General features: G+C 57.2%; 103 protein-coding genes, 2 tRNA genes and 1 riboswitch (1 of these 106 only partly in view). Of the genes, 52 read left to right on the top strand and 53 right to left on the bottom strand.

Going from position 1 to position 110,336, the window contains the following annotated elements:
* Positions 1 to 294: 294 nt before the first annotated feature.
* From BFP70_RS08585 to BFP70_RS08570, 4 genes are all read left to right on the top strand, one after another.
* Positions 295 to 663: a hypothetical protein gene (locus BFP70_RS08585; protein ID WP_066010920.1), complete on the top strand. Its 369-nt coding sequence runs from the start codon at positions 295 to 297 to the stop codon at positions 661 to 663.
* A gap of 40 nt (positions 664 to 703) precedes the next feature.
* A complete protein-coding gene (locus BFP70_RS08580) occupies positions 704 to 1,249 on the top strand; it encodes a hypothetical protein (protein ID WP_141693134.1) in 546 nt (181 codons plus the stop codon).
* A 247-nt stretch (positions 1,250 to 1,496) separates the two neighbouring features.
* The gene (locus tag BFP70_RS08575; RefSeq protein WP_066010918.1) at positions 1,497 to 1,811 is read left to right on the top strand and encodes a hypothetical protein; all 315 of its coding nucleotides are present in this window, start codon (positions 1,497 to 1,499) and stop codon (positions 1,809 to 1,811) included.
* A 20-nt stretch (positions 1,812 to 1,831) separates the two neighbouring features.
* Entirely contained in the window at positions 1,832 to 2,329 is a 498-nt protein-coding gene (locus BFP70_RS08570) for a hypothetical protein (protein ID WP_141693133.1), read from the top strand.
* A 125-nt stretch (positions 2,330 to 2,454) separates the two neighbouring features.
* On the opposite strand, the gene BFP70_RS08565 is transcribed toward BFP70_RS08570, so the two are convergent.
* Positions 2,455 to 2,529: transfer RNA gene (locus BFP70_RS08565), tRNA-Asn, on the bottom strand.
* A gap of 372 nt (positions 2,530 to 2,901) precedes the next feature.
* Here BFP70_RS08565 and BFP70_RS08560 point away from each other — a divergent pair.
* The 11 genes from BFP70_RS08560 (at position 2,902) to BFP70_RS08515 (ending at position 13,306) form a co-directional block, all read left to right on the top strand.
* Complete coding sequence (locus tag BFP70_RS08560) at positions 2,902 to 3,201, top strand: virulence factor (RefSeq protein WP_066010916.1); 300 nt, start codon at positions 2,902 to 2,904, stop codon at positions 3,199 to 3,201.
* Between the two features lie 27 nt (positions 3,202 to 3,228).
* Positions 3,229 to 4,137, top strand: a complete 909-nt coding sequence (locus tag BFP70_RS08555; protein WP_066010915.1) for a 5,10-methylenetetrahydrofolate reductase — start codon at positions 3,229 to 3,231, stop codon at positions 4,135 to 4,137.
* A complete protein-coding gene (locus BFP70_RS08550) occupies positions 4,118 to 5,098 on the top strand; it encodes a methyltetrahydrofolate cobalamin methyltransferase (RefSeq protein WP_066010914.1) in 981 nt (326 codons plus the stop codon). The genes BFP70_RS08555 and BFP70_RS08550 overlap by 20 nt, the downstream gene beginning before the upstream one ends.
* A gap of 759 nt (positions 5,099 to 5,857) precedes the next feature.
* A complete protein-coding gene (locus BFP70_RS08545; RefSeq protein WP_255356643.1) occupies positions 5,858 to 7,336 on the top strand; it encodes a DUF2927 domain-containing protein in 1,479 nt (492 codons plus the stop codon).
* A gap of 31 nt (positions 7,337 to 7,367) precedes the next feature.
* The gene (locus BFP70_RS20995) at positions 7,368 to 7,532 is read left to right on the top strand and encodes a hypothetical protein (protein ID WP_176715522.1); all 165 of its coding nucleotides are present in this window, start codon (positions 7,368 to 7,370) and stop codon (positions 7,530 to 7,532) included.
* A 19-nt stretch (positions 7,533 to 7,551) separates the two neighbouring features.
* The gene (locus tag BFP70_RS08540) at positions 7,552 to 8,733 is read left to right on the top strand and encodes a VWA domain-containing protein (protein ID WP_066010913.1); all 1,182 of its coding nucleotides are present in this window, start codon (positions 7,552 to 7,554) and stop codon (positions 8,731 to 8,733) included.
* Positions 8,730 to 9,113: a hypothetical protein gene (locus BFP70_RS08535; protein WP_176715521.1), complete on the top strand. Its 384-nt coding sequence runs from the start codon at positions 8,730 to 8,732 to the stop codon at positions 9,111 to 9,113. The genes BFP70_RS08540 and BFP70_RS08535 overlap by 4 nt, the downstream gene beginning before the upstream one ends.
* The gene (locus BFP70_RS08530; RefSeq protein ID WP_083217407.1) at positions 9,110 to 9,721 is read left to right on the top strand and encodes a DedA family protein; all 612 of its coding nucleotides are present in this window, start codon (positions 9,110 to 9,112) and stop codon (positions 9,719 to 9,721) included. The genes BFP70_RS08535 and BFP70_RS08530 overlap by 4 nt, the downstream gene beginning before the upstream one ends.
* Before the next feature lie 73 nt (positions 9,722 to 9,794).
* Entirely contained in the window at positions 9,795 to 10,493 is a 699-nt protein-coding gene (locus BFP70_RS08525; RefSeq protein ID WP_066010911.1) for a M48 family metallopeptidase, read from the top strand.
* A gap of 96 nt (positions 10,494 to 10,589) precedes the next feature.
* The gene (locus BFP70_RS08520) at positions 10,590 to 11,918 is read left to right on the top strand and encodes a hypothetical protein (protein WP_255356642.1); all 1,329 of its coding nucleotides are present in this window, start codon (positions 10,590 to 10,592) and stop codon (positions 11,916 to 11,918) included.
* Entirely contained in the window at positions 11,918 to 13,306 is a 1,389-nt protein-coding gene (locus BFP70_RS08515; RefSeq protein WP_066010974.1) for a cytochrome P450, read from the top strand. The genes BFP70_RS08520 and BFP70_RS08515 overlap by 1 nt, the downstream gene beginning before the upstream one ends.
* A gap of 102 nt (positions 13,307 to 13,408) precedes the next feature.
* Here the strand turns inward: BFP70_RS08515 and BFP70_RS08510 are convergent, their stop codons facing one another.
* From BFP70_RS08510 to BFP70_RS08495, 4 genes are all read right to left on the bottom strand, one after another.
* Positions 13,409 to 14,878: a carboxypeptidase M32 gene (locus BFP70_RS08510; protein ID WP_066010910.1), complete on the bottom strand. Its 1,470-nt coding sequence runs from the start codon at positions 14,876 to 14,878 to the stop codon at positions 13,409 to 13,411.
* Position 14,879: 1 nt separating this feature from the next.
* Positions 14,880 to 16,022 carry a heme A synthase gene (ctaA, locus tag BFP70_RS08505; protein WP_066010909.1) on the bottom strand — a complete coding sequence of 381 codons (1,143 nt, stop codon included), beginning with the start codon at positions 16,020 to 16,022 and terminating at the stop codon, positions 14,880 to 14,882.
* A 149-nt stretch (positions 16,023 to 16,171) separates the two neighbouring features.
* Positions 16,172 to 16,417 carry a hypothetical protein gene (locus BFP70_RS08500; RefSeq protein WP_066010908.1) on the bottom strand — a complete coding sequence of 82 codons (246 nt, stop codon included), beginning with the start codon at positions 16,415 to 16,417 and terminating at the stop codon, positions 16,172 to 16,174.
* A 3-nt stretch (positions 16,418 to 16,420) separates the two neighbouring features.
* A complete protein-coding gene (locus tag BFP70_RS08495; RefSeq protein WP_066010907.1) occupies positions 16,421 to 17,173 on the bottom strand; it encodes an RNA methyltransferase in 753 nt (250 codons plus the stop codon).
* A 106-nt stretch (positions 17,174 to 17,279) separates the two neighbouring features.
* Between BFP70_RS08495 and BFP70_RS08490 the strand changes: the two genes are divergently transcribed.
* The 3 genes from BFP70_RS08490 to BFP70_RS08480 all read left to right on the top strand — a co-directional run bounded on the left by BFP70_RS08490 (position 17,280) and on the right by BFP70_RS08480 (position 19,558).
* Positions 17,280 to 17,900, top strand: a complete 621-nt coding sequence (locus tag BFP70_RS08490) for a thiamine phosphate synthase (RefSeq protein ID WP_066010906.1) — start codon at positions 17,280 to 17,282, stop codon at positions 17,898 to 17,900.
* 55 nt (positions 17,901 to 17,955) lie between these two features.
* A complete protein-coding gene (locus BFP70_RS08485) occupies positions 17,956 to 18,615 on the top strand; it encodes a hypothetical protein (protein WP_176715520.1) in 660 nt (219 codons plus the stop codon).
* A 292-nt stretch (positions 18,616 to 18,907) separates the two neighbouring features.
* Positions 18,908 to 19,558, top strand: a complete 651-nt coding sequence (locus BFP70_RS08480) for a hemolysin III family protein (protein WP_066010905.1) — start codon at positions 18,908 to 18,910, stop codon at positions 19,556 to 19,558.
* Here BFP70_RS08480 and tgt read toward each other — a convergent pair.
* The 4 genes from tgt to BFP70_RS08460 form a co-directional block, all read right to left on the bottom strand.
* Positions 19,555 to 20,685: a tRNA guanosine(34) transglycosylase Tgt gene (gene tgt / locus BFP70_RS08475; RefSeq protein ID WP_066010904.1), complete on the bottom strand. Its 1,131-nt coding sequence runs from the start codon at positions 20,683 to 20,685 to the stop codon at positions 19,555 to 19,557. The genes BFP70_RS08480 and tgt overlap by 4 nt on opposite strands.
* A gap of 88 nt (positions 20,686 to 20,773) precedes the next feature.
* The gene (locus tag BFP70_RS08470; protein WP_176715519.1) at positions 20,774 to 21,520 is read right to left on the bottom strand and encodes a YoaK family protein; all 747 of its coding nucleotides are present in this window, start codon (positions 21,518 to 21,520) and stop codon (positions 20,774 to 20,776) included.
* A gap of 209 nt (positions 21,521 to 21,729) precedes the next feature.
* Entirely contained in the window at positions 21,730 to 22,191 is a 462-nt protein-coding gene (locus BFP70_RS08465) for a DNA polymerase III subunit chi (protein WP_066010903.1), read from the bottom strand.
* 4 nt (positions 22,192 to 22,195) lie between these two features.
* Entirely contained in the window at positions 22,196 to 23,656 is a 1,461-nt protein-coding gene (locus BFP70_RS08460; protein WP_066010902.1) for a leucyl aminopeptidase, read from the bottom strand.
* A gap of 122 nt (positions 23,657 to 23,778) precedes the next feature.
* Between BFP70_RS08460 and lptF the strand changes: the two genes are divergently transcribed.
* The 6 genes from lptF (at position 23,779) to rsmA (ending at position 31,590) form a co-directional block, all read left to right on the top strand.
* Positions 23,779 to 24,975, top strand: a complete 1,197-nt coding sequence (lptF, locus tag BFP70_RS08455; RefSeq protein WP_255356641.1) for an LPS export ABC transporter permease LptF — start codon at positions 23,779 to 23,781, stop codon at positions 24,973 to 24,975.
* Entirely contained in the window at positions 24,972 to 26,096 is a 1,125-nt protein-coding gene (gene lptG / locus BFP70_RS08450; RefSeq protein WP_066010901.1) for an LPS export ABC transporter permease LptG, read from the top strand. The genes lptF and lptG overlap by 4 nt, the downstream gene beginning before the upstream one ends.
* Before the next feature lie 3 nt (positions 26,097 to 26,099).
* A complete protein-coding gene (locus BFP70_RS08445) occupies positions 26,100 to 28,313 on the top strand; it encodes an LPS-assembly protein LptD (RefSeq protein WP_066010900.1) in 2,214 nt (737 codons plus the stop codon).
* Positions 28,314 to 28,378: 65 nt separating this feature from the next.
* Positions 28,379 to 29,620: a peptidylprolyl isomerase gene (locus tag BFP70_RS08440; RefSeq protein ID WP_066010969.1), complete on the top strand. Its 1,242-nt coding sequence runs from the start codon at positions 28,379 to 28,381 to the stop codon at positions 29,618 to 29,620.
* A gap of 30 nt (positions 29,621 to 29,650) precedes the next feature.
* Positions 29,651 to 30,643 (top strand): 4-hydroxythreonine-4-phosphate dehydrogenase PdxA, encoded by a 993-nt coding sequence (gene pdxA / locus BFP70_RS08435; RefSeq protein WP_066010899.1) that lies wholly within the window; start codon positions 29,651 to 29,653, stop codon positions 30,641 to 30,643.
* A 98-nt stretch (positions 30,644 to 30,741) separates the two neighbouring features.
* Positions 30,742 to 31,590, top strand: coding sequence for a 16S rRNA (adenine(1518)-N(6)/adenine(1519)-N(6))-dimethyltransferase RsmA (gene rsmA / locus BFP70_RS08430; RefSeq protein ID WP_066010898.1), 849 nt, complete (start codon positions 30,742 to 30,744; stop codon positions 31,588 to 31,590).
* A gap of 186 nt (positions 31,591 to 31,776) precedes the next feature.
* On the opposite strand, the gene BFP70_RS08425 is transcribed toward rsmA, so the two are convergent.
* The 6 genes from BFP70_RS08425 to BFP70_RS08395 form a co-directional block, all read right to left on the bottom strand.
* Positions 31,777 to 32,175 carry a F0F1 ATP synthase subunit epsilon gene (locus BFP70_RS08425; RefSeq protein ID WP_066010897.1) on the bottom strand — a complete coding sequence of 133 codons (399 nt, stop codon included), beginning with the start codon at positions 32,173 to 32,175 and terminating at the stop codon, positions 31,777 to 31,779.
* A 12-nt stretch (positions 32,176 to 32,187) separates the two neighbouring features.
* On the bottom strand, positions 32,188 to 33,606 hold the full coding sequence (atpD, locus tag BFP70_RS08420; RefSeq protein ID WP_066010896.1) for a F0F1 ATP synthase subunit beta: 1,419 nt from the start codon (positions 33,604 to 33,606) through the stop codon (positions 32,188 to 32,190).
* A 21-nt stretch (positions 33,607 to 33,627) separates the two neighbouring features.
* The gene (locus BFP70_RS08415) at positions 33,628 to 34,506 is read right to left on the bottom strand and encodes a F0F1 ATP synthase subunit gamma (protein ID WP_066010895.1); all 879 of its coding nucleotides are present in this window, start codon (positions 34,504 to 34,506) and stop codon (positions 33,628 to 33,630) included.
* 21 nt (positions 34,507 to 34,527) lie between these two features.
* Positions 34,528 to 36,057 carry a F0F1 ATP synthase subunit alpha gene (gene atpA / locus BFP70_RS08410; RefSeq protein WP_066010894.1) on the bottom strand — a complete coding sequence of 510 codons (1,530 nt, stop codon included), beginning with the start codon at positions 36,055 to 36,057 and terminating at the stop codon, positions 34,528 to 34,530.
* The gene (locus BFP70_RS08405; protein ID WP_066010968.1) at positions 36,057 to 36,623 is read right to left on the bottom strand and encodes a F0F1 ATP synthase subunit delta; all 567 of its coding nucleotides are present in this window, start codon (positions 36,621 to 36,623) and stop codon (positions 36,057 to 36,059) included. Before BFP70_RS08405 ends, atpA begins: the two co-directional genes overlap by 1 nt.
* Positions 36,624 to 37,087: 464 nt before the next feature.
* Positions 37,088 to 37,846, bottom strand: coding sequence for a class I SAM-dependent methyltransferase (locus BFP70_RS08395; RefSeq protein ID WP_066010892.1), 759 nt, complete (start codon positions 37,844 to 37,846; stop codon positions 37,088 to 37,090).
* Positions 37,847 to 37,908: 62 nt separating this feature from the next.
* Here BFP70_RS08395 and gloB point away from each other — a divergent pair, with 62 nt between their 5' ends.
* From gloB to BFP70_RS08375, 4 genes are all read left to right on the top strand, one after another.
* Entirely contained in the window at positions 37,909 to 38,679 is a 771-nt protein-coding gene (gene gloB / locus BFP70_RS08390) for a hydroxyacylglutathione hydrolase (RefSeq protein WP_066010891.1), read from the top strand.
* Between the two features lie 107 nt (positions 38,680 to 38,786).
* Complete coding sequence (locus BFP70_RS08385) at positions 38,787 to 39,905, top strand: HPP family protein (RefSeq protein ID WP_066010890.1); 1,119 nt, start codon at positions 38,787 to 38,789, stop codon at positions 39,903 to 39,905.
* 221 nt (positions 39,906 to 40,126) lie between these two features.
* Entirely contained in the window at positions 40,127 to 42,454 is a 2,328-nt protein-coding gene (gene clpA / locus BFP70_RS08380) for an ATP-dependent Clp protease ATP-binding subunit ClpA (protein ID WP_066010889.1), read from the top strand.
* 70 nt (positions 42,455 to 42,524) lie between these two features.
* A complete protein-coding gene (locus tag BFP70_RS08375) occupies positions 42,525 to 43,442 on the top strand; it encodes a M23 family metallopeptidase (protein WP_083217402.1) in 918 nt (305 codons plus the stop codon).
* Here the strand turns inward: BFP70_RS08375 and BFP70_RS08370 are convergent.
* The 3 genes from BFP70_RS08370 to BFP70_RS08360 form a co-directional block, all read right to left on the bottom strand.
* Positions 43,439 to 44,872 carry a peptidoglycan -binding protein gene (locus BFP70_RS08370; RefSeq protein WP_066010888.1) on the bottom strand — a complete coding sequence of 478 codons (1,434 nt, stop codon included), beginning with the start codon at positions 44,870 to 44,872 and terminating at the stop codon, positions 43,439 to 43,441. The two genes, BFP70_RS08375 and BFP70_RS08370, sit on opposite strands and share 4 nt — an antisense overlap.
* A 1-nt stretch (position 44,873) precedes the next feature.
* Positions 44,874 to 46,061 carry a biopolymer transporter ExbB gene (locus BFP70_RS08365; protein WP_066010887.1) on the bottom strand — a complete coding sequence of 396 codons (1,188 nt, stop codon included), beginning with the start codon at positions 46,059 to 46,061 and terminating at the stop codon, positions 44,874 to 44,876.
* 81 nt (positions 46,062 to 46,142) lie between these two features.
* Positions 46,143 to 46,688 (bottom strand): gamma-glutamylcyclotransferase, encoded by a 546-nt coding sequence (locus tag BFP70_RS08360; protein ID WP_066010886.1) that lies wholly within the window; start codon positions 46,686 to 46,688, stop codon positions 46,143 to 46,145.
* Positions 46,689 to 46,736: 48 nt separating this feature from the next.
* Here BFP70_RS08360 and BFP70_RS08355 point away from each other — a divergent pair, with 48 nt between their 5' ends.
* Positions 46,737 to 47,789 (top strand): DUF2125 domain-containing protein, encoded by a 1,053-nt coding sequence (locus tag BFP70_RS08355; protein WP_083217401.1) that lies wholly within the window; start codon positions 46,737 to 46,739, stop codon positions 47,787 to 47,789.
* A gap of 23 nt (positions 47,790 to 47,812) precedes the next feature.
* Here BFP70_RS08355 and BFP70_RS08350 read toward each other — a convergent pair whose 3' ends face one another.
* Genes BFP70_RS08350 through hisC form a run of 3 tightly spaced genes read right to left on the bottom strand, consistent with a single transcriptional unit; the run spans position 47,813 to position 50,432 of the window.
* On the bottom strand, positions 47,813 to 48,412 hold the full coding sequence (locus BFP70_RS08350; protein ID WP_066010884.1) for an extensin family protein: 600 nt from the start codon (positions 48,410 to 48,412) through the stop codon (positions 47,813 to 47,815).
* The gene (locus BFP70_RS08345) at positions 48,409 to 49,335 is read right to left on the bottom strand and encodes a prephenate/arogenate dehydrogenase family protein (protein WP_066010883.1); all 927 of its coding nucleotides are present in this window, start codon (positions 49,333 to 49,335) and stop codon (positions 48,409 to 48,411) included. Before BFP70_RS08345 ends, BFP70_RS08350 begins: the two co-directional genes overlap by 4 nt.
* Positions 49,332 to 50,432, bottom strand: coding sequence for a histidinol-phosphate transaminase (hisC, locus tag BFP70_RS08340; RefSeq protein ID WP_066010882.1), 1,101 nt, complete (start codon positions 50,430 to 50,432; stop codon positions 49,332 to 49,334). The genes BFP70_RS08345 and hisC overlap by 4 nt, the downstream gene beginning before the upstream one ends.
* A gap of 297 nt (positions 50,433 to 50,729) precedes the next feature.
* Between hisC and BFP70_RS08335 the strand changes: the two genes are divergently transcribed.
* Positions 50,730 to 51,161: a hypothetical protein gene (locus tag BFP70_RS08335; protein ID WP_066010881.1), complete on the top strand. Its 432-nt coding sequence runs from the start codon at positions 50,730 to 50,732 to the stop codon at positions 51,159 to 51,161.
* Positions 51,162 to 51,306: 145 nt separating this feature from the next.
* Here BFP70_RS08335 and rpsD read toward each other — a convergent pair whose 3' ends face one another.
* From rpsD to BFP70_RS08320, 3 genes are all read right to left on the bottom strand, one after another.
* Entirely contained in the window at positions 51,307 to 51,927 is a 621-nt protein-coding gene (gene rpsD / locus BFP70_RS08330; RefSeq protein ID WP_066010880.1) for a 30S ribosomal protein S4, read from the bottom strand.
* A gap of 292 nt (positions 51,928 to 52,219) precedes the next feature.
* Positions 52,220 to 53,296, bottom strand: coding sequence for a Hint domain-containing protein (locus BFP70_RS08325; RefSeq protein ID WP_066010879.1), 1,077 nt, complete (start codon positions 53,294 to 53,296; stop codon positions 52,220 to 52,222).
* A gap of 149 nt (positions 53,297 to 53,445) precedes the next feature.
* Positions 53,446 to 54,414 (bottom strand): lipid A-modifier LpxR family protein, encoded by a 969-nt coding sequence (locus tag BFP70_RS08320; protein WP_066010878.1) that lies wholly within the window; start codon positions 54,412 to 54,414, stop codon positions 53,446 to 53,448.
* A 269-nt stretch (positions 54,415 to 54,683) separates the two neighbouring features.
* Between BFP70_RS08320 and BFP70_RS08315 the strand changes: the two genes are divergently transcribed.
* Both BFP70_RS08315 and ilvD read left to right on the top strand, forming a co-directional pair.
* Positions 54,684 to 55,361: a sugar transferase gene (locus tag BFP70_RS08315; RefSeq protein WP_066010877.1), complete on the top strand. Its 678-nt coding sequence runs from the start codon at positions 54,684 to 54,686 to the stop codon at positions 55,359 to 55,361.
* Between the two features lie 262 nt (positions 55,362 to 55,623).
* Positions 55,624 to 57,465 carry a dihydroxy-acid dehydratase gene (gene ilvD / locus BFP70_RS08310; protein ID WP_066010876.1) on the top strand — a complete coding sequence of 614 codons (1,842 nt, stop codon included), beginning with the start codon at positions 55,624 to 55,626 and terminating at the stop codon, positions 57,463 to 57,465.
* A gap of 569 nt (positions 57,466 to 58,034) precedes the next feature.
* On the opposite strand, the gene BFP70_RS08305 is transcribed toward ilvD, so the two are convergent.
* The 9 genes from BFP70_RS08305 to purM form a co-directional block, all read right to left on the bottom strand.
* The gene (locus BFP70_RS08305) at positions 58,035 to 59,180 is read right to left on the bottom strand and encodes an FUSC family protein (protein WP_176715517.1); all 1,146 of its coding nucleotides are present in this window, start codon (positions 59,178 to 59,180) and stop codon (positions 58,035 to 58,037) included.
* Between the two features lie 79 nt (positions 59,181 to 59,259).
* Positions 59,260 to 60,654 carry a uracil-xanthine permease family protein gene (locus BFP70_RS08300; RefSeq protein WP_066010874.1) on the bottom strand — a complete coding sequence of 465 codons (1,395 nt, stop codon included), beginning with the start codon at positions 60,652 to 60,654 and terminating at the stop codon, positions 59,260 to 59,262.
* A 223-nt stretch (positions 60,655 to 60,877) separates the two neighbouring features.
* A complete protein-coding gene (locus BFP70_RS08295; protein WP_066010873.1) occupies positions 60,878 to 61,312 on the bottom strand; it encodes a DUF6691 family protein in 435 nt (144 codons plus the stop codon).
* Positions 61,312 to 61,737: a YeeE/YedE family protein gene (locus BFP70_RS08290; RefSeq protein ID WP_066010872.1), complete on the bottom strand. Its 426-nt coding sequence runs from the start codon at positions 61,735 to 61,737 to the stop codon at positions 61,312 to 61,314. The genes BFP70_RS08295 and BFP70_RS08290 overlap by 1 nt, the downstream gene beginning before the upstream one ends.
* A gap of 156 nt (positions 61,738 to 61,893) precedes the next feature.
* Positions 61,894 to 62,637 (bottom strand): YebC/PmpR family DNA-binding transcriptional regulator, encoded by a 744-nt coding sequence (locus BFP70_RS08285; RefSeq protein ID WP_066010871.1) that lies wholly within the window; start codon positions 62,635 to 62,637, stop codon positions 61,894 to 61,896.
* Between the two features lie 101 nt (positions 62,638 to 62,738).
* Complete coding sequence (locus BFP70_RS08280; protein WP_066010870.1) at positions 62,739 to 64,517, bottom strand: SLC13 family permease; 1,779 nt, start codon at positions 64,515 to 64,517, stop codon at positions 62,739 to 62,741.
* Positions 64,518 to 64,641: 124 nt separating this feature from the next.
* A complete protein-coding gene (locus BFP70_RS08275) occupies positions 64,642 to 65,457 on the bottom strand; it encodes a TIGR00282 family metallophosphoesterase (protein ID WP_066010869.1) in 816 nt (271 codons plus the stop codon).
* Positions 65,458 to 65,600: 143 nt separating this feature from the next.
* Positions 65,601 to 66,188: a phosphoribosylglycinamide formyltransferase gene (gene purN, locus BFP70_RS08270; protein WP_066010868.1), complete on the bottom strand. Its 588-nt coding sequence runs from the start codon at positions 66,186 to 66,188 to the stop codon at positions 65,601 to 65,603.
* Positions 66,185 to 67,231: a phosphoribosylformylglycinamidine cyclo-ligase gene (gene purM, locus BFP70_RS08265; RefSeq protein WP_066010966.1), complete on the bottom strand. Its 1,047-nt coding sequence runs from the start codon at positions 67,229 to 67,231 to the stop codon at positions 66,185 to 66,187. Before purM ends, purN begins: the two co-directional genes overlap by 4 nt.
* A 330-nt stretch (positions 67,232 to 67,561) precedes the next feature.
* Here purM and BFP70_RS08260 point away from each other — a divergent pair.
* From BFP70_RS08260 to BFP70_RS08225, 9 genes are all read left to right on the top strand, one after another.
* Positions 67,562 to 67,635: transfer RNA gene (locus tag BFP70_RS08260), tRNA-Ile, on the top strand.
* Between the two features lie 313 nt (positions 67,636 to 67,948).
* On the top strand, positions 67,949 to 68,113 hold the full coding sequence (locus BFP70_RS20990; RefSeq protein WP_176715516.1) for a hypothetical protein: 165 nt from the start codon (positions 67,949 to 67,951) through the stop codon (positions 68,111 to 68,113).
* A 56-nt stretch (positions 68,114 to 68,169) separates the two neighbouring features.
* Positions 68,170 to 68,265, top strand: a riboswitch (TPP riboswitch).
* A gap of 64 nt (positions 68,266 to 68,329) precedes the next feature.
* Positions 68,330 to 69,133, top strand: coding sequence for a hydroxyethylthiazole kinase (gene thiM, locus BFP70_RS08255; RefSeq protein WP_066010867.1), 804 nt, complete (start codon positions 68,330 to 68,332; stop codon positions 69,131 to 69,133).
* On the top strand, positions 69,130 to 69,735 hold the full coding sequence (thiE, locus tag BFP70_RS08250) for a thiamine phosphate synthase (RefSeq protein WP_066010866.1): 606 nt from the start codon (positions 69,130 to 69,132) through the stop codon (positions 69,733 to 69,735). Before thiM ends, thiE begins: the two co-directional genes overlap by 4 nt.
* Positions 69,732 to 70,532 (top strand): bifunctional hydroxymethylpyrimidine kinase/phosphomethylpyrimidine kinase, encoded by an 801-nt coding sequence (gene thiD, locus BFP70_RS08245; protein ID WP_066010865.1) that lies wholly within the window; start codon positions 69,732 to 69,734, stop codon positions 70,530 to 70,532. The genes thiE and thiD overlap by 4 nt, the downstream gene beginning before the upstream one ends.
* Complete coding sequence (locus BFP70_RS08240) at positions 70,529 to 71,467, top strand: ABC transporter substrate-binding protein (protein ID WP_066010864.1); 939 nt, start codon at positions 70,529 to 70,531, stop codon at positions 71,465 to 71,467. The genes thiD and BFP70_RS08240 overlap by 4 nt, the downstream gene beginning before the upstream one ends.
* Complete coding sequence (locus BFP70_RS08235; protein ID WP_083217400.1) at positions 71,464 to 72,252, top strand: ATP-binding cassette domain-containing protein; 789 nt, start codon at positions 71,464 to 71,466, stop codon at positions 72,250 to 72,252. The genes BFP70_RS08240 and BFP70_RS08235 overlap by 4 nt, the downstream gene beginning before the upstream one ends.
* Positions 72,243 to 72,959, top strand: a complete 717-nt coding sequence (locus BFP70_RS08230; RefSeq protein WP_066010863.1) for an ABC transporter permease — start codon at positions 72,243 to 72,245, stop codon at positions 72,957 to 72,959. Before BFP70_RS08235 ends, BFP70_RS08230 begins: the two co-directional genes overlap by 10 nt.
* Before the next feature lie 204 nt (positions 72,960 to 73,163).
* Positions 73,164 to 74,690, top strand: coding sequence for a DegQ family serine endoprotease (locus BFP70_RS08225; RefSeq protein ID WP_066010862.1), 1,527 nt, complete (start codon positions 73,164 to 73,166; stop codon positions 74,688 to 74,690).
* Between the two features lie 286 nt (positions 74,691 to 74,976).
* Here the strand turns inward: BFP70_RS08225 and BFP70_RS08215 are convergent, their stop codons facing one another.
* On the bottom strand, positions 74,977 to 75,585 hold the full coding sequence (locus BFP70_RS08215; protein ID WP_066010860.1) for a peptidoglycan-binding domain-containing protein: 609 nt from the start codon (positions 75,583 to 75,585) through the stop codon (positions 74,977 to 74,979).
* 213 nt (positions 75,586 to 75,798) lie between these two features.
* On the opposite strand from BFP70_RS08215, the gene BFP70_RS08210 reads away from it, so the two are divergent.
* The gene (locus BFP70_RS08210) at positions 75,799 to 76,122 is read left to right on the top strand and encodes a 2Fe-2S iron-sulfur cluster-binding protein (RefSeq protein WP_066010859.1); all 324 of its coding nucleotides are present in this window, start codon (positions 75,799 to 75,801) and stop codon (positions 76,120 to 76,122) included.
* A gap of 343 nt (positions 76,123 to 76,465) precedes the next feature.
* On the top strand, positions 76,466 to 77,362 hold the full coding sequence (gene purU / locus BFP70_RS08205; protein WP_066010858.1) for a formyltetrahydrofolate deformylase: 897 nt from the start codon (positions 76,466 to 76,468) through the stop codon (positions 77,360 to 77,362).
* Here purU and BFP70_RS08200 read toward each other — a convergent pair whose 3' ends face one another.
* The 5 genes from BFP70_RS08200 to BFP70_RS08180 form a co-directional block, all read right to left on the bottom strand.
* Positions 77,363 to 78,538, bottom strand: coding sequence for an MFS transporter (locus BFP70_RS08200; RefSeq protein ID WP_083217399.1), 1,176 nt, complete (start codon positions 78,536 to 78,538; stop codon positions 77,363 to 77,365).
* 160 nt (positions 78,539 to 78,698) lie between these two features.
* Positions 78,699 to 80,093 carry a dihydrolipoyl dehydrogenase gene (gene lpdA, locus BFP70_RS08195; RefSeq protein ID WP_066010856.1) on the bottom strand — a complete coding sequence of 465 codons (1,395 nt, stop codon included), beginning with the start codon at positions 80,091 to 80,093 and terminating at the stop codon, positions 78,699 to 78,701.
* A gap of 144 nt (positions 80,094 to 80,237) precedes the next feature.
* The gene (locus BFP70_RS08190; protein ID WP_066010855.1) at positions 80,238 to 81,533 is read right to left on the bottom strand and encodes an MFS transporter; all 1,296 of its coding nucleotides are present in this window, start codon (positions 81,531 to 81,533) and stop codon (positions 80,238 to 80,240) included.
* Between the two features lie 72 nt (positions 81,534 to 81,605).
* The gene (queA, locus tag BFP70_RS08185) at positions 81,606 to 82,655 is read right to left on the bottom strand and encodes a tRNA preQ1(34) S-adenosylmethionine ribosyltransferase-isomerase QueA (RefSeq protein ID WP_066010964.1); all 1,050 of its coding nucleotides are present in this window, start codon (positions 82,653 to 82,655) and stop codon (positions 81,606 to 81,608) included.
* A gap of 53 nt (positions 82,656 to 82,708) precedes the next feature.
* Positions 82,709 to 86,119 carry an AsmA-like C-terminal region-containing protein gene (locus BFP70_RS08180; RefSeq protein WP_083217398.1) on the bottom strand — a complete coding sequence of 1,137 codons (3,411 nt, stop codon included), beginning with the start codon at positions 86,117 to 86,119 and terminating at the stop codon, positions 82,709 to 82,711.
* Between the two features lie 135 nt (positions 86,120 to 86,254).
* Between BFP70_RS08180 and BFP70_RS08175 the strand changes: the two genes are divergently transcribed.
* The 3 genes from BFP70_RS08175 (at position 86,255) to BFP70_RS08165 (ending at position 88,875) form a co-directional block, all read left to right on the top strand.
* Complete coding sequence (locus BFP70_RS08175; RefSeq protein WP_066010854.1) at positions 86,255 to 86,731, top strand: peroxiredoxin; 477 nt, start codon at positions 86,255 to 86,257, stop codon at positions 86,729 to 86,731.
* Between the two features lie 319 nt (positions 86,732 to 87,050).
* Entirely contained in the window at positions 87,051 to 88,367 is a 1,317-nt protein-coding gene (locus BFP70_RS08170) for a M23 family metallopeptidase (protein ID WP_066010853.1), read from the top strand.
* Positions 88,357 to 88,875, top strand: coding sequence for a polymer-forming cytoskeletal protein (locus tag BFP70_RS08165; protein ID WP_066010852.1), 519 nt, complete (start codon positions 88,357 to 88,359; stop codon positions 88,873 to 88,875). Before BFP70_RS08170 ends, BFP70_RS08165 begins: the two co-directional genes overlap by 11 nt.
* Positions 88,876 to 89,409: 534 nt before the next feature.
* Here the strand turns inward: BFP70_RS08165 and BFP70_RS08160 are convergent.
* The 5 genes from BFP70_RS08160 to BFP70_RS08135 form a co-directional block, all read right to left on the bottom strand.
* Complete coding sequence (locus tag BFP70_RS08160; RefSeq protein WP_066010851.1) at positions 89,410 to 89,991, bottom strand: adenylate kinase; 582 nt, start codon at positions 89,989 to 89,991, stop codon at positions 89,410 to 89,412.
* A 317-nt stretch (positions 89,992 to 90,308) separates the two neighbouring features.
* A complete protein-coding gene (prfB, locus tag BFP70_RS08155; RefSeq protein WP_066010850.1) occupies positions 90,309 to 91,433 on the bottom strand; it encodes a peptide chain release factor 2 in 1,125 nt (374 codons plus the stop codon).
* Positions 91,434 to 91,532: 99 nt separating this feature from the next.
* On the bottom strand, positions 91,533 to 94,094 hold the full coding sequence (locus BFP70_RS08150) for a penicillin-binding protein 1A (RefSeq protein WP_066010849.1): 2,562 nt from the start codon (positions 94,092 to 94,094) through the stop codon (positions 91,533 to 91,535).
* A 224-nt stretch (positions 94,095 to 94,318) separates the two neighbouring features.
* Positions 94,319 to 95,542: an N-acetylmuramoyl-L-alanine amidase gene (locus BFP70_RS08145; RefSeq protein WP_066010848.1), complete on the bottom strand. Its 1,224-nt coding sequence runs from the start codon at positions 95,540 to 95,542 to the stop codon at positions 94,319 to 94,321.
* A 245-nt stretch (positions 95,543 to 95,787) separates the two neighbouring features.
* Positions 95,788 to 96,930, bottom strand: coding sequence for a pyridoxal phosphate-dependent aminotransferase (locus tag BFP70_RS08135; RefSeq protein ID WP_066010846.1), 1,143 nt, complete (start codon positions 96,928 to 96,930; stop codon positions 95,788 to 95,790).
* Between the two features lie 193 nt (positions 96,931 to 97,123).
* Here BFP70_RS08135 and BFP70_RS08130 point away from each other — a divergent pair, with 193 nt between their 5' ends.
* Positions 97,124 to 97,876, top strand: a complete 753-nt coding sequence (locus BFP70_RS08130) for a DsbA family protein (protein ID WP_066010845.1) — start codon at positions 97,124 to 97,126, stop codon at positions 97,874 to 97,876.
* A gap of 88 nt (positions 97,877 to 97,964) precedes the next feature.
* On the opposite strand, the gene BFP70_RS08125 is transcribed toward BFP70_RS08130, so the two are convergent.
* The 4 genes from BFP70_RS08125 to hemA form a co-directional block, all read right to left on the bottom strand.
* Positions 97,965 to 98,588, bottom strand: coding sequence for a DUF1236 domain-containing protein (locus BFP70_RS08125; protein ID WP_066010844.1), 624 nt, complete (start codon positions 98,586 to 98,588; stop codon positions 97,965 to 97,967).
* A 220-nt stretch (positions 98,589 to 98,808) separates the two neighbouring features.
* Complete coding sequence (ispG, locus tag BFP70_RS08120) at positions 98,809 to 99,939, bottom strand: flavodoxin-dependent (E)-4-hydroxy-3-methylbut-2-enyl-diphosphate synthase (RefSeq protein ID WP_066010843.1); 1,131 nt, start codon at positions 99,937 to 99,939, stop codon at positions 98,809 to 98,811.
* A 111-nt stretch (positions 99,940 to 100,050) separates the two neighbouring features.
* Positions 100,051 to 101,319, bottom strand: a complete 1,269-nt coding sequence (locus BFP70_RS08115) for a helix-turn-helix domain-containing protein (protein ID WP_066010842.1) — start codon at positions 101,317 to 101,319, stop codon at positions 100,051 to 100,053.
* A gap of 110 nt (positions 101,320 to 101,429) precedes the next feature.
* The gene (gene hemA / locus BFP70_RS08110; RefSeq protein ID WP_066010841.1) at positions 101,430 to 102,656 is read right to left on the bottom strand and encodes a 5-aminolevulinate synthase; all 1,227 of its coding nucleotides are present in this window, start codon (positions 102,654 to 102,656) and stop codon (positions 101,430 to 101,432) included.
* Between the two features lie 210 nt (positions 102,657 to 102,866).
* On the opposite strand from hemA, the gene BFP70_RS08105 reads away from it, so the two are divergent.
* Positions 102,867 to 104,243 (top strand): M20/M25/M40 family metallo-hydrolase, encoded by a 1,377-nt coding sequence (locus BFP70_RS08105; protein WP_066010840.1) that lies wholly within the window; start codon positions 102,867 to 102,869, stop codon positions 104,241 to 104,243.
* A gap of 212 nt (positions 104,244 to 104,455) precedes the next feature.
* Here the strand turns inward: BFP70_RS08105 and BFP70_RS08100 are convergent, their stop codons facing one another.
* Entirely contained in the window at positions 104,456 to 104,956 is a 501-nt protein-coding gene (locus tag BFP70_RS08100) for an Lrp/AsnC family transcriptional regulator (RefSeq protein ID WP_066010839.1), read from the bottom strand.
* Between the two features lie 191 nt (positions 104,957 to 105,147).
* On the opposite strand from BFP70_RS08100, the gene trxB reads away from it, so the two are divergent.
* A complete protein-coding gene (gene trxB, locus BFP70_RS08095) occupies positions 105,148 to 106,098 on the top strand; it encodes a thioredoxin-disulfide reductase (RefSeq protein ID WP_066010838.1) in 951 nt (316 codons plus the stop codon).
* 99 nt (positions 106,099 to 106,197) lie between these two features.
* On the opposite strand, the gene BFP70_RS08090 is transcribed toward trxB, so the two are convergent.
* Together BFP70_RS08090 and BFP70_RS08085 are read right to left on the bottom strand one after the other, a co-directional pair.
* The gene (locus tag BFP70_RS08090; RefSeq protein ID WP_066010837.1) at positions 106,198 to 106,425 is read right to left on the bottom strand and encodes a DUF1150 family protein; all 228 of its coding nucleotides are present in this window, start codon (positions 106,423 to 106,425) and stop codon (positions 106,198 to 106,200) included.
* Between the two features lie 53 nt (positions 106,426 to 106,478).
* The gene (locus BFP70_RS08085) at positions 106,479 to 106,892 is read right to left on the bottom strand and encodes an Hsp20 family protein (protein WP_066010836.1); all 414 of its coding nucleotides are present in this window, start codon (positions 106,890 to 106,892) and stop codon (positions 106,479 to 106,481) included.
* Between the two features lie 259 nt (positions 106,893 to 107,151).
* Here BFP70_RS08085 and BFP70_RS08080 point away from each other — a divergent pair, with 259 nt between their 5' ends.
* From BFP70_RS08080 to BFP70_RS08070, 3 genes are all read left to right on the top strand, one after another.
* The gene (locus BFP70_RS08080) at positions 107,152 to 107,370 is read left to right on the top strand and encodes a YdcH family protein (protein WP_066010835.1); all 219 of its coding nucleotides are present in this window, start codon (positions 107,152 to 107,154) and stop codon (positions 107,368 to 107,370) included.
* A gap of 99 nt (positions 107,371 to 107,469) precedes the next feature.
* Positions 107,470 to 107,958 (top strand): 5-(carboxyamino)imidazole ribonucleotide mutase, encoded by a 489-nt coding sequence (gene purE / locus BFP70_RS08075; protein WP_066010834.1) that lies wholly within the window; start codon positions 107,470 to 107,472, stop codon positions 107,956 to 107,958.
* The gene (locus BFP70_RS08070) at positions 107,958 to 109,025 is read left to right on the top strand and encodes a 5-(carboxyamino)imidazole ribonucleotide synthase (protein WP_066010833.1); all 1,068 of its coding nucleotides are present in this window, start codon (positions 107,958 to 107,960) and stop codon (positions 109,023 to 109,025) included. Before purE ends, BFP70_RS08070 begins: the two co-directional genes overlap by 1 nt.
* Positions 109,026 to 109,106: 81 nt before the next feature.
* On the opposite strand, the gene BFP70_RS08065 is transcribed toward BFP70_RS08070, so the two are convergent.
* The gene (locus BFP70_RS08065) at positions 109,107 to 109,880 is read right to left on the bottom strand and encodes a gamma-glutamyl-gamma-aminobutyrate hydrolase family protein (protein ID WP_066010832.1); all 774 of its coding nucleotides are present in this window, start codon (positions 109,878 to 109,880) and stop codon (positions 109,107 to 109,109) included.
* Positions 109,881 to 110,101: 221 nt separating this feature from the next.
* Positions 110,102 to 110,336, bottom strand: partial view of a malate synthase G gene (locus BFP70_RS08060; protein ID WP_066010831.1) — the 3' portion only. The gene runs 1,919 nt beyond the window's last position; only the last 235 of its 2,154 coding nucleotides appear in the window; the start codon falls outside the window, past its right edge; the stop codon is at positions 110,102 to 110,104.

Below are 110,336 nucleotides of genomic sequence, written 5' to 3'. Positions count from 1 at the left end.
GGCTGGGTCGATTGGTTTAATCACCGGCGCTTGCTCGGCCCTATCGGAAACATACCGCCAGCAGAGGCTGAACAGAACTTCTATGCACAGCGCGACGTGCTCGATATGGTCGCGTGAAATGAAGCTATAGGTCTCCGGTAAACCCGCGGCGATTCAGTATCGTTCGGTTCGGTCGAAAGAAATTGACGCCAGCGAAGCCGGAAAGCTGGCCTATCTGTTGCAAATCATCGCGAAGCTTGCGGAAACCGCCGACTTGGAAGCCAAGCTTCTTGAACTTGAAGCGCGGTCGTAATCATGGCGCTTGCCTCACTGAAAACCCGCATTGAACGCCTTGAAGCCAAGCACAAGGTTGGTGCGAAAATTCTTGGCATTTCAATGGATGGAACACCGATGTGGCGCGAAGTTATGCGCGACGGGGTTCTTCACTGTTTGCCGCGTTATGAACATGACGAATGGGCCGAACGTTGCCGAATGCAACAGGCGGACTTGCAGCAAGCCCTTCGCGGATACGCCAAGCTGTTGAATGACGAAGCCCCGCAAGCCGAAGCCCCCGTCATTGTGGGCACCGTAGCCAACAACCCTGCGCCGCTAAAGCCGGGGCGGAAACAACCTAACTTCGTTCACCTTGCCGACGGCACCGAAATCAAAATCAAAAGGAACTGACTAAATGGCCCTTGTTAATACCCCCCACACACAACGAACCATGCAATTCCTTTCAACGGATGCGGGGCGCAAAGCCCTAATGGGCGACTGGACGAAATACGACGCGACACCTGCAACGAAACTTGCGAAAGTGCATCATGCCGTTGCCGACGCCGCGAAACGGGTTCAAAATCTCGCATTTGATAAGACCCGCACCCCGCCGCAACAGCACCAAGCCGGGCGCAAGGTAGCCGAAGCGACCGTTGCCGAAATCAACAAGACCCGCGCCGAACTAAAGGCTTGGGCCGACAACGAAACCGCCGCCGCAATGGCCGCGATTGATGCAGCTTTGTCGCCCGACATTGGCACCGCCACGCAAGTCGTTCGTTCGGAAATCCGCGCGTTTGTCCTGTCGCGGAAGGGCGACGTTGATTTCGTTTCGGAACTACGGTCGCTTGTCGAAACTGATATTCGCTTTGCGACGGCATTGTTCGAAGCCCCCGCCGCGCTTTCTGGCATTTCTCAAGAACGCTTGGGAACGCTTCGCATTCATGCCGCCGCCGCCCATGCCCCCGAAGCGTCGGCGCGTGTCGTTGCCGCGCAATAAATTGCAGGGCTTGACGCCAAGCTTGCAAACGTCGCCGCCGAAATCCCCCGCGCATTCTTCGACCCCGGCGTTGAAAAGGGCATGAACACGCCGGTTGAAATCGACATGCCGCTTTCGACGGGGGAATGACCATGCCCACATTTGCCGAAACCCAATTGAAAGAACTGTCGGCTTGGCTTGCCGCGTCAAGCGCCGACGAAAAGTCACCTATGGGCTATAGATCGTTTACGGCCCCTATGGGCGGCTTGTGGCCTGCGGGCTGGACGATTTGCCGCCCGACCTGTCGTCGGCTGTCGCTGCGGGCTGTCTGCCCTTGTTGGTGGCCCATGATGTGCCCGCAGCGCCGCTTGTGCCACCGCAGGCGCAGGCCAAGCTAGACGAACGGGCCGCGCATATCGTTTGGCTGTCAGGGGCCGCGCTGTCTGACCCGCTGCGGGGCTTTCCGGCCTGTCGGGTGGTTCGGATCGCCCAAGGGCAAACCATGCGCCAAGCGGCTGTTTCTGCGGGCGTTGATCCCGACGCCGACCGCTTGATTGTGGGCATTCCCGCAGCCTGTTTCTAACGATCTTCCGAAGGGCCAATTTGGAAGCTAACTGCCCCGGTTGCTGCGAAGCGCCGGGGTCTTTTTTCGTTGTAAAATTCGAAGCTTCCGTTGACTATCACGCGCAACAAATAGCGATGGAAATTCGAATAGCACTTAAGCCCCTGATTTGGAACGGTCACGTCTATACATTGCATATTCGCCGTCATTGGAACGCATTCTTCGCCTATGCACCTTTCTACGAAATTCTGGCACCACGCATTGATAAAGTGCTTCCGCAGGGCGCGGGCTATCATATCCAAGGGCTTTACGAACTTGTTGACGGTGCGCGGGACTACTTCGACAATTTCGATAACTTCTGGTCTTACTCTTGCAGCCTTTGCGACCAATATTGCGACTTCTATGTGATGGAACGACCGCGTGAAGGGAACACCTTCGCCGAATTTCATAGCACTTACATTAACGACCGAACCGCCGTTCAAGACTTCGCTAAGGCGTCGCGGGGCTATGTCGGGCCGGATGAATGGAAATTGACCTAGCATTCGTTCACGAATGCGTGATCTCTTCCAGCCTGTAGCAGCGCCCAAAGGGCGCTAAAGAACTGTGAGTATGTTGTTAGCAGGTTTTGTGGTTTGCCAATTTTCCCAATGAAATCAAAGGTAATTGGCTCCGGCGGTAGGGATCGAACCTACGACCAATTGATTAACAGTCAACTGCTCTACCGCTGAGCTACGCCGGAACACGAGGCGCTGTATAGACGTGAGATTCTCGGCGCGCAAGTGTTTTCACCACCCTCATGCGGAAAATTATGCCGGGAAAAATCTGCCCATTATTGTCACTGGGAAGACCGTTTCTTGCCCCCTGCCCTTATTGGTCGATCGGGGGGGGATGACACTCGCGCCGAGCTGCGCTGCGTAGGCTTTCGCTGAGCAATCCACACAGCAGAGCGTTCATCTTCTATATGCGAAAGTTTCAACGCAGCGTGGCTAGCCCCGGCCCCGACACGCAGGTATGAACAAGGCAGAGGTCGCTTGGCGACCGAAAACCGTCGCGATCGCTCCTGATATTTGGGTGGCTGTCAGCGATGCTGAACCATCGGAAAGGATTCGATATGGCACAGATCACCATCGTTTACTGGCGCGACATTCCCGCGCAGGTGATTGCAGGCAAAGGTCGGCGCGGGGTCAAAAAGCCCCTGCCCGAACGGTTTGAACAGGCCATTGACCGGGTTGCGATGAAAATCGGCGCCAAAGATGCAGATGCCTATCTGGCCGAATGGCGCAAACAGCCCAGTGGTGAAGTCGAAGGCTCTGACGAAGAGGCAGCCTTGGCCACCGTCGATCGTCTTTTATCCGAATATGACAGCACGCGCCTGAAGGCGCTGATCGACGGTGACGGCCGCGAGGGTTGATCCGTCTTTATCCAAGGAGAAAGACCGATGGCCATCGTGAATTTTCAACCCAGATGCGCAGCGCCCAATGTGTTACACCCTTTTCTTCAGGGCTGCTCCATTGAGGTCATGCCGCGCACCCTTGCGAAAATTGACGATCTTTCCGGTTTGATGCCTGATGGCACGCGGATCTACATTGCCCATATCGACGGCACTGGGATTGACGATATGGTGTCTGCAGCGCGCCGGATCCATCAGGCAGGGTTCACCCCGATGCCGCATATTCCGGCGCGATTGGTGCAAGACCACGCGCAGCTGCGCCAATGGGTACGCCGCTATCAGTCAGAGGCAGGCGTGACACAGGCGCTGCTGCTGGCAGGCGGGATCAAACAGCCCAAAGGCATGTTCGACAACGCAATTCAACTGCTGGACAGTGGCGCGTTTGATGGGTTTGACCGGTTGCATGTCGCAGGCCACCCCGAAGGCAGCCGCGATATTGATCCCGATGGCGGCGACACAGCCGTGATGCAGGCACTGGCGTTCAAACAGGCCTTTGCCGATCGCTCGGATGCAAAGATGGCGCTGGTGACACAGTTTGTCTTCGACGCCGATCCGGTTATCTCCTGGGCGGAAGGTCTTCGAACCAAAGGGATCACGATGCCTATTCACGTTGGGCTTGCAGGGCCGGCAAAACTGCAAGCCTTGATCAAATTCGCCGTGGCCTGTGGCGTCGGCCCGTCGCTATCAGTGTTGCAAAAACGCGCCCGCGATGTGACCAAGCTGCTCAAACCCTTTGAACCAACCGAAATTGCCACGCGCCTGGCCCGATATAAGGCCGCGCATCCCAATAGCCTGATTGAGGCTGCACATTTCTTCCCGCTTGGCGGGATCACGACAAATGCGACATGGATCGCACATCACAGGAAAGACCAGCACTATGACCCGCACCGTCCTTGAGTCCAAATCCAAGACCGTCACCATCGGCTTTGACGAACCCTTCTGCGTGATTGGAGAGCGGATCAACCCGACCGGCCGCAAGAAGCTGGCTGCTGAATTGGAACAGGGTGATTTTTCCACTGTAGAAATGGACGCGTTGGAACAGGTATTGTGCGGTGCAACCGTGCTAGATATCAATTCTGGCGCCGTATTTTCCAACAAAATGGCCGAAGACCCCCGCTATGCGGATAACAACTTTGTTGAGCCACCACTGATGCGCGAACTTTGCGCCCGCGTCCAAGCGATCACGGATGTGCCGCTGTGTATCGACAGCTCGGTGCCCGAGGCGCTGAAAGCGGGCTTGGAAACATGCGAGGGTCGGCCGCTGGTGAACTCTGTCACAGGGGAGGAAGACCGGCTTGAAACAGTTCTACCATTGATCAAAAAATACAATGTGCCAGTGGTCGCCATTTCAAATGATGACACCGGAATTTCTGACGATCCCGAGGTGCGCTTTGCTGTCGCAAAAAAGATTGTCGAGCGTGCAGCTGATTTTGGTATTCCAGCGCATGATATCGTGGTGGACCCGCTGGTTATGCCAATCGGCGCCAAAGCTACGGCAGGCCGCCAGGTCTTTGCGTTGGTGCACAAGCTGCGGACCGAATTGGGCGTGAACACCAGCTGCGGTGCCTCCAATATCTCTTTTGGCCTACCCAATCGTCACGGGATCAACGCGGCATTCTTGCCGATGGCGATCGGTGCGGGCATGACCTCTGCAATTATGAACCCTGTCCGCTCGGTCGAGATGGAGGCCGTGCGCGCCGCGAACCTGTTGATGGATCATGATGAAAACGGAATGCAGTGGATCCGTTTGGCCAAGGTGATTGAGGCAATGAAGGCCGGCGCAACTTTTGCAGAGGCCTCAAAAGCCGCTGCTGCTGCCGGTGCGGGCCGCCGTGGGGGCCGCCGCGGTCGCAGCTGATCCCGCCTATTGATGCTCAAGATAAGACCCGCGTCGCTATGGCGCGGGTTTTTTCATGGCTAAATATCTATATGTGGCCCGAAATATGCGACTTTCACAGCACGTATTAACACTTTGTCAATAATTTGCGGTCAATGTCATGATTGCTGCAAAATTGTCGATGGGGTGGCAGACCCATCGCACCGATTGAACCTGTGTCAATTTTCAGCCCTTGGTGATCCACGAGCGGTGCTTATTGGGCAGCGTTTAACTAAATTCCCCCAAAGCTCCGCAAAAGCTGACCCTTACGTCACCTTGATGGATGCGGATTTTGTTCTGACTGAACGTATAAAGATGTGTGTCGGCGCAAAAGCACCCCTACTGTTCCCCCTATATGACCGCTCTATTCGCCTCCAAGACGAATCATTTCCGCAACAGGCGGCGTATTTTTCGGCATCCAGGGAAAGAACAAGCAAGGAACATCTGTGCCCCGGAAAAATTCACTCCAATAAGTTCCATAAAAATTGTGAAACAATCTGTTTTTAAATTCGCACCATGAGGGCAAGTTTACACAATTTTCAAACCAGTCTGTTTCCAAAAACGTTAACGAATCGGGGTGGGTATGAAACTTCGTTAACCTTTAGACCGAAATATGGCTATATCTTGTTGTTGAAACAGCCCGCGCCACAAATCCACACCAAAGGTAAACGAAAGATTTACTCCAGAAGGCTCACTCAGTAGCCTGTCGTTGGGGTAAAAATTAAGGGGGAACGCACTGCCATGCGTTTTCAATATGTGCCGCTCGCGGCAGGTTTCGCTATGCGCAAACCTGTCCGGGCAATGCGTTCGGCATCGTTCGGACGCAATCGTAAACTAGTGACTGTGTTATCTGTTTTGGCCATCAGCGCGGGGCTAAGTGCCTGCACTGTGAACCCACAAATGGAAGCACCAACGGCACGGGCGTCATCTGCCGCCATCTCTATGCCGCTGAATGATCCTTCAACGGGTCTGTCGCTGCCTGCCTTGCCGCGCGAATCCATCTTGGGCAATAGCCTGATGGCACGCGACTTCATGGAGCTGGGCTTCCAGTTGGAATCGGGGCGCCCTTTGGCGCGTTTCACCCGGTTTGAGGGGCCAATCACCATTTCTCTGGCCGGGCCTGCCCCCGGTCAGGCGGGACAGGACCTATCACAACTGGTCTCTCGGCTGCGTAACGAAGCAGGTATCGCGATTAGCACCGGAACCGGTGCAGGCAACCATATTACCGTAGAGTTCGTGCCGAAGCGTCAGCTGCGCGCTGCTGTGCCAAATGTGGCCTGTTTCGTAGTGCCAAATGTGTCCAGCTTTGCTGAGTATAAGGCCGAACGCCGCTCTGGCCTGACAGACTGGACCCGGGTGACACAGCGCCGCACGGCCGCCGTGTTTGTCCCCGCACAGGCCGCACCGCAAGAAATCCGCGACTGCCTGCATGAAGAAGTTTCGCAGGCGCTGGGACCGCTGAATGACAGCTACCGCCTGCCCGACACGGTGTGGAATGATGACAATTTCAACTCGGTTCTGACGCGCCATGACATGACAATCTTGCGCGCATGGTATGATCCCGCACTGCAGTCAGGTATGAGCCAACCAGAAGTGCTCTCGGCCCTTCCCGGCGTTCTATCGCGCGTCAATCCTGCCGGCGGCTCTGTCACCCGATTGATCGAGGACAAAACGCCCAACAGCTTCACCAATGCTGTGTCGCGCGCCATGAGCGCGGGCTCCACCCGGTCACGCCAATCTGCGGCCCAACAGGCAATTCAGATCGCCGCCGCACAGGGGTGGACTGACAGCCGCGCAGGCTTTGCCAATTTCATCATGGGCCGACTGACGCTGAATAGCGATCCGTCGACTGCGCTGCGCTCCTTCTTAAAGGCTGCGGAATATTACAGCGCGACTCCAGGGGCCTATATGCAAAGCGCCCATGTCGATATGCAGCTTGCAACATTCGCCCTGGCCTCGGGGCGCAGCGACCAGGCCCTGTCCCTGACACAGCGCGCCTTGCGCCCCGCCCTGCGCACCAAAGACGCCGCGTTGATGTCGACCTTATATATGATCCGGGCCGAAGCCTTTGGTCAGCAAGGTAATCAAGGACAGGCAGCACAAGCACGGGTCGACAGCCAGAACTGGGCACGTTATGGATTTGGGTCAGATACCGTGGCCCAATCCCGTGCCGCAGAGGTTGCCGCCCTTGCCCGGGCTGGAAGCCGTCGCTTGAACTAGGTGCGGATCATCGCGCCGAAAAGGAGGCACGATGATCGTCGTCGCTGCACTAATTATAGGTGCCATTATTGGCAACCGCCGCGCCCGTTCGCGCGGCGGTAACACCATGGACAGGGTCCAATTTGCCAGCGTCTATGCCATTTGCTTTGCCTTGGTAGCGCTGTTTGTGACCATTGTCGTCGGACGGTCATTCTAGGTGGCACGGGGGCTACGTAATGTTCTTGCCCTTTTTTGACAGTTTACGCCGCCATCAGGTTCCTGTCTCGTTGCGTGAATATCTGAGCTTCCTGGAGGGTCTTGCCGCGGGGCTATGCACCTATGATGCCGATGGGTTCTATTATTTCGCCCGTGCAGTGATGGTCAAAGATGAACGCCATCTGGATCGCTTTGATCAAGCATTTTCTCATAGTTTCAAGGGCCTTGAAGGCATAACTTCAGACGAAGTCTTAAATGCGATTGATCTTCCTGAAGATTGGCTGACCAAGCTGGCTGAAAAGACCCTCTCTGCCGAAGAGAAAGCCGCCATCGAAGCCGCTGGTGGGTTTGATAAATTGATGGCGACGCTTAAGCAGCGTTTGGCCGATCAAAAGGGCCGTCATCAAGGCGGGTCCAAATGGGTTGGCACGGCGGGCACATCGCCCTTTGGCGCCTATGGCTACAACCCCGAAGGCGTTCGCATTGGCCAGGACAAGTCACGCCACCAGCGTGCAGTCAAAGTCTGGGACAAGCGTGAATTTCGTGATTTTGACGGGGATGTCGAACTGGGAACCCGCAATATCAAAGTGGCACTGAAGCGGCTGCGCCACTGGGCACGGTCGGGCGCGCAAGAGGAGCTGGACCTGCCCGGCACCATCCGCGCCTCGGCCGAGGCCGGTCATATTGACGTAAAAACCCAGCCAGAACGGCACAATGCTGTCAAAGTCGTGTTGTTCTTGGATGTTGGCGGGTCCATGGATGCGCATATCGCGCTTGTGCAAGAGCTGTTCTCGGCCGCCAAAGCCGAATTCAAACATATGGAGCACTGGTATTTCCACAATTGCCTGTATGAGGGGGTGTGGCGTGACAATCATCGGCGCTGGGACCAACAAATACCAACATGGGACCTTTTGCATCGATACGGGTCTGATTATAAATGCATTTTCGTTGGTGACGCATCCATGAGCCCCTATGAGATCAGCCATCGCGGCGGGGCGAATGAACATTGGAATGATGAGGCAGGACATGTCTGGTTGGACCGCGCGGCGCAACAATGGCCCGCGCATGTCTGGTTAAACCCGGTGCCAAAGCCGCAGTGGCGATACACCCAATCCATTGCAATGATAGAAAATATTTTTCCTCAGCGTATGTTTCCGCTGACGTTGGATGGGATCACGCAGGCGATGAAGGTCATGACATGAGACCCTGTTTGCGGCATATCATACGAATTTGGGCACATCATAAAATTCTTAGCATCGTGTTTGTCGTCGCAGTGACGCTTACCGCGACCTATGCCGTTCGCACAATCGATCATGCGCTCTATTGGTCTGACCCAAAGAATGTCGAACGCGCACCAGAGGCCTGGATGACCACCGGATATCTGGCACGCAGCTGGAATGTAGACCGCAACGACGTTGCAAACGTGTTACAGGTTGATCCGCATAAAAAACAACGGATCAAAGACATAGCGCGCAAACGTGACATCCCGGTTGAGGTTTTGCTGAACGAATTGCGCATGGCGCTGCCCAATCTGCCAGACATGTCCAAACACGGCACATCGACAAAGGATCGCAAAGAATGATCGCACAGATCAGCGATCAGGTCTTGGCCTTGCTGCCAATTTACGGGCCGTGGCTGGTGGGGGCGGTCACCTTCCTAAGCTGCTTGGCTATGCCGATGCCTGCATCTTTGGTAATGATCGCAGGTGGGGCCTTTGTGGCATCGGGCGATTTGGCCCTATGGTCCGTGGCCGGATCTGCCGTCATCGGCGCAGTTTTCGGGGATATGAGCGGCTATTTGATCGGTCGTCGGTTCAGCCATTTGTTGCCCGGCCCGGATCATCCGCGTGGCCGTCTGTTGGCGCGCGCAGTCACACGGCTGCAAGCGCGCGGCGCAGCGACCGTCTACCTAAGCCGCTGGTTGTTTTCGCCGCTTGGCCCCTATGTGAATTTTGCCGCTGGGGCGACGCGCTATCATCGCCGGCTTTTTATGCTCTCTGCTGCAGCGGGTGAGATTACCTGGGTGGGCATTTATACCATGATGGGCGTATTCTTTGGCGCTAACCTGTCGGCGGCGGCGGCCTTGGCCAGCGATGTTTTGGGAATGATTGCCGCCGGCACCGTCGCGCTGGCGCTGGGATGGTGGCTGTGGAATGTTGCCAAATCATCCGGAGGGACACCCGAGCAATGACGGCCCTGCCCCAAACCGCTGACATCCGACGCGCACGCACGCAAGTGAAACGCCCAACCATGATCGCATTGCCATGATACGTTTTTTGCCACTATTGCTGATTTTTCTGACCGGTCTGGCCATGTGGATGTTTTCCGCGCGCCAGATGCGGCGCAAGTTGAACGCCGCCTCCTATCTGCTAGACGATCCCCAACTCGCCGCGCATTTCACGCCTTTGGCGCGGGCGTTGGACCTGCCAAAAATCCCCGTGCTGATTTACGATATTGCGCCGATCAACGGTTTGGCCGATGCGGATGGCCGGGTTTTCATTACCCGCGGGTTTCTTGAAAAATACCGTCAAAGCATCGTGACAGGAGATGAAATCGCTTCGGTGGTGGCGCATGAGCTGGGGCATGTTGCGTTGGGCCATTCCAAACGGCGCATGATGGATTTCACCGGGCAAAATATCCTGCGGCTATTGCTGACTACTGTGTTGGGACGGTTTATCCCCTTCATTGGCCCGTGGTTGGCAAATATGGCCACAAGCGCGCTGGCCGCACGGCTTAGTCAACGTGACGAGTTCGAGGCGGATGAATTCGCCTCCGCCTTATTGATCAAAGCAGGCATGGGAACTGAGCCGCAAATCAGCCTGTTTCGTAAACTGGACCAGCTGTCGCAATCTGGCGCAGCCACCAGCCCGCCTGCCTGGCTGATGACGCATCCAAAAACGACCGATCGGATCACCGCGATTGAACGCAACACCCTGAAGTGGCACGCCCCGCGAAACCTATAGCGCCAGCCACCAGATTTTTCGCTGCGCCATCGCGATAGGTCTTTGATCTCCACGCGATGGCCCTAAGATGCACAGGTGCTTTTGGACCGGATAAACGTGACACAGACCAACCGACCCTTTGATCAAGTGCGCAGACGCCGCGTGTTTTATATCCCCGGCTATGATCCAATTCATCCCCGCCGGTATCGCGAATTATATCGCAAAGAAGCCGCGCGCCAGGCGGAGGTTTCCGGATATGAAATTCGCCTATCGCCCAAGACCCCGGGCACGGGCCGCTATGGCTGGCATTTAAGCGCCACCCAAGATGGGATGACAACCGAGACGGATATGGACGTTCTGGTCTGGTCGGATATTGTGCGCGGCTCGATGGGGGCATCGATTGCAGCAACCTATGCGCAATTGGCGCGCACCGCCTGGATTTACCTATCAACAGGCACCTTGCGCAGATTGGCCGGGCTGCGATTGGCCCCGATTGCCGCCGCGCTGTATCCGGTGTTGGTGCTATTGGCGCAGCTGCTGTGTGCGGTGATGGTTGCCGGGGCTACGATATGGATGATGTGGGCGGCGATCAATTATTTTGCCATGCAAGCCCTGACGATGGCAGCTGTTCGCGTGGCGCTGATCACAGCCTCTGCGGTGGCGGGCATCGGGATTGTCTGGGGCGTCTTGCGGTGGTTTCGCAAGATCGACAACCGGATATATGCCTATTATCTGATGCATGATTATGCCTTTACGGCGCGGTGGCGTGGCGCCTATCCTGCGGCATTAGAACAAAGGATGGCGATATTTCGCGGCCAAATCGCGGCCGCTTTGCGTGAAAACTGGGATGAGGTATTGGTTGTCGGTCATAGCTCTGGCGCGCATATCGGCATATCGATCCTTGCGGATGTCATCAAAGCAATGCCCAACCAAGGAGGCGCTGCACCCCCCATCGAGGGGGCCACAGCGCCGGGGACGGCGACGCCGCCCCCAACCCAGCCCCCAGCACTTGCGCTACTGACATTGGGTCATGTGGTTCCGATGCTATCATTTCTGCCCCGCGCACAAAGACTACGGCGCGATTTGCATAACCTGTCGGCCAGTGATGCGCTGACATGGGTTGATGTGACCGCGCAGGGCGATGGCTGCACATTCGCGCTTGTGGATCCTGTGGCTGTGACCGGGGTTGCGCCCAAGGCCCAGAAATGGCCGTTGGTTTTCTCTGCAGCTTTTTCGCAAACCATGTCGCAGGCAGAATGGGCGCAAGCGCGGCGGCGATATTTTTCCCTGCATTTTCAATATTTATGCGCCTTTGCCCGACCGCGTGATTATGATTACTTTCGTATCACTGCTGGCCCGCTGACATTGGCGCAACGCTATCACGATCGCCCATCTTCAAAAAACCGCATCACCCGCGTAGCAAACCGCTTCAGGGATATGGCATGATGCTTCCGCCCAAACCCACACCACGGCCCGACAAAGTTTCACTGTGGCAATATTTCAAATTGTTTCGCAAAGACATCTTGTCAGCGCAGCCGGCACGGCTGTACCGCGCCTGGATGGCCGAGTTCAAAACGCCCTTTTTCCGGTCATATCTGTGCAATGATCCTGAGCTGGTGGATCTGGTGCTGCGCCGCAGGCCCGAGGATTTCCCAAAATCAGAAAGGATCGGCAAAGGGCTGCGGCCTTTGCTGCGCGACTCTGTCTTTTTGACAAATGGTCCGGCATGGGCGCGGCAGCGGCGCATTATTGACCCCGCCTTTGAAGGCGGGCGCTTACGTGACACATTACCCGCCATGTGGGCGGCGGGTGAGGCCTGTGTCACCCGGCTGAAGGCGCAAGCGAAAGACACCGACGCCACTGGTTTGGATATCGAGGCCGAGACTTCACATGCGGCGGCAGATGTGATTTTTCGCACGTTATTTTCAATTCCGATCGAAGATCAGACCGCCTCTGCCGTGTTTCAGGAGTTTCGCGCCCATCAAAAAACCGCACCGGTGGCAAATCTGGCGGCGTTGCTGCCCTGGCCGCGCTGGATGCCCCATCCCCATCGCAAAGAAACACGCAGCACCGCCCGGCGCATCCGCTTGCTGATTGAAACATTGACCCTTGGACGGGCTGAAACCATCGCGCGGGGGACCGCCCCTGATGATCTGGCCACCAAGATCATGACAACACCGGATCCGCTAACCGGGATGTGTTTTGATACAGAGGAAATGGTCGATCAGGTGGCGATCTTCTTTTTGGCCGGGCATGAGACATCGGCTTCGGCATTGGCATGGGCGCTTTATCTGCTGGCCAGCCATCCACATTGGCAAGATGCCGTAGCGGCAGAGGCCGCCACCTTACCAGCACAGGCAGATATGGCTGCTTTGGGTCGGTTGAAGCTTACCCGCGCTGTGTTTCGCGAGGCCATGCGGTTGTACCCCCCAGTGCCAATGATGGTGCGTGAGACAAGCTGTCCTGAGCATTTTCGTGACCGCGATGTGCCGAAAAAGGCACAGATTGTCATCTCGCCCTGGCATTTGCACCGGCATGCGCGTCTGTGGGACAATCCCGATGGGTTTGACCCAGCGCGATGGCAAACGGAAAATGGCAAAGCCTGTCAGCGCAGCGCCTATATACCGTTTTCGGCAGGCACGCGGGTTTGCCCCGGTGCCGGGTTTGCGATGGCAGAAGGTCCCTTGCTATTGGCGATGTTGGTCCGGGCATTTCGCTTTGACCCGGTGGACGGGCGCGCGCCTGTGCCGGTTGCGCATCTGACGGTACGCGGAGAAGACGGGATCTGGCTGCGGGTTGAGCCGCGCGAGGTTCATCCGCGCGGCTCAACCTGAGTACGGAAATTAGGGGCGCTGCCCCTTTTGGGCCTTTGGCCCAATTCACCCCGGGATATTTTGGGCAAGATGAATTGAGCCAAAGTTCGTAAGCACGTCACGCTACAGCTGATAGATAGCGGTGAATTTGTCTTCGAGCTGCGCCAAGAGTGGTGCTTCGTCTGGCGCGCAGCCGCACGCATGCGCAATCGTGTCACGTGGATTGCGCAACGCGCCATGATGTTGCACATGTTCGCGCAGCCAAGCGGTGGCTGGGCTGGCATCGCCGCGCTCCAGATGCGTGTCAATTTGGGGTACGGCATGCCGGAGCTGTTGATTAAGGCAGCCAGCATAGACATTTCCAAGCGCATAGGTCGGAAAATAACCAAACAGTCCGACGGGCCAATGTACGTCTTGTAAAAAACCATTCGAAGGTTTGTCGACCTGCAATCCGAAATCATCGTTGAAACGCGCGTTCCAGGCCTCTTCCAGGTCAGCGACATCAAGACGGCCTGCGATCAGATCACGCTCTAGATCGAAGCGCAGCATGATATGCAGATTATATTGCAGCTCATCGGATTCGGTGCGGATGAACCCTGGCGCGACCCGGTTGACGGTTGCATAAAAATCCTGTGGCTTGGCAATGCCAAAGTCACCGAAACTCTTTTTCATCTGACCAAACAGCCAGGCGGTAAAGGGCGCGGAACGGCCCAATTGATTTTCATAGATCCGGCTTTGCGATTCATGGACGCCCATCGACACGCCTTCGCCCAGCGGCGTGAAATTATAGGCCTGATCGATGCTTTGTTCGTAGCAGGCGTGTCCAACTTCGTGAATCGTTGAGTAGATACAGTTGAACGGGTCGTTTTCGGCCACTCGGGTTGTGATGCGGGCGTCATTGCCGCCGCCCGATGAGAACGGGTGCACAGCCAGATCCAGACGCCCCCGCGTCCAGTCATAGCCGAAGGCTGTGGCACAAAGCCGTGCGATATGCATTTGCTGATCGGCCGGGAAGTTATGGTTCAGCGCTTTGGGCTGCGCTGCAGCGCCACGCACACGGTCCAACAGCGCGGTCAGGCGCGGGCGCATGCGGTCAAATATCTGCGCTATTTCGACCTGCGTTGTGCCCGGTTCGTAATCTTCCAGCAGCGCATCATATGGGTCGCCATCTGACAGGGCCTGTGCCTCTTCTCGTTTAAGGGCAACGACCTGTGACAATGTGGGTAAAAAAGCGCCGGCATCCTCGTCCGCGCGGGCGCGTGCCCAAACCCCCTGTGACAGCGACGTCAGCCGCGCCAATTCTGTTGCCAAACGCGCAGGGATGCGGGTTGTACGGGCATAGCTGCGCGCGGTCAGTTCCAAGATACGCGCCTGTGCCGGGGTTTGCGCCTGTGCCCGGTCCAGCCAATCAGGGAGCCGCGGATCGGTGCGCCGCGCGTGGAGGATGGATTCCAGCGCGGCCATTTCTTCGGCACGGTCGTCAGATGCACCGCGCGGCATAACGGTTTCCTGATCCCAACCGGTGCGCATCGACACGCGCGACAGTGCCTGTGTGTCACGAAGAAACTGCGATAGCTCTTGGAACGCGGTCATATCAGGCCCCTCTGACGGATTGAACGATGGGATAACGGGCGTGGTGGCGGGCACGCAAGATCATCACCCACAACAGCACCGCGCCGAATTGATGGGCCAGCCCCAAATGAACCGGCGCACCATGCAGCAAGGTCACGACGCCCAGCACGACTTGCAACAGCAACATCGCCCCCATCAGCAAGAAGGCCTGACGCGTGTTCGGATGCGCAGAACGGCGCGCCTTGAGCACCGTGACAACCCCAAAGGCGAACAGCAGATACCCGACAATGCGGTGATTGAACTGCACCAAAGCAGCGTTTTCAAAGAAATTCTTCCACAAGGGCACTTCGGAGAACGGATCGGGCGGCAAGATATATCCCCCCATCAGCGGCCAATCGGTATAGCCCCGCCCGGCATCAATGCCTGCGGTTAACGCCCCCAGAAGGATTTGCACGAAGGCCAGATGCAACATCCCTGTGGCCATGCCAAACAGCTTGGGTTCTGCGAGACGCCGTGCCTGAAGCAAAGCCGCCTCACTGCGTGACAGCTGCATCGCATACCATGCGATCAACCCAAGAATAACGAAGGCCAGCCCCAAATGCACCGCCAAGCGGTAAGACGCTACGGCCACCATCTCTCCGGTCAGGCCCGAAGACACCATCCACCAGCCGATCGCGCCTTGCAATCCGCCCAATACCCCAAGGCCCAGAAGGCGCGGCACCCAGCCCGTGGGAAAGCGCCCCGCAATCCAGAACCCAAAGAACCCCAGCGCCCAGACCAGCCCAATAACCCGACCCAGCTGACGATGGCCCCATTCCCACCAGTAAATTCCCTTGAATTCCTGCAAGGTCATATTGGCGTTCAGCAGCTCATATTGTGGGATCTGCTGATAGTTCTGGAATTCTGCCGCCCAATCTTCCGGCGTCATCGGCGGCACAGCGCCCGACAACGGCTTCCATTCGGTGATCGACAATCCGCTATCTGTCAGCCGCGTTGCCCCACCCACGGCGATCATGGTCAAGACCAGCACGAATAGCACCGCAAGCCAGGCCCGAATGCCCCGGCGGGCCCCGCGCGATTTGGCATTGATCATGCCACCTTTTAAGGCCGGGGCGGCTTTGACATCACTGCCGACCTCTTCAAAGATGCTGCGCTTTTGGCTCATATATGCTCTCCTTCGGGCCCGGCACAAATGGGGGCGCCGCACAAACTAGGCGGCACAGCACAGGCGTTCAAGCGGGTTTGCCCCATGATGGGTCCTGCACAGCTGTTTCCGGGGCAATTGGTCGCAGCTGACGCCAATCACCGCCCGGCCTAAAGGACGACTGTGGTAAGAATCAGCAAAATGAATGCGATGGAATAGCCGATGCGGGCGGCGCAGAGCCCCACCCGAAGCGCATAGAAGCCAACAGGCCCCATATTTCGCAAAACACGCGGCAGATCCCCCCGCCGACCTAGGATATAGAACCACGTGTGAATCGCACAATCCACCGCGACGCAAAGGACGAAGGCCGCAAGACACCAGATCGGATCAGGTAATATCGCAGCAACTGTTGCCATCGCTTAACCCTTGCCTCGCAGCAATTGCTTCAAAGCCCCATGCAGGGTTTGCGCCTCTTGTCGGGTCATTTGGAACCGGGTCCACATGTTGCGCAAGTTGCGCTTCATCATTGGCGCCTTTTCGGCCGGATGAAAGAAACCGGCCTGTTCCAGCGCGTCTTCCATGCGGTCGCCCCAGGCTTCAACCTCTTGGCCATTGGCAGGGGTGAACCCATCCAGGCCTGGATTGATGGCCGGCGCGGCATGGGTATGGCGCGAATATTCATAGGCCGTCAGCAAGACCGCCTGACCCAAATTTAATGAGAAAAATTCGGGATTTACCGGTACTGTGATGATGGCGTTCGCGCGCGTGATATCATCATTTTCCAACCCGGTGCGTTCAGGCCCGAACAAAATTCCAACCTTTTGACCTGCGCTGATACGCTGATGCGCCTCGGCCATGGCGGCTTCTGGGGTATAAATCGGCTTGGGCAATTCGCGCCCGCGTGCTGTTGTTGCAAAAACAAAATCGCAATCATGCAGCGCGCCGGGAAGATCCTTGAACACGCCCGCATGATCCAGCACGCGCCCGGCAGCCCCTGCGGCCATTGTCACAGCTTTTGGGTTGGGCCAACCATCGCGCGGATCCACCAAGCGCATCTGGTTCAATGAGAAGTTCAACATCGCCCGCGCCGCCGCGCCGATATTCTCGCCCATCTGTGGGCGGACCAGAACAATAACCGGCTGACTGGGGGGGGTGGTCGGGTGATCTTGCATGAACGGCTCCTCTCGCTCTCCGAATAAGGCGGTGCGCGCCCACTGGCAAGCCGTGCAACGTTGCGCTATGAGGACACAATAGCCGCCAAAGATGCGAGGTTGCGCAATGGACACAGAGGACCGCCCGCAGATTTACCTGCTGACACCCCCCTCTTTCGATACCGAAATTTTCCCAAGCCAATTGGCGCGGGTCCTGGATACGCATGAAATTGCCTGTATCCGCCTTGCGCTGGCAAGCTCTGACGAGGATCTAATCGGGCGGGCCGCTGATGCCTGCCGGGAGGTCGCCCATGCGCGCGATGTCGCCTTGGTCATTGAACGCCATGTGCAGCTAGTGGAACGCCACGGGCTCGATGGTGTGCATCTGACCGATGGGGCGCGCACCGTGCGCCATGCCCGCAAAGAGCTGGGCTCTGATGCGATTGTCGGCGCCCATTGTGGCGTATCGCGCCATAACGGCATGACCGCTGGCGAGGCCGGGGCGGATTACGTTTGTTTTGGCCCGATTGGCGACAGCAATCTGGGCAGTGGCGATAAGATCGAAGACGATCTGTTCCAATGGTGGTCCGAAGTGATCGAAGTGCCGATCGTGGCCGAAGGTGCTTTGACAGAAGCCCTGATCGCGCAATATGCGCCGGTGACCGATTGGTTTGCCATCGGTGAAGAAATCTGGCGCGAAGAGGATCCTTCAGCCGCGCTGGACCGGCTGATCAAGGCAATGGGCTAAGCTAATGGAATCGCCCAATATGCATGCCGAAACCTGGGCAAGCGGTGATGGCCCCATGGGTGATCACGGGGCGATCATGCCATCTGAAATGCGGGTGCCCCGCGCCGATCTGGCTGGGCATCTGCGCAATATCGACGGGGCGCGGGCGGTCATTGCCATTGTGGGCGCCCCCGGTTCTGGCAAGTCACGGCTGGCCAAGGATTTGGCGCGTGATTTGAATGCCGCCACACCTGGCAGTGCCGCAATTTTGCCAATGGACGGGTTTCACCGCGACAATGACTGGTTAGATCAGCACGGTTTACGAAAGGTCAAGGGCGCACCCGAAACCTTTGATATTGCAGGACTATCTGCCTGTCTGGCCGCCGCGCGACTGCCGGGTAAGGACCTGCCTGTGCCGGTGTTCGACCGCGACCGTGATCAGGTTATTGTCCAGGGCGCGATCGTTCCAGCTGCCACCCGTTTTGTGTTGGTCGAAGGGAACTATCTTTTGCTGACCCAACCGGGGTGGCGCGATTTATTCCTGCATTTCGACCTATCGATCCGGCTACATGTGCCAGAACCAGAGCTGCGCGCGCGTTTGAGCCGTCGTTGGACCAAACAATCCCTACCCGCTGCCGAAATCGAACGTCGCGTGGAAACCAATGATCTGCCCAACGGTCGGCTTTTGCGTCAACACGGGCGGCCTGCAGATTTTGTAGTGACAGATTTCCTGTAAGCCGTTGCTTTAGTTGTGCGAATAATAGATCTAATTTTATCTACCACTAAAGTATGAGCCAAAACTGCGGCCATGTTAACGGATCATTTGGCATTCAGGCGCACAATAATGTGGTAATCTGGTCTGATAAAAGGACCAATCCGGGCGCGGCAACGCATCTTTTAGGGCTTAATTGATAATCGGTTCAACCGAGGTTCGGCACAAGGCTATGTCGAACTCCGCGCAAGGTCACATAATTGTCGCGGCACTGGCCCAAGGTGAACGCCTGCCCTTCTAACGAAAGGTGAAGGCAATGACGCAATTTATATTGCAGCATAGCCAGACCGAGCATGTCGCGGATGGCGTTATGCATGTGTTGGGTGTTGCTGCCGCAATCGCGGGTGTTTCAGGTTTGCTTGTTTGGGTCGTTCTGACGGCGCAAAGTGAAAAATTAGGGCCGTTGATCGTGTATGCGATCGGCATATTGGCCACATTCTCGCTGTCAGCGGCCTATAATATGACATTGCATGGCCCCACACGCGCCTTGCTGCGCAAATTCGATCATGCCGCAATTTACCTTATGATTGCAGGAACATACACTCCAATGGCTCTGATCGGCATGGGCGGAACGGCCGGTTGGTGCCTGACAGGCACCGTCTGGGTCGTGGCCCTGACGGGCATCGTTCTAAAGCTAGGCTTTTTTGATCGTGTCGAAAGGATCGGGCTAATCCTATACATGTCGCTGGGCTGGGCAGTGGCCTTGATCACCTGGCCTTTGCTGACCACCTTACCCGGTCCCGCACTGGCCCTGGTGATTGCAGGCGGCATCACCTACACCCTTGGCACGGTATTCCACCTATATGAGCCAGTGCCATTTTCCCGCGCCATTTGGCACGGGCATGTCCTGGCTGCGGCCGCCACCCATTTTGCAGCCGTCATCTTGATCGTGCGTATGGCCGCCTAGAGCGGCTCAATATCACCCTGCGCCCGGGTGGCGTGGAATTCGGCCACAAATGCCGAAAGCTGCCCGGCTGCGATCGCATCGCGCAGCCCCTGCATAAGTTCCTGATAATAATGTAGGTTATGCCATGTCATCAGCATGCCCGAAATCATCTCTTGCGACCGGCACACATGATGCAGATAGGCACGCGAATAGTTTTGGCACGCCGGGCATGTGCAGGCCTCATCCAAGGGCCTGGGATCATTCGCGTGGCGCGCATTCTTGATATTTACCTGCCCGCGCCGCGTCCATGCCTGCCCCGTCCGCCCCGAACGTGAGGGCAGCACGCAATCCATCATATCAATGCCGCGTTCCACCGCACCCACAATATCGTCGGGCTTACCCACACCCATCAGATAGCGTGGTTTATCTGTGGGCAGGAAGTCAGGCGCATATTCTAAAACGCCAAACATTGCCTCTTGCCCCTCGCCCACAGCCAACCCCCCGACCGCGTAACCGTCAAACCCGATATCAACCAAGGCCTTGGCGGATTCTTCACGCAGGTCTTTGGTCACGCCGCCTTGCATGATGCCAAAAAGCGCATGTCCGGGGCGGTCGCCAAATGCATCCCTCGACCGCTGGGCCCATCGCATCGACAGGCGCATAGATTTTGCAACCTCTGCATCCGTCGCCGGCAGCGCAGGGCATTCATCGAAACACATCACAATGTCCGAGCCAAGAAGCGCTTGAATCTCCATTGAACGTTCGGGCGTCAGCACATGTTTGGATCCATCAATATGACTGGAAAAGGTCACGCCCTCTTCTGTCAATTTGCGAAGCCCGGCCAAAGACATCACCTGAAAACCGCCAGAATCGGTCAAAATCGGCTTGGACCAATTCATGAACTTATGCAGCCCGCCAAGATGCGCGATACGCTCAGCGGTGGGCCGCAGCATCAGGTGATAGGTATTGCCCAGCAAAATATCGGCACCGGTCGCGGCAACCGATTCCGGCATCATCGCCTTTACCGTCGCCGCCGTGCCAACCGGCATGAAAGCAGGTGTGCGGATTTCTCCGCGCGGGGTGGAAATCACGCCCGTGCGGGCCCGGCCATCTGTGGCGTTCAGGGTATAGCTGAATTTCTGGGTCATCACGCTCTCCTTCAATCTGCCTCATAGGGCGAAATCAATGTGAAGGAAAGCGTTCACGACCACCGCCCGTCAGGCCCGTTCCCGTTTTTCACGCAGCGGCTGCGGCGCGGGCCTTACGCGGGGCGGTCGCCAGCGCGATCGACATCAAAATGACAGCGGGCAAAATCGCGAAACCCCAGCCAAAGGCCCCGTGCCCCAGACAGCCTAAAACCCCACCAATGATGAAGGCCGACACCAGCTGCATGAATAGAAACAAGCGGCTGTTATCTTGCCCATCTTGGTGATTGGGATGACCCAGGCCATAGGCGGCTCGGCCCAGCTCGATCCCCATATCCGTCAGCAACCCGGTGGCATGGGTGGTGCGGATCCGGGCGCTGGAAATTCGGGTGATCGTCGCATTTTGCAACCCCATTACAAAGGCCAGCAGCGCAAGCCCGGTATATCCTGTCAAGGCGTTTGGCAAAAACTCGGTTGACGCCAACACCGCCAGCAACGCCCCTTGCAAGGCCAGCGGCAGAAAATAGGTCAGCTTGGCATGGCGATCATGTCCCCAGGCGATCATCATAGACGCCAGTGCCGCGCCAGCAACAAACAGCACCAAAATTCCAAAGCTAAGGATCACCAAAGACAAATCTTGCGTTACCAACGATCCTGCCATTTGCGACAGATGTCCGGTCATATGGGAGGCATATTGGCTCATCATTAAAAATGCCCCTGCATTAAGCGACCCTGCAATTGTGGCAAGGATCAACCCAAGCCATCTATCGGCTTCGGGGGCACGGTGGTTGCTGGTAAATAGGCGCATTGCGCGCAGGGCAAAATGACGATGCGGCATTGGGGGAGGCTCCATCTTGGGTTGTAAATTAAACCTGCCCTTGCGCCATAAATTTACAATTCACGACATCGTAGGATTGTCTCAACCCGGCAATTCACTGCCCAAAGCGCAGCCATTGCGTGCGAAAACGCGCCGAATCTATGAGGCTCGTCACAGGCAGAGCGATGCGCCTGATCATAACTGCTGCAACGCGGTGTAAATTTCAGCAGTTAGCTTTCTGATTTTTTCTCCCACCGGCCGCTTTCTTCGGACCAATATTGCGCCTTGGCACCTGCGCCAGTTAGCCCCTTCCATTGCCCGCGCGCATGGGTGACGGCGGCACCATCCATCCCGTCAAACAAGATCCAAACCCGATCATGGTGGTCTAATTCCTCCGGCCGAACATCGGCACCATCCACCGATAAAATGGCCTGTCGCCCACTGGTCGCCCCGGATGTTGTGGTCAGCAAAACAGGTTGCAAAGCGTCATGCGCCCCCCCCGCCAGCCCATGCGGCAAAAACTCGGCTGGCCCACCGGCCCGCCACAGTTGATCATCCATCTGTTCCATCGCAGGCAAAGAGGTGCCGCGCAGTTCCACCTGCCAGCCCTGCTGCACAGCGCGAGTCAGCAAATTCACCACCACATCCACAATCGACGATTGGGTGACATGATAAAACAGCGCGGCACCCATGGGATCAGACCTCAAACCGGTCGCGGATCAACCGATCCAGCGTCACAACGCCCCAGCCCGTCGCCCCTTTGGGCGCAAGTGCCGTTTCAGACCGCTGTGCGACGCCCGCGATATCAATATGGCACCACGGGATTTCAGGTTTGATAAAGCGTTTCAAAAAGGCGGCTGCCGTGATTGCCCCAGCATGACGCCCCCCGCTGTTTTTCACATCGGCTTTGGCGGATTTGATCAGCGCATCATAGGCTGGGTCCAATGGCAGATGCCACGCGCCCTCACCTTCGGCCTTGGCGGCTTTCAAAATATCGCCGACCAAAGCGTCATCATTGGTGAACAGCCCGGCATTCTCATGCCCCAGCGCGACAATCACCGCCCCGGTCAATGTGGCCAAATCAATCACCGCACTGGGTTTGAATGTTTCTTGCGTATACCACAGCACATCCGCCAGCACGAGCCGCCCTTCGGCATCGGTATTGATGATTTCAATCGTGTCACCTTTCATGGATGTCACAATATCGCCCGGACGCTGGGCACGGCCATCTGGCATGTTTTCAACCAGCCCGACCAGGCCCACAACATTTGCGCTTGCTTTACGCAAGGCCAGTGCGCGCATGACGCCGGCCACGACGCCTGCGCCGCCCATATCCATCGTCATATCTTCCATACCGCCCGATGGCTTCAACGAAATCCCGCCGGTATCGAATACGACACCCTTACCCACCAATGCCAGCGGCGGTTCATCCCCACCGCCCATCCATTTCATCACGACCACTTTTGAAGGGCTTTCCGAGCCCTGCCCGACACCCAAAAGTGCGCGCATGCCCAGGGTTTCCAGCTCATCTTCTTCTAAGATATCGACTTCCAGACCCAGCTCTTGCATCGCGGCCAGCCGGGCGGCGAAATCATCTGTGGTTAAGATATTTGCCGGCTCGCCAGTCAGATCACGGGTGAAGAACACACCCTCGGTCAGTGCGGCATAAGGTGCGGCAGCCGCAGCAACCTCCTCTGGCGCGGCAACCATGAAATCCACCGCGCCAAAGGCGGGTTTTTCGGCCGTGTGATAGTCAAAGCGATAGGCGCGCAACGCAAGCCCAAAGGAAATATCGGCAGCCTTGTCGTGGGCATCGGCCAAAACCAACGCGCCTTTGGCGCCCAAACGCTTGGCAATGGCGGCACCGGCCTTACGGGCCTCAATTGCGGTGGCGCGCTTGGGCAGCGCCACAAGTTGCACCAGCTCCGTTTCCAATCCTGCAGGCCAGCTGATCGGCACCATCTCACCCGCGCTCAATGCGGCGAACCCCTCAGAATCCACCGCGCGTTTGATCGCGCCCTTGGTCAGTTTGTTCAGCCTGCGCCCGGTCTCCCCCAAGCCTTTGCTGGGATCAAGGATCAGCGCAATATTACCGCGATGCGAGGCCAAGGCCTCCAGATCCGTGTCACGGAAATGGATTTCGACGGGATGTGGCATAAAAGACCTCCGGTGCTGCATTTTTGCATTAGGTTCACGCGCAACCCTATGTGATTGCGCCTTTGCTGGCGCCAAGCCTAGACGGGCGTGCAGAAAATGGGAAGCAGGCCGCTTACCGACAAATGCAGGACTTTCCCAATCCGCGCCAACAGGCTACAGAGTATAAAACCCCAATGAGAGGGAAAGGTGAGGTCGCGTTGACGCGGTTGGACAGATATCTTTTGTCTCAGTTCATGGCGCTTTTTGGGTTCTTCGCGCTGGTTCTGGTCTCGGTTTACTGGGTAAACCGCGCTGTTCGTTTGTTCGATCGGCTGATTTCCGATGGCCAAACAGCATGGGTCGTGCTGGAATTTACCGCCCTCACGTTGCCTTATGTGATCCGGGTCGTTCTGCCGATCGCCGCATTTGCTGCAACTGTCTATGTGATTAACCGCGCCAGTTCGGAATCAGAAATGGTGGTCATGCAGGCGACCGGTGCTTCGCCATGGCGTTTGGCGCGCCCTGTTCTGGCCTTTGGTGTGATCGTCGCGCTACTGCTTTCTGTCCTCAGCCATATTCTGGTGCCCGTATCACGGGACCGGCTGGAACTGCGTCAGGCGCAGGTGGCGCAGGATGTCTCTGCGAAACTACTGCAACCGGGCAGTTTTCAGCATCCCGCAGACGGCATCACGATCTTCATCCGTGGCCTGTCCGAGCGTGGCGAAATGTCCGACCTTTATCTGTCCGACAGTCGATCACCGGGGCAGCGAACAACATATACCGCGAAAAAGGCAGTGATTTTGCCCTCGGACAGCGGGCCAAAGCTGGTCATGCTGGATGGTATGGCGCAGATATTGACCTATGCAGACAAACGCCTGTCCGTGACACGTTTTGCCGATTTCACCTATGATATGGGTGAAACGGTCAGCCAGGCGGCCGCGCGCAATCGCTCGGTCGATCAAATCACCACGCCTGAACTGCTGGCGATGTCTGACGATGACTTGACCGCCATCGGTATCACGGGGCAGCGCCGGGTGCTGGAGATCGGCTTGCGGATCACGCAGGCGCTTTTGGCGCCGGTGGCCGCGATGATCGGCTTCGCCGCACTGATGATCGGGACATTTTCCCGTTTTGGCATATGGAAACAGATCGTGTTGTCGATCCTGGGCCTGATCCTTGTTCAGGCCCTGTCCACCACCGCAGAAACATATGCCCTTAACCGGCCACAGGATTGGCTGGTAATTTTTGCGCCATTTCTTGCAGGGTTTACCCTATGTGCGGTTGAGCTGCACTTAGCATCCCGCCCCAGATGCGTGCGTCAAAAGGGGGCGACGCCATGACCTTGTCGCTGTATATTGCACGAAAATTTCTGCGGGCCTTCCTATTGGTTCTGCTTGGTTTTTGGGGCATTTTGATCCTGATTGATACAATCGAACAGCTGCGCGGCTTTCCCGAGGGTACGATCAGTTTGCTTCAAGCCGCGGGTCTGGCTGCGCTGAATGTTCCGGCCTCTTTATATGCAATTTTGCCGCTGATTGTCGTATTGGCTTCGGTGGTGTTGTTTTTAGGGCTGTCGCGCAGTTCTGAGTTAGTAGTGATCCGCGCGGCTGGCCGCTCAGCGCTGCGCATGCTGGTGGCCCCGGTTGTTGTCGCGGCCCTTTTGGGGGCCGCTATGGTGGCGATCGGAAACCCGATCATCACCGCGCTGACCAACCGCTATGAACAGTTGAGCGCAACACTTTCGGGCACCGGCCGAGAGACGATTTCGATTGGTCGCGAAGGGGTCTGGATGCGCCAAAGCGCGCAATGGACCGATAGCAGCGGCACGGTTCATCCCGGTCAAGCCGTGATCCATTCCGAACGTGGCAACAGCGATGGGACCGAGCTGTTCGATGTGACCTTCATGATCTTTGACCGCGCCGCCAATCCCGTGCGCCGGATCGAAGCGGATCGCGCCTTATTGACACCGGGCGCGTGGCAAATGTTCAACGCCAAGGACTGGTCGCTTGCCAGCTCTACGAACCCGGAACGTGATTCCAGCCGCACTGTGATGTTGAACCTGCCGTCCAGCCTGACTGCCGACTCCATTCGCGAAAGTTTTGGAAACCCCAATGAGATCGCAATCTGGGATCTGCCGAAATTCATCCGCGGGCTGAAAGATGCCGGATTTTCCACCCGTCGCCACTTGGTCTGGTTCCAGATGGAACTGGCCCTGCCGTTGATCTTTGTGTCGATGGTCCTGCTGACGGCAGGTTTCACCATGCGCCACACCCGTTTTGGCCGCACCGGAATGATGGTATTGCTGGCCCTGGCCTCTGGTTTGGCCGTATTTTTCTTGCGAAATGTGACACAGGTTTTGGGCGATAACGGGCAATTGCCGGTTTCGCTGGCCGCGTGGACGCCCCCTGCCGTGGCGCTTTTACTTGCGCTTGCCTTGCTACTTCACCTTGAGGAAGGCTGAGAGATGATCCGCCGTGCCCGCCCCTTTGGCTTTCTTGCCCGCTCTGCTGCATTGATCGCGGCCCTGTCGGTCGTTGCCCCACAGCAGACGCCCGCACAGACGGCAAAACCACTGAATCAAAGCGCCACATCGAACCGCGCGGCCACATTGCTGGCGGATAGCATCCTCTTGACGGCATCTGATCAGCTGATCGCGCAGGGCTCGGTTGAGATCTATCACAATGGCACACGCGTCACCGCGCAATCCATCATCTATGATGACGCTCAGGATAAGATTACACTGAAGGGTCCGATTGCAATCCGCGAGCCCGGCCAAATTGGCGATGTGCTTCTGGCCGATCAGGCCGAGATGAACCGAGATTTGACGAATGGTATTTTGCTGGGTGCACGCGCCGTAATGGCACGTGAATTGCAACTGTCCGCCGCACGGATCGAACGCCGTGACGGTGGGCGTATCACCGAATTTTCCGGCGTGATTGCTTCTTCTTGCACCATCTGTGCCACCGGCGAGTCTCCACTTTGGGAGATCCGCGCAGGTAAGATCACCCATGATGCACAGGCCCAACAGCTGCTGTTTGAAAATGCCCAGTTCCGCGCACTTGGCGTGCCCCTGCTATGGGCGCCGAAAATGCGCCTGCCTGATCCAACCGTGACCCGGATGAGCGGGCTTCTGGCACCCACTTTGCGGTCAACATCAAACCTTGGCGCCGGAATTAAGCTGCCGTATTTCCTGACACTAGGCCCAAGCGCAGATTTGTTGATTACGCCCTATGTTTCGACTGAACAGACCGGCACGCTGAACCTGCGCTACCGTCGTGCGTTCAACAGTGGAGATCTGGAAATCGCGGGTGCGTTTTCGCGCGACAACATCCGTGAAGGCGATGACCGGGGCTATCTGTTTGCCGATGGCACCTTTGACCTACCACGCGATTTTACTTTGGATTTCGATCTGCGTCTTGTCAGCGATGACGCCTATCTGGACAATTACGGGATCAGTAGTGAAGACCGTCTTTGGTCCGGTGTCACATTGGAACGCGTCAAACCTGATCAGCTTGTTTGGTTACGCGCGGGAAACACCCATTCGCTGCGCGAAGACGAAAGCAACTCAACTCAACCGGCGTTGGCGGCATCAGCGGAATGGGTGCAGGTGTATCGCCCGCAAACCGTGGGTGGGGAGCTGGTGTTGGATTGGGAAAGCTATGCGCTGCGCCGTCCTTCCACCGCGACCACAGATGGCAGCGATGCCGATGACATCCCCGATGGCCGCGATCTGATCAGCGCGGCCATGACGGCCACATGGTCGCGTAATTGGTCCTTGGGCAGCGGCGTTTTGGCCCGCACCACGGGCCAGCTGACAAGCGATATTACAGATGTGTATCAAGACCCGGCCTACCCCGATCAGATCCTGCGTGCACAGCCGCAAATCGCCGCTGAAATCCGTTGGCCTTGGATGAAGACCACGGGTCAGGCCGCGCAGGTGATTGAACCAATCGCCCAGGTCATCTGGTCCCCGAAATATCTGGAACAGGTGCCAGGTGTACGCAGCCAGCTGGTGGAATTTGACGAAGGCAATTTATTCGCCCTGTCGCATTACCCTTCCAGTGACCGTCGCGAACGCGGCCTACGCGCCAATCTGGGCGTCAGCTGGACCCGTCATGATGCAAGTGGATGGTCGCTAGGAACCACGGTGGGCAAGATCATCCGCGAAGATGATCTGAACCTGTTTGAACCCGGCACCGGCTTGGATGGCAAACGCTCGGACTGGTTATGGTCCACCAATCTGCGGCTACAAAACGGATTGACATTGTCGAACCGGACCTTGTTCGATGACGCCTTTTCAATCTCACGCGAGGAGCTGTTTTTGCACCATAGCACCAACCGCTATTCCATGAGCATTGGCTATGTCTGGCTAGACAGCAACGATGCGGAACTGCGCCCCTATGATGCGTCAGAAATTACGTTGGGCGGCAGCTATGATTGGAACAACGGCTGGTCGGGCAGCTTCGGATCACGCTATGATTTCACCGCCGAACGCATGGCCGATGCCGCGATTGGCGTCAGTTATCAGAACGAATGCGTGACGGTGGATGTTTCCCTCTCGCGCAGCTTCACGTCCTCCTCTAGTGTAAGCCCCGACACGGATCTTGGGGTTTCGCTGCAATTGGCAGGCTTTGGGGGATCCAGCGGCAGCGCCGCGCGTAAGGTCTGCACGCAATAAGTGCAGTGACGATAGTAAAACGGACGGGTACGGAAATGGGCAGCACTATGGCGGGCAGCACGACGATGAAATTCGCAAAAGGCATGGTCTGTGCGACAGCCGCGCTTTGGATGGCACTGTCGCCTGCGATGGTCACTGCGCAAAGCTTCGCACCGGTGATCACCGTGAACGGCGGCGGCATCACCGGATGGGAGCTGGAGCAACGCGTCCGTATGATGACTCTATTGGGCCAGCGCGGCGATTTACGCACGCAGGCGGAAAATGATCTGATTGAAGATCGGCTGCGCAGCTTTGCGGCCGCGCGGCTGGGGATCAAGGTCAATGATGCTGCGGTGGATGACGGGATGGCGGAATTCGCCTCGCGCGCCAATCTGACCCGCGAACAGTTCCTGGCTGAACTGTCTAAGGGTGGCGTAGATGCCGGCACATTCCGCGCCTTTGTACGCGCCGGTCTGGAATGGCGCGCCGTTATGCAGCAAAAATTCGGCGGTACCGTTCAAATCTCGGATATTCAGATCAACCGTGCATTACGGCCAGAAGCGCAGCGCAGCGCAGCCGTGCGCGTCCTGATGTCAGAAATCATCATCCCCATGCAGCCGGGCCGCGAAGATCAGGCGATGGCCGCCGCCACCCGCGCCTCCCAAACCAAAGGTGAGGGCGCATTTGGTGCATTGGCCCGTCAGGTGTCGGCCTCGGCATCACGTGATCAAGGGGGACGGTTGGACTGGTTGCCGATTTCGCGCCTGCCCTCCCCGCTGCGCGCACAGGTTCTGGCACTGAAACCCGGTCAGGCCACACAGCCCATTTCATTGCCCAATGCGGTTGCCGTGTTCATGCTGCGCGCACTGGACGAAGGTGCCAAAGGTGCCGAAGGTCCACAGACAATCGACTATGCCCGGCTGATCCTTGGCCCAAGTGGATCGCCGGAAACCGACAGTTTCGCGGCCTCTGCCCGCGCGAATAGCGACAGCTGCGATGACCTGTTCACCGTGGCCAAGGGCCTGCCGGCAGATCGCTTGATCCGCACAACCACGCCGCAGTCGCAGCTTCCCGGTGATATTGCCGTTGCTCTGGCGACACTTGACCCCGACGAAACTGCACAGTTGACGCGCGGGGCGAACCAAGAGCTTGTGATGCTTTGCGCACGCACCCCAGTCGCCCCCCCCGCAACCCAAGGTGACGACGCCCCGACAGAGGACGCCTTGCGAAATGGCGCACAAAACCGTCTGCGTCAGCAGCAACTTGAAGGCCTCTCCCAGGGGTATCTTGACGATCTACGCGCCGAGGCCGTGATCACACGCCGCTGATCGACCGATCTAAAGACCAAGGAATATGACATGGCTGCGCCCTCAGACATTCGCGCCGAACAACCCGTTATCCTTAGCTGCGGTGACCCATCAGGCATCGGCCCTGAAATCGCGGCCAAAGCGTGGGAATATTTAGGGGCGCAACTTCCCTTCGTTTGGATCGGTGATCCATCACACCTCCCGCGTGGTACAAAAATTCGGGAATTGTCCCACCCATCCGAAGCGGCAACCCATGCTGGCGCGGCGCTGCCGGTCTTGGCGCATGAATTTCCCGCCGCGGCCATCCCGGGCGAACCTTCCTTGGACAACGCCAAGGCAGTGATCGATGTTATCGCACGCGCTACAGATTTGGTGATCCGCGGCGACGGTCGCGCATTATGCACCGCACCCATTGCGAAAAAGATCCTCAAAGATGGCGCAGGCTTCACTTTCCCCGGCCATACTGAATATCTCGCGCATCTCGCCGGCGGTCTGGATGTTGTGATGATGCTCGCCTGTGAAGAGCTGCGCGTGGTCCCCGCAACGATCCATATTGCGCTTGCCGATGTGCCTAAAGCTTTCACGGCCGAATGCCTGCGCAAAACGGTGCGCATCACCTATGAAGGGCTCAAGCGCGATTTCGGCCTGGAAAATCCCCGCATTGCCATCGCTGGGCTTAACCCCCATGCTGGCGAAGGTGGCGCGATGGGCACTGAAGAAATCAGCTGGATGACCAATGAAATTGCCAGCCTGCGCGCCGAAGGATATGCGATCACCGGGCCACTGCCCGCCGACACAATGTTTCACAAAGCCGCCCGCGCACGATATGACGCCGCCATCTGCGCTTATCACGATCAGGCGCTTATCCCGATCAAAACTCTCGCCTTCGATGAAGGGGTGAATGTTACGCTCGGCCTACCATTCATCCGAACATCCCCCGATCACGGCACCGCTTTCGACATCGCCGGAAAAGGACAGGCCAGCCCCGCAAGCCTGATCGCTGCATTGAAAATGGCCTCGCATATGGGGGCGAACCGCCGCTGATCTGCGCGGTTTCATCTTGCTAAAAATATCCCACGGGGGTCCGGGGGTGTGAAACCCCCGGCTTTTCATTGCCACCGCACCTACATCAGGAGATGACCATGGCCGCTATCGACGGGCTTCCGCCCCTGCGTGATGTGATCCGCGATCATGACCTGGTCGCCAGAAAACAACTTGGGCAGAACTTTCTGCTCGATCTTAATCTGACAGCAAAGATCGCCCGCGCGGCGGGCAACCTGTCTGAAACAGATGTGTTGGAAATCGGCCCCGGCCCAGGCGGGTTAACCCGTGGACTTTTGGCCGAAGGCGCCCGCAAAGTGCTGGCAATTGAAAAAGATCCCCGCTGCATCCCCGCCTTAGAGGAAATCGCGGCACATTACCCTGACCGCCTGCAAATCATCGAAGGCGACGCATTAGAGGTGGACGTTACCGCCCATCTTACTCCGCCATATCGGATCGCGGCCAACCTGCCCTATAATGTCGGGACAGAGCTTCTGGTGCGCTGGCTGACACCTGCGCAATGGCCGCCGCAATGGTCCACCTTGACATTGATGTTCCAACGCGAAGTTGCAGAACGGATCGTCGCACAACCCGGCGATCGTCATTATGGGCGTCTGGCGATCTTGTCGCAATGGCGTGCAACAACACAAATCGTAATGTCTTTGCCACCAGAGGCATTCTCACCTGCCCCCAAAGTGCATTCTGCCGTTGTGCGACTAACCGCCCTGCCCCAGCCCCGTTTTCCAGCTGACCCCGGCGTCTTGTCACGGGTTGTTGCCGCCGGGTTCAATCAGCGCCGTAAGATGTTACGCGCCTCTCTCAAAGGGGTTGCGCCTGATATTGAAGCCAAGCTCGAAGCCGCAGGTATCCCTCCGACAGAACGGGCCGAACGCGTGAGCATCGAATCCTTTTGCCGATTGGCCCGCATCGTGGCGGGCGACACGCCCTAATCAGCACAGTTGCCATGCCCCAGCTTCGCCCCAGATGCCATTGGTAAAATCAGTCGCCGAAATCGTCCCCCGAAAACGTCTTCAACGGGCAACTATTTCGGGTGTGATCAACTATTTCGGGTATGATACTGATAAAAAAGCCCCGGCCAAATGCCGGGGCTTTTTAAAATGCAGGTAATGTTGGAATTAACCAAACATATGTGACCCAAGCGCTTCCATATCCGCCAAGAACTTGCCGGTGATGTCCGCTGCCGAAGGATGGGCCTCTTCATGCGCACGACGCGCTTCGAGAACCAATTCGGCGTGCATTTCTTGTGTGAATTCCGCGCTGGGAAGCGAACGCTCCGCGAGGATGCTCACACCATCTGTCGAGATCTCGGCGAAACCGCCCGTCACCGCATAGTCCTGATCGAACTCTGAGGTAACAAGGGTCAGCTTTCCGGGACGCAAGGTGGTGATGACGGGCGCATGGCCCGGCATCACAGTCATGTCCCCAGATGCCGCCGGGATGCGAACCTCTAGCGCCTGAACGGACGCAAGCTTCCGCTCGGGTGCTACTAGGTCTACTTGCATCGTATTGGCCATCAGGGTGCCTCCTTACGCCGCAGCGGCGATTTTCTCGGCTTTCGCGATCACTTCGTCAATGCCACCGACCATATAGAAGGCCGATTCTGGCAAGTGATCATACTCACCCGCGACAACAGCTTTGAACGATTTGATCGTGTCTTCCAGCGGAACCTGAACACCGTCAGAGCCGGTAAACACTTTCGCAACGTCGAAAGGCTGCGACAAGAAACGCTGAATCTTACGCGCGCGCTGAACGGTCAGCTTATCTTCTTCCGACAGTTCGTCCATGCCAAGGATGGCGATGATGTCCTGCAGCGACTTATAGCGCTGAAGAATGTTCTGAACTTCGCGGGCGCAGTTATAGTGCTCTTCGCCAACGATGCCCGGATCCAAAATCCGCGAGGACGAATCCAGCGGGTCAACCGCAGGGTAGATGCCCAGTTCGGAGATCGCACGCGACAGAACTGTCGTTGCATCCAAGTGCGCAAATGTGGTTGCCGGTGCAGGGTCGGTAAGGTCATCCGCAGGAACGTAGACGGCCTGGATCGAAGTGATCGAGCCATTTTTCGTCGAGGTGATGCGCTCTTGCATCGCGCCCATGTCGGTTGCCAGCGTCGGCTGATAACCCACAGCGGACGGGATACGGCCCAGAAGTGCGGACACTTCGGAACCTGCCTGCGTAAAGCGGAAGATGTTGTCCACGAAGAACAAAACATCGGTGCCGGACTGATCGCGGAACTGCTCGGCCAAGGTCAGGCCGGTCAATGCCACACGCGCACGTGCTCCGGGTGGTTCGTTCATCTGACCGTAAACCAGTGCCACTTTCGATTCCGACAGGTTGTCGGGAACGATAACGCCGGATTCGATCATTTCGTGATACAGGTCGTTACCTTCACGAGTCCGCTCACCAACACCTGCGAACACAGAGAAACCCGCGTGCACTTTTGCGATGTTGTTGATCAGTTCCATGATGAGAACGGTTTTACCCACGCCCGCACCACCGAACAGACCAATCTTACCACCTTTTGAGTAAGGCGCGAGAAGGTCGATAACCTTGATGCCGGTCACGAGGATCGACGATTCCGTCGACTGTTCGTTGAACGCAGGTGCGTTCTGGTGAATTGCGCGGGATTCTTCCGCCACAACCGGACCTTTTTCGTCAACGGGTTCGCCGATAACGTTCAAGATACGACCCAGTGTCGCGTTGCCCACTGGCACGTTGATCGGCTTGCCCAAATCGGACACAGCCGCGCCACGGACCAGACCTTCGGTCGCGTCCATTGCGATGGTGCGAACAGTGTTCTCACCAAGGTGCTGAGCAACTTCCAAAATCAGCTTATTGCCGTTGTTGCTTGTCTCAAGGGCGTTCAGGATCGCCGGCAGGCCGTCTTCGAACTGAACGTCCACGACAGCGCCGATGACCTGGGTCACTTTGCCATGCATTGCCATTGTTTCTTATCTCCGGTTCCGTCAGAGCGCTTCGGCGCCCGAAATGATTTCCGTAAGCTCGGTAGTGATCGCCGCCTGACGCGTCCGGTTGAACTCGATGGTCAGCTTGTCGATCATCTCGCCAGCGTTGCGCGTTGCGTTGTCCATTGCCGACATCCGGGCACCTTGTTCAGATGCACCATTCTCCAGCAGGGCAGCGAAGATCTGCGTAGCGACACCGCGCGGAAGCAAATCTGCAAGGATCTCTTCTTCGCTTGGGTCATACTCATAAAGAGAGGATACCGATGCATCATCTTCAGGAGCATCAAATTTCGCAGGGATAACCTGAAGTGCGGTTGGCACCTGCGAAATAACGCTTTCGAACTCCGAGTAGAAGATCGTCGCCACGTCGAATTCGTCATTGTCGAAACGCTGCAACAGATCTTTGGCGATCTCTTGTGCGTTGACATAACCAATCCGCTTGACCTCAGACAGGTCAACATGAGCGACAAACAGATCGCCCAATTCACGACGCAGCGCATCACGCCCCTTCTTGCCGACGGTCAGGATTTGCACCTGTTTGCCCTCGGCACGAAGTTTGGCGGCATGCGCCTTTGCCTTCTTTGCGATGTTGACGTTAAAGCCGCCGCATAGGCCGCGCTCTGCCGTCATCACCACCAGAAGGTGACGGTCTTCTTTGCCCGTCCCGGCTAAAAGCCGGGGCGCGCTATCCGAGCCACCTACGGAGGCGGCAAGCGATGTCATCACAGCGTTCATCCGCAGGGCATAGGGCCGCGCGTTTTCCGCTGCTTCCTGGGCACGGCGGAGCTTTGCCGCCGCGACCATTTGCATCGCTTTCGTGATCTTCCGCGTGTTCTTAACACTGGAGATCCGGTTTTTTAGGTCCTTAAGGCTGGGCATGTCCCTGTCCTTTCAGGCCGGTTACGCGAAGGTCTTGGCGAATTCTTCGATAGCCGCCTTGAGTTTATCCGCTGCATCGCCCTTGATTTTTGGGTCATCATTGGTGATCCAGTCAAGAATGTCACGACGCGTGCCGCGCAGATACGCAAGAAGACCAGCTTCCCAACGACCCACTTCTTTGACCGGCACGTTGTCCAGGAAGCCCTGAGTACCTGCAAAGATGACAGCGACGATTTCTGCGTTGGTCAGCGGCGAGTATTGCGGCTGTTTCATCAGCTCGGTCAAACGCGCGCCACGGTTCAGCAGTTTCTGGGTTGCGGCATCAAGATCCGAACCGAACTGAGCAAAGGCCGCCATTTCACGATACTGCGCCAGTTCCAACTTAACAGGACCTGCAACGGTCTTCATCGAATTGGTCTGTGCGGACGAACCAACACGCGATACCGACAAACCGGTGTTCACAGCGGGGCGGATGCCCTGATAGAACAGATCGGTTTCAAGGAAGATCTGACCGTCAGTGATCGAAATCACGTTGGTCGGAATAAACGCCGAAACGTCGCCGCCCTGAGTTTCGATGACCGGAAGCGCGGTCAAGGAGCCATTGCCGAAATCGTCGTTCAGTTTCGACGAACGCTCAAGCAGGCGCGAGTGAAGATAGAAAACGTCGCCTGGGAAAGCTTCACGGCCCGGTGGGCGGCGCAGCAACAGCGACATCTGACGATAGGACACAGCCTGCTTGGTCAAATCATCATAGATGATCAGCGCATGCTTGCCGTTATCGCGGAAATATTCCGCCATCGCGGTCGCCGAATAAGGCGCAAGATACTGCATCGGTGCAGGGTCGGAAGCGGTTGCGGCGATCACGGTGGTGTAAGCCATCGCGCCGGTTTCTTCCAACTTCTTCACCAGCTGCGCCACGGTCGAACGTTTCTGACCGATTGCAACATAGAAGCAGTGCAAAGCGTTTTCTGGGTTCGCGTCGTTATACACCTTCTGGTTCAGAATGGTGTCGAGCGCGATCGCGGTTTTACCTGTCTGACGGTCACCGATGATCAATTCACGCTGGCCACGGCCAACGGGAATCATTGCATCAACCGATTTCAGGCCTGTCGCCATCGGTTCATGAACCGATTTACGCGGGATGATGCCCGGAGCCTTCACGTCGGCGATGCGACGCTCGGTATATTCAATCGGACCTTTCCCGTCGAGCGGGTTGCCCAGACCGTCAACGACGCGACCCAGAAGGCCTTCGCCGGCAGGAACGTCCACGATGGAGTTCGTGCGCTTAACGGTATCGCCTTCTTTGATGTCGCGGTCGGACCCAAAAATAACGATACCGACGTTGTCGACCTCAAGGTTCAGTGCCATTCCGCGGATACCACCGGGGAATTCAACCATTTCGCCAGCCTGGACGTTGTCGAGGCCGTGAACGCGCGCGATACCGTCACCGACGGAAAGCACACGACCAACTTCGGCCACTTGGGCGTCCTGCCCGAAATTCTTGATCTGCTCCTTGAGGATCGCAGAGATCTCAGCTGCCTGGATACCCATTATCCAACCTCTTTCATGGTGTTCGTGAGGGAAGCGAGCTTCGAGCTAACCGACGTATCGATCATGCGCGAACCCAGCTTAACGATCATACCACCGATGAGGCTTTCATCGACGGCAACGTTGAGTTTGACGGTTTTACCCGTCTTCGACTGCAAAGCATCGGCCAAGCGGCCTTTTTGCTCGTCAGTCAATGTTGTGGCGGCGATCACATCTGCAGTGACCTCGCCTTTTTCCAATGCGATTGCATCAGCCAAAGCGGTCAGCAAATGCGGCAATGCAAACAAGCGACGCTTGGTGGCCATAAGGCCCAAACCGCCTGCCATCGACTGGCTCAGACCCATGGCCTGACCAACCGACGCAATACCTGTTGCCTGCTGCGCGCGCGTATATGTGGCATTCGCAATCAGATCACGAAGATCTGCGGAATCTGCCAACGCGGCTTTCAGATTGGATACGTCGCTTTCAAACGCGTCAATCTGACCGGCCTCTTTGGAAAGTTCAAAAATCGCCGTCGCATAGCGACCGGCAATGCCTGCGGAAATCGAAGCTGGTTCGGACACGTCCACCCTTCCGATGCTCTGGCCCCATTCCTGCGTGCTCATCCAGATGGATAAATCACGTCAAGTCAGAGGTCTCCCCTTGAGATGGCGCGTGTCGCACATCTCTATATCGGCTTTGCATGTAACAGAGCCTCCCCCCCCTCGCAACCTTCTTGCGCACTGAGATGTGATATCGCCGCGTTGATTTTGCTGCTTTCGCGTATTGACCCATCAAATCTGTATTTCTCAACGCCAACAGGGGGAAATAAAGGCGCAGCTTGCACGGGTTACACGGCCTAAGACGGTATCATGCGACCAATGGAGGATAAAAACTTCTTTGTGATTCACAAAATTTTAACGATTACCTTACGTCAATCCCGCGTTGATGACGGTATTCAAGGAATCAATGCGCAGGGCTGTGGATTTTATATCCCTGACGCGCGGTTGATCGCGGCAAAATTGCAAAGGTGCTCTGCAAAATCATCTGGGCGCTAAAATGCGTCCGCGATCGGTTTTCCCGCCCCTTCCAGGATCGAAAGCGGCTTGCGCACCGCCGCGCCCAAGCCCGGTTTGCGCGGCTGCGCCACTTGCTTCGACACCTCCAACATCACCACGCCAGCAGCTAACAGACCCGAAACACGTGTGCCCACCCGCTCCCACATCGCGGCAGAGCGCAGCCAAAACTTACGATGTGACGGCGGAATATACAGCGCCGCAGCATGGCGTTCGGGCACAAAGCCTGCCCGGCGCACTGTCTGATCCAACTGCGTCAACGTATAGGGCCTGCCAAAGCCAAAAGGCGTTGTCTCACGCGGGGCCCACAGCCCGGCCCGATTGGGCACGATGAACAGCGCACGCCCCCCTGGCCCCAGCACCCGCCAGCTTTCGGCCAGCATCGCATCCAGATTGTCAGATGTTTCCAACCCATGCATCACCACCAAACGATCCACCCGGCCGGTTTCCAGGGGCCAGCATGTCTCATCACATAATGCCGAAACATTGGGCTCCCCCGCAGGCCAGGGCATCACGCCTTGTTGCGCGGGCATCAGCCCGATAACCCTCCGGGCCGGTTGCAAATACGGCCGTAGCAATGGCACCGCAAAGCCAAACCCGGCAACCGTCATACCGGCCATGCCCGTGCCGCTGGTCGGCCACAGGTCCACAACATGATCACGGATCGCACGCTGCGCCGCGCGCCCAAGCTGGGTGCGGTAATAGAAATTTCGCAAGTCTAGGACATCAAGGTGCATTGCGAACCGGGTCTCCTTGGGCTTAGCCTGCGCTTAACATAGTGAAGGTAACAAGAAACACCATGCCAGTTGAATTGTCGATCATCCCCTGCCTGTCGGATAATTATGCCTATATCTTGCATGACCCCGGCACAGACACGACCTGCGTGGTCGATGTCCCAGACGCCGCCCCAATCATGAGCGCGCTGAATTCCTTGGGTTATAAGCTGAATCATATATTGCTGACACATCACCATGACGATCATATTGCCGGAGTGCAGGCTGTGGCCTCGGCCACGGGCGCAAAGGTGATTGGCGCGGGGGCCGATGCACATCGGCTGCCCTCACTAGATGTGGCAGTGGGTGCGGGTGATACCATAAAGATTGGCACCGAAGAAGTTGAAGTGTTGGAGGTACCCGGCCACACGGTGGGTCATATCGCCTATGTGTTCCCGCAATCATACCTGCTGTTTTCCGGCGATAGCTTGATGAGCTGGGGCTGCGGACGCCTGTTTGAGGGCAGCCCGACACAAATGTTCGGCGCCTTGGAGCGATTGGCGCAGCTGCCTGATGAGATGCTGATCTGCTCGGGGCATGAATATACCGAAGCAAACGGAAAATTCGCATTGCATTTGGAGCCAGACAACCGCGCCTGTCGCATGCGCATGCGCGATACATTGGATCGGCGCGCACAAAAACAGCCCACCGTGCCCTCGACTTTGGCATTGGAAAAGACCACCAACCCGTTCATGCGGTCCCGCGATCCAGGTTTAAAAGCTGCACTGGGGTTGCCAGGTGATGCAGCACCACTGGAGGTCTTTACCGCCGCGCGGGCCGCCAAAGACAATTTTTAATTTCGCGACCTTCGGAGACTCCGCGCCCTATGTCAGCCCTGCCCTCACTGCCCGCATCATTGTCCCGGTTCGCAACCCGGTTCGGGCCACCGATGGGACGGCGACGCATGGTCGACATCCTTCGCGGTGCCCTTGGTGCAGGGCTTGCAGTGTTATTGGTGGCATTGGTCATTCGGCAGCTGCACCAATCTGACGCGGCAGATTTCTATCTGGTGTCCAGTTTTGGCTCTGCGGCGGTGTTGTTGTTTGTTTTGCCCAACTCCCCATTGGCGCAACCGTGGGCGGCTTTCTTTGGGATGTTGATTTCTGCAACCGTGTCCGTGGCAATCTTACGATGGGTGCCACCGCCCTATGCGGATGGGTTGGCCGTGGCTGGCGCGATTGCGGCGATGCAGGCTTGTCGCGCCTTACACCCTCCGGCGGCGGGGATCGCGCTATTGGCGGTAATGGAATTTGAAGCCGGGCGCAGCCTGCCGTTTTCCTTCGCGTTGTTTCCGATTGGTACGGTCACATTACTGTTGATCCTTTGCGCGATGCTGTGGAACCGCGCCTTTGGCATTCATTACCCAATCAAACCGCTAAGCCTGGCGCCGGCCCTGCGCCATCGCACAACGGGTCCTGCCCGAGAGCTGGACGAAAAGGCGCTGCAAAAGATCCTGCTGGACCTGCAACAATCTGCCAACATCTCAACAGCTGATATGGCGCGCGTCATGGCGGCGGCCGAACATCACGCAACCGAAGCCTTGCTGCAAGGCACACTTGTGCAAGATCTGATGACCCGCGCGCCAGTGACGGTCACCCCCGAGGCGCCATTGTCTGAAATCGTACGCAAGATGACGGCGCTGGGGATCAAAAGCCTTCCTGTGGTGGATCCTGCCGGGCGCTTTCTGGGCGTTGTGGATTATGGCCCTGTAATGGCGCGGATGTCGGCCGATCTGGCGGCAATGCGCACCTCGTTTCGTTTGCGCCCTGCCCCACAAGAGGCCGAGGCGCAGGCGTTGATGGCGACAAATGTCGTCACCGTCGACGGACAAATCCCAATCGCGGCCCTGTTGGAACGGTTTTCGCACCATGTGGCCCGTATGGTGCCGGTGAGATCGGGCGACCGACTCGCCGGGGTGATCACCCGAACCGACCTTATCGGACATCTACTGAATCACATCCCCGACCCGGTGGCAGATGCCACGCGTGAAGAAAAAAATAACTCTTCGTCGCTCAGCCGTTGAAAACAGAACATATCGGTCCCATATTGCGTTCCAAGCCACGACGGATCCCAAATTCGTAACCGTCTGTTTACTTTTAAGGCACAGCCTAAATCGTGAACGGTTTTTGTTGCGAAGGGGCTTGAAGCCGAGCGATTTCCACCGAAACTTAAACCTATGAGGCCATGATGGGCTTCGGGCCGGTGATAGTCGGTGCCGTCGTCACACAGGATAAGGAGCACCATATGCCATCGTTCTCGACCACTCTCGAACAAGCGATCCATGGTGCGCTGGCGCTCGCCAATGCACGCCGCCATGAGCTGGCGACTTTGGAACATCTGCTGCTGGCGCTGATCGATGAACCCGACGCGAACCGCGTGATGCGGGCGTGTTCGGTCGATCTGGATGAATTACGTCAGACACTCACTGAATTCATTGATGATGATTTGTCGACCCTGATCACCGAGGTTGAGGGGTCCGAAGCCGTGCCGACCGCGGCCTTTCAACGCGTGATTCAACGCGCTGCGATTCACGTACAATCTTCGGGTCGAACCGAAGTGACCGGCGCAAATGTGCTGGTCGCAATCTTTGCCGAACGCGAATCAAATGCAGCATTTTTCCTGCAAGAGCAGGATATGACTCGCTATGATGCGGTGAATTTCATTGCCCATGGTGTGGCGAAGGACCCGGAATTTGGCGAAGCTCGCCCGATTACGGGTGCCGAAGAACAAGAGCAGCAAAAGGCCGAGACCGGCCCGAACCCTGCTGAAAACAAAGAATCCGCGCTTGCGAAATACTGCGTAGATTTGAATGCAAAATCGCAAAAGGGTGACATTGACCCGTTGATTGGGCGCGAATCCGAAGTTGAACGCTGTATTCAGGTTCTGTGCCGTCGTCGTAAAAACAACCCGTTGTTGGTCGGCGATCCCGGCGTGGGGAAGACAGCGATTGCCGAAGGTCTTGCCCTGAAAATTACCCGTGGTGAAACACCGGACATTCTGTCCAAAACGATCATCTTCTCGCTTGATATGGGCGCGTTGCTGGCAGGTACCCGTTATCGCGGTGATTTTGAAGAGCGTCTGAAGGCCGTTGTTAAAGAGCTGGAAGACCACCCGGATGCAATTTTATTCATTGATGAAATCCACACCGTGATCGGTGCTGGGGCGACATCCGGCGGGGCGATGGATGCGTCGAACCTTTTGAAACCCTCGCTTTCGGGCGGGAAATTGCGTTGCATGGGGTCGACGACCTATAAAGAATTCCGCCAACATTTTGAGAAGGATCGCGCGCTAAGCCGCCGCTTCCAGAAAATTGACGTGAATGAACCGTCAACTGCGGATTCGGTGAAAATCCTGATGGGGCTTAAGCCATATTTTGAAACCCATCATGATATTCGCTACACGAATGACTCCATCAAGACCGCTGTCGAATTGTCCGCACGCTATATTCATGATCGCAAACTGCCTGATAAGGCGATTGACGTGATTGATGAGGCGGGTGCCGCACAGCATCTGATGCCCGATTCTAAGCGTCGCAAGACGATCGGGCCAAAGGATATCGAAAATGTCGTGGCCAAAATCGCCCGCATTCCACCGAAGAACGTGTCTAAAGACGATGCGGAAGTGCTGCGGGATTTGGAAAAGTCGCTTAAGCGGGTGGTCTTTGGTCAAGATAAAGCGATTGAGGTTCTGGCCAGCTCGATCAAGCTGGCGCGGGCCGGTTTGCGCGAACCTGAGAAACCCATTGGCAACTACCTGTTTGCCGGGCCAACTGGCGTAGGCAAAACCGAGGTCGCTAAGCAATTGGCCGATACGCTTGGTGTCGAGCTGATGCGCTTTGACATGTCCGAATACATGGAAAAACATGCGGTGAGCCGTCTGATCGGTGCACCTCCGGGCTATGTCGGGTTTGATCAAGGCGGGCTTTTGACCGACAGTGTGGATCAGCACCCGCATTGTGTCTTGCTTCTTGATGAGATCGAAAAAGCACATCCCGATGTCTTTAACATCCTGCTGCAGGTTATGGATAACGGCAAACTTACGGATCACAACGGGCGTAAAGTTGATTTCCGGAATGTGATATTGATCATGACGTCAAACGCGGGTGCATCGGATATGGCCAAGGCGGCCATCGGCTTCGGACGCGACCGTCGTGAGGGGGAAGACACCGCCGCGATTGAACGCACGTTCACACCAGAGTTCCGCAACCGCTTGGACGCGGTCGTAAGCTTTGCGCCGCTACCACGCGACACAATCTTGCAAGTGGTCGATAAATTCGTGCTGCAACTTGAAGCTCAGCTTATTGATCGCAATGTGCATATCGAACTGACACCAGAAGCCGCCAATTGGTTGGCTGAAAAAGGTTATGATGACAAAATGGGAGCGCGCCCGCTGGGCCGTGTGATCCAAGAGCACATCAAAAAGCCTTTGGCCGAAGAATTGCTGTTCGGAAAGCTGACCAAGGGCGGGATTGCCAAGGTTGCCGTCCACGACGGTGAACTGGTGATCAATGTTGAAGAAATGACGAAACCTCGGATCTCGGGGTCGAAACCGCCGCTGCTGACCGCAGACTAAGGTGCGGGCCTGTGCCATAGTGATATGTTTTTCGGCCCTGCCCTGCGGGGCCGAAAGCATAAGTGCACCCGTGTTTGGTGCTCAGACGGGTTTTGCCTTTCCTGTCGAATGCAAGCTGGGCGAAACCTGTTATATTCAAAACTATGTCGATCATGATCCGAGCCAAAACGCCATTGATTTCACATGTGAAAATCTAACCTATGATGGCCATGACGGAACCGATATTGCCCTTGCCACCCAAGCAAATATGCAAGCGGGCGTGACCATCCACGCCGCGGCCCCCGGAATCGTTCAAGGCCGCCGTGATGGCGAAGCAGATGGTGTTTTCGCCAATGGTGGCGCGGTCACCGGGGTAGAATGTGGAAATGGTGTGGTGATCAACCATCCCGGCGGCTGGCAAACGCAATATTGCCATATGCTACAAGGCAGCGTCGCGGTCACCAGCGGTATGCGTGTCGACACCGGCAGCGTGCTTGGCCAGATCGGTCAATCGGGCAAAGCGGCGTTTCCGCATCTACATTTTGAAATTCGTCATGATGGCACGTCCGTAGACCCGTTCACCGCTGGCCGTGTCAACGACACCTGCGGTAAGATGACCGATCAGACGACGCTGTGGCAAGATGAGCCACCTTATCAGGCGGGCGGCATTCTAAGCGCAGGTTTCAGTGCCGCGGCTCCAGACTACACTGACCTGAAGGCGGGAATATGGCCGGAAAATCCGGATAAAAATGCCCCCGCTCTGATCATTTGGACCTATGGGTTTGGCCTTCGCGACCAAGATCAGATCCAACTGACCGCGACCGGGCCGAATGGGTTTCAGTTTGACCACATCAGCACCGCGACGAAGAATCAGGCCCTATTTTCGCGATATGCCGGAAAGCGTCTGCCGAATGGCGCACCTGCCGGCGCGTATCAGGCGCAGATTACAGTGCGACGCACTGACGAAATCATCGACAGCACTACCGTTAATCTAACGATTGCACCCTAACGCTCAGTCAGTTTCAGCTCAATCCGTCGGTTCTGTGCCCGCGCAGCCTCTGAATTGCCTTCCGCCACCGGGCGAAACTCTGCAAAACCCGTCGCTGCCAGCCGCTCGGGCGCAAAGCCCAAAGCATCAGTCATATAGCGCACAACGGACAGTGCGCGGGCCTGTGACAGCTCCCAGTTATCGCGGAATTGCCCTTGCCCGGACAACGGCACATTATCAGTATGACCATCTACACGGATGATCCAATCCAATTCAGGTGGGATCTGCGCCGCCAACTCTTCCAGCAATTGCGTGACCTGCGCGATCTGTGCCTGACCTGCCGCCGACAGTGTCGCAGAACCGGGCGCAAACAGCACCTCAGATGAAAATACAAACCGGTCGCCTACAACCTTAACACCCTCGCGTCCTTCGAGGATTTGTGACAAACGGCCAAAGAATTCAGAACGATAGCGCGTCAAATCGCGCGCCTCGGCCTCTGCGGCCAAACGCGCTTGCTCTTCCAATGCTGCGCGGCGTTTTTGCTCTGCGGCCAGCTGCGCTAAGGCCTGGTTCAGCTGACTTCCCAAGGCCTCTACTTGCACCTTGGAATCGGTGTCGCGCTGCGCAGAATCGTCCAATAACCCTTGCAGCTGCCCCAATTGCCCACGCAGGCTGGCGATTTGTTGGTTCAACAGCGCCAGCTTGCGGGCCGCGTCCGCGCCTGTCGCTTCTTGCTGCGCCAGTGTCTTCTGCGCAAGCTGCGCCAAGACCTCCTTACGCTCCGCTTCCGTCACACTGCGGGTCAATTCGCCTTGCAAACGATCGCGGGCCGCTTCCGCCGCCGCCAAAAGGGTCAGCGTATCTTCCGCGTCTGCGCGCGCCTGTTCCAAGGCCAGCGTCATCGCCGCCAATTCATCACCCGAGGCCTGAAGCTTTTCACGCAGCGCTTCCATCGTGGCGCGGTCCAGTCGCAGCTGCTCTGCCCGGCTATCCGCATCCGCGCGCGCCGCATCGCGCGACGCCTCCAATGATGCAATGCGCGATTGATCGCGCGACGACGCCGCCAATAGCGCCGCAACCTGCGATTCAAATGCGGTAATTTGCTGTTCGGCCTGCATAAGCTGCGATGTATTCGCGTCTAATTGGGCATTCAACGCAGAGATCATCGCGTTTTGTTCGCTCACCTGACCTTGGGCCACATCCAGCGCACCTTGCAAATCGCTGACTTGAATTTCACTTAGGGACAGCGCATCGGCCAGTCCAGCGACCTGCTGCGCCAGAACAGACAGCTCGGTCTCTTTTGTTGTGATCGTTTCGCGCAAAACAGATTGCACCACCATAAAGATCGTCAAAACGAACATCAGCACCAGCAAAAGCGCCGTCATCGCGTCCACGAAACCCGGCCAAATATTTGCCGAAAAACGGTTGGCGCCACGCCGTTGCAAGCCCATCTTAGGACTCCCGGTTGCGTGACAACAATGCGCGGGTCAGCGCGGCAAAATCATTGCGCAGCTCCGCCATGCTTTCTTGCCGCCCGGCCGAAAGCTCTTCCAACATCCGTGCCATTTGTCCGTCAATCGAACGCATCCGCATACGCATCTCTGCATCGGTCTCTGCGCTTTGATCGGCGTCGTGGCGCGCGGCCAGCCCCTCCAAGGCAGCGATCAGGCGATCTTGCCCATGCGCCATATGTTCCAACGCCTGCGCTTGGGCGGCACGCGCGTCGACCTCATGGCCCAAACGTTCGGCAAGGGATTCCATCACATAAGACATCTGCCCCAACCGCGCGTCGACCTGCGCGCGCGACGCATCCGCGTCCGAAAACATGCGCTGAAGGCCTTCCATCTGTTCCGACATATGATCCAGAATTTCAGCGACGATAGAGCCTTCGCCATTATCCCCATCTATTGCAGCAAAGCTAAGCCGGGTGATCGACGACAGCCATTCTTCCAGCTCTCGGTAGAACCGGTTTTGGCCATGGGTGACAAATAATTCAAGCAACCCAACAACAAGAGAGCCCGCCAACCCCAGCAGAGAGGACGAAAACGCCGTGCCCATACCGCCCAGCTGCGCCTCAAGCCCGGTCATCAACTTATCAAAAACCGCGATACTAGATTCGCCCTCTTGTGGGGCCAATGCGCGGATGGTTTCCACCACCGCCGGAACCGTCGTAGCCAGACCGTAGAACGTTCCCAACAGACCCAGAAAGATCAGTAAACCCGTGACATAGCGGGTGATATCGCGGGCTTCGTCAATCCGGGTGCCCACCGATTCCAAAATAGAGCGCGTGGCCGAAGTGGCGATCTGACCGCGTCCGCGCGCGCCCAATAGCGACGCCAGCGGTGCCAGCATTGATGGCGCGTTGACATTGGGGCGGCCGGGGCGGTCGGCGGCAAAGCTTTCGATCCAGACCACCGCCTTGACCAACTGCACAACCTGCCAAAAGCAGGCCAAAACGCCGGCAACAAAGACGGTTGCAATCACCCCATTCAGCCACGGATTGGCCAAAAAGATCGGGAAAATCCGGGCATATGCGAACCAACCGCCCACGCCCACAAGCCCCAGCACCACAAGCATCATCAGAACTTGTCGCACCGGTTGGGAGAATTGCGGATCCAATCGGATCTTCTGGTCGGACATATGCGGCCCCTGCTCTTTTCGCATGTTTCCAAAACCCTAGCCGGGGTGCAGGCATTCGCCAAGGGCCATTGCGCAGATTGTCTACACGTCTATGTCTTGGCGTAGCACCCGCACCCGCACTGCCAACCAGTCCAGATCGGGATCTGCCACGCCCAGATCAGACAAATGCTGCGCCGTGTTCCACAGGTAATCACAATTGGGGCCAACCTCACCACAGGCTTGCGCAATGATTTTCGCCTGCGTTTCAAGGTCATATTGCACGAATTGCCCGCAATCATGACGAATGACATAGGTCACGGCCTCCACTTTGCGGCCATCGGCAAGCAACAGTGGAATGCGGCGCTCTTCATAGGCATCCGACACCAGCTCACGCGCGCGCAAATAGGCCAGAACCTCTTCCTCCTCTCCGGCAGGCACCGACAGCGCCAGCCCCGAACACACGCTGCCTGGCGCATGGTCCAACGCCAGCACCAATCCGGGCTGCGCGGTGGTTCCGCGATAATGGATTGAGGTCATGCAAAACGACCGTGTCCAACCCTCAGCGCGGGCCAAAATCCGCTCGGCAGGGGTGAAACCCGGCCGCCAGATCAGCGATCCATAGCCAAAGATCCATAACGTTTCGGTCATTTTACTGGTTCTCCCTTTCATCTCGACATAAATGAAAACAAGGCTGCGATGAAGGGGACAGTGGATATGAAAAAGCTGATTGGCTTGGCCGCGGTATTGGCCGCGCTTTACGCCGCCTATTGGGTTGTGGGGTCACGCACCGCGCTGAATGGCGCGCGCGATCTGATCACTATTGCACGCAATGCCGGTTGGGGTGATGCTGAAGATGTCACGCTACGCGGGTTCCCATCCCGGTTTGATCTGACCTTTTCGCAACCGCAATTGGACAGCGCAGATGGGTTTCTAAGCTGGACAACCCCACGCGCGCAGGTCTTCGCGCTGAGCTATCAACCCAACCAAGCGATCATCTTCTTGCCCGATGAACAAGCGCTGCGAATGGGCGACCAAACCTTTACCCTGTCAAGCAAAGACACGCGCGCATCAATCGAAACCGGGTTTTCGACCAGTTTGCCGTTGCAAGAGGCCGTGGCCGTGATCAAATCCCCGGTGCTGACGCCAGAGGGACAACCAAAACAGGCGATCCGTGCCGATCAGCTGCGTTTGGCCGTCGCCGCGCAATCGCCCGATACGGCCCTTTTGTCGGCACAGGCGACGGGCGGCGTTGCCGCAGCCCCCGCGGCGGCCTATCGCATCGGGACAGAGCTGACCGATCTGGTCGCCCCGCAGGCCATGGCACATTATTTGCCAAAAGGTCTGCCACTGACGATAGAGCGGCTGCATCTGGACGCCATTGCCGGGCTGTCAGCCCCGCTGGATAAGGCGGCAACCTTGGTTCCCCCGGTGCTGGACACGTTGCAAGTTCGCGACCTGACCATGTCCTGGGGCGGTAAGGCGTTGTCTGCGGAAGGTGCGATTGCGATTGCGGCTGACGGGCGTCCCTCTGGCACGTTGACCTTACGCTCGGTGGATTGGAAGGCATGGCTGGACCTGTTGGTAGAGGCAGGGCTGCTGCCCCAAAAACAAAAACCGATGATCACCATGTTGGCCGGACAAATGGCGGCGAAAACGCCAGATCAGGCGCTGGAACTGAAAGTCGTATTTAAAGATGGCCAAATGCGTATTGCCGGCCTACCCGTTGGACCGGCTCCGGTGTTACGTTAAGAATTGGCCGTAAGGTTCTAAAATTACCGGCAATACGGCCCGCCGCGATGGCTGGCCGTATCCACATGGAAATGATCCTGATGGAAGCTGTCGGAATTTGGACCCAGCACGGTTCCAAATGTCCCACAGGCCGATTGATGAATACGTGACATGATCTTGCGTTCACGTCGCCAATCGTCTTGCACCGTCAATTTCGATCCATCGCGCAACAAGATCGCAGAAATATCAACGGCATTGCCCTTGCCATGTTCTGACAGTTTCGCGCCAACCTGACGATTACGGCCACGGCAAGCATAGCTTGCAGCGACCTGCAGCGCCTCAATGCCACCGCCCTTGCGCCCCACTGCCGGTTTAATCCCGTTATCAACCCAGGATTTCAACGCCCGCGCTGTGGTGCAATTAACCTGTGCCGGGCTGGTCAGCCGAATACCGGACACCGCACGCACCATCACCGCATTGTCGATACCACAGGCCCCCGGGCCAGCCACATCTGGAATAGGCTCTCCGGCAAGGCCGCGCACGCCGCATAACGACCCGGTCGAGACATAATCCGCCTGCCGCCCGCCACAATTCAGCAGCGTGGTCACCGCAAGCAGCGCGACGCCCAGAACGGCGCGGCTCATACCGAAGTGTCGGGCTTAGCAGCCCGTCCAAAATCTGGCGCATCCGTGTCCTGCCCCGCTTCAATGATCGAGCGACGGATCCCACGCGTGCGGGTAAAATAGCTGTGCAACAGATCGCCATCTTCCATACGAATCGCCCGTTGCAGCATGAACAATTCTTCGGTGAACCGCCCAAGGATATCCAGTGTGGCGTCTTTATTGGTCAAGAACACATCACGCCACATCGTCGGGTCAGAGGCCGCGATCCGGGTAAAGTCCCGAAACCCCGAGGCCGAATATTTAATAATTTCCGAATGGCTGACGCGGCGCATGTGATCGGCCACACCCACCATCGTATAGGCGATCAAATGCGGACAATGCGAGGTCACAGCCAAGACCAGATCATGGTGATGGGCGTCCATCTCATCCAGGTTGGCGCCCATTCCCTCTAAGAAGCCGCGCAAGCGTGCCACGGCCTTTGCATCCGCCCCCTCTTGCGGCGTCAGCAACCACCAGCGGTTCACGAACAGGGTGGCAAAGCCTGAGCGCGGTCCGGATTGCTCCGTCCCGGCAAGGGGGTGGCCGGGCACAAAATGCACGTTGTCAGGCAGATGTGGCTGCACCGCATCAATAACCGCCTGCTTCACCGAGCCAACATCCGTGACTGTCGCATCGGGTGCAAGATGCGGCGCGATCTCTGCAGCAATTGCGCCCATCGCGCCCACCGGAACACATAGAACCACCAGATCGGCGCCCTGCACAGCCTGCGCTGCGGTTTCATGGACCGTATCGACCAGGCCGATATCCAGCGCCGTCTGCCGTGTCTGGGCAGAGCGCGCATGACCAGAAATAGCGCCCGCCAGATCATGCTCGCGCATCGCCCGCGCCATAGATGAGGCAATGAGGCCCAAACCGATCAGCGCAACCTTGTTATACCGGCTCATGCGTTGCCAGCCATGAATTGCACTTTGAACAGGCCGATCAAATGGGCCACCCGGCGGCATGATGGTTCATCCCCCACCGTGATCCGCAGGCAATTGGGCAGGTTATAGCTGGTGACAAGGCGCACGATCACACCTTCAGTTTTCAGATAAGCATCGCAGGCTTCTGCCTCTTGCGGGCTGGTAAAGCGCGCCAGAATGAAATTCGCTGTCGATGTATCCGAGGGCACACCTTTTTCCGCCAAAGCCTCGGCCAGCCAGCCGCGCAGACGCGTATTGTCATTGCGGCAACGGTCAATCCAATCTTGATCGCGCACAGCGGCCTCGGCCGTTTCAAGCTGCGTCGTCGACATATTGAACGGCCCACGAATACGATTGAGCACGTCAATAATGTCTTGCGGGCCATAGCCCCAGCCAACGCGCAATCCGCCCAGCCCATAAATCTTGGAAAAGGTCCGGGTCATAAAGACATTAGGCAAACGTCCAGCCAACTCGGCCCCGCCGTCATAGCCTTCGACATATTCCGCATAGGCAGAATCGATCACCAAGATTGCTTGGGGTGGCAAACCGACGGCCAACCGCTCCAATTCGGCAAGGGGGATCATCGTTCCGGTCGGATTGTTCGGATTGGCGATAAACACCAATTTCGTCTGTTCCGTGCAAGCTGCCAAAATGGCGTCAACATCCGTGGTCCGCTCACGCTCTGGAACAGAGATGGGCGTCCCACCTGCGGCCAGCGTGGACACGCGATACATCAAGAACCCATGTTCGGTGAACACCACCTCATCGCCCTGCCCGACATAGGCCTGGCATAAAAAGTGCAAGATTTCATCCGATCCAACGCCAATAATCGTGCGTGAAACATCCAGCTTATGCACATCCGCAATCGCTTCGCGCAGGGCCAAATGATCTGTGGACGGGTAGCGATGCATTGAATGCGCGCATTTTACAAATGCCTCTTTCGCCTTGTCCGACGGCCCGAAAGGGTTCTCGTTGGAGCTAAGCTTAATGGCATCGCTGCGCCCTGCAACCCGCGACGCACCGCCTTGATAAAGCGCAATATCCATGATGCCCGGCTGCGGACGGATCTGATCGGTCATTGTCTGGTCCCTTGGCTTATCCCGCCTCTTTACCCGTAGCGCGGGACCATTTCCAGAACTCATTAAGCTTATTTGCTCCATATCGCTGAGCGGGCAAAACCAAATTACACATAGCCCTTCTACCCACCGACATTTGGCGACACGCGCCAAGTTACACAGCGCCAAAGCGCATCAATCCCGTTAATCAAAATTAAGTAAAACTTGAACATTTCGACGCGGTCCGGCCTCAGACCCCGCCAGATTCATGCCTCATTTAGATTTGATATTATAACTACGGGCTGAAGTGAGGAAAATTTTATGTATATTGTAAACTTGACGATTGGGACCCACACCCTGCACCACCTACGCGCGGCTCTGTTGATGGGCGGTCTAATGGTAGGCACTATGATCGCGGCACAGCCAGCCGCAGCCGGCGACCCGCTAGAGGCCGCCTTCCGCTCATTGCCAGAAAGTCGCCGCGTCGCTGTGCAAAAAGAATTGCTCTATATGGATTTATTCACCGGTGTATCCAACGGTCGTTGGAGCAGCGGAACAAAACGCGCATTGCTGCGTGGCGTAGAAGAGGTCAAGCTGCGCTCAAACCTGCATATTAAGCCCAAGCTGCGCGGCGATACTGCAATCCGGGATTATTTTGAAAATCTTGAAACCGGCGCCTATCGCGAGGTTTTTCAAAAAGATGATGACGATGTCGGCATAAGCTGGCCGCAATGGTCTTTCCTGACCCGCTAACCCAATCTTTCACCGCGCGCCGTCACCCGGCGCGCGTTTTTATATATGCTGTCGCCCCAACAAGATCATGTCACAGCCACAGCAAAAAAGCCGCCCCAACAGGGCGGCTTTTCGTAAATCTTGCCACGGTCGAAAAACTGTAAGATCAGTTTTTCGCGTAGAATTCGACAACCAGATTCGGTTCCATCTGCACAGCATAAGGAACATCGCCCAATGCCGGGGCGCGAACGAAGGTTACGGTCAGTTTCGAACCGTCAACGTCCAAATAGTCAGGGATGTCGCGCTCAGCCGATTGCTGTGCTTCCATCACCAATGCCAATTGCTTGGACTTCTGGCGCACCTCAACCACATCGCCTTCGCGAACACGGTATGAAGGGATGTTAACGCGCTTGCCATTCACGGTCACATGGCCATGATTGACGAACTGACGCGCTGCAAACACGGTCGGGACCAGTTTCGCACGGTATACAACCGCGTCCAGACGCGATTCCAACAGACCGATCAGGTTTTCACCCGTGTCACCTTTTACACGCTCTGCTTCGGCGTAGATGCGACGGAATTGTTTCTCGGTCAGGTCGCCATAATGGCCTTTAAGCTTCTGCTTGGCACGCAGCTGAAGACCAAAGTCCGACAATTTGCCTTTGCGGCGCTGACCGTGCTGACCTGGGCCATATTCACGACGGTTCACCGGGGATTTTGCGCGTCCCCAGATGTTTTCGCCCATACGGCGGTCAATTTTATACTTGGCAGACGTGCGTTTGGTCACGGCTGTTCTCCTTCTTAACATTGCGAAGGGCGTTGTCCTCCTCCGGTGACGGGCTCTGCCCGCTCCGGCGACAGGTTTCCTCTCACAAGGTCCACCAACACCAATGAAAACCCGGCAGCCTCAGCCACCGGGAACGCCGCGCTTATACACAACCCACAAAAACCTACAAGCCCTTTCATCTTGCCCTTAAATATCCCGGGGTGAATTGGGCCCAAAGGCCCAAGAGGGGCAGCGCCCCTGTCACAGCCTTAAAACCAAAGACACATACGCTGACGTCAAAATACCAATGTGCCTAGGCTGCCAGATCATGGCGCAAAATCGCGGCCTGCGCAGGCGTCAGCGCGCGCCGCGCATAGGGCCCATACGCCCGCAGATCGCCTGCCAGTTCCGGCCGAATATTCAACAACCGCGCGCGGTCATCACGCTCTACGCATTCCAGCGCAGTCGAGGCAGGATGAAAACTTTCGCTCTCAATCCCATTGGCCACCAATACTTGATGGCGCTCTAACATCAGATGCACATAGCTTAGCGATCGCAACCCGCTCACCCGACGCACGGCCGCTTGTCCAACTCGTGCCCTGCATCCAACCAAATCACATGCCCGCACCAAAATTTCGGGCGTATTGAACAGCGCCTGCGCCGCATGCCCTCTGATCAGGACCCGATGCTGCGGAGACACCAGCAAGTCACCATCTGGCTGGCCCTGCGCTAACCAGCCCGCCTCAATCCGCACCGGACGCAACTCAGGCATCGCGAACAAACGTGCTCCGCTGATCCGACGCGATCCAATCCATTGTAGCGGCTGCGCCCCATCATCGCGGGTCGACACCATATCTCCAACGCGCAAATGTTCCACCAAACGTGGCCCTTGTGGGGTTTCAATCCGCGTGCCCGGCGTAAAACAGATCACCCCCGGCGCCGCGCGCCGCGCGCCCTCAGGGCGCAAATCCAATGCGCAATCCACCACCCAATAGTCCCGGCCCGGCTCAGGCATCTTACCGTCAAACATCACCAGCCACGCCTGCGCCTCGGGCATCTCAACAATGGTCACCACATGGGCGGACAGACCATCCGTGATCGTAAAACTTTGATCGGGCAAGATCGTGCCGCTATCGCCTGGATTGAGCTGCGGCGCCACCGCCCGGCCTAGCAAGCGGCCAACCATTCTCGCGGCCCCCGCCCGGCGGGCGCGGTCCTCTTGCGCACCCTCCAGAACCAGAACATCTTGCGGGCCATCAATTCGCAACGCGTCACCATACCAGCGCCACAAAACACCCGGCTCCACATCACAAAGCGGTGCCGCGGCCAGCCCCTCTGTCTCGGTCTGCGCCCATGAAATGACGAAAATACCCTGCGGGCCCGCCTGCATTCCCAGTCCGTCCTGTCTGCTCGCCCCCACCTCTGGGGACCGGCCTTATGGCCTTGTTATGCAGCAAGATTAGCATGGCGATTCGCCACGAGCAAATCCGCAATGCTTTCCCCTTGGGTTTTTTGCGCAATTTCTCGGCCAAATTGGCGTTAGAAAGACAAATCCAGCTGAAGCGCCCCAACCACCTGCCCTTCAGGTTGGCCTTTGTATTCTTCAGACAAATAGCTGGCGCCGTAAAAAATCCGTGCCTCTTCAACTTGTAAGGTCACGCCTGCGCGGGCGCGATAGCGCATGTCTTCATACTGCAGACCATCGGCCGCGGGAAACAGATCGCTGTCGAACACATGGGTCATATCCATCCCTAGTGTAAAGCCAACACCCGATACGGATGCGCCCTCCAATCCCGGATGCAAAAAACCGGTTACATCATCACGCAACCACAGCACATCCTGTGCCATCTGCCCGATTTGCATATCCACACCTGCGCGCAGCACATCCTCCTCTGCGACGCGGGCAGATACAAATGGCTGAAGCACCATGTCCTGCCCCACCGCAATATCGCGGCGCATTTCACCGATCAGCGTCGGAAACAGCTGATTGCCCAGCTGTGTTTGCGCAGCAATCGGTTCGGGCTGATTGAACCAGTCATGGATCCGTTCTTGCACACGCCATGCCGGTGTATCCGGGCCAATAGCGGTCACCCCAGCACCGATTTGGCTGGCAAAGCCCTGCCACTGAAAATGGCTGATCGCCGCAAGATCCACCTTCGACACATAGCGGCGATCATCTGGTGCCGGGTCTTCCAAATTTGACGGCGCGATGATTTCACCGCCAAAACGGTATTCCATCAGACCAAAGGGCTGCTGCGGCAGATCGCCGTCAAAGTCATAGCCATGCAAAACCGACACATGGATTGCCCCTGTGCGCCAGCGATCTTGGCCATCAAATAACACATCATTGGCCACGAACCTGGTCCAGCCCAAATAATGCCGTCCCTGCGGGCTATCCACATCGGCACCGATGGCAGCCCCGCCCATATCCTGTGCCAAACCCACGCCCGGGCATGTCAAAGCGATGACCGCCAGCGTTGAAACCATTTTCTGAATACGATTGCCCATGAAAAGCCTGCCCCTCGTGCTCAATTCAATTTTTTTCACAATTTGCCTCGCGCTACGCTGCGCGACAAGCCAGCAGCGTATTTCCACGCGCCAAACCCCCGTGACGTTCCCCTTCCGCCACAGTGCAACCACCACAAAGGCAACGTAACGTCATCCTAATTAGCCATAGTTTAGCTAAAATTTTCCACATCTCGGACATGATTGCCGCTCAAAAGAGCAAACGTTGTTAACGAGTGCTCAAGGTTTTGGGCAAAGGGGAGGCAGGTCAGATGAACGAACTATCTACGGATGCTGCGCATAGCACGCGCCCGGATCTGACATCTGTCTCCCTTGGGCCACGCTCGATTTATCGGTCTTATGGAAAACGATGGTTGGATCTGGCCTTATTGATCCTGGCCGCGCCCATCGTGATTCCGTTGGTGGGGCTGCTGGCTGTGCTTATCGCGCTTGATGGGTCGTCACCATTTTTTGTTCAGGACCGCATCGGCGAAAAAGGCCACAGGTTCCGCATGTTCAAGCTGCGCACCATGGTGCCTGATGCAGAACAGGCATTGGCCCATGTATTACAAAACGATGCCACGCTGCGACAGGAGTGGAACCGCCATCAAAAGCTCGCACGTGATCCACGGGTTACCTGGATCGGGGCAATTTTGCGCCGTGCGTCGCTGGATGAATTGCCACAGCTGATCAATGTGGCCTTAGGGGATATGTCACTCGTCGGTCCACGCCCCATGTTGGTTGAACAACAGGCACTCTATCCCGGCAAAAGTTATTTTCGTCTGCGCCCGGGCGTAACCGGAAACTGGCAGATTTCAGACCGTCATCAAAGCGCCTTTGCCGATCGTGCGCAGTTTGATGACGTATATTCCCGCACGATCAGCCTCAAGATGGATCTAAAAATCTTGCTGGCGACAGTGGGTGTGGTGATGCGCGCCACCGGACGATAACAGCCCCATCATATATATATGGCCTTGGCAGCTGCCAGCGCGAGGCCCGGCGCCGCCCCAGATGATTTTGGGGCGGCGCATGTCCCGTTATCCCCTCATCGCGCAATTTTGTTTCAACAATTGCCCGGAAAATGCGTATTTTCAGTATGCAAGTGGTCCTCCCCTCTGTTCTTCGGCCAAGGCCTGCGTTAAAGCTGCGCCCCGATCAGGGCATAATGCCCTGTCGTCATGACCCACAGCCATCCGAGAAAAGGGAAAGCCAATGCCCTATTACCGTTCCCGCCGTTCCACACATGGTCGCAACATGGCCGGTGCCCGTGGCCTGTGGCGTGCCACCGGCATGACCGATAGCGACTTCGGCAAGCCGATCATCGCCGTTGTCAACTCTTTCACGCAATTCGTCCCCGGCCACGTCCACCTGAAGGACCTGGGCCAAATGGTCGCGCGTGAGATCGAGAACGCAGGTGGTGTCGCAAAAGAATTCAACACGATTGCGGTCGATGACGGGATCGCAATGGGCCATGACGGGATGCTATATTCGCTGCCCTCACGCGAGATTATTGCAGATAGCGTAGAATATATGGTCAATGCCCATTGCGCCGATGCGATGGTGTGTATTTCCAACTGTGACAAGATCACGCCCGGTATGATGATGGCCGCCATGCGGTTGAACATTCCGGTGATCTTTGTCTCTGGCGGCCCGATGGAGGCCGGCAAAGTCACGATTGACGACCTGGAACGCGCAGTGGATCTGGTGGATGCGATGGTCGTCGCAGCCGATGATAAATATACCGACGAACAGGTTGCGGAATTTGAGGCAAACGCCTGCCCCACCTGCGGCTCATGCTCGGGCATGTTTACCGCGAATTCGATGAACTGCCTTGCCGAAGCGTTGGGGCTGGCGCTACCGGGCAACGGCTCGGTATTGGCAACCCATGCCGACCGCAAAGAGCTGTTCTTGGAGGCGGGTCGCAAAATCGTTGAAATCACCAAGGCGCATTACGAAGACGAAAAGCCGGGCATGTTGCCGCGCGATATCGCCTCGTTCGAGGCGTTTGAAAACGCCATGTCGCTGGATATCGCAATGGGCGGGTCGACCAATACCGTGCTGCACCTTTTGGCGATTGCCCATGAAGGCAAAGTCGACTTCACGATGGATGACATTGATCGTCTGTCGCGCAAAGTGCCGGTGTTCTGCAAAGTGGCCCCGGCCAAACAAGATGTGCATATGGAAGATGTCCACCGCGCAGGCGGAATCATGGGCATCCTGGGCGAAATGAACCGTGCAGGGCTGATCCATAATCAGGTGCCTACCGTGCATTCCACATCCATGGCAGAAGCCTTGGCGAAGTGGGACGTGGTCACGGCCAATGATGACAAGGTGGATGAATTCTACCGCGCGGCCCCCGGTGGCGTCCGCACGACACAGGCTTTCAGCCAGGACCGCCGCTACAAAGAAGTTGACCGCGACCGCCAGAACGGCGTGATCCGATCGGCCGAACATGCGTTCTCGCAAGATGGTGGTCTGGCCGTGCTGTTTGGCAATATCGCGCAAGACGGTTGTATCGTGAAAACGGCAGGCGTGGATGATCACATCTTGAAATTCTCTGGCCCGGCAAGGGTGTTTGAAAGCCAAGATGATTCCGTTTCGGCCATTTTGACCGGTAAGGTCAAAGAGGGCGAAGTCGTTGTAATCCGCTATGAGGGGCCGCGCGGCGGACCGGGTATGCAAGAGATGCTTTACCCGACCTCATATCTGAAATCCAAAGGTCTGGGTGCAAAATGTGCCTTGCTGACCGATGGCCGTTTCTCTGGCGGGACGTCGGGCCTATCTATCGGCCATGTCTCCCCAGAGGCAGAAGAAGGCGGCACAATCGGTCTGGTTGAAAGCGGCGATATGATCGAAATCGACATCCCCAACCGCACCATCCACCTGGCGGTCGACGATGCCACATTGGCCGCGCGCCGTGAGAAGATGGGGCCAACACCATGGAAACCGGCCGCACCGCGCAAACGCGCCGTGTCCACCGCATTGAAAGCCTATGCGATGCTGGCCTCCTCTGCGGCAAAGGGCGGCGTTCGGATCCTGCCCGACGACGCATAAGAACTGCGGCGCCCGCATCAGACAAAGTCCGCCGCGATCAATCTGATGCGGGCCGGCTTTGGGAACAAGAAAATTGCGCTTGCTAAGATCTCCCTTGGCAAGCGCAATTTTTTTATACAGCGGCGTCATTTTTGCTCCGCAATGCGCGGTGACAGCCTTCTCCCGTATCGCGGTTTTGCAACAAAGGGGATCTGGCCTGTTTTCTGGCCGCGCCAGCAGCTTGACTTCAGGGCCTTCCGTTTGGATAGGACGGGGCTTTTCCATCCATAGGGTATGTGCCGAACACCTGTGAATTAACGCCATTTATGTAGGCGAGTATCTCCGTCTGGACTTGCCACTATATTTCCATGGCAGTCGCTAGATTGGCCTCCCTGTCACGGGCAAAGACATTGCTGATAGCGCCCGGCCAGGGCTGTCCCACAGCCCCCTTAGGGCAAACATGAGGTTAGGCAGCCTTCGTCACAAACCGCTTTCGACACATATCGTATCGGCGTTTGCTATGTCCCAGATGGCGGAACGTGTCACCACTGATCGGGGCGATTTTGTGTGCTGACACTGCGCTGCGCGTGTCAGCGTGACGGGTCGCTGCCTTTGATCCGACGCCACAGCGCATGGGCGGCCCATTGGGTTACGAACGCGGACAGCCCGCCTATCAGGGCCCCAAGCACCCTGTCTTCGGCATTCAGGACGGGGCTTGCATTCCCCTGTGTCACCATGAAGATCACCGTGGCGGTCAAAAAGGCGACAAAGACAGGAAAGCCAACCGGTAATATCAGCAACGTTAGGAAGGCGCTGCCCACAAACAAATACGGCAGCAGCCAATGGCCGGGCAAAGCCATCACGACACCCGTCGCGATTACGGCACCGATCAATGTCGTCACCAGCCGGGTTGCCACGCTGGACCGAGTTGCCAACAGATCAGGGCGCAGCACAAACAACGTTGTCATCGGCGCCCAATACGGCCGCGACAGCCCAACCGTATCAGCCACCCAGAAGGCCATGCCCACCGCAGCAGCGCATTGCGCGCCTTGCCAACCCATCGTCAGGATCGGCGCGCGCTCCTCACCCTCACCCAGCATAAAATCCATACGCCTGGCATTGGGCGCCACACGGCGCCACAGCCAGACCAGGGAATGCTCTACTGCCAAAACCCCGATCTGCGTTGCCAAAACAACCGCGACCAGTCGATACGGGTTTTCGATCTTGTCAAAAAAGATCGCCGCAAGGGCAAAGAACAACCAGCTTTGCACCAGCAACCACCACATCGACTGGTTGTTGCGCGAATAGGCCCCGACGGCGAAAGCGCCGACAAGCAGGCCCGGAATGCCCAGCCCCACGCCAAACACCACCGCATTGCCCAGCAACAGCCCCGCCAACAGGCCCGATGTCTTGCCGCATATATCCATCAAAGCAACCGCCCAGCGATGCCCATGATAGGCACGGCCAAGCCCGGTCGAGGTCGACAGCGCCGCCCCCATCATCGACAGCTGCATCGTGCGCGGCACATCAAACACCTGCAGCGCAATCGCCAGTAAACCAAGAGTAAGGGCGGCAGGCACAGCCTGCACCCAGTTCAACTGCGATACCCGATCCAACATATAAGCTCCGTTCAATTCCGTGCGCGGCGGTGGCAAAATCCGTGCGAACACAAGCGGCTGATAGCATGCGCAGGGATTTGCCGCACCCCAAATGAAACGGCCACGCATTTTCAGCATGGCCGGTTCAAATTTACATCCCCTTGGGCGCGTTGGCTTGGTGGGCCACCGCAGGCACGCCAGCAATTTGGCGGGCACATCACGCCAATCGCGGCGCATCCTCTTCCTTAAGCGCCGTCGAAGGCTGGGCTGTGGGTGTGTGCTCTTCTGGAATGACCAACGACAGGATAATTGCGGACAACCCGGCCAGCGTAATGGGCGTGGCCACCACTTGCTTCAAAAAGACCGGCAAATGCTGCGTGGCGTCTGGCACCAGTGTAACGCCCAGGCCCAACCCAAAGCTGACCGCCATGATGTAGACACGGCGCATATCAATCGGCTGACTGGCCAGGATGCGGATACCCGCGACAGCAATCGTCCCAAACAGCACAAGCGTCGCACCGCCCAGCACCGGTTTGGGCACCAGTAAGAAAACGGCACCAATGATCGGAAAAAAGCCCATCACAACCAAAAAGCCTGCGACATACAGCCCAACATGACGGCTTGCCACGCCGGTCATCTGGATCACACCGTTATTCTGGCTAAAGGTCGTGTTGGGAAATGTGTTGAATAATGCGGCAATTCCTGAATTCACCCCATCGCCCAAAACGCCACCACGGATCCGACGCAGATACAGATCTCCCTCCACCGGCTGTCCCGATATCACAGAGTTTGCGGTCAAATCGCCAGAAGTTTCAATCGCAGTCACCAGATATAAAAACGCAATGGGGATGAACAGGCCCAGATCAAAATCCAACCCGTATTTCAACGGCACAGGAAGCGCAAAGATCGCTGCATTCGACAGGGGTGCGGCGCTGACCATCCCAAGCAGCGCGGCCAAAATCGTGCCCACCACCAGCCCGACCATAATGGCCGAAATCCGCAGCATTGGCTTGCCTATAAAGGTGGCGGCCAAGATCACCACCAATACCACCGTGCCCAGCAGCAGATTGACCGGTTCGCCCAGGGCCTCGCCTGCGGTGGCGCCGCCGGCAAAGTCGGTGAACCCAACTTTGACAAGGCTTAACCCGATAACGGTGATCACCACGCCGGTGACGGTCGGGTTGACGATCCGCCGTAGCTTTGTGATGAATTGTGACAAAACGATTTCAACAAGGCACCCGGCCAGACACAGGCCGAAAATCATCGCCAGAATATCCTCGGCCGTGCCACCGCGTCCCTTTACCGCAAAACCTGCAGCAAGGATCGCACCCAAAAATGCGAAGGACGTGCCCTGTAGGCTTAGCAGGCCAGACCCCACCGGACCAATCCGCCGACATTGAATGAATGTCGCAACCCCAGAGACAAAAACCGCCATCGAAATCAGATAAGGCACATGTTCGCCCAAGCCCAGCACGCCGCCGATCACCAATGTTGGTGTCACGATACCGACGATTGACGCCAGAAGATGCTGAAAGGCAGCCAAGGCCGCAGGTCCGGGCGGCGGACGATCCTCTAATTGGTAAATCAGCGTGCTGCGTGATGTATCGGCCATGACGATCCTCCGGGCATTGAGCATGGTATCCCCCCATCGGGCGACAGCGTGCCGGGAAAGAAAAGCTGCAGATGAGGAATTGCGCATAAATCCCCCGCATGGTCGCAAAGCCGCCTGTCGTTATGACGGGTTTGTTACAATTTCATGCAATGTTAAAAGCGCGCCTGATCGCACGGCACTGCGCTGTGCCAAGCTTTTTCAGGGGGCGGGCGCGGCGCAATGCTTATCGCGGAAGCGGTGCTGACCCGCGCTGTGGGAACCACTTGCCCACCACCCACATACCGATGATCATTGTGGCCACAAACACCGCCCCGCGCCATCCCACAAAGCCAAGTGCCGCAATTGCCGGACCCGGACAAAACCCGGCCAATCCCCAGCCGATACCAAACAGCACCGAACCGCCAATCAGCCGCCTGTTCACCGCCCCGTTCGCTGGGGCGGGAAAGGCTGCACCAATCACAGGGCGCATGCGGCGTGCGCGGATCTGCCACGCCAGCGCCATCGGGACCATCGCCCCGACCAGCACAAAGACCAATGTGGGATCCCATGCGCCCGCCACATCCAAAAACCCCTGAACCCGGGCCGTATCGGTCATCCCCGATATCAAAAGTCCCAGCCCGAACAGCGCACCTGCCGCAAGCGCCACAATATACCGCATTAGATCAGCCCCCAGAGATGGCGGACGACAAAGACCGTCACCATCCCCGCCCCGACATAGGCCAATGTCGCAATGCTTGACCGCATCGATCCGCGCGTGATGCCACAGACCCCATGACCCGAGGTGCACCCATTCGCCAGACGTGTGCCGATGCCCACTAATAGGCCAGCCACGGCTAAAATGGGCCAGTCCCGCGCGGCATGGATCAAAGGCGTGGTCGGCATCAGCGCCACGGCAATTGCTGGCGCTGCCAGCAGTCCCAAAACAAAGACCGTCTGTTCCCACCGTGCCGCACCATGCGATTGCCACAGCCCGGCAATGATGCCGCTGGCCCCCATGATGCGCCCGTTGAACAGCAACATAACTGCCGCCGCAGTGCCAATCATGACCCCGCCCAGCAGCCCCATTCCCCATGTATAATACATTTCAAGCATCCTATGATCGGTGCGCCTGTGCCACAGCTAAGCATGCAAATAACAAATATCAATATTGGAATATGATATGCAGAGACTACGCCAATATTAAAAAAACCGCAGCATGCAAGCCGCGGTTTTTTAATGGATTTGGCGTTTGACCAGGTGTTACAGCTGCGCTGCAATGTCCTCTGGCACATCGAAATTCGCAGTGACGTTTTGCACGTCATCATCATCTTCCAGCGTCTCGATCAGGCGCATCAGCTTCTGTGCCGTTTCAAGATCGACTTCGGTGCGGTTTTGCGGCTTCCACACCAGCTTGGCCTCTTTCGCCTCGCCCAGCTCTGCTTCCAGCGCGTCAGAAACCTCGGACAGGTTTTCCATCGGGCAATAAATCCAATGCCCTTCCGCCTCATCCGTGTCGACGTCATCCGCACCGGCCTCAATGGCGGCCATCATCACCGTGTCGGCATCGCCCACAGAGGCGTCATAGGTGATCTCACCCAAACGATCGAACATGAAGCTCACCGATCCGGTCGTGCCCAGATTGCCACCGCATTTGGTGAAGGTCGACCGCACATTCGACGCGGTGCGGTTCAGGTTATCGGTCAACGCCTCAACGATGATCGCAATACCTTCCGGCCCATAGCCCTCATAGCGGATTTCAGTATATTCATCACCGTCGCCAATCTGCGATTTCTTGATCGCGCGGTCGATCACATCTTTGGGCATGGACTGCGATTTCGCAGCCTTCACAGCCAACCGCAAACGCGGATTCTTTTCGGGATCAGGGTCGCCCATTTTTGCGGCCACAGTGATCTCTTTTGAAAGCTTCGAGAACATCTTCGAGCGGATCGCATCCTGACGCCCCTTACGGTGCTGGATGTTCGCCCATTTTGAATGGCCTGCCATGAGCCTAATCTCCGTCCAGTGTATCACGTTGCCGCTGATATACGGCAGTCACTGCCCCAGCCGCAAGCCCCCGGGCCAGCGCGAAACCAGCGCAGCGGCTGTTATAACGGCCAAACCAAGGGAATAATCAAACATGCCGTGATCCCGGTCACGATATCCATCGGAATACCCAACCGCAAAAAGTCGGTGAATTTATACCCGCCAGGGCCATAGACCATCATATGGGTCTGATATCCAATCGGGGTCGCAAAGGCGACCGAGGCCGCAAACATCACCGCCACCGCAAAGGGGCGCGGATCATATCCCATGGCCAATGCCAGCTTGATCGCAATTGGGGCAAAAATTACCGCCACTGCATTATTGGACAGGAATTCGGTCATCACCAGCCCAAGGAAATATACCGCAAGCAATGCTGCAAATGGCGGTAATGTGCTCATCCACGGCGAAATCGCATCCACGATCAGCTGCACCGCACCGGAGGCATCAAGCCCCTCCCCCACAACCAGCATAGCGAAAATCATCGCCAACAGGCGACCATCGATAAAGCTGAACGCCTCATCCGCATCCACGCAGCGGGTGACAAGGATCATCGCCACAGCCACCAATGCCAGCGCCATGATCGGCGCCACATTCAACGCGGCCAGACCCACAACCCCGGCCAGCGCGGCAATTGCAATAGGCATATGGCTACGTCGGAACGCACGGGCGGTGGGTTTCGACACATCCACCATGTCCATATCTGCGGCCAGGCGCGCAATATCTTGCGGCGCCCCTTCCAGCAACAATGTGTCACCGACCACCACCACCAGATCATCCAGCTGACGGCCGATATTCTGGTTCCGACGATGCGCCGCCAGCGTGTAGACACCGTAACGCCGGCGCAGTCGCAATTCACCCAAAGAGCGGCCAATCATCCGGCACCCCGGCGAAATCAATACTTCGACGGTTTCGGTCTGAACTGAGCTGAGCTTATCAATCATCCGCAGATCAGGGTTTTGCTGCATGCCCAGCAATTCCGCCATTTCTGTGCGCAAAACCACGCGATCCCCGGCCTGCAAAATCGCGCCCTGCAAATCGCGCCGCAAGCTGGCATCACCGCGTAACACGTCCACAACCCGAACACCTTCGCGTTTGAAAACATCAACATCCAGCACCGGCTCACCAATCAAGCCAGAAGCTTCAGGAATCGCCACCTCGGTGAAATATTTCATCTTCGGTCGGGCGCTCAGCATCGTCGCCATCGTCTGCCGCTCGGGCACCAGATGTTTGGCGAAGAAGAACATGAACACTGACCCTGCCAGCGCCACCGCCAAACCGACAGGCAGGATTTCAAAAATGCCAAAAGGCTCCAACCCGTCGGACCGGATAACCCCATCCACCAAGATATTGGTCGATGTGCCCAACAAAGTGAACATCCCACCCATCACGGTAAAATAGCTCAACGGCATCAAAAACCGTGACGGTGAACGCCCCATCTTTTTGGCAACCTGAATGAAAATCGGGATCATTACGGCCACGACAGGGGTGTTGTTCATCACACCCGACGCCAGCATGGTGATGACAAACATTGCCAGGACGGTCGTGCGTGGGCGCGTCGCAATGTGGGATTCCGCATAGCGCGTCATGGCATCCAAAGCCCCGGTCCGCACCAAGGCCCCCATGATCAGAAACATGAAGGCAATCGTCCACGGGGCCGAGTTTGACAACGCGTCACTGGCCGCATCATAGGGCACAAAACCAAAGATCAACATGATGGCCGCGCCACTTAACGCTACCACCTCCGGCGGCACCCGTTCGCGCAAAAACATCACAAACATCCACAGCACGATCAAAAGCGCAGCAATGGCACTGGTTGTCGGCGAAAGATTCAGGTCGATCATTTGGTCCCTAAACGCGCATGGGTCTTCGCGCCGATATTAACGCGCCGCAAGCGGCATACAAGCGAGCATTTGCACCAGCCATATAATGCAAGACAAAACACCAGAATTCCTGACGCAGATTTCGTTAAAGCGGCGTAGATTCAGGCAGATGCCCGCCAAAACGGATGGCCTGGCAACGTTTCGCGCGCCCGGTTTTATCATCGGTTTCCACATAGAAGCCCGACAATGTCGCGGGGCCCTTGGCCGGCGTGAACCTATCCTTGGTCATCCCGGTGATAAATCGGCGCATCGGCTCGGCCTTTTCCATTCCAATCACGGAATGGTAATCTCCGCACATACCCGCATCCGTCAGATAGGCCGTGCCACCGGGCAAAACCATCGCATCCGCCGTGGGCACATGCGTATGTGTTCCCACAACCATGCTGGCGCGCCCGTCACAAAAATGCCCCATGGCCATTTTCTCAGAGGTCGCCTCGCAATGCACATCCAACAGGATCGCCTGCGCCTGCCCGCCCAACGGATGTGCATTCAATACACGTTCTACTGCTGAAAACGGATCCGCAAAGGCGCGTTTCATGAACACCTGCCCTAAAACCTGCGCCACCAAAATCTTGCGCCCACGCTGGTCTTCGAATACGCGCGCCCCTGCACCCGGCGCCTCTTTGGCAAAATTCAACGGCCGAATGATCCGCTTTTCTGTCGTGATATAGCTTAGCATATCGCGCTGATCGAACGCATGGTCGCCCAGCGTCACAACATCCGCACCTGCCGCAAGCAGCGCCTTGGCATGCTCCGCCGACAACCCCATCCCATTGGAGGCATTCTCGCCGTTCACAACAACAAAATCCAGCCGCCATGCCTCGCGCAGCGCCTTAAGATGCTCCGTCACGGCGGCGCGCCCCGCACGCCCCATGACATCCCCAAGAAACAAAATTTTCATGCACAGGCTTTAGGCCCAGATCCACAAAAGCGCAATGCTCTTGCGCAGCGAAAACCCCTTGCAAATCAGGCTATGCTTTCATCTTGCCAATAAATATCCGAACACGCCGCAGGCCACACCGCCCGACCTAAGGTGCAGATGTGTCACTGCATCAACGCCGCGCGCTCCCCGGCCACGAACCGCTCCAATACAGCCGGATACAGCCGGTGCTCTTGCACCAAAACCCGCGCCGCCAGCGTAGCTGCCGTGTCGCTGGCAATCACAGGCACCCGCGCCTGGCCCAAAATCGGACCGTCATCCAGGATCGGCGTCACTTCATGGACAGTGCAACCCGCCTCGGTATCGCCCGCATCAATCGCGCGCTGATGCGTGTGCAAGCCGGGGTATTTCGGCAAAAGCGACGGGTGAATATTCAGCATTCGCCCTTCAAATTGCTCCACAAATCCCGGCGTCAGCACACGCATAAACCCCGCCAAACACAGCACATCAGGCTTGGCGTCCAAAATCGGTGTCAACAGCTGGGCCTCAAAGGCCGCGCGATCACGCCCATAGGGGCGGTGATCAATCGCCGCTGTGGCAACGCCCATTTGCGCCGCTTTTACCAAGCCCCCCGCCTGCGCGTCATTTGACGCCACCAGAACAGGCTGCGCCCAGCCACCCGCCTGCATCGCCTCGACAAGACGGACCATATTCGATCCGCCGCCGGAAATCAGAATCGCAACACGGGTCACAGAAGCGCGCCGGTGTAGCTGACCCCCTGCCCTTCGCAGACCGTGCCGATACGGAACACGGTCTCACCGTCCTGCGTCAGCAGCTCCGCAATTGCATCCGCGCGATCGGCCTTCACCACGACAATCATCCCGATACCAGTGTTGAATGTCTTCAGCAGTTCGGCCTCTTGCATATTTGCGGTCTGCGCCAACCAACGGAACACGCCGGGCAATTCCCATGCATCCAAATCAATCGTCGCGCCCAGCCCATCGGGCAACACCCGCGGCAGGTTCTCGGTCAGGCCACCGCCAGTGATATGGGCCAGCGCATGCACGCCACCTGCACGGAATGCTTTCAATGTCTGGGTGACATATAAGCGAGTCGGCGCCAACAGCGCCTCGCCCAAAGATCCCTCGCCCCATGGGCACTCAGCATCCCAACCCAGCCCGGACAGTTCCACAACTTTACGCACGAAACTATAGCCGTTGGAATGCACGCCGTTTGAAGCAAGGCCCAGCAGCACATCGCCCGCCTCAACCCCATCAGGCAAAACGGTGCCACGTTCCATCGCACCCACGGCAAAGCCCGCAAGGTCGAAATCACCTTTATGATACATGCCCGGCATTTCCGCCGTTTCACCACCGGTCAAGGCGCAACCTGACTGTGCGCAACCTTCGGCAATGCCTTCGATAATCCGCGTAGCCTGATCCAGTTCCAATTTGCCAGTTGCGAAATAATCCAAGAAGAACAACGGCTCGGCGCCTTGACAGACCAGGTCGTTGACACACATCGCGACAAGGTCAATGCCGATCGTATCAACATTCCCCGTGTCAATCGCAATACGCAGCTTCGTGCCGACACCATCGGTTGCGCCAACCAGAATCGGATCATTGAACCCAGCGGCTTTCAGATCAAACAACGCGCCGAAGCCGCCCAAGCCCGACATCGAGCCCGACCGCGCTGTGCGCTTGGCAGCGGGCTTGATCCGCTCTACCAAAGTGTTCCCAGCGTCGATATCGACGCCTGCATCGGCATAGGTCAGCCCGTTTTTCTTCTCGGTCATAGCGGCGCGCTCCTGTCGAATGGCCCAAATGGCTTGGCCCATGCCCTTAGCGCAACCCAGCACAAGGGGCAACGCCTGCCAGCACCGTGACCACCGTTTCAACGTGTTTTCCACGCCCAAACCCGGCTGATCGTCGCCCAACGCCCTATCCCGGCGCAAAAAGGGGGTTGATTGATTTATCAAAGCGATAGACATGACCGTCTGAGACGCGTATGAGGGATCCGTTCTGATTTGATAGGCTTTCCAATTGGCCTGCGAGTCTTGTAAGCGGTAGCATACGTTGTTTCGCTTGTCCTAACGGCAACTTTGCTGTGACCGGACAATGCTTCTGGGGGATTAGCTCAATTGGTTAGAGCAGAGCGCTCATAACGCTTTGGCTGGGGGTTCAAGTCCCTCATCCCCTAGACGAGCCTATGAACATGGGCCTTATGAACATCGGCCGTTTCACACCCAAGCCCCCCTGAATACCTTACAGATCGCGCTCGCCCCGACCCCGTGACCACACCATCCCACCGACCATCAGACCATCAGATCATCAGATCATCAGACTATAACGGCGCCGCGCAGTGCCACAATTGCGCTCATACCCGATCTTGTGCTTATGCTTGAGCCCCGCCGCCCTGCGTTTTATACAAACCCCAATATCGCCCGTTACGATACGCGGCGAAAACTCCGGCTGATATGACATCCCCGGATCACGTTTTAAAGGATAGGCAGATGGATTACAGCAAATCGGGCAATGCAAAAAATGCCAAGAACACCCCGCGCCATTCCGAACACAACGCCAAGGGCAGTGATAAGAATCCCTTTGGCAAAGGCCAGGCAAAGGCTGATCTGCTGGCGCGGATGAAAGCCGCAGCACAAGGCCGCAAACCGCAATAATCCATCGCGCGGTGGCTTGGGCCTTTTCAACCGCGCCGTGATCTGTTCTATCATCATCTGACCGACAGGGGCGTCCGTATCACACGGGCTGAGAAGCACCCTTTGAACCTGACCCCGATCATGCGGGCGGAGGAAGTCGACATCAGGCCCAGCGCCTTCGCGCCAATCGTGCCATGTCATGCGACTCTTCTGACCTGCAAAGGACTTAAGACACACATGACCCAAACCACCCCCCAATTCAGCCCATTCCTGACCAGAATGCGGGCGCGCGCGCCCTTGGTGCAAAACATCACCAATTTCGTGGCTATGAATGTGCAAGCCAATGTGATGTTGGCTGCAGGGGCCTCCCCTGCGATGGCACATGCGCTGGAAGAGGGCGCCGAATTCGCCGGGTTCGCGGGCGCTTTGACGGTCAATATCGGCACATTTGATGACAGCTGGTCACAGGCAATGTTAAGTGCTGTGCGCGGTGCCAATGCCGCTGGCACGCCTTGGGTCTTGGACCCTGTGGCCTGTGGCGCGACGCAGGCGCGGCGCGATTTGTCGGCACGTTTGCTGGCGCTGGCCCCCGCAGTCATCCGTGGCAATGCGTCAGAAATCCTGGCGCTGTCGGGAACAGCCACGCGCGGCAAAGGGGCCGACAGCGCGGATGAGGTTGACGCCGCGATGGCGGGCGCCACCACATTGGCCCGTCGCAGTGGCGCGGTTGTCGCGGTGACCGGGCCCACAGATTTCATCACCGATGGCACCGCAGGCTATTGGGTCGATAATGGCAGCGCGATGATGCCGCGCGTAACCGCGTTGGGGTGTTCGCTGACCGGAATCATTGGCGCCTTTATCGCGCAGGAAACAGACCGGCTGCGCGCCACCACAGCCGCACTAACCTACTACGCCTGCGCAGGTGAACAGGCCGCACAAAACGCCGCGGGTCCGGGCAGTTTCGCTGTGGCCTTTATCGACGCGCTTTACACGATGACAGCCGCCCAAATGGATCAGGCCGCACGGGTGCGTAAGCTATGACCGGGTTTGGCGTGTATTTCGTCACCCCTGATGGTGCCAGCGATGCGCTGATTCTGGCGGCATTGCACGGCGGCGCAGGCATGGTCCAATTGCGCGACAAGACCGCGACAAATGCGGACATGATCGCACAGGCACAGCGATTGCGCCCCGCCTTCACCGCCGCCAATGTGCCCCTGATCATCAATGATCGGCTGGAAGTCGCCCTGGCCAGTCAGGCCGACGGGTTGCATATTGGTCAAGGTGACGGCGATCCCGCGCAGATGCGCGCAGCCCTTGGCCCAGATCGTCATCTGGGTCTGTCTGTCGAGACTCTGTCACAGCTGCATCAGCTTCCACCCGGCATTGACCTGATTGGCGTGGGTCCGGTGCGTGCCACCGCCTCCAAACCCGACCACGCGGCACCTATCGGCCTGGCGGGGCTGGCACAGATCACCGCCCTATCCCCCGTGCCGGTTGTCGCCATCGGCGGCGTGGGACCGGCCGATTGCGCCGCGATCAAATCCGCAGGCTGCGCAGGCATGGCCGTTGTATCGGCAATCGCGGGCCACGCAGATCCAGAATCCGCCACCCGCGCCCTTGTCCACGCCTGGAGCATCGCATGATCCGCAATATCCTTTCCATCGCAGGTTCGGACCCCTCTGGCGGGGCCGGAATTCAGGCCGACCTGAAAGCCATCAGCGCAAATGGCGGGTATGGCATGGCCGCGCTGACGGCGCTGACCGCGCAAAACACCCGCGGTGTGCATGGCGCGCAGTTGATAGCACCAAGCTTCATCCGTGCGCAGATCGACGCGATTTTCGACGATATTCGCGTTGATGCGATCAAGATCGGCATGTTGGGATCCGTGGAGATTACCGCCGAAGTGGCCGATACCTTACGCCCATATGGCGGTCCCATCGTCTTGGACCCGGTGATGGTGGCAAAGGGCGGCGATCGACTATTGGCCAAGGAGGCCGTCGCCGCATTGCGCGATCAGCTTCTACCGCTGGCACATGTCATTACCCCCAACCTGCCCGAAGCCGCCGATTTACTGGAACGCCCCGAAGCAACCACCCGTGACGAGATGCTGGACCAGGCCAGTGCACTCTTGCGCCTTGGCCCAAGGGCGGTGTTTTTGAAAGGCGGGCATCTGGCGGGCGACACCAGCCCCGATCTGGTGCTTAGCACTGCTGGCGCGCTATGGCTTGATGCCCCCCGTGCGCGCACGCAAAACACCCATGGCACAGGATGCACATTGTCTTCGGCGCTGGCCACCCTATTGGCACGTTACGACGATCTGGACCACGCAGCACAGGCAGCAAAAACCTATGTTCTGGGCGCGATGCGTCGTGCCGATGACCTGCATGTAGGCCACGGCCACGGCCCCACCCATCACTTCTTCAACATGAGAGAGATATGAAACAGCTTTTAGTATCCGCTGCGCTGATCGCCAGCGCCACCCCCAGCCTTGCTGCTGACCAGATTTCGATCATGCTGGACTGGTTCATCAATCCCGATCATGGCCCGATTATTGTCGCCCAGCAACGCGGCTATTTCGAGGATGCCGGATTAGAGGTAAACATCATCGCCCCGGCCGATCCGTCGGACCCGCCAAAGATGGTCGCCGCCGGAGAGGTCGATCTGGCTGTCAGCTATCAGCCGCAATTGTATCTGCAGCACGCCCAGGACCTGCCGGTGATTCGTGTCGGCACGCTGATCGAAAGCCCGCTGTATTGCGTGATGGTCGATGCGGATGGTCCGATCGCGTCTTTGTCCGATCTGGCAGGGCGTTCTGTCGGGTATTCCGTGCCAGGGATCGAAGAGGCCCTGTTGCATACGATGTTGCGCAGCAATGGTGTAGACCCTGACAGCGTGGCGCAGATTAATGTGAATTTCGCACTGACCGCAGCGCTGGCTGCGGGAAAAGTCGATGCGGTCTCTGGTGCGTTTCGCAATTTTGAATTGCATCAGATGGAGGCCGTGGACCGCAAGGGCCGGTGTTTCAACCCCGAGGACAACGGCGTTCCGATCTATGACGAGCTGATCTATGAGGCCAATCCGCAAACAATGAAACGCGCTGAAATTGCGCGGTTCTTGGCGGCAACGGCCAAAGCGGCGCAAGACATCGCGGATGACCCTCAAGCCGGGTGGGAGGATTTTCGCAGCTATTCATCCGAACTGGACGACAGTTTGAACGCTGCCGCCTGGGTTGATACAGCCCCGCATTTCGCCGTGCAGCCGATGGCGTTGGACGGTGCACGCTACACCGCCTTTGGCAGCTATATGAAAGATGTCGGCATGATCGACACCGCCCCAGATCTGGCCGATATCGCTGTGGACCTGCGGTTGCGGTGACCTCACACGGCGCATCAGACCATTGCGGCGCGGCACAATGGGGCTTGCACGGCGATATTACATTGCATGGGCAAGCCCTGATCCAGGGGCTGGATCTGCCGCTGTGCCGTGGTTGGACCTGCCTTCTGGGCCGATCAGGATGTGGCAAATCAACCATATTGCGGCTTATGGCGGGCCTGCCCGTAGCGGCGCAATGGCATGGGACACGCCGCGCCCCCGACCGCATTGGCTGGATGGCGCAAAGCGACCTGTTGCAGCCGCGTCTGGATCTGCTTGGCAACGTAACCCTGGCCGAGCGGCTGGCGGGGCGCATGATCGCGCGCGATCAGGCATTGGGTGCATTACAACAGGTCGGGCTGGGTGCGCTTGCATCGCGCCGTCCTGACGCGCTGTCAGGCGGGCAGCGCCAGCGCGTGGCTTTGGCGCGCGCGCTGATCGCCAACGCGCCGCTGGTGTTGCTGGATGAGCCGTTTTCGGCATTGGACCCCGTATCGCGCAGCCAAATGCAAGAGCTGGCCTATCGGCAACTGGCTGGCCGGCATGTAGTGCTGGTAACGCATGACCCGGTAGAGGCGCTGCGTCTGGGTGCCCAGGTCTGGTTGATCGAGGAACACCGCCTGATCGCCCAGCCCGCCCTAGCCCAATCGCAAGAGAAAGACCTGCGTGATCCATCCGATCCGCAGCTGACACAAGCCGCCGCGGCATTGCTGCACCGTTTGCGCAGCGCAGGCGCGCCCCATCCCGCGCCAACACCCTATCATAAGGGCTGCGACACATGCGGCTGATCCTTGCCTGTATCGTGCTCATCGGCGTTTGGCACGCTGTAGCGGCCAGCCAGATGTTGCCGGCATTTGTCCTGCCCGGCCCCCCTGCGGTGGTGCAGGTGTTAGCGCGTGATCATCAATTGCTGGCAACCCATGCGATGACCACAGCACAAGAGGTGATCGCAGGTCTGGCCCTTGGCCTTGGCTTTGGCGCTGCGACAGCGCTTGCGATGATGTTGTGCGCGCCGCTGCGTTGGTTGGTACAGCCCATCTTAACGGTATCCCAGGCAGTGCCGGTCTTCGTGCTTGCGCCTGTCCTGACGATTTGGTTCGGCTATGGCCCTGCGCCAAAAATTGCCATGGTGGTTTTGCTGGTGTTCTTTCCGGTGGCCTCTGGCCTGTATGACGGATTGCGCGCCACGCCGCAGCCTGTGCTGGACCTTGCGCGCATTGCCAAAGCCTCTAGCTGGCGTGAGCTGTGGTTGCTGCGCCTGCCCCATGCCCTGCCATATCTGGGTGCGAGCCTGCGCGTGTCGGTCACATATGCACCGATGGGTGCGGTGATCGGGGAATGGGTCGGTGCATCCAAAGGGTTGGGATATTTGATGCTTTTGGCGAATGCCCGGATGAAAACCGATCTGATGTTCGCCGCCCTTGTGGTGATTGTCGCCATGACATTGACCCTGGTCACGGTCACCGACAGGCTGCTGCGACGCGTCCAGATGTGATGTGCCCGGCCCCCTCACCATGGCACAGCCGACAGTTTTCTGCTCACCGCAGGTTCACAGCGAATTGTCTGGATGCGACGGGCTTTCATTTGAGCAAAAGCCCGCTTAGGTTTTTAAGGAACGTCAAGACCTGTCGTATAGGATCAGTGGTGCAAACCACGGCCCAACGTGCAGCTCACTCAGGATTTCGGAGATCAAGAACACATGACACCACAGGCCACCAAGAATGTCACCCCGACCCCAACTGCGCTGTCTTTGGCCAAGTCACTTCGCAGTGGGGCCGCCCGCAAAGCAGGGTGTGGAGTTGGTGCGCTGGCACTGGCAGCCACATTGGCGTTGTCGCCCGTGATGCCCGCAACACAGGCCTATGCCGCAGCCCCCGAAAGCTTTGCCGATTTGGCCGAGCAGGTCAGCCCCTCGGTTGTGATGATCACGACTTCAACCATGGTCGCAGCCCCCACCACGCGCGGCCCATCCTTCCCCGAAGGTTCCCCCTTCGGTGACCTGTTCCGCGATTTCGGCTTCCCCACACCAAACCAGGATCAGGGCGAAACGCAACGGCAGCGCCGCTCCAACGCGCTCGGCTCGGGTTTTGTCATTTCCGAAGATGGCTATATCGTCACCAATAACCATGTGATCGATGGTGCCGATGAAATCTCGATAGAGTTCTTCGGCGGTGAAAAACTGGACGCAGAGCTGATCGGAACCGACCCGAAAACCGATATTGCCTTGTTGAAGGTCGAGACGGATACGCCGTTGCCATTCGTCCCCTTTGGTAATTCCGACACAATGCGCGTGGGTGATTGGGTGATGGCGCTTGGCAACCCTCTGGGTCAGGGTTTTTCGGCCAGCGCGGGCATTGTTTCGGCCCGCAACCGGGAACTGTCAGGCTCTTACGACGATTATATTCAGACCGATGCGGCGATCAACCGCGGCAACTCCGGTGGACCGCTGTTTGATATGGATGGAGAAGTGATCGGCGTGAACACGGCGATCTTGTCGCCCAATGGCGGTTCGATCGGGATCGGCTTTTCCATGGCCTCCAATGTTGTGTCCAAAGTGGTGGAACAGCTGAAAGAATATGGTGAAACCCGGCGCGGTTGGCTGGGCGTGAAGATCCAGAACGTCACCCCCGACATGGCAGAGGCGCTTGGCCTAAGCACACCTGAAGGCGCGATGGTCTCTGAGGTGCCCGAAGGCCCCGCAGCCGATGCGGGGATGCAGGCTGGCGATGTTATCACCTCTTTTGATGGCGGCGAAGTCAAGGACACCCGTGAACTGGTGCGCCGTGTGGCCGATGCGCCCGTGGGCGAAAAAGTGCGTGTCGTGGTGATGCGCGATGGTAAGGAAGAGACCCTGCTGGTTACGCTTGGCCGTCGTGAGACTGCCGAAGGAGAGGCCGTGCCCGCCACCGCGGTCGCGCCGCAAGAAACAGAAGAAAGCATGCTCGGCATGACCTTGGCGCCACTGACAGATGAGATCAAATCCGAGATGGGTCTTGCCTCTTCCGCGACGGGTTTGGTGGTCAAGGATATCAGTGAAGACAGCACGGCATTTGAAAAAGGACTGCGTGCAGGCGATCTGATTGTCGAGGCAGGGCAAAGCAAGATCGCGGGCCTTGATGATCTTCAAGCACGTATCGACAGCGCAAAAGATGCTGGCCGCAAATCAATCCTGTTGTTGATCCGCCGCGGTGGTGATCCGCGCTTTGTCGCGCTTCCGGTGGAATAATCCATTATAAAAATACGTTTAATTCAGTCCTGAAAAGGCATAAGGCCCGCTTCCGGCGGGCCTTATGTTTTGTGAACGCTATTTTGCCCATTGCCCCAGACAGACACTGGGTCATTGCGTGCCACACCTGCAAACCAGTCGGCACCGTCTAAAAACATCGCAAGACAAGACGCAGCCAAGCGCACAGACAGAACCGAACGATGTTGTGCCCCCCTTGGGGCGCCCCAAGGGTCAGGCGGCGGGGGCGGGCCGCAGGCCCGCCCCCGCCGCCTGACCCACCCCGTTACTAGGGTTGCGCCGCGTTAGAAACGCTCTCAGCATTAGTGACCGCCAAAAGCCCCATCTCTTGCGCGGCTTTAACCGAGAGTGTGGCACTGAACAGCCCGCGCGCAGTTTGATAGCGATGGATTGCGCGGCTGGTTGCATCAGAAAGCTGGCCCGAGATCGGCCCATGGTAAAGGTTGCGCGCTTGCAAGGCGCGCTGCAATGTCGCCACGAATTCCTGGCTGTAGGCGGTGGCGCACGGAGCGGGGAACCACATTGCCTCCCGCCCTTCGACGATCTTGTGATGGGTTTGGGTTTCATAGGTCGCAGGGCGCAGCACGGTGCCGGTTTCGGGGTCACGCACCTCGGGTGTGACAAGGCGCTGCTCGGTCACAGTTTCGACAACGGCCGGACGGGTCTGGCGCGCGAAACATCCCTTATCGCCGGGGCCAGGCGCTGTGCTGCGCCATTGGTCGGCCAATGTCAGCGCCTGGCCTTGGGCGGGCAGCCGATCTTGCACATTGGATCCCCCCTCAATCGGTGCACAGCCGATTAACCCAAGGACCAGCCACACCACAAATCCCGCGCCCGGCGCCCGGTAGTTTCCTTGATGCGCCTGCCGCCGTATCATGACAATCCCTTCCGCAAATGGCCCATCGGCCCTGTAACCACAGTCTTTATGGCCAATGCAAAAGATTAGCTATGTTTTCACAGCCTTCCAAGCACGATAAACCCCGATCTGACCTCTGGCGCGCACTGGTCAACCGCGCAGCGATGGCCTAAACTTGCGCCCAAGCCCGCCAAAGCGGCCACTCAAACGCAGCTTCAGCTTACGGAGCCTTACATGGCTAAAATCACCTATATCGAACATAACGGCACCCCACATGAGATCGATGTCAAACCCGGCATGACCGTGATGGAAGGCGCGCGCGACAACGGCGTGCCGGGCATTGATGCCGATTGCGGCGGGGCCTGCGCCTGTTCCACCTGTCACGTATATGTCGCAGATGACTGGATCGAAAAACTGCCAGCCAAAGACAGCATGGAAGAAGATATGCTGGATTTCGCCTTTGAACCTGATGCTGCGAAATCACGCCTGACATGTCAGATCACCGTCACGCCTGATCTGGATGGTCTGGTTGTGCATATCCCTGAAAAGCAGATCTGATAACACGGCACCGAAATCGGGTCGCCTTGGCGGCCCGTTTTCATCGCGTTTACCCACGCGCACAGACAGTTCAGGCACCCTTACCAACATGACGTTGCGCCTCTCATTGGCGCGGTTGCACCAGGGCGAAAGACAACTGTAAAGGCCCATCTGCCCCAAGGCCTTCGGCAAAAAACCTACGCAATCACGGCACACCCATGTCAAAACGCGCGCCAACGCCCATGACACGTCGCCTTTTTCCGACGCCCTGTCGCAAACCGATGCGCCCCAAATCCCGGCACAGATGATTGTCAGCCAAGCCACCGCGCGGTAAGCGGTAGTTGGATCGAGAAAAGGAAGACTGATGTCGGGCTCTGACCACACCTATGTGCTGACCGTGCAATGTCCCTCCACCCGTGGGATCGTGGCGGCGATTGCGAATTACCTGGCCGAGCAGGGCTGCAATATCACGGACAGCCAGCAATATGACGATGCGCTGACGGGCAACTTCTTTATGCGCGTCACGTTCCGGTCTGAAAAAGGCGTTGATCATGACACGTTGAAAACCGGGTTTGCACCCGTAGCGCTGCCCTTTGCGATGACATGGGCGATCCATGACGAGGCAGAGCGGATGAAGGTCGTGTTAATGGTCTCACGCTTTGGCCATTGCCTGAACGATTTGCTGTATCGCTGGCGTATTGGCGCATTGCCGGTGGATATTGTGGCGGTGGTATCCAACCACATGGATTACCAGAAAGTGGTGGTGAATCACGACATCCCCTTCCACCACATCAAGGTAACGAAAGACAATAAACCCGAGGCCGAGGCCCGGATTATGGCCGTTGTGCATGACACCAAGGCCGATTTGATCGTTCTGGCCCGCTATATGCAGATCCTGTCAGATCAGATGTGCCAAGAAATGTCGGGGCGGATCATCAATATCCACCATTCTTTCTTGCCATCATTCAAGGGCGCGAACCCATATAAACAGGCCTATGAGCGCGGCGTAAAACTGATTGGCGCAACAGCGCATTACGTCACCGCAGATCTCGACGAAGGCCCAATCATCGAACAAGATACCGTGCGCGTGACACATGCGCAAAGCCCATCAGATTACGTCAGCCTTGGCCGCGATGTCGAAGCGCAGGTATTGGCGCGCGCAATCCATGCGCATATCCATCACCGCGTCTTCCAAAATGACGCGAAAACGGTGGTTTTCCCGGCGTCGCCCGGGTCATATGCGTCTGAGCGGATGGGCTGATCAGGCCTGCGCGGCAAGCGCCCTTGCACGCCGCGCAGATTGCCACAGATGCATTGCGAACCCAGCCAGGCACAGCGGCACAACAAAGATTGTCACAGCTTGTGCCCCCGCCCAATGAATCAGCACCAATAGGATCGGTGTGCCAAGCGTTGTGCCAACATTGCCCAGTTGCGCCACAGCGCCAGACGCCTGCGCGCGTTCCCCCGCCGTTGCGTTCAGCTGCGGAATCGAGGCGAAACTGGCGCTTTGCACCAGCCCCAGACAGGCCGCCAACAGGAAGCCACCCGCAATATGGCCCAAGCCCGGGGCAATCGCCCATATGATCGCACCGATGCCTGCACCCATGAATCCCGCCTGAATCACTTGCACAGCAGGGATGCGCCGCATCAACCACACGCCCAGTCCCAACGACACCACGATAGAAATGATCGGCATTCCGGCCGCCATCAACGCCCTGTGGTCCGGGTCAACCAGCCCCGGCACAAGCGTCAGCACCGCCACATAGATCAAGGTATAAAACACAAACCCCAACGCAGGTGCCGCCAAAAACGGCGAGCGATAAATGCGGATGTGATCCCACAGTAGCGCCTGTACCGACCGGCGCGGCATCGGGGCTGGTGCGGCAACTGTCCCCATTGTTCCGGCCAGACCGGCCGCTGCCAGCCAGCACGCCGCCCCATGCGCCGCCCATAGCGCGCGCACCCCATAGCCCTGCACCAATGGCAGGCCAAACAGCGCCATAACAGTAAAGGCCAAGCCGAAGAACGTGGACCATAGCGCCATGCCCGCAGGCTGATCGTGCGGTGTGCAGGCCTGCGCGATCACCACCGGCCCTGCAACTACGATGGACAGATGTGCGAACCCTTCTAGCAGACGGGTGGCGATCATCGCCTCAATCGTCAGCGCGAAAATCTGCACGCCCGACAGCGTACCGGCAACCAGTAGACCACCCAGTAAAAGCCGCCGTGCACCCAGCCGCGCCACAACCAGCCCCGCCGTTGTGCCGAAAATCACCCCCACAGCACCCACGACCGACACAATCAGCCCAAGCCGCGCACCAGCATCGGGCCAAATGCCCTGCATTTCCGCAAAGACGACCCCGATCTTCGCAAATTGCCCAGCGGCACACAGCCCCGCAAACCATACGACAAAGACCACGGGCCAATTGGTTTTCATCAAGTTCTCCGGCAGAAATGCTGTAAAATTTTCACCATATAATCAGGATCAGTCCAGACACACCAGATTGACCGGCGCGCAGCCCACTTTTCATCCGTGCACATAGCAAAGGCCCGGTCACACGGACCGGGCCTTTGCCTGCATGATAACGGTGCAAAGATTAGAAGTGGATTGCCACGCCATAGGCATCCAGAACCGCCTCATGCATCGCTTCCGACAGGGTCGGGTGTGGGAAGACGGTGTGCATCAAATCCTCCTCGGTGGTTTCAAGCTGACGACCGATAACATAGCCTTGGATCATCTCGGTCACTTCGGCACCCACCATATGCGCCCCCAGCAATTCGCCGGTCTTCGCATCGAATACCGTCTTGATCATGCCCTCTGATTCGCCAAGGGCAATCGCCTTACCATTGCCGATGAAGGGGAAACGACCGACCTTGATATCATGTCCGGCTTCTTTCGCCTTGGCTTCTGTCATCCCGACAGAAGCCACCTGCGGATGGCAATAGGTGCAGCCCGCAATTGAGCCCGGCTTGATCGGATGCACGGTTTTACCCGCAATCTTCTCTGCGACCATAACGCCTTCGTGGCTGGCCTTATGCGCAAGCCATGGCGCGCCGGCGATATCGCCAATCGCATACAGCCCGTCGACACCGGTGCCGCAATATTCATCCACGACGACATGGGTGCGATCAATTTTCACACCCAAAGCTTCAAGGCCAAGCCCCTCAACATTGCCAACGATGCCCACCGCAGAAATGACGGTATCAACTTCAAGCGTCTCGGTCTTGCCTGCTTTTTCAAGCGTTGCAATCACCTTATCCGCCTTCCGATCCAGTGATTTCACCGTGGTCTTTTCACGGATCTTCATACCCTGCTTTTCAAACTGCTTCTTGGCGAATTTCGAGATTTCCTCGTCTTCCACCGGCAGCACGCGATCCATCACCTCGACAACGGTCGTGTCGGCGCCCAACGTATTGAAGAAGCTGGCGAATTCAATGCCGATCGCGCCCGACCCAATGACCAGCAATTTCTTCGGCTCATGGGGTGGGTTCAGTGCGTGCTTATACGACCAGACACGTTTTCCATCAGCCTCAAGCCCAGGCAGATTGCGCGCACGCGCCCCCGTCGCCAAGACGATATTCTTTGATGTCAGCTCTTCGGTGCCTTTATCCGTCTTGACGGTGACCGCGCCTTTCTTCGGCAAGGTGGCTTCGCCCATGAAGACGGTAATTTTGTTTTTCTTCATCAGATGCCCGATGCCCGAGGACAGCTGTTTTGCCACCCCGCGTGAGCGTTTCACAACAGCATCCAAATCATAGCCGATTTTTTCGGCGGACAGACCGAATTCCTTGGCCCGTTCCATCAGGTGGAACACTTCAGCCGAACGCAGCAGCGCCTTGGTCGGGATACAGCCCCAGTTCAGGCAAATGCCACCCAGGTGCTCCCGCTCGACAATCGCGACGTTCAGACCCAGCTGAGCACCGCGGATCGCGGCGACATAGCCGCCCGGACCCGCACCGATCACAATCATGTCGAAGCTTTTGGCGGCCATATGTATTCCTCCGTTTGAAAACTAGTTTGGTATTAAACTAATTTTTGACGGGCTTCAACGGCTGTCAGGACGGATCGTATATCAAAGCCCCGCTACCGAAATCGGCGCGGGGCTTTGGCACTATAACAGGCGCGTTTGAGTGTCTTAGGGCGTGGGAGCGTCTTTATCCGCACCATCGGTTTGATCGTCGTCTTCCGGCGACAAACTGGGCGTATCGGACGCCTCATCCAAGGCATATTCGACCGCGAAAGCTGTCGCCGTTGGCGAGACAACGGCAAAAGCACCCGACTCTGCCACCGGACCAGAGGCGCGCTGCGTCATCCGGTATCCGGCGTAAATTGCCAAAGCCCCGGTCAGCACCGCGATGAACAAAAAGAACCCGTTTGGCCCAACAACCCCCATCAGCCAACCGGTAATTACTGGCCCGGCCGTAGAGCCTAAACCATTGATGAACAACAGCCCGGCTGAACCTGCCGCCATATCATCAAAATCCAGATAATCGTTGGTATATGCCAGCAACAGCGAATATAGCGGATTGGCAATACCGCCGATCAAAGCCGCTGCGCCCAACAGCACGACGAATGGCGGATCGGTCGCAAATACTATCAGCATCGCCACCGCAGCCACCGCAGCCATCACTGCAATCATGATCCGGCGGTCCATACGATCCGACAGCCACCCGATCGGATATTGCGCGGCGATCCCCCCAACATAAGTGGCCGTGATAAAGGTCGAGATTTCGGGGATCGACAGACCCGCCTGCACGCCCCAAATCGACACCATGCCGAACATTGCAGAAAATACCCCGCCCATCAGGAAAATCCCAACGCAGCCCAACGGCGACACATCCCAAAGCCGTTTAAAGGTCATCCGGCGAATCGTTGAGAAATTCGGCACTTTGCCCACCGATAGCAAAATCGGCGTGAAACTAATCGAAACCAGAATCGACGGGATGACAAACAGCAGATAGCCCGACGGGTCACCTGTATTCAGCAAGGCCTGCGCACCGATGATGCCAAGCGATTGCACCATCATATAGGCCGCCAAAGACTGACCGCGGTTCGCATTGGTTGCGTTCTCATTCAGCCAGCTTTCCGCTGTGATATACACGCCGCAAAAGCTGAAACCGATCAGCAACCGCATCAGCGTCCACGCCACCCAATTGGGCGCCACCGCATAGGCCACCAAAACCGCGGAAATAAGCGACCCCAGCGCGGCGAAAACCCGCACATGGCCCACATCGGCAATCATCCGTGGCACCATACGCGACCCAAACAGAAAACCCGCGAAATAAGCCGACATGACGATCGACATCTCGAATGTCGGAATGCCCTCAATTTCGCCGCGGATCCCCAGAAGCGTCCCTTGCATCCCGTTGCCAACCATCAGCAACATAATGCCCAACAAAAGCGCCCAGCTTTGTTTAACCGCCGTAAACATTGTCATTCCTTCACTTCAACGAGAGCGCGTCAGTAGTCTGTCACGCCAGCTGGCACTGTGCCAAATGCGACCCTAAGGGATCAGCAGCGACGCATCGCCATAGGAAAAGAAGCGATATCCGCTTTTGACTGCATGGTCATAGATATGGCGTATCGCAGCAGGCCCCATCAAGGCCGAAACCAACATCATCAGAGTGGATTTCGGCAGGTGGAAATTTGTCATCAGCGCATCGGTCACCCGAAATCGGTATCCGGGATAAATGAAGATTTCGGTTGTCCCTGAAAACGGTGCAATGGCGCCGCCGTCGGCGGCCGCACTTTCAATCAGGCGCAGCGCGGTTGTGCCCACCGGGATCACACGCCCGCCTGCGGCCTTGGTGGCGGCGATATCAGCCGCCGCCTGCGCCGAGACTTCGCCCCATTCCGCATGCATTTTATGGGTGGTTACATCCTCTACCTTCACCGGCAAAAACGTACCCGCCCCGACATGCAGCGTCACTTCCGTAAATTCCACACCTTTCGCGGCCAGCGCCTGCAACAGCTCTTGGGTGAAATGCAGGCTGGCGGTGGGCGCCGCCACCGCCCCGGTATGGCGGGCAAAAACAGTTTGGTAATCGGTTTTATCCGCCTCATCAGGGGCACGTAGGGCAGCGATATAGGGCGGCAATGGCATCGCACCTGCCTGTGTCAATGCGGCATCGAAATCATCGCCTGTCAGGTTGAATCGGATCTGCATCTGGCCGTCGCCGATCTGTTCGACCCTGGCCGACAGCGCGTCCGAGAACACGATATCTTCCCCCGGCTTCACCTTTCGCAGCGGCTTGGCCAATGCGCCCCATGTGCCATCAGCCTTGGGTTCAAGCAACGTGACCTCGACCTTTGCGCTGACCTGCCCCTGGGCAGAGGCACGGGTGCGCACCCCGGACAGGCGCGCAGGGATTACTTTGGTATTGTTCAACACCAACCGATCCCCGGGTTGAAACAGATCCACCAGGTCGCGCACATGAAGGTCGCGGATCGCATCGCCCTGGGCCAGCAACAGCCGCGCAGAATCGCGCGGTTTGGCCGGGCGGGTCGCAATCAGATGTTCGGGAAGGTCAAAGTCGAAATCGGACAGTTGCATGGCATCACCTGAATCAGAATCTGTCCCGTCCCTATCAGCGATATCGCCCCGCGTCACTCAGCCTTCAGAAGTTTCGGATCCCGCCGAAAGATTTCCCGGAACATCCCCGGCGTCAGAATGGACAGCGGGTTGATCGACACTTTGGGTGCCGATTTCGTGCCCGTCACCTGATAAGTAAAACCGAACAGACCCTCGCCCCGGCGTGCAAGGAATTGTCCGATCCCGTTAACGATATATAGCGGTGAAAACACCCCTTCCATATCCAGCGCGCCGGTGGTTGGGCTGTAATTACCGCTGATGGTGACGCCCATGGATGCGCCCGTGGCCTCGGCATGGGTGACCGACAACCCTGACGGGGTCAGCCGGAAACCTGCATTCACCTCTTGGAACACGATACCGTCGCCGTTCAGCTGCTCCAGCAGGCCCACGATTGATGCCGCAGACAGCATTTCTGCCAAGGTTGGCGCATCAATCACCTTCAGCCCACGAATCGCAGCCGATCCCTCATAGCTTTGCGCCCCAACCGGCACCAGATTCAGCGCGAATGATCCTGATTGCGCCCCGGTGAAAATGCCGGCAGAGGACAAAACCGCCCCTGCATCCCCTGAGGTGACGCGCGCCGCAACCCGGCCATTGTCAGACGGGCCAATCGCACCTTGCACCGGCGCACCGCCATTCAACGCACCCCGAAATGTTCCATTCATCCCGCCTTTGGTGTTGAACTCACCGCGCAATCCCGTCAGGGCAAAGCCATCCGCCACAATCAGGCGATCCAGATTTACCGAAATCGGCGTGCTGGCTGCACCGCCCTTTCCAGCGCCCGAACCCCCGCCCGTGCCACTGCCCAGATCGCGTTTGCGCAGATCCAATACACCCGATCGGATTTCGATTTTCGGCGTGCGCCCTTCCCCGCGCCCGACGATATTGGCCGCGCCATTGAACCAAGCCCCCAGTGTCAACCGGTCAAATCTAGCGCGTTCCAGCCCGGCGTTATTGGGCTTGATTGACACCGCGCCCTGCGCCGTCAGCCCAGCAGCCTGCAGGTTCAATGTATCAATCACCGGCGGGTTGGACAGACGGCCTGCGACCTCTAACCGCCCCTTGTTGGCTGTGCCAAGCGACCAGCCTATTTCGGGGATCGACAGACCAAGGCCGATCAAATCCGTGACCGCACGAAAGTGCGTCGCCTGCCCTTTAACCAGATCCAAGGACAGCGATGCCCAGCCCGTCCCGCGCAACAAACCGTCGGGCAGCTTCACCCCCAACGCCGCAAGCGATTGCGGGGTTACCTGCGCGAAGCCGCGCACCTGTGATTGTCCCGCGTGTTCTGACCCAAAGGCCTGATGCCAATGTGCATCGAATGGCAGACCAGAAAATTCACCGCGCCCGCCGATGGTCATGCCTGCTTTGTCAACGCTTAGGCGCAATGTATCCGCAGTGATCTCTTTGCCCGGCACCAGCTTTTCGCTGGCAACCCCGGTCAGGCGCGCACGCACCGCATAGTTGATCTCATCCGGGGTGACGCCTTTTTTCAAAATCATCGCGAGGTCTGTTTCCGCCTCGGCCCAGCCCTGGGCAATATCGGTGGCCAATCCTGCTTTGGTCAAAAACCTGAACGGTGGTTCATCCAGCAGTGACAGCATCGACGGGATGGTCGAACGCGTGACCAAATGCACATTGGCCGGCGCGGGTTTGATCCGAATATCGGGCACGTCCAACGTGCTGTTTGCCACCTCAATCCGGCCACCATCGGGGGCAACAATATGTCCTTCTTCCGCCAGCATGACATAGCCGGTGCCGCCCAACACCGCAAAACCGCGCCCCTCTTGGATCGGGGGGAGGGTTTTCACGACACGCGCCACTGCGTCGCGGAATTCATAACTTAACGCAAGACGCGGATCCTGGCCCGGTGCAATACGGACTGCCGCGCGCACATCATGCAAGGACCCGGCTGGAATATTATCCACGACCCAATTGCGTGTTTTGGCCACCAGGGCCGTGGGCCACAGGTTCAATAATTGCGCCTGTGTGATACGATTGATCGTGGAATCGAAACTGGCACGCCAGCCATCCGCATCGGCGCTGACGGTGCCGCGGGTGGAAATGCGCCGCTCATCTTGGATCAGCTGCGCTTGGCCCAGATCCACACGGAACGGGTCAAGCCGGATACGCAGATCCAATGCACCGTCGGAAAAATGCGCGGGTTCTTCAAATACCCCCTCAGGATCAAGCTGCAGGTCAGAAATCGCGATCTGCGCCAACAGCTCTTGCGGTAGCCCACCTTTGAAATCGCGCAGCAAGGTTTGCCCATCGGCCTGCAATCGCGCGGCCCGCGACCGCAGACTTAGGTTATGGATCAGTACTTTTTGGCCGCTGGGATCATAGCTAAGATGCAGGTTCGCCCCATCAAAGGCCAGCGGCTTGGCCCCTTCGGAAGGGTTCAACGCACCGTCAGAAATATCCAGCCGCGCATCCAACGCGCCCAGCTTTCCCTGCACATCCAATTCCGACTTCAACGCACCCGAGATGCTGGCATCCAAAACCGAAAGCGCAGTCAACGCCGCCGATTGCACCGCCAGATCCCGCGCGGGCACCCCAATTACCGCCGCGCTGAACTTGGCCTGTAATCCGGCTTTGGCCGTCGACATATTGAACCGCACCTGGCTGGGCGCCCCGACCTGATCGCCAATATTCAACGCCGCACTTAGGCTGATATCGGTGTCGGTCTGGGTCAGATCCACCTGCCCGTCCGACACCCGCCACACCCGGTCCAGCCGATCATCATCAAGCCTGATATCGAACCCTTCGGCGCGGATGGTTTCCAGATCGCGCAGTGCGGGCACGGCAAAGACGGCCTCGATCTGCTCCAACGCCTGCGACACTGACTCCGGTCGCAAGCCGGCGCCGCCCAGATCCAGATCAAGCGTGCCATTGGACAGCCTGCGCAGCGATGCCGCTGCCCCGCGCACCCGAACCGAACGCAGCGCGATTTTTCCCTGGATCAGCGGCAGCGCCCAAAATGTCGCGCGCAATTCGGGCAGCACCAAAATGGGCCGACCGCTGGATGCGTTCAACTGTACTCCGTTCAGCCGAATACGTGGCTTAATTCCGTCATCAACAACCAGATCAACGCCGCCAACCTCGGCGATCAACCGTCCGTCAAGGGCGCTGTTGACCTGCGTCTCGACGCGTTCCAACACCCATTCAGGCAGGCTGATCGCGCGCTGAAATACAACCAGCCAGCCGCCTAAAAGCACGACCATTACAAAGGCCAAAGTCAGCAAGGCCGCACAGCCGATCGCATGATGGCGCAGGTAACGGCGCAACCGTGACCGAGGGGGGCGTTTCCCCCCCCCAGAATCAGCGGACGCGCTGCGTGTCAGTACGTGACCGACCCCGGCCGGGTCTTCGCCTTGCTGCGCCGAAGCATCATATGACCCGGCCTCCCCCTGATTATCCTTCATCGCGCCTCATTGGTTTGGCGGGGTCTGACTTGCCCCTTAGATCCCAAACGTGTTTTACCAACAGCCAAAGCACCATAGCGCCTTTCTTGACCATAGCCATATACAAGCGTCCAAAACAGCACTTAGGAGCCTCAGATGATATCCATTGGCGAAATTGCGCCCGATTTCACCCTGCCCCGCACGGATAATGGCAGCGCCCAGCCCTTGCTGACCCTGTCCGCCCTGCGTCCCCAAAAGGTCGTGTTATATTTCTACCCCAAAGATAACACCCCAGGCTGCACGACGGAGGCGTTGGATTTCACCCGCCTGGCCGATGAATTTGCCGCCTGCGATACGGTTGTGATTGGCGTTTCGAAAGACAGCTTGAAAAAACATGAGAATTTCTGCGCCAAACATGGGTTGGGCGTGACCCTTGTCAGCGACGAAAACGGCACGGTATGCGAAGACTTCGGCGCATGGGGCGAAAAGCAAATGTATGGCAAAACCTATGAGGGGATTATACGCTCCACGGTGTTGATCGGGGCCGATGGCGCGATCGCTCAGCATTGGCCCAAGGTCAAAGTCAAAGGTCACGCTCAAGAGGTTTTGGCCGCAGCGCGCGCCCTTACCTAAAGATTCGCCACGTCGCCAACGACACACGCAGTGGGACAGTATGGCGGCGTGGCAACTGGGCCACAGGTGGCATATTTTAGCAATTTCACAACTTTTGCGTGTAGAAATCGGCAGAATTCCGCCCGAAACTGTGGATTCGCGGGCCCTTTCCATACCTGAGGGGCAAAACAGGTTGCGCCATTCCAAGGCGGCTTGGTATCTCGCTTGCGGTTTCAGGGGTTAGCCCCTGCCGCAATCTATGGCCCAGCCGACCGCTCTTTGATCATCGCTTTATGGTCATGCCAGACGTCGCCACGACGAAGCAAACAGGAACAGCAATTTGCCAAGACGCCTTATTGATCGCGCGAACACCGCTTTGGAACGCTTCCTGCCTGAGCAGCGACTGTTTCTAAAGTCAGACAATTCGACGCGGTTCGTTCGCTTGCGCCCGCTGACACAGGCCTCGGTTCTGGCAACCGCGGGGCTACTGTTCAGCTGGTCGATGATTTCTACCTCCTTGTTGTTTTTCGACAGCATTTCTTCGGGTTCATCCGCGCAGCAAGCTGAACTGTCACAAGATGCATTTGAACGCCGTCTTGAAAGCCTTAGCCAAGAACGTGATACCCGCGCAGAAGAGGCGATCGACGCACAAGAACGGTTCCAATTGGCGTTGGAACAAGTGTCACAGATGCAATCCAAACTGCTGACATCCGAAGAACATCGGCGTGAGCTGGAAACCGGCATCCATGTCATCCAGACCACATTGCGCCGGGTGATGGATGAACGTGACCTGGCGCGCGCCACGGCATCGGACCTGCAGGCCACAAGCAGCGATGGGGCCACAGGCAATGTGGCACGGTCCGAAGATCTGTCGCAAACGATGGATATGTTGGCCGCCGCGCTGAACACCACGGCGCAAGAGCGCGACGCCGCTACACAGATTGCACAAGACGCACAGCTGGATGCTGACCGGATCGCGCTGGAAAAACAGCTGCTCGAAGAGCGCAACAACGAGATCTTCTCGACATTGGAAGATGCCGTGACCGTGTCGATGACGCCGCTGGACAAAATGTTCAAATCGGCCGGCATGAACCCCGATAATATTTTGGCGCAGGTGCGTAAGGGATATTCAGGAACCGGCGGGCCGCTGACCGCCATCGCGCTAAGCACCAAAAGCATGGCTGATCTGAGCGAAGATGACCGGCGCGCTGCGAATATCCTGCAAAAGCTTGATCAGATGAATATGTACCGGATCGCGGTGGACAAATTGCCCTTTGCGATGCCCGTCACCTCGCAATTTCGGTATTCCTCACCATTTGGATATCGCTGGGGTCGGCTACATGCGGGGATGGATATGGCCGCGCCTGTGGGCACACCGATCCTTGCCCCTGCCGATGGTGTCGTGACCGCTGCGGAATGGGAAAACGGCTATGGCCAGGTTATTAAAATCCAACATGAGTTCGGAGTTTCGACCGTCTACGGCCATCTTTCCAAAATCCGCGTGAAGAAGGGCCAAAAAGTCTCGCAAGGCGACCGTATCGGTGATATGGGAAATACTGGACGGTCGACCGGACCGCATCTGCATTATGAAATCCGGGTGGGTGGAAAACCCATTAACCCGATGACCTTCATCAAGGCTGCCAAGAATGTTTTCTAAGAGCAAAATCCATGAACCTGGCCCGAAAACGGGCAACGAAGCTGAGACCGCAAAGGCGACCGATAGCGGCCTGCCCCCACGTAGGAACGATTTCGTCCCTTCGTCCAGCGCGCCGCGCTCCAAGCCACCGGCATCGGTTTTGTCGGCTGACCTGACCGTCACGGGCAATATCCGCACCACGGGCGATATTCAGGTAGAGGGCGTGATTGAAGGCGACATCCGCGCGCATCTGCTGACGGTCGGCGAAAGCGCTACGATTCGCGGTGAAATCGTCGCAGATGATGTTGTCGTGAATGGCCGCGTGGTTGGCCGTGTGCGCGGGCTGAAAGTGCGCCTGACCTCAAGTGCGCGGGTTGAGGGTGATATCATCCACAAAACCATCGCAATTGAATCCGGCGCCCATTTTGAAGGCTCGGTTCAGCGCCAGGACGACCCGCTGGGCAATGGCAGCCAACCCACGCCGCAGCTTGCGCCGCCTATGGACGAACCGCCCTACGAAGGGCAGTAAGCCGCCTTCGGGCATCATGGTGCAACCGTGCTATAGTGCCTACAGATGGGGATCACATACGACGCTGCAGCGCGTGTTCTGGATTTTCAGATGACAAATATTTCGGCCACCGGGACACTCCTTGGTGGCCGTTTTCATGTCCTGCGTTTGACACGGCAGTTGCTAGTGTTCCGCTGCTACTGGCGGACAGAACCCGCCTTCCCCAATCGCACATATGGAATGTTGCACCGATGAGGCGTTTACACTGCTAAGGGAATCATCAGGTCAAAGGCGGCTCACCAATGGCCAGGGCGCACACGAGAAAACGCGCGCAGCCCCAGCCACAGGAGCAATAGGCGATCGACTGGCGATCAAACCCACTTCTCGGGCAGCCCGGACAGTTTCCCATCACGATCTGCATACAGACCCTCCCCTGTCTGCATCGGCCAAGATTCCTCCCAAAATCTTGGCCAAAACTAAGGTGCGACAGCTTGTCACGGGTGTATAGGGTAAATCGTTGCCGCAATGCAGAAAATCGGTGCCGCAAGGCAGAAATCATCCGGCTTTTTGACCCTGTTCTGCTGCCCCACCGCGCAAGGCGAACAGGCTGTGGTCTATTAACTCTGACAAGGGGCGCGTGCCGCTCAGCTCTAACACCGGGGTGTCTTGCCCGGACAACCATTCCAGATGCCGGGTCAGCGAACGGCCACCAAAATAAGGCTCGTCATAACTGGCAGCCCATTTCAAAAACTTCCGATGATTCAATTCCATATCACCACCGGATTCAATACGACTGCCGAATTTAGCGGCCTCTCGGCGGCGAATTCGCATCAGCCGCAGCGGTGTGGGCGCGCGCATGAACACAATCAGGTCAGCATCGCGAATTACACTGTCCCCCCAACCATCTGCAGAGCCTGACAAAACCCAGCCTCCGTACCCCATCGCCTCATGCTGCGCTTGATCAATCAACGCACAACGCAAAGGAACGGGGCGTTTTTCTGTGTAGGGCATCGGACTTTGCGCCCAGTAAAAATCATCCGTATCAAGATGTGCGACCCCTAAATGGGTTGCCAATCCTGCCCCCAGACAAGAGGTTCCAGATCCGGCTGCGCCTGTGATGTAAATTCGATATGCCATGCATCTCCCTCAGCGGCCCTTCGGGCTGCATTTCAAGCTGCTGTTAGCGTCAATGAAACAAGTCTGTGACATATCCGATTCTAAAATCAACTGTGGAATGCTGCGCTGCGGCCAAGGTCGCGAAAATATAGACTTAATTTATTAACATCGGCTGCCTGTTATTTCAACTTGGCAAATTCAGATGATCAATTTGATCCATTTAGATCAAAATTGACCCAAATGGCCCGAATCAACTTATAGGTGAACCGCACCACGCCGCGCCCATGCAAAAGGGCGACCACTGGCCGCCCTTGATACAGTCACCGTAATATAATCGGTCAATCGGCCTGCGCATCCGCACGCGACTTGCCCTCAACCCCCATGGCCAACGTGGCGGCCATCAGCCCATCCAGATCGCCATCCAATACGCCCTGGGTATCGGAGGTTTCATAATTGGTGCGCAGATCTTTGACCATCTGATAGGGCTGCAAGACATAGGAACGGATCTGATTGCCCCAGCCTGCGTCGCCTTTATTCTCATGCGCCTCGTTGATGGCAGCATTCCGGCGGTCCAACTCCATCTGATACAAGCGCGACTTCAACGCCTTCATCGCGATGTCACGGTTTTGGTGCTGCGATTTCTCCGAGCTGGTGACGACAATCCCGGTAGGGATGTGTGTAATCCGCACCGCTGAGTCCGTGGTATTCACGTGCTGCCCCCCTGCCCCAGAGGAACGATAGGTATCGATGCGGATGTCATTCGGCGCGACTTCAACTTCGATATTGTCATCGACAACCGGATATACCCAGACCGAGCTGAACGAGGTATGCCGCCGCGCCGCCGAGTCATAGGGCGAAATGCGGACCAAACGATGCACACCGCTTTCAGATTTCAGCCAACCATAGGCATTAGGGCCGGTGATCTTATAGGTCGCGGATTTGATCCCTGCCTCTTCGCCCGCCGTTTCCGACTGCAGATCAACCTCATATCCCTTCTTCTCGGCCCAACGGACATACATCCGTGCCAAAATGGACGCCCAGTCACAGCTTTCGGTACCGCCAGCGCCGGAATGGATTTCCAAGAATGTGTCATTGGCATCCGCTTCACCGTCCAGCAGCGCTTCCAGCTCTTTGCTGGCGGCGTCGATTTTCAACGCCTTCAACGCAGTTTCCGCCTCGGCGATCACCTCATCATCTTCTTCCATCTCGCCCAGTTCAATCAGTTCGATATTATCGTTCAGATCCTGGTCGATACGGTTATAGGTTTCCAATTTATCCATCAACGCCTGCCGGTCGCGCATCAATTTCTGCGCACGCGCCTGATCATCCCACAGAGTGGGATCTTCGATCATGGCATTGAATTCTTCCAAACGATGGGGTGCCGTTTCCAGATCCATCCGCTGGCCCAAAAGGACAAGAGATTTCTTAATCTGTTCGACGATGTTCTGCGTCTCGGAGCGCATGTCTGCCCAAATCCTTTCGCGATGTTGGGGCGGTCATACAGGCAAGGCGCGCAACGAGCAAGTCACGCCCGGTCGCACGCCCCGCTCTGATCCGCCGTGTCAGTAAAGCCCACCCGCACTAAGCGAGCCGAAATTGGCTTTTTGTTTCGGGATGATTGCGGTTTTCCCGCTGGATGTGGTGACCGAGGAAGAACCGGTCTCGGTCTCGCCTTGTGCGAATAGCGGCAGGTTGCTGCCCATGCCAAAGCCGCCGTCAACCACCAGGCCAAGCCCCATGATGCCCTGACCTTCGCGTAGGTATTCCGATTGAACCATTGCGCCGGTGGCATCATCGGGAAGGCGTTCGCCGGTATAGCGGTTGAATTTGGCCCAATAACCGCCCGGAGGCACTTCAAATTCGGAACCGCCGTATTTCTTCACAGCTTCTTTCATAAATTCGTTGAACACCGGCACACATAGCGTACCACCATATGCCCCACGGCCCAGCCCACGCGGATTGTCATAGCCTAAATAGCATGAGGCAACGATATTAGAGGTAAAGCCCGTAAACCAAACGTCTTTTGCATCGTTGGTCGTGCCCGTTTTCCCTGCCACAGGCACCGGAAGATTTACACCGGTGCCGGAGCCGCGCTGCACCACGCCCTCCATCAATGACACCATTTGATAGGCGGTGATCGGATCGACAACCTGATCGCGGTTGCTTTGGATGCGCGGGCCAAGCCCGGCAGGCAAAGAACTGGCAGAGCAATCCAGACAATCGCGCTGATCATGGCGGTAGATTGTATGACCATTCAAATCTTGCACACGGTCGACAAGCGTCGGTTCGACCCGCTGGCCGCCATTGGCGAACATCGCATAGGCCGAGACCAGATCGAACATTGTGGTTTCTTGCGCCCCCAGCGAATTGGCCAGGAAAGTCCGCATCGGATGGTAAACCCCCATCCGGTCGGCATAATCAGCAATCGTATCCATGCCGATTTCCTGCGCAATACGAATGGTCATCAAGTTGCGCGACTGTTCCAATCCGGTGCGCAGCGGCGTCGGGCCATAGTATTTATTCGATGCGTTTTTCGGGCGCCACACGCCCTGCGGTGTGTTCACCTCGATTGGTGCGTCTACAACAATCGTTTGGGGCGAGAACCCTGAATCCAATGCCGCGGCATAGACGAAGGGTTTGAAATTCGACCCCGGCTGGCGCATCGCCTGTGTCGTGCGGTTGAACACGGTCGATTGATAGCTAAAGCCACCTTGCATCGCGATCACACGCCCGGTGTGCACATCCATCGCCATGAACGCGCCTTCAACCTGTGGCACCTGCCGCAAGGTCCAACGGATAAAGCTGCCGTCACTGTCAGCGGTCATGGCGCGCACCATCACCACATCGCCTTTTTCCAACAGATCGGATGCCACCTTGGCCCGGCTGGCCAAGGATCCGTCCGCGCGGCGCTTGCGCGCCCATTGCACATCTTTTGCCGGCACCCAATGGCCGTCGTCATCCTCTTGAATGCCTTCAATGCCGATGCGGGCGTCGTTATTGCCCAACTCCAGCACAACGGCAGGCATCCAGCCTGGCACATCGCGCGGTGTCTGTGGATTGGTGATCGCCGCCAGGGCTTCGCGCCAATCTGCCTCGGATGACAGCTTATCTTCGGCAATTTTCAGCCCGGTGCCCCGCCAGATACCTTGGCTGCGGTCGTAGTTTTCCAATGCGTGCTGCAATGCGGTCGCGGCCTGATCTTGCATTTCTGGATCGACCGTGGCGCGGATCGTCAACCCCCCCGAAAAGAACTCTTCTTCCCCGAAGCTGCGAGACAACTGACGGCGAATTTCATCGGTGAAATAATCGCGCGGCGGCAATTGCTGACGAAACGGCGCGTAATCACCATTCTGGACCGAGCGCACAGGCTCCAGCCGCTGTGTGCGATAGGTATCTTCGCTGATATAGCCGTTTTGCCACATCTCGCGCAGAACATAATTCCGCCGACCTTGCAGCTTCTCCATATTCCGAACCGGATGGAAATTGGAGGGCGCTGCAGGCATTGCTGCCAATGTCGCGGCCTCATAGGGGGCCAGTTCGGACAGCGATTTGTTGAAATAGGTCTGCGCTGCAGCGGCCACACCATAACTGTTCTGACCCAAGAAAATCTCGTTCAGATACAGTTCTAAAATCCGTTCTTTACTAAGTGCCTCTTCCAGACGCGATGACAAAATCAATTCTTTGATTTTACGTTCCGCGGTACGGTCGGAAGACAAAAGCAGGTTTTTTGTCACCTGCTGCGTGATGGTCGACGCCCCGCGTAGGCTTTGCCCACCAGAACGCACAGCATCCACAAAAGCCGAGACCATACCGCGTGTGTCATAGCCACGGTGAACATAGAAATTCTTATCTTCAGCCGAGATAAACGCCTGTTTCACCACATCGGGGATATCCGACGATGGCACGAACAAGCGGCGCTCTACGGCAAATTCATCGATGAGGCGGCCGTCATTATTGTAAATCCGCGAAATTGTCTTTGGCCGGTATTGTGCCAACTGCTCATGGCTGGGCAGGTTGCGCGAATACATCCAAAAGATCGCCCCAATGGTCAGCGCAGCAAAAAACAACCCGGTTACGATCCACGAAAACAGGCCGCCAATGGATGACAAGATAAAGCGGATCAATAGCGTCTCCTCATGAGGGCCCCAGCGCCCTCGCACAGTTGCACGAGCCTATAACCCGCTGGCCCGGCACGGTCAAAACAAGATCTGAGTGTGACAGGCCGCACAAGGCCATGTCTTGCCTATAATAGCGGAAAATTGAGCCGATATTGTTGAAAACACATGGTGGTGGCGGTCACATCCGTGTCATGTCCTTGCCGGAATGCAGCCGGGGCGAATCTGTTGGGCTACTGCCGTAGCAGGCGGGCTTCGGCCGCGTCACCTTGCGCCCAAGCCTGCACACCCGCCACGATGGCCTGCGCCATTTGCTTGCGCCAGTCTGCATCCAGCAGCCGATCGCGATCCGCTTTGGACGACATAAAGCCCAGCTCGATCAGCAATGACGGAATATCAGGCGAACGCAGCACCGAGAAATTTGCCCCTTGCACCGGATGTTTGTGCATCTTGATCCCGGCAGAGCGGATCGCGCCCGCCATCACCTGTGACAGCCGTACGGTGCGCGGCTGTGTCTCGGCGCGCGCCAGATCCATCAGCACATGGGCCACACGGTCGCCCTGCCCCTCCAGGTCCACACCTGCCAAAAGATCGGCACGGTCATGGCGCTCCGCCAGCTTTTGCGACGCTGCATCGCTGGCATTGCCGTCGAACAGATATACGGTCGCACCAGTCGCAATCCCGCTTTCCAGCGCATCGGCATGCAGCGATAAAAACAGATCCGCACCCGACGCACGCGCGACGGTCATCCGGGTTTCCAGCGGCACGAAGACATTTTCAGAACGCGTCATCACAACCTCATTCCCGGCCCGGGTCAGGGCCTCTTTCAGGTCGCGCGCAAAGGTCAAGACCAGAACTGCCTCAGAGGTGCCAGCAGCCTCGGCTCCGGGATCTAACCCACCATGACCGGGGTCCAGAACAATGCGCAAAGGGCGCGATCCGTCCTGCCGCGTGGCAGAAGGATCCGTTTGCGCGGGCTGTGGCAGGTTGTGCAAGGCGGAATGGGCAGCCCCTGCGCGGGGCATAAAATCGGCCGGGTCAGCGGTGGCAAGATCAATACGAATCTGCGGTTGATCTTGTGTCAGCTGCACAGCCTGAGTGATGGTCACCGGGCCGGGCAATTCCGCCACAAGCCGCGACCAACCGGGCTGGAACGGCCCCCACCGCAATGCAGCAACACCGCCTTGGCCCAGAAAATCCTTAGGGTTTGCGTTGCCGAAGTCCAGCTCTCGGAAATCCACAACCAATCGAGGCGGATTGTCCAGCAGATAGGCCTTGAACGGTATTGGCTGCGACAGGCCAATGGAAATCTGCGTGCGTTCGGCATTGCCCGTGATGGTGGTGCGGGCGGGGTCAAGCTGCGCAAGTGCAGACAGACCGGTTTGCGCCTGTGCGCAAACTGCAAACATCAAAAGCGAAACGGCGGCCCAAATCAGGCGCTGTAGCTGTCGTATCATCGGTGCCTCATGCGATTTGCCCGCCGCGTAGTGTCACGGCTGTCGTTGTATTGGCGCAATGCTACCTTGATTGGCCGATCCGATAAAGCGCAAGTTCATGATCCGCGTGGATTGACGCACAAGCCCGGCGCCCCCCCCCCGGCAAGGAAGTCGCGCGCGCGGCGCGGCATTGAGCCCCTTGCGCGCGCCGGGGGCCTTTAGGCCCCCGCACCGCCCCACTACCCGAAAACCCCATGCGGGAAAGTTCAGCGATAGGATTGCATGAAGCGTTGCAGCCGCTTCATCCCCTCTTGAATGCGCGGGCGCGATTGCGCGTAAGACAAGCGCAGCGTTTGATGGCCGCGCGCGGGATCGAAATCACAGCCCGGCGTCACCGCCACCCCTGCCTGTTCCAAAATATCCTGGGCGAATGTCACACTGTCATCCGTGAATTTTGCCACATCAACATAGATATAAAATGCACCATCGGGCGGCGCGATATCGACAAAACCCGCCGCGGCCAGACCGTCCAACATAACCTGACGATTGCCTGCATAAACCGCCAGATTTGCCTCTAGCTCATCGATGCTGGACAGCGCCCCAAGGGCGGCCACCTGCGCGGCATGGGGTGCGCAGATAAACATATGTTGGGCCAGCCGCTCCACCGTGCGGATATGATCGGGCGGCACGATCATCCAGCCCACGCGCCATCCCGTCATCGAGAAATATTTCGAAAAACTATTCACCACATAGACGTCATCGCTAAGTTCCAGCGCCGACACGGCCCGCTGATCATAGTGCAAGCCATGGTAAATTTCATCCGACACAACCGAAATACCGCGGGATTTTGCCGCACCCAACAAGGCACCAAGCGCATCCCGGTCCAGCATCGTCCCCGACGGGTTACCCGGAGAGGCCAGGATCACCCCGGACAGATCCTCGGTCAGATGCGCGGGCGTAGGGTGATAGCGATCCTGCGCGTGGGTAACTATCCCAACCGGTTCCAGCGACAAGGCGCGCAAAACCTGTCGATAGCTGGGATAGCCCGGCTCGCCCAAGCCAACTTTGTCGCCCGCATCAAACAACGCGGTAAATGCCAGTAAAAACGCCCCGGACGAGCCTGAAGTCACGACAACCCGCGCAGGATCCAGGGTAAGACCGTACCAGCGTGCATATAAATCCGCGATGCCCTGACGCAATGCCGGAAGACCCAGCGCCATTGTGTAGCCCATCGCATCCGTATCTAACGCCTGTGCCAACGCCTGTCGTGCGCCCGCCGGGGCGGATGTGGCAGGCTGGCCGACCTCCATATGCACGATGTCACGCCCTGCTGCCTCTGCCTCAGACGCGGCGTTCATCACATCCATCGCGATGAATGGTGCGACCTGTCCTCGTTTAGAAACCCGCATATCCGCCCTACCCCGGTTAAAATGACCCTGACGCGATAGGCGCGCAAAGCCGCAGGGTCAAGCCACGCCGCCCCAGCCACATGGCACGATTTTACACCAAGCCCACTGCGGCCCCTTGCACTGGCGGGGCGGAAGGCTCAGGTTTAGGCGACATGCCCTAAGTGACCATTATTTGCATCAAAGGACGCCCGCAATGACCCGTACCCTACTGGCCGCGCTGTTTATGACCACCAGTCTGGCTGTGGCCGCCCCTGCTGGCGCGTTTGACATCACCAATATGACCACATCCGAGAAAACCGAATTCGGCGCGGCAGTACGCGATTATCTGATGGAACATCCCGAAACCTTGCTGGAAGCCATTAACGTGCTGGAACAGCGCCAGGCACAGGCAGAAAGCCAAACGGATCAACAGCTTGTGGCGGTAAACGCCAAGGCCATTTTTGAAGATGATCATAGCTGGGTCGGTGGCAACCCCGATGGGGATGTCACCGTAGTAGAGTTTATGGATTACCGCTGTGGATATTGCAAAAAAGCCTATGCCGAGGTCGAAGGCCTGCTGGAAAACGATGGTAATATCCGGTTTGTCGTCAAAGAGTTCCCGATCCTTGGCCCTCAATCCGAGCTGGCGGCGCGGTTCGCCATCGCCGTGAAGCAGGTCGCGGGTGATGAGCCATATGCGCGGGTCCATGATCGACTGATGGCGCTGCGCGGGGAAATCACTCAAGACAGTCTGGAACGGCTGGCCAAAGACGAGGATATCGACGCCGCACCGGTGATGGCCGCGATGAATGGCAATGACGTCGATAAAGTGCTGCAAGCAAATTATGAGCTGGCGCAGCGGCTGCAGATTTCAGGCACTCCGGCGTTTGTCATCGGTGATGAATTGATGCGCGGCTATGCACCTGAAGCCACGATGGCAAAAATTGTGAGTGATCAGCGCAGCTAAGCCGCGCATTAAACCCTACCGCTCAGTTACAAGAACACATCAAAAAGCCGGCACAATGTGCCGGCTTTTATACATAATCTGTTGTTGATCAATTCACGACATAGACAATTTCTTTGCTATCTGGAGTCACGATCACAGTTTCACCATTCACGTTTAGATAGGCAAAATCAGCGTCAGGCACTGGAATCACCTCGATGTCAGCAGGGACTGCCATGCCGGTTTTTACCTCACCACCTAGGAAGACCGGTTCAACCGGATGCGATTCTACATAAGAGATCACCTCGGCTTTGGGCGGTGTTACCGCGCCACCTGCAACGCCACCAACAGCTGTTGCAGCCAGAATACCTGCGACAGGCGTGCCCACGATGGATGCGGCCGCACCCGCCATGACCGCGCCCGCAACAGCACCTTTTTCGCTGTTATGCGTGTCAACCACAGTCAGGGTCTGAACCTTTGCCGTATCGATGCCGACATTGGCTGCAGGCATCCAACCGATGGTGCCCATATATTCGGCCTGACACCAGGTTGCACCATCCAGGCAGCCGTCCACATCAACCTGTGCACCAGCAGGAATGCTGATCGCCACGTCATAATCTTCGCCCGGCCCGCGCAGTAAATCGCCCGCACCATCAACCTTTGCAGGGAATGCAGATGCTGCGCCAGCAGCAAACATGGACATGGTGGCTAGGGTGAGCGTGGTTTTCTTAAACATCTTATCCTCCTTCGCGGACAGCAATACTGTGTCTCGCCTTGGTTGTGGGCAGACAACCCGGACTGAACCGCTTGCGTTCCGAAAAATTCGTTCACCTTGCAGTCACGTTAAATTTAAGCAGCACCGGGGAACAAAAAGCATAAGCACATAAAGAAAGGGGACGAAAACGCCCCCTTATCAATCGCTTATCATTCTTAAACTGTCGCTTTGTAACGGCGCCTTATTCGGCCGCATCTTGGGCGGCGGCAGCTGTTTCCAGCTCACTTGCGCGTTTTTCGACCAATTCAACGATATGCTCAATCATCTGATCATTGGAAAGCTTATGGCTTTGCTTGCCCGCCATATAAATCATGCCAGAGCCCGCACCACCGCCGGTAAAGCCCAGATCTGTCATCAATGCCTCACCCGGGCCATTCACGACACAGCCGATAATCGACAAGGACATAGGCTGTTTGATATGCTCCAAACGCTGTTCCAGGGCCTCGACTGTCTTAATCACATCAAACCCCTGTCGTGCACAAGAGGGGCAAGAAATGATCTGAACGCCACGCGTGCGCAACCCCAGTGATTTCAAGATTTCAAACCCGACCTTAACTTCTTCAACCGGATCGGCGGACAGGCTGACACGGATCGTATCACCAATGCCCATCCACAGAAGGTTGCCCAAACCAATGGCCGATTTCACGGTGCCCGAGGTCAGCCCCCCTGCTTCGGTAATACCCAAATGGATCGGTTTATCAGTCGCATCTGCCAAAGCCTGATATGCGGCAGCAGATAGGAACACATCCGACGCCTTGCACGAGATCTTAAATTCGTGGAAGTCGTTATCCTCAAGCAGCTTGATATGATCCAGACCGGATTCCACCATCGCTTCGGGGCATGGCTCACCATATTTTTCTAAAAGATGCTTTTCCAACGATCCAGCATTCACGCCGATACGGATAGAGCACCCATAATCCTTGGCCGCCTGCACAACCTCTTTAACGCGTTTGGCATCACCAATATTGCCCGGGTTGATCCGCAGACAGGCCGCACCCGCCTCTGCCGCCTCAATCGCACGTTTGTAATGAAAGTGGATATCCGCCACGATCGGCACCGGACTTTCACGGCAGATTTCGCGCAATGCCTGTGTGGCAGCTTGATCGGGCGTTGACACGCGCACAATATCCGCGCCGACATCTGCCGCGCGAATAATTTGATCCAATGTGGCACGGACATCAGACGTGTCCGTATTCGTCATAGTTTGGACCGAAATCGGCGCATCGCCCCCAACCGGAACGTTTCCCACCATGATCTGACGCGATTTACGACGGTAAATATTGCGCCACGGACGGATTTGGTTCAGCGACATAGGCAACTCCTTTGAAGCTCGTGGCCTGCATTTGACCGCAAACTAAAACAGCCGCTGCATAAGAGCAACGGCTGTCAAATTTCATCTGGTCACGTTTTTGCCCGTTCTGGATCAATCCGCAACCGGGCCAGCAATTGCCTGCCCTGCATCTGCAACTGCAAACATCGATGTCAGCGCCGCATCCGCCTGCGGATCTGCCATCGCATATGCTTGCGACAGGTTTTCTGCGCTCAGCGCAATATTTTTCGTCACCGCGCCTTTCGCACCGGCCGGACCATGCGCAACGCCGTTTACAGCGAAATAGATCGCACCCGATTCACCGGTCCGCAGGGTTGGCGCCTGGGCAAGACGCGGCAATGTATAGCGCTCGCCAGCGTCCATGACCTTTTCAAACAAGGTCGCGCCTTCCGCGCTTTTGACCCGGACCCAGGATGGGCGAACGGCCAGAATTTCAATCTCTGGTGCGTTTTCCGCCATCGTGCGCACAGCGCCGGGTGTCGCGGGATCGCCGCCGCCCATAGCAGAGGCAATCGCGTTGTTGATTGCATTTTCATCCACATTCGGCGCGTTAGACGCAGTTTGAACCGAAGACGACTGCGCACCCTGCATGCCCGGCAAACCAGCCAGAACACCAGTTACATTGGGATCTATCGCTGCAATCGGCCCATCACGTGCGATCAATACAGGCGCATCCAAAGTTGCCGGACGGTAAATCCGGTCAATGCTTTCGGTTGCAGCCAAGTCGCCCACACCGCTATCGCCATCTGTCGCATCAAACTGGGGTGTTTGCGCAGCTGCAAGCGGATCCAGCTCGGCTAGAACACCGGGAACCTGGTCTACGGGTGCAAGCTGAACGCGCTGCACCTCTTGCAACACAGACCAACCGCCATAGCCGATGCCCCCCGCCAACAGCGCCAAAACCAGAACTGAGCCAAGGGCACGCGGTTCAATCTGGGTCCAGAAAGCTTGTGTTTTTGGCACGAATGTTGCGTTGGGATTGGCCAGCGCCTCGACCGGTTCAGATGGACGGCGCTGCGGACGCGGGCCAGAGGCCTGCGGCGCCATGCCATGCGTCGGTGCAAAACCGGATTCAGTGCAAAACCGTTCAAAAGCCCATTCGGGATCAAGGTTAAGGTAGCGCGCATATGACCGCACATACCCTGCAACAAAGGACGGCGCATCGAATGCGGTAATGTCGCAGGCTTCGATCGCAGCAATATATCCCGCTTTAATGCGCAGCTCACGCTGCACATCCAAAAGGGATTTTGCCATCGTCGCCCGTTCACCGCGCATCAGATCGCCAAGACGCATTTCAAAATCTTCGAACCCTTTTGGTTCAAGATCTTGTTGCGTCGAAGGAATTTTCCTTCGTCCGATCATGCCTAAATTCCTGCCCCTAACACATGTGATAGATGATTCGTGACTTTCCGCCACTAAACCTAACCAAGTGTTTATCACAGGACAGAGAGCTTTACAGCCAAACTTGTGACTTATGCACACGCATCGGCACGATTCAGCGCACAGCGCGACCACAACGAGTCGAGCGCTTTAACCAAACCGTCAATCTCTTTTGCATCATGCACCGGTGAAGGCGTGAAACGCAGACGTTCTGTGCCGCGCGGAACGGTCGGGAAATTGATCGGCTGAACATAGACCCCGAACTCATCCAGCAACATATCAGACAACGCTTTACAATGCGTTGGGTTCCCAACATGCACTGGCACAATATGACTGCCATGATCGATAAAGGGCAAACCCATCGCCCGCAGACGCAGTTTCAGCACCTTCGCGTGCTCTTGCTGCATGTCGCGCAGACGCTGCCCACCGGCAGTCTTCAAAAACGCGATCGAAGCGGCAGCCCCGGCCGCAACCGCTGGCGGCAATGATGTCGTAAAAATGAACCCCGGCGCATAAGAGCGCACGGCATCCACCATCTTCGCGCTTGCCGCGATATAACCGCCAAAAACCCCGAAGGCCTTACCCAAAGTGCCGTTAAAAATATCAATCCGAGTCTCACCGATTTTCTCGGCAATCCCTGCCCCGCGTGCACCGTACATGCCGACAGCATGGACCTCATCAAGATAGGTCAGCGCGCCGAATTCTTCTGCCAGATCACAAATCTCTGAAATCGGACCGAAATCGCCATCCATCGAATAGACGGACTCGAATGCGATCAATTTGGGCGTGGCGGGATCTTCCGCCGCCAGCAATTCGCGAAGATGCGCAAGATCATTGTGGCGGAAGATACGCTTGGCGCCACCGTTACGGCGGATGCCTTCGATCATCGACGCATGGTTCAGCTCATCCGAGAAAATCACTAACCCCGGAAACAGCTTCGGCAATGTCGACAACGTGGCATCATTGGCGATATACGCCGATGAAAACACCAGCGCCGCTTCCTTGCAATGCAGATCTGCAATCTCGGCTTCAAGCCGGTTGTGATATACCGTAGTGCCCGAAATATTGCGCGTCCCACCCGACCCCGCACCCGTCGCATCCAACGCCTCATGCATGGCATTCAAAACGGCAGGATGTTGCCCCATGCCCAGGTAATCATTGCCACACCAAATGGTGATTTCTTGCTTGGTGCCGTCCGGCCGGGTCCAATCCGCCTTTGGGAACGCACCCTTTTCCCGTTCAATATCAATGAATACACGATAGCGACCTTCATCATGCAGCTGCCCCAGAGCGTTATCGAGCGCATTATCGTAATTCATTGTCATTGTCCTTGCTATATCCGCTTGGCCCAGCTTCTAGAAGCATTCTAACCGCGTCACCTTGATAAAGATCAAATATACATCTTTGGAGGGGCTATTTTGTCGCGGGTGACAAAAAAGCAAATACGCCTTTCGTCCCATGCATAGCTGCCCTGCGCTGGACAGTGGCGCAAGCGCTGATAGGGTCGCGCAAAAATAAGGAGAACCGCCATGGCAATCGACGCCGTTCTGACCCGAATTGATGAGGCCCTGCCCCACGCGCTTGACCGGTTGATGACCCTGCTGCGCATCCCGTCGATCTCTACCGATCCTGCGTTCAAAGATGATTGCCTTGCAGCGGCCCAATGGCTGGTTAACGAACTGACAGATATCGGTTTCTCTGCGCAATTACGGCCGACACCGGGCCATCCAATGGTCACAGCAACCACACCCGGCGACGGACCAAAATTGCTCTTTTATGGCCATTACGACGTGCAACCTGTTGACCCGCTGGACCTATGGAACACCCCACCGTTTGAACCCCAACTGCAAGACACACCAAAGGGCAAAGTAATCCGTGGCCGGGGCGCGTCTGACGATAAAGGTCAGCTGATGACCTTTATCGAAGCCTGCCGCGCATACAAAGATGTGAACGGACAGCTGCCACCGAACCTACTGATTTTCCTTGAAGGTGAAGAAGAATCAGGCTCGCCCTCCCTCGTACCCTTCATGAAAGAACACGCAGCCGAGCTCACCTCCAGCCTCGCATTGATCTGTGACACATCAATGGTCTCCCCCGGTGTTCCTTCCATTTCAGGCAGCCTACGCGGAATGCTCAAGGAAGAATTTACCCTGATGGGGCCAAAAATCGACCTGCATTCCGGCCATTACGGCGGGCCAGGGCTAAACCCTTTGCGCGAAATCTCCAAACTGATCGCAAGTCTGCATGACGACACGGGCCGGGTGACAATCACAGGCTTTTATGACGGTGTGCATGAAGTTCCGGCACAGCAGCTGGAGCAATGGAAAACATGCGGCTTTAACGAGGCAGAATACCTTAATTCGGTCGGCTTCACCAAGGCGCATGGCGAAACCGGCTATTCGACGTTGGAACAACAATGGGCACGCCCAACCGTTGAAATCAACGGGCTTTGGGGCGGCTATCAAGGCGCAGGATCGAAAACGGTCATCCCCGCACAAGCGCATTGCAAAATCACCTGCCGGCTGGTGGGCGAACAAGATCCGGCGCATATCCGCACTCAGCTACGCGAACATCTTGAAGCCCGTCTGCCAGAAGATGCTGCACTGCGCTGGGACACGTCACTTCCCGGTGCCAAAGCCGCCTTCATGGATACAAGCCGTCCCGAATTTGAAGCTGCACGACAGGCTCTTTCAGACGAATGGAAGCGCGACGCGGTTATCGTCGGCATGGGCGGATCAATCCCAATCGCAGGCTATTTCAAAGATATCCTAGGAATGGATTCCATGCTGATCGGCTTTGCGCATGATGACGATGCAATCCACTCGCCGAATGAAAAATATAATGTGGAAAGCTTCCATAAAGGCACACGATCCTGGGCAAGGATCCTCGAGGCGCTCACCCACTAAACACCTGCGCGCCTTTCATCTTGCGAAAAATATCCCGGGGGATCGCAGCGTTGAGGGCATCGAGCCCTCAACGCTGCGGTCGGGGCAGCGCCCCTCCACGCTCAACTCCTGCTGTCACGGCAAAGACTTCACGCACCAAAAGGCCACCAAACAGCGCAGGACATATTCGCGAAAATCAGATCCAATTGTCACCGACAACCGCCTCGGGCAAATTACGCCTGACGCGCCAAACGTTCTTCCATGACATCGAACGGCACACCGGGCTCATCCTTGGCACAGCGGATCACCAACGACGTCTTCACACTCGCGACATTTTCTGCCGCTGTCAGATCCCGCATCAAAAAACCCTGAAAGCTCGACAAATCAGGTGCAGCGCATTTCAAAATGAAATCCACCTCGCCATTCAACATATGGCACTCGCGCACCAAAGGCCAACTGCGGCACCGATCTTCAAAGGCGGCCAAATCCGCCTCTGACTGCGAATGCAACCGCACCGACGCAAAGACCTGCACTTCAAATCCCAGCTCGCGGGGATTCACATCGGCATGATAGCCGCGAATATATCCGGCCTCTTCCAGCGTGCGCACGCGCCGTAAACAAGGCGGCGCCGAAATTCCAACACGTTTTGCCAGTTCCACATTGGTCATCCGGCCATCTGCCTGCAGTTCGGCCAGGATCTTCCTGTCGATCTCATCCAGCTTTGATGTGGCCATAGTTTCCTCCGCGCTTCGGCGCGACCTTATCTTTTTACCCGCTTTTGCGCAATAATATTTCATTGCTGCACATGCAAGAGCAATACGAGGTTAATTTGACCCGCCGGGCCATTTCACCACGCTCCGGGGGTTTCCGTTCGATCAAAGGGCGCTTATATCCACTGACCGACAGTTTCGATGGAGGCAAGCCGATGGGCGAGACGAAAAAGACCAAACTGCTGATCATTGGCTCCGGCCCGGCAGGTTACACCGCTGGCGTCTACGCCTCGCGCGCGATGTTGTCACCCGTGTTGGTGCAAGGCCTGCAACCCGGCGGTCAGCTAACCATCACTACGGATGTCGAAAACTGGCCCGGCAAGACCGAGGTTCAAGGCCCTGACCTGATGATCCAGATGGAAGAACACGCCCGCGCGATGGGCACCGAAATCATCGGCGATTACATTGACGGGCTGGACTTAAGCACGCATCCTTTCACCGCCCATGGTGACAGCGGCACAACATATGAGGCCGACGCCATCGTGCTGGCCACTGGGGCGCAGGCAAAATGGATGGGTCTTCCCTCTGAAACCAAATTCCAGGGGTTTGGCGTATCGGCATGCGCCACCTGCGACGGCTTCTTCTATCGCGGGAAAGAGGTCGTGGTGATCGGCGGCGGCAACACCGCCGTGGAAGAGGCGCTGTTCTTGACCAATTTCGCCTCCAAAGTCACCTTGGTGCATCGCCGCGACAGCCTGCGCGCCGAAAAAATTCTGCAAGAGCGCCTGTTCAAAAACCCGAAAATTGAAATGGTCTGGAATCACACCGTCGAAGAGGTTTTAGGAACTGAAGCCCCGTTGGGCGTGACCGGCGTGCGCGTAAAATCCACAGATGACGGCCACGAACGCGAAATCCCCTGCGACGGGTTCTTTGTGGCCATCGGTCACGCACCAGCGTCCGAACTTGTCAAAGACCAACTGAAGCTGATTGATGGCGGCTATGTCTGGGTTGAACCGGGCACAACGCGCACTTCGATCCCCGGTGTTTTTGCCGCAGGTGACCTGACCGACCATGTCTATCGCCAGGCCGTAACCTCGGCAGGCATGGGCTGCATGGCCGCGCTTGATGCTGAGCGCTGGCTAGCAGAAAAAGGCTTGGCGGAATAATTCAACTGCCTGCACACAAAGGAAAGGGCCGCAAATTGCGGCCCTTTCTCATATCTGTCACCGAACCGGCGCACCCGATCCGCGATGTTTTCTTATGCGTCAGTGAACGCTGACGGGCGCCAGATCATTTTCGCGCGCCAAGGAAAACGCCATTTTACGGTCGCGCACCAAGGCCAATTGCTGTCCCTTCGCATCGTGCAAGGAATACAGTTGCGTCAAACCGCCAGCTTGCGCTTGCACGTCTTCGGGGAGTGTAGAGACCAAAACCGGGCGCACATAAACATGGCGCTCACCGTCGTTCGAACCGAAATCGAATTTTGTGTCCATGATATCTCTCCTGTCTATTTAGATAAAACGTCTCGCCGTCGTCATTGTTCCGTTTATTTTCGTTCAATCGGGATCGTCTGGATCACGGGTTCGGGCATCGCGCGGGTCAGGTCGACATGCAAAAGGCCGTTTTCGATCTGTGCGCCCGAAACATCCACCCCATCTGCCAGAACAAAGCTACGCTGAAATGCGCGGGCTGCAATACCCCGGTGCAAAAAGACGCGACCTTCTTCCACATCAGCTTGCCGACCCCGAATTACCAAGGCCCGGTCTTCCATCGTGATCGCCAAATCTTGTTCTGAAAACCCCGCCACAGCGAGTGTTATGCGGAACGAATCTTGTCCAGATTGTTCAATGTTATAAGGCGGATACCCTTCCGCCCCGGTTTTTGCGGTGCGCTCCACCAACCGTTCCAACTGGTCAAAGCCCAGCAGATAGGGATGCGCCCCAAAGCTTAGTTTCGTCATCAGGCAAGCCCTTACTTCAAGCGACGTTGCGGGTCAGGCCCCAGATGCGGCGGCCCGTATTCCTAATATGGGAAGCATATCTCGACAGCACAAGAGCCTGTTCATAAAGGGATAAGCAGGTTTTTTTCCCTTTCGTGAAGAAATTAGTGTATTAATAAACCTTACCGCGAGTCGAGTCAGACAGAAAGTCGCTCGACCGTCAGACAAACAGCCAGGTGTCGCCCTCCCCGCGGCACCGCCAGTCACACGGACACACCCGATGAACGCCCATATCGAAATGGAACACGAAGATGTTCTGCGTGTAAAAATTGAGGTTCTGCGCCGCGAGCACCGCGATCTGGACGAGGCAATCTTGGCCCTGCAAAATTCAGGCCATCCCGATCAATTGCGGATCGTGCGGCTAAAGAAGCAAAAACTGTATCTAAAGGATGAGATATCGCGGATCGAAGACAAGCTGATCCCCGATATTTTGGCCTAAGATCGCTGTAGTGGCCGGTTGATGGTCCTGTAATGCTGAGTTCCCCTTGCGCCGATAGGTTTCGCGCATATAGTGCCGCTTTTTAAAACGGAGGCCAGCATGAGTGTGAAAGTCGGTATTATCATGGGCAGCCAGTCGGACTGGCCCACCATGCGTGAAGCGGCCGTTGTTCTGGACGAGCTGGGCATCCCCTACGAAAAGAAAATCGTCTCTGCCCATCGCACTCCAGATCGGCTGTGGGACTATGGCAAATCGGCAGTGTCTCGTGGTTTGCATGTGATTATCGCAGGGGCTGGCGGGGCGGCGCATTTGCCCGGCATGATGGCATCGAAAACCCGTGTCCCGGTGATCGGCGTTCCGGTGCAAACCCGCGCTCTGTCAGGTGTCGACAGCTTGTATTCCATTGTGCAGATGCCCAAAGGCTTTCCAGTTGCCACGATGGCGATCGGCTCTGCCGGGGCGGCCAATGCAGGCCTGATGGCCGCTGGCATTCTGGCGATCAGTGATCCGACGTTGGGCGAAAAGCTGGACGCGTGGCGTGATGCGCTATCCGCCTCTATCCCGGATGAGCCTAAGGACGAAATCTAATGGCTGATATGTCGTTGCAACCCGGTGCGGTCATTGGGATTTTGGGTGGTGGCCAGTTGGGTCGTATGTTGTCGGTCGCAGCCGCACGGCTGGGGTTCCGCTGCCATATTTATGAACCCAGCCCGCAGGCCCCTGCCGCCGATACTGCGCATCGTGTAACCACCGCCCCTTATGATGATGCTCTCGCACTGCAGGCGTTTGCCGAATCGGTCGATGTGATCACCTATGAATTTGAAAATATCCCCTCCGCCGCGCTGGATCTGCTGGAGCAAATGCGTCCCATCCGCCCCGGCCGCCGGGTGTTAGAAATTTCGCAAGATCGGGTTATAGAAAAATCATTCCTAAATGACATTGGGCTGGCCACTGCACCTTGGGCAAAAGTGACAGATGCCGCGTCACTTGACAGCGCGGTTGCGCAGATCGGCACACCTGCGATTTTGAAAACCACCCGCTTGGGATATGATGGCAAGGGCCAGGCCCGGATTATGTCCGCCAACGATGCTGCCCCGGCCTTGACTGCAATGGCGGGCGCCGAGGCGGTGCTGGAAGGTTTTGTGAATTTCAGCGCGGAGATTTCAGTGATCGCTGCGCGGGGCGCTGATGGTCAGGTAGCCTGCTTTGATCCCGGCGAAAACATCCATGAAAACGGCATCCTGCACACCACCACGGTGCCGGCAAAACTGTCCGAATCTCTGCGCACCGATGCAATTTTGATTGCTGCGCGGATTTTGAATGCTTTGGACTATGTCGGTGTTATGGGGGTGGAGCTGTTCGTGACGCCCGACGGCCTGCTGGTCAATGAAATTGCGCCGCGCGTTCACAACTCGGGTCATTGGACACAGGCTGGCTGCACCGTCGATCAGTTTGAGCAGCACATCCGTGCTGTTGCGGGCTGGCCGTTAGGCGATGGTAGCCGCTATGCCAATGTCGAAATGCTCAACCTTCTGGGCGATGATGTTCTGCGCGTGCCAGGTTTCGCGGCAGAGCCAAAGACCCAGATCCATCTATACGGCAAGGCCGAGGCCAAACCAGGCCGCAAGATGGGGCATATTAACCGGATCATCTGATCTAAGGCCTTGCACATGAAAAAACGGCGGTCTCATAGGCCGCCGTTTTGCATATTCGCCAGTATGTTACGGATGCGTGGCTTATGCGACCTGCGTCATCCCATTGCGCGCCATAGCCCAATCTTTCACCGCGGCGCCAAAGGCCTCAAACAAGGGCCTGGAGACCGCGTCTTGATCAGCCTGCCATTCGGGATGCCACTGCACGCTATAGGTAAAGCCCGGCGCATCACGGACATAGATTGCCTCAACAGTGCCATCTTCGGCACGGCCATCGACAACGATCCGTGGGCCTGGGATGTCCACCCCCTGCCCGTGCAGCGAATTGGTCACAACCTGATCCGCGCCAAAAATCCGGGCGAACCGCCCCCCCGGCGTCAGTGAGACAGTATGACGATTGGTGAACCCATCAGCCAATGTCCCTTCAGTGGGCATCCTATGATTACGCCGTCCTGGCAGGTCACGAATTTCAGGATGTAGGCTCCCGCCCATTGCAACATTGACCTCTTGGAAGCCACGGCAAATCCCCATAAACGGCTGGCCGCGCTCCACACAGGCACGAATCAACGGCAATGAAATCGCATCGCGTCCACGGTCAAACGTCCCATGCGCAGGGGTTTCCTCGGCCCCATATTCCGAGGGATGCACATTGGGTCGGCCACCAGGCAATAAGAACCCATCGCAAAGCTCCAACACCTCCGCGACATTGGTGAACTCCGGGTCCGTTGGGATTAAGATTGGCATACATCCCGAAACCTTGGCTACCGCCTCGGATACCATCGTGCCACCTTCGTGAACCGGATATCGGTCATTCACAAGAATACGGTTGCACAAAATGCCAACGATGGGTCTGGTCATGGGAAACTCCTTTGTCGGCACAAAGGTAAGTCGAGCATTTTTTTCTGAAAAGGCCGTAAACGCGCAAGGGCTGTGCATTTGCGCCAATGACATTCACAAAAAGGCACAGCATCCGCCATGTCGCACACTCGGTGATCACAGGCGCAATCGGCGGCCCCACGGCCGCCGACGTTTGTGATCCCCCTCGATGGGGGACAAAAACGTGCCCCCGTCTAGATCCTTTAACCGTCTTTCAGTGCCCGCCGGCGCGCATGTAGCACAGGCTCGGTATAGCCTGATGGCTGCACCCGCCCCAGAAACACCAGATCACATCCAGCCTGAAACGCCAGCCCATCAAACCCAGGCGCCATCGGCTTATACGCCGGGTCATCCGCATTTTGGCGGTCCACGACCGCCGCCATTTTACGCATTGCATCCATAACCTGCTGATCGCTCACCACGCCATGATGCAACCAA

It is taken from the genome of Thioclava sp. SK-1 (assembly GCF_001705665.1).
In the GTDB taxonomy this organism is placed as follows: domain Bacteria; phylum Pseudomonadota; class Alphaproteobacteria; order Rhodobacterales; family Rhodobacteraceae; genus Thioclava.
The sequence above is the reverse complement of the archived record's forward strand: the minus strand, read 5'-3'. Positions and strand labels throughout refer to the sequence as shown.

Excerpts from the sequence above, each read along its gene's own strand:
- BFP70_RS08585 (WP_066010920.1), top strand. The coding sequence starts at position 295 with ATGGCGCTTGCCTCACTGAAAACCCGCATTGAACGCCTTGAAGCCAAG.
- BFP70_RS08580 (WP_141693134.1), top strand. The coding sequence starts at position 704 with ATGCAATTCCTTTCAACGGATGCGGGGCGCAAAGCCCTAATGGGCGAC.
- BFP70_RS08560 (WP_066010916.1), top strand. The coding sequence starts at position 2,902 with ATGGCACAGATCACCATCGTTTACTGGCGCGACATTCCCGCGCAGGTG.
- BFP70_RS08555 (WP_066010915.1), top strand. The coding sequence starts at position 3,229 with ATGGCCATCGTGAATTTTCAACCCAGATGCGCAGCGCCCAATGTGTTA.
- BFP70_RS08550 (WP_066010914.1), top strand. The coding sequence starts at position 4,118 with ATGACCCGCACCGTCCTTGAGTCCAAATCCAAGACCGTCACCATCGGC.
- BFP70_RS08545 (WP_255356643.1), top strand. The coding sequence starts at position 5,858 with ATGCGTTTTCAATATGTGCCGCTCGCGGCAGGTTTCGCTATGCGCAAA.
- BFP70_RS20995 (WP_176715522.1), top strand. The coding sequence starts at position 7,368 with ATGATCGTCGTCGCTGCACTAATTATAGGTGCCATTATTGGCAACCGC.
- BFP70_RS08540 (WP_066010913.1), top strand. The coding sequence starts at position 7,552 with ATGTTCTTGCCCTTTTTTGACAGTTTACGCCGCCATCAGGTTCCTGTC.
- BFP70_RS08535 (WP_176715521.1), top strand. The coding sequence starts at position 8,730 with ATGAGACCCTGTTTGCGGCATATCATACGAATTTGGGCACATCATAAA.
- BFP70_RS08530 (WP_083217407.1), top strand. The coding sequence starts at position 9,110 with ATGATCGCACAGATCAGCGATCAGGTCTTGGCCTTGCTGCCAATTTAC.
- BFP70_RS08525 (WP_066010911.1), top strand. The coding sequence starts at position 9,795 with ATGATACGTTTTTTGCCACTATTGCTGATTTTTCTGACCGGTCTGGCC.
- BFP70_RS08515 (WP_066010974.1), top strand. The coding sequence starts at position 11,918 with ATGCTTCCGCCCAAACCCACACCACGGCCCGACAAAGTTTCACTGTGG.
- BFP70_RS08510 (WP_066010910.1), bottom strand. The coding sequence starts at position 14,878 with ATGACCGCGTTCCAAGAGCTATCGCAGTTTCTTCGTGACACACAGGCA.
- ctaA (WP_066010909.1), bottom strand. The coding sequence starts at position 16,022 with ATGAGCCAAAAGCGCAGCATCTTTGAAGAGGTCGGCAGTGATGTCAAA.
- BFP70_RS08500 (WP_066010908.1), bottom strand. The coding sequence starts at position 16,417 with ATGGCAACAGTTGCTGCGATATTACCTGATCCGATCTGGTGTCTTGCG.
- BFP70_RS08495 (WP_066010907.1), bottom strand. The coding sequence starts at position 17,173 with ATGCAAGATCACCCGACCACCCCCCCCAGTCAGCCGGTTATTGTTCTG.
- BFP70_RS08490 (WP_066010906.1), top strand. The coding sequence starts at position 17,280 with ATGGACACAGAGGACCGCCCGCAGATTTACCTGCTGACACCCCCCTCT.
- BFP70_RS08485 (WP_176715520.1), top strand. The coding sequence starts at position 17,956 with ATGGGTGATCACGGGGCGATCATGCCATCTGAAATGCGGGTGCCCCGC.
- BFP70_RS08480 (WP_066010905.1), top strand. The coding sequence starts at position 18,908 with ATGACGCAATTTATATTGCAGCATAGCCAGACCGAGCATGTCGCGGAT.
- tgt (WP_066010904.1), bottom strand. The coding sequence starts at position 20,685 with ATGACCCAGAAATTCAGCTATACCCTGAACGCCACAGATGGCCGGGCC.
- BFP70_RS08470 (WP_176715519.1), bottom strand. The coding sequence starts at position 21,520 with ATGCCGCATCGTCATTTTGCCCTGCGCGCAATGCGCCTATTTACCAGC.
- BFP70_RS08465 (WP_066010903.1), bottom strand. The coding sequence starts at position 22,191 with ATGGGTGCCGCGCTGTTTTATCATGTCACCCAATCGTCGATTGTGGAT.
- BFP70_RS08460 (WP_066010902.1), bottom strand. The coding sequence starts at position 23,656 with ATGCCACATCCCGTCGAAATCCATTTCCGTGACACGGATCTGGAGGCC.
- lptF (WP_255356641.1), top strand. The coding sequence starts at position 23,779 with ATGCAGGACTTTCCCAATCCGCGCCAACAGGCTACAGAGTATAAAACC.
- lptG (WP_066010901.1), top strand. The coding sequence starts at position 24,972 with ATGACCTTGTCGCTGTATATTGCACGAAAATTTCTGCGGGCCTTCCTA.
- BFP70_RS08445 (WP_066010900.1), top strand. The coding sequence starts at position 26,100 with ATGATCCGCCGTGCCCGCCCCTTTGGCTTTCTTGCCCGCTCTGCTGCA.
- BFP70_RS08440 (WP_066010969.1), top strand. The coding sequence starts at position 28,379 with ATGAAATTCGCAAAAGGCATGGTCTGTGCGACAGCCGCGCTTTGGATG.
- pdxA (WP_066010899.1), top strand. The coding sequence starts at position 29,651 with ATGGCTGCGCCCTCAGACATTCGCGCCGAACAACCCGTTATCCTTAGC.
- rsmA (WP_066010898.1), top strand. The coding sequence starts at position 30,742 with ATGGCCGCTATCGACGGGCTTCCGCCCCTGCGTGATGTGATCCGCGAT.
- BFP70_RS08425 (WP_066010897.1), bottom strand. The coding sequence starts at position 32,175 with ATGGCCAATACGATGCAAGTAGACCTAGTAGCACCCGAGCGGAAGCTT.
- atpD (WP_066010896.1), bottom strand. The coding sequence starts at position 33,606 with ATGGCAATGCATGGCAAAGTGACCCAGGTCATCGGCGCTGTCGTGGAC.
- BFP70_RS08415 (WP_066010895.1), bottom strand. The coding sequence starts at position 34,506 with ATGCCCAGCCTTAAGGACCTAAAAAACCGGATCTCCAGTGTTAAGAAC.
- atpA (WP_066010894.1), bottom strand. The coding sequence starts at position 36,057 with ATGGGTATCCAGGCAGCTGAGATCTCTGCGATCCTCAAGGAGCAGATC.
- BFP70_RS08395 (WP_066010892.1), bottom strand. The coding sequence starts at position 37,846 with ATGCACCTTGATGTCCTAGACTTGCGAAATTTCTATTACCGCACCCAG.
- gloB (WP_066010891.1), top strand. The coding sequence starts at position 37,909 with ATGCCAGTTGAATTGTCGATCATCCCCTGCCTGTCGGATAATTATGCC.
- BFP70_RS08385 (WP_066010890.1), top strand. The coding sequence starts at position 38,787 with ATGGTCGACATCCTTCGCGGTGCCCTTGGTGCAGGGCTTGCAGTGTTA.
- clpA (WP_066010889.1), top strand. The coding sequence starts at position 40,127 with ATGCCATCGTTCTCGACCACTCTCGAACAAGCGATCCATGGTGCGCTG.
- BFP70_RS08370 (WP_066010888.1), bottom strand. The coding sequence starts at position 44,872 with ATGGGCTTGCAACGGCGTGGCGCCAACCGTTTTTCGGCAAATATTTGG.
- BFP70_RS08365 (WP_066010887.1), bottom strand. The coding sequence starts at position 46,061 with ATGTCCGACCAGAAGATCCGATTGGATCCGCAATTCTCCCAACCGGTG.
- BFP70_RS08360 (WP_066010886.1), bottom strand. The coding sequence starts at position 46,688 with ATGACCGAAACGTTATGGATCTTTGGCTATGGATCGCTGATCTGGCGG.
- BFP70_RS08355 (WP_083217401.1), top strand. The coding sequence starts at position 46,737 with ATGAAGGGGACAGTGGATATGAAAAAGCTGATTGGCTTGGCCGCGGTA.
- BFP70_RS08350 (WP_066010884.1), bottom strand. The coding sequence starts at position 48,412 with ATGAGCCGCGCCGTTCTGGGCGTCGCGCTGCTTGCGGTGACCACGCTG.
- BFP70_RS08345 (WP_066010883.1), bottom strand. The coding sequence starts at position 49,335 with ATGAGCCGGTATAACAAGGTTGCGCTGATCGGTTTGGGCCTCATTGCC.
- hisC (WP_066010882.1), bottom strand. The coding sequence starts at position 50,432 with ATGACCGATCAGATCCGTCCGCAGCCGGGCATCATGGATATTGCGCTT.
- BFP70_RS08335 (WP_066010881.1), top strand. The coding sequence starts at position 50,730 with ATGTATATTGTAAACTTGACGATTGGGACCCACACCCTGCACCACCTA.
- BFP70_RS08325 (WP_066010879.1), bottom strand. The coding sequence starts at position 53,296 with ATGCAGGCGGGCCCGCAGGGTATTTTCGTCATTTCATGGGCGCAGACC.
- BFP70_RS08320 (WP_066010878.1), bottom strand. The coding sequence starts at position 54,414 with ATGGGCAATCGTATTCAGAAAATGGTTTCAACGCTGGCGGTCATCGCT.
- BFP70_RS08315 (WP_066010877.1), top strand. The coding sequence starts at position 54,684 with ATGAACGAACTATCTACGGATGCTGCGCATAGCACGCGCCCGGATCTG.
- ilvD (WP_066010876.1), top strand. The coding sequence starts at position 55,624 with ATGCCCTATTACCGTTCCCGCCGTTCCACACATGGTCGCAACATGGCC.
- BFP70_RS08305 (WP_176715517.1), bottom strand. The coding sequence starts at position 59,180 with ATGCTGAAAATGCGTGGCCGTTTCATTTGGGGTGCGGCAAATCCCTGC.
- BFP70_RS08300 (WP_066010874.1), bottom strand. The coding sequence starts at position 60,654 with ATGGCCGATACATCACGCAGCACGCTGATTTACCAATTAGAGGATCGT.
- BFP70_RS08295 (WP_066010873.1), bottom strand. The coding sequence starts at position 61,312 with ATGCGGTATATTGTGGCGCTTGCGGCAGGTGCGCTGTTCGGGCTGGGA.
- BFP70_RS08290 (WP_066010872.1), bottom strand. The coding sequence starts at position 61,737 with ATGTATTATACATGGGGAATGGGGCTGCTGGGCGGGGTCATGATTGGC.
- BFP70_RS08285 (WP_066010871.1), bottom strand. The coding sequence starts at position 62,637 with ATGGCAGGCCATTCAAAATGGGCGAACATCCAGCACCGTAAGGGGCGT.
- BFP70_RS08280 (WP_066010870.1), bottom strand. The coding sequence starts at position 64,517 with ATGATCGACCTGAATCTTTCGCCGACAACCAGTGCCATTGCTGCGCTT.
- BFP70_RS08275 (WP_066010869.1), bottom strand. The coding sequence starts at position 65,457 with ATGAAAATTTTGTTTCTTGGGGATGTCATGGGGCGTGCGGGGCGCGCC.
- purM (WP_066010966.1), bottom strand. The coding sequence starts at position 67,231 with ATGACCGAGAAGAAAAACGGGCTGACCTATGCCGATGCAGGCGTCGAT.
- BFP70_RS20990 (WP_176715516.1), top strand. The coding sequence starts at position 67,949 with ATGGATTACAGCAAATCGGGCAATGCAAAAAATGCCAAGAACACCCCG.
- thiM (WP_066010867.1), top strand. The coding sequence starts at position 68,330 with ATGACCCAAACCACCCCCCAATTCAGCCCATTCCTGACCAGAATGCGG.
- thiE (WP_066010866.1), top strand. The coding sequence starts at position 69,130 with ATGACCGGGTTTGGCGTGTATTTCGTCACCCCTGATGGTGCCAGCGAT.
- thiD (WP_066010865.1), top strand. The coding sequence starts at position 69,732 with ATGATCCGCAATATCCTTTCCATCGCAGGTTCGGACCCCTCTGGCGGG.
- BFP70_RS08240 (WP_066010864.1), top strand. The coding sequence starts at position 70,529 with ATGAAACAGCTTTTAGTATCCGCTGCGCTGATCGCCAGCGCCACCCCC.
- BFP70_RS08230 (WP_066010863.1), top strand. The coding sequence starts at position 72,243 with ATGCGGCTGATCCTTGCCTGTATCGTGCTCATCGGCGTTTGGCACGCT.
- BFP70_RS08225 (WP_066010862.1), top strand. The coding sequence starts at position 73,164 with ATGACACCACAGGCCACCAAGAATGTCACCCCGACCCCAACTGCGCTG.
- BFP70_RS08215 (WP_066010860.1), bottom strand. The coding sequence starts at position 75,585 with ATGATACGGCGGCAGGCGCATCAAGGAAACTACCGGGCGCCGGGCGCG.
- BFP70_RS08210 (WP_066010859.1), top strand. The coding sequence starts at position 75,799 with ATGGCTAAAATCACCTATATCGAACATAACGGCACCCCACATGAGATC.
- purU (WP_066010858.1), top strand. The coding sequence starts at position 76,466 with ATGTCGGGCTCTGACCACACCTATGTGCTGACCGTGCAATGTCCCTCC.
- BFP70_RS08200 (WP_083217399.1), bottom strand. The coding sequence starts at position 78,538 with ATGAAAACCAATTGGCCCGTGGTCTTTGTCGTATGGTTTGCGGGGCTG.
- lpdA (WP_066010856.1), bottom strand. The coding sequence starts at position 80,093 with ATGGCCGCCAAAAGCTTCGACATGATTGTGATCGGTGCGGGTCCGGGC.
- BFP70_RS08190 (WP_066010855.1), bottom strand. The coding sequence starts at position 81,533 with ATGTTTACGGCGGTTAAACAAAGCTGGGCGCTTTTGTTGGGCATTATG.
- queA (WP_066010964.1), bottom strand. The coding sequence starts at position 82,655 with ATGCAACTGTCCGATTTCGACTTTGACCTTCCCGAACATCTGATTGCG.
- BFP70_RS08180 (WP_083217398.1), bottom strand. The coding sequence starts at position 86,119 with ATGAAGGATAATCAGGGGGAGGCCGGGTCATATGATGCTTCGGCGCAG.
- BFP70_RS08175 (WP_066010854.1), top strand. The coding sequence starts at position 86,255 with ATGATATCCATTGGCGAAATTGCGCCCGATTTCACCCTGCCCCGCACG.
- BFP70_RS08165 (WP_066010852.1), top strand. The coding sequence starts at position 88,357 with ATGTTTTCTAAGAGCAAAATCCATGAACCTGGCCCGAAAACGGGCAAC.
- BFP70_RS08160 (WP_066010851.1), bottom strand. The coding sequence starts at position 89,991 with ATGGCATATCGAATTTACATCACAGGCGCAGCCGGATCTGGAACCTCT.
- prfB (WP_066010850.1), bottom strand. The coding sequence starts at position 91,433 with ATGCGCTCCGAGACGCAGAACATCGTCGAACAGATTAAGAAATCTCTT.
- BFP70_RS08145 (WP_066010848.1), bottom strand. The coding sequence starts at position 95,542 with ATGATACGACAGCTACAGCGCCTGATTTGGGCCGCCGTTTCGCTTTTG.
- BFP70_RS08135 (WP_066010846.1), bottom strand. The coding sequence starts at position 96,930 with ATGCGGGTTTCTAAACGAGGACAGGTCGCACCATTCATCGCGATGGAT.
- BFP70_RS08130 (WP_066010845.1), top strand. The coding sequence starts at position 97,124 with ATGACCCGTACCCTACTGGCCGCGCTGTTTATGACCACCAGTCTGGCT.
- BFP70_RS08125 (WP_066010844.1), bottom strand. The coding sequence starts at position 98,588 with ATGTTTAAGAAAACCACGCTCACCCTAGCCACCATGTCCATGTTTGCT.
- ispG (WP_066010843.1), bottom strand. The coding sequence starts at position 99,939 with ATGTCGCTGAACCAAATCCGTCCGTGGCGCAATATTTACCGTCGTAAA.
- BFP70_RS08115 (WP_066010842.1), bottom strand. The coding sequence starts at position 101,319 with ATGATCGGACGAAGGAAAATTCCTTCGACGCAACAAGATCTTGAACCA.
- hemA (WP_066010841.1), bottom strand. The coding sequence starts at position 102,656 with ATGAATTACGATAATGCGCTCGATAACGCTCTGGGGCAGCTGCATGAT.
- BFP70_RS08105 (WP_066010840.1), top strand. The coding sequence starts at position 102,867 with ATGGCAATCGACGCCGTTCTGACCCGAATTGATGAGGCCCTGCCCCAC.
- BFP70_RS08100 (WP_066010839.1), bottom strand. The coding sequence starts at position 104,956 with ATGGCCACATCAAAGCTGGATGAGATCGACAGGAAGATCCTGGCCGAA.
- trxB (WP_066010838.1), top strand. The coding sequence starts at position 105,148 with ATGGGCGAGACGAAAAAGACCAAACTGCTGATCATTGGCTCCGGCCCG.
- BFP70_RS08090 (WP_066010837.1), bottom strand. The coding sequence starts at position 106,425 with ATGGACACAAAATTCGATTTCGGTTCGAACGACGGTGAGCGCCATGTT.
- BFP70_RS08085 (WP_066010836.1), bottom strand. The coding sequence starts at position 106,892 with ATGACGAAACTAAGCTTTGGGGCGCATCCCTATCTGCTGGGCTTTGAC.
- BFP70_RS08080 (WP_066010835.1), top strand. The coding sequence starts at position 107,152 with ATGAACGCCCATATCGAAATGGAACACGAAGATGTTCTGCGTGTAAAA.
- purE (WP_066010834.1), top strand. The coding sequence starts at position 107,470 with ATGAGTGTGAAAGTCGGTATTATCATGGGCAGCCAGTCGGACTGGCCC.
- BFP70_RS08070 (WP_066010833.1), top strand. The coding sequence starts at position 107,958 with ATGGCTGATATGTCGTTGCAACCCGGTGCGGTCATTGGGATTTTGGGT.
- BFP70_RS08065 (WP_066010832.1), bottom strand. The coding sequence starts at position 109,880 with ATGACCAGACCCATCGTTGGCATTTTGTGCAACCGTATTCTTGTGAAT.